The sequence below is a fragment of the Escherichia fergusonii ATCC 35469 genome (assembly GCF_000026225.1).
In the GTDB taxonomy this organism is placed as follows: domain Bacteria; phylum Pseudomonadota; class Gammaproteobacteria; order Enterobacterales; family Enterobacteriaceae; genus Escherichia; species Escherichia fergusonii.
Window position 1 is genome coordinate 1,959,780 of record NC_011740.1, and the last position, 115,343, is coordinate 2,075,122.

The window sequence follows — 115,343 nt, forward strand, 5'->3', positions numbered from 1 at the left end:
GGCACATCGTGCTCATGCTGCATTCCCAGCGGCGCACCAGTTTGCTTATCTCGACCAAAAATTGTCTGCTGTTCTTTCAGCGGCGTTCTGTCCCAAAATTCCACTCGAAACTGAATCAACCGCACCGCCTGGTAGCTGCCGCCGATAGCCCAGGCAGGCTCCTGCTGATCTGCCGTCACCCACACCACTTTTTGCATCAACTTCGCATTCTGGCTATCGGGATTGGCGGTGCCGTCTTTAAAGCCCAGCAAATTTATCGGCGTCTCTTTGCCTTTACTGCGCGCCGCGTGATCAGAAATAAACCCTTCCCGCTTCCAGCGCACACTGAGCAAATCCGGCGTGTGTTTAATGATATCGCGCAGTGCATGGATCACCGTGTCCTGGGTATTGGCGCAAATCTGTAGCAACACATCACCATGACATAACGCCGCATCAAGCGAGTCGTTAGGGAAACGTGTCATCTTCTGCAACTTTTTCGGCATCTGCTGCGCAAGGCCAAAACGCTCATCAAACAATGAGTGGCCCACCGATAACGTGATGGTGAGATTATCGGGCGCAATGTAGCCGCCAAGAATGCCGGAATCGCGTGGTGGCAGGCGTGGATTTGGCGTTTCTGGTGCCGCTCCGCCCTGAGTCAGAAAAGCAAAACGCTGAGTCAACAAGCGAAACAATCGCTCAAGATCAGCTTTATCGCTGGCAAGCACATCAAACGCCACCAGCATCATTGCGGCCTGTTGTGGCGTCAGGATCCCTGCCTGATGTTCGCCATAAAACGGCTGCGCTTCACTGCGCGCATCCGGTGAAAGCGTCCCCGGCGCACTTAGTGGTTTTTGCGCATGCGCTACCGGGCAACTTCCCGCCAGTGCCAGCGCGCCAATCCCTTTCAGTAAACGTCGGCGTGACGGTTCATTCACACCGTTTTCATCTTCATACTGCATAACGCTTAATCCAGCCCCAGCACACCGCGAAGTTGCGCCAGATCTTCCGCCAGCGCAGTAATCGGCCCTTTCAGCGCATTACGATCGGCATCGGTCAATTTGTCGTAGGTTTCAAAACCGTCTTTAGTACGGTATTTCGCCAGAATGGTATCAACCTTTTTGAAGTTGGCATCGACTTTTGCCAGCAGTTCCGGGTTGGCTTTTTGCAGTTGCGAACGCAGCAGATCGACAATTTTCTGCGAGCCTTCAACGTTAGCCTGGAAGTCCCACAGATCGGTGTGGCTGTAGCGATCTTCTTCACCGCTGATTTTGCTGGCTGCCACTTCCTCAATCAGTCCGGCTGCACCGCCGACCACTTTTGAAGGAGGGAAAGCCAGTTCACTGATGCGTTTTTGCAAATCGACCACATCGGTATAAAGCTGGTCAGCGTACTGATCCATTCCTTTGGTAGTGTTGTCGCCAAACAATGCTTTTTCCAGACGGTGGAAACCGGTGAATTTCGGATCGCCGGCTTTTTGCTCGTAATCATCTTCACGGGCGTCAATGCTACCATCCAGATCAGAGAACAGCTCAGCAATCGGTTCAATGCGCTCATAGTGCTGGCGCGTCGGTGCATACAGTGCTTTCGCTTTTTCGATATCGCCTGCTTTAATAGCGTCGGTAAAGGCTTTGGTGTCGGTCACCAGCTGCGTGGTTTCCGCCATGACATACGCTTTATATGCAGTAATTGCACCACCAAGACTTAACAGCGCATCGCTCTGCGCCGCATCCGCCGTTGCTTCACCTTTGACGATCAACTTCCCTTTCGGGTTAGTCAGCAGACCGCAGGTCATATCGTATTCGCCTGGCTGTAAATTCGCCGTCATTTTCTGGCTAAAACCAGGGGCGATATTTTCCCGCTCTTCCACCACCATCACGCCTTTGAGGATCTCCCACTCCAGCGCCTTCTGGCTGTGGTTCTGAATAATGAACTGTGTTTTCCCGGCGTTAACCGTAATGGTCATCGGTTCGCACTGTTTATCCGTCACGGTCACTTTGACCTGCGGAACATCAGCAGCGTTAGCCATAAAAGCAGAGGAGAACAGCGCAGCCACGCTTAATTGCAGTGCACTATGGCGGAAGTTAATGGTCATGACGAGACTATCCCTTTAAAGTATGTTGTAACTAAGCAAGAGTTTGCGTCATTTTCGTTACGCGGAGCGAGACGCTGTCGCCCCTGCGCGCGGCGGCAGAGCAAATGCCACCAGCGCCGGGATGAGATAAATAAACCAGACGGCGACTTCGCTGACGCTCGGCGCTTCCTGATAACCAAAGATACCTTCCATCAGCGTACCGAACAGCGAGTGAGTTGAGAGCACCGCGCTCATATCGAAGGCGATTTCCTGAAAGTGGTTCCACAGCCCGGCTTCATGAAACGCGCGAATAGCACCTGCCGCCAGACCTGCGGCGACGAAGAGAATAAACAGGCTGGTCCATTTAAAAAACGCGCCAAGATTGAGGCGAATACCGCCCCAGTAGAGCAGGAAGCCGAGCACCACGGCTGTAGCAAGACCGAGCATTGCACCCAGCGGAGGCCAGATCCCGACATCTTGTTGAAACGCCGCCAGCAGGAAAAAGACCGACTCCAGTCCTTCCCTTGCAACGGCAAAAAAGACCATCATCACCAGCGCCCAGCCATGATGATTCCCACGCTGCAATGCGCTATCGACTGCCTGTTCCAGTTGCACTTTGACGTTGCGCGACACTTTACGCATCCAGAAAACCATCCAGGTGAGGATCACCACGGCAATCACCGCCACGATACCTTCGAACAATTCCTGCTCTTTTTGCGGAAATTCGCCGGTGGTTTCATTAATGAAGATACCCAGCCCCAGGCACAACGCAGCGGCTAGAAACACGCCAATCCACATGACACCAATCCATCGACCTCGCTGGGTACGATTAAGATAGCTGGCAATCAGGCTGACAATCAGCGCGGCTTCAAGTCCTTCGCGCAACATAATGAGAAACGGAACAAACATGCCACCCACCCTTAAACGTTTTTCTGAGTCAATCTATGCAAAGAAAAGTAAATCGCAGTGATAGCGATTATCATTACGCTGAAGAAAAACACAAGCGGAATGTAGTGATAATGATGAGGAAATGTAAAAATATTTTGAGGAAAAACGCAGAGGGCAATCACTGATTGCCCTCTGCCTGCTTCTGATTATGGCGTAGGATTTTCGGGAAAACGCCTTCCCTTACTCTTCCTGCAACCGTGACGGCGGCGCTGAATGATAGTGCGCATCGGCGTCAGCAAAGCGTTTTTGCATTGCCGCTGACGGTGCTTTACCCAGTAAACTAAACACCACAATCCCAATGCTACCGAAGATAAAGCCCGGAATAATTTCGTACAGACCCAGCCAGCCGAACTGTTTCCAGACAATAACCGTCAGCGCGCCAATGATCATCCCCGCCAGTGCACCGTTACGCGTCATGCGTGACCACATCACTGAGAACAGCACCACCGGACCAAACGCCGCACCGAAGCCTGCCCACGCGTAGCTTACTAAGCCCAGCACACGGTTTTCCGGATTCGCCGCCAGCGCAATTGCCACCAGCGCCACCACCAACACCATCACACGCCCTACCCACACCAGTTCTTTCTGGCTGGCATGTTTACGCAGAAATGCTTTGTATAGATCTTCGGTAATCGCACTGGAGCACACCAGCAGCTGGCAACTTAACGTCGACATCACCGCCGCCAGAATCGCCGACAACAGAATCCCGGCAATCCACGGGTTAAACAATATTTGTGCCAGTTCGATAAACACGCGCTCAGAGTTCTGGTTTACCGCACCGGCAACCGCTGGATTATTGTTAAAGTATGCAATGCCGAAGAAACCGACCGCCACCGCGCCTGCCAGACAGAGGATCATCCAGGTCATGCTGATACGACGCGCATGGACAATACTATAGTGAGAATCCGCCGCCATAAAACGCGCCAGAATATGCGGCTGACCGAAGTAACCCAGCCCCCAGCCCATCAGCGAGATAATGGCGACAAAATTCAATCCTTTGAGCATATCCACGTTTTCAATGCTCTTTTGTTTGATCACTTCCAGCGAGTCGCCAAACCCACCGACGCTAATGATCACGATAACCGGCGTCAGGATCAGGGCAAAAATCATCAGGCTGGCCTGTACAGTGTCAGTCCAGCTCACCGCGAGGAAACCGCCAATAAAGGTGTAAAGGATCGTCGCCGCAGCGCCCGCCCACAGAGCCGTTTCGTAGCTCATGCCAAAGGTACTTTCAAACAGACGCGCGCCTGCCACGATGCCCGAAGCGCAATAAATGGTGAAGAACAGCAAAATCACCAGCGCGGAGATAATACGCAAAATACGGCTTTTATCTTCAAAGCGCCCGGTGAAATAATCCGGCAATGTTAAGGCGTTATTGTTGTATTCGGTATGCACACGCAACCGCCCGGCCACCAGCTTCCAGTTAATCCATGCGCCTAATGTCAGGCCAATGGCGATCCAGCTTTCGGAAATCCCGGAAAGAAAAACCGCGCCCGGCAACCCCATTAACAGCCAGCCGCTCATATCCGACGCACCTGCCGATAATGCCGTCACGAATGGCCCAAGGCTGCGACCGCCAAGAATATAGTCGTCGAAGTTTTTGGTTGATCGCCAGGCGATGAACCCAATCAATATCATGCCAAAAATATAGACACAGAATGTCACCAACATCGGTGTGCTAATAGCCATCTAAAGTCTCCAAAAAATTATTATCGGCAATGTCGAAACTTGCCGTTATATCTGCCACCGGAACGGGGTAACAGAGTTTATGTTTTCCCAGGGCGACCGTATCCTGCCGGAAGCGCTGGTTATTCACAATCGATTTAACACACCATTTACATTAAATTTTAGTGCTCAGCGATACTATTTTTCATCAGGTTGCACTCCCTCACATTTTTTGCGGTTGCACCTTTCAAAAATGTTAACTGCCGCAGAGAAAAAGTCTGAGTTATTTTTTTAATCCCTGTCATATCGATTTCTTTTATTAACATTTCATTCATTTTTAAGCTTGCTACGCAGGTCACATTTAACATGGTTGCACAAAGTTGCAACATCATGGATATTTCACGATAACGTTAAGTTGCACCTTTCAGAACAACAGGAGTAATGGCATGGGAACCACCACCATGGGGGTTAAGCTGGACGACGCGACGCGTGAACGCATTAAGTCTGCCGCGACACGTATCGATCGCACACCGCACTGGTTAATTAAGCAGGCGATTTTTTCTTATCTTGAACAACTGGAAAACAGCGATACTCTGCCGGAGCTACCTGCGCTGCTTTCTGGCGCGGCCAATGAGAGCGATGAAGTACCGAATCCGGCAGAGGAACCACACCAGCCATTCCTCGACTTTGCCGAGCAAATTTTGCCACAGTCGGTTTCCCGTGCGGCTATCACCGCCGCCTATCGCCGCCCGGAAACCGAAGCGGTTTCTATGCTGCTGGAACAAGCTCGCCTGCCGCAGCCGGTTGCTGAACAGGCGCATAAACTGGCGTATCAACTGGCCGATAAACTGCGTAATCAAAAAAATGCCAGTGGTCGCGCAGGCATGGTTCAGGGATTATTGCAGGAGTTTTCGCTGTCATCGCAGGAAGGCGTGGCGCTGATGTGTCTGGCGGAAGCGCTATTGCGTATTCCCGATAAAGCCACCCGTGATGCGCTAATACGCGACAAAATCAGCAACGGTAACTGGCAGTCACACATTGGTCGTAGCCCGTCGCTGTTTGTTAATGCTGCCACCTGGGGGCTTCTCTTTACCGGCAAACTGGTTTCTACCCATAACGAAGCCAGCCTCTCCCGTTCGCTGAATCGCATTATCGGTAAGAGTGGCGAACCGCTAATCCGCAAAGGTGTGGATATGGCGATGCGCCTGATGGGCGAGCAGTTCGTCACTGGTGAAACCATCGCGGAAGCGTTAGCCAATGCCCGCAAGCTGGAAGAGAAAGGTTTCCGTTACTCATACGATATGCTGGGCGAAGCCGCACTGACCGCAGCGGACGCGCAGGCATATATGGTTTCCTATCAGCAGGCGATTCACGCTATTGGTAAAGCCTCCAATGGTCGTGGCATCTATGAAGGTCCAGGCATTTCAATCAAGCTGTCGGCGCTGCATCCGCGCTACAGCCGCGCCCAGTATGACCGGGTAATGGAAGAGCTTTACCCACGTCTGAAATCACTAACCTTGCTGGCGCGTCAGTACGATATTGGTATTAACATTGATGCCGAAGAGGCCGATCGTCTGGAGATCTCCCTCGATCTGTTGGAAAAGCTTTGTTTCGAGCCTGAACTGGCAGGCTGGAACGGCATCGGTTTTGTTATTCAGGCTTATCAAAAACGCTGCCCGCTGGTGATCGATTACCTGATTGATCTCGCCACCCGCAGCCGCCGTCGTCTGATGATTCGCCTGGTGAAAGGCGCGTACTGGGATAGTGAAATCAAACGTGCGCAAATGGACGGCCTTGAAGGTTATCCGGTTTATACCCGCAAGGTGTATACCGATGTTTCTTATCTCGCTTGTGCGAAAAAGCTGCTGGCGGTGCCAAATCTCATTTACCCGCAGTTTGCAACGCACAACGCCCACACGCTGGCGGCGATTTATCAACTGGCAGGTCAAAACTACTATCCGGGTCAGTACGAGTTCCAGTGCCTGCATGGTATGGGCGAGCCACTGTATGAGCAGGTCACCGGGAAAGTTGCCGACGGCAAACTTAACCGTCCGTGTCGTATTTATGCTCCGGTCGGTACCCATGAAACACTGCTGGCATATCTGGTGCGTCGCCTGCTGGAAAACGGTGCTAACACCTCGTTTGTTAACCGTATTGCTGATACCTCTTTGCCACTGGATGAACTGGTTGCCGATCCAGTCACTGCAGTAGAAAAACTGGCGCAACAGGAAGGGCAAACTGGATTACCCCATCCGAAAATTCCCCTGCCGCGCGATCTTTACGGTCACGGGCGCGACAACTCGGCAGGGCTGGATCTCGCCAATGAACACCGGCTGGCATCACTCTCCTCTGCCCTGCTCAACAGTGCACTGCAAAAATGGCAGGCCTTGCCAATGCTGGAACAACCGGTCGCGGCTGGTGAAATGTCACCCGTTATCAACCCGGCGGAACCGAAAGATATTGTGGGCTATGTGCGTGAAGCCACGCCGCGTGAAGTAGAACAGGCGCTGGAAAGTGCAGTTAATAACGCGCCAATCTGGTTTGCCACGCCTCCGGCCGAACGCGCGGCGATTTTGCATCGCGCTGCCGTACTGATGGAAAGCCAGATGCAGCAACTGATTGGTATTCTGGTACGTGAGGCCGGAAAAACCTTCAGTAACGCCATTGCCGAAGTGCGTGAAGCCGTCGATTTTCTCCACTACTACGCGGGACAGGTGCGGGATGATTTCGCTAACGAAACCCACCGTCCATTAGGGCCTGTGGTGTGTATCAGCCCGTGGAATTTCCCGCTGGCGATTTTCACCGGGCAAATCGCTGCCGCACTGGCGGCAGGTAACAGCGTACTGGCAAAACCGGCAGAACAAACGCCGCTGATTGCCGCACAAGGGATTGCCATTTTGCTGGAAGCGGGTGTACCGCCAGGCGTGGTGCAGTTGTTGCCCGGTCAGGGTGAAACCGTAGGCGCGCAACTGACGGGTGATGATCGCGTGCGCGGGGTGATGTTTACCGGTTCAACCGAAGTCGCTACGTTACTGCAACGCAATATCGCCAGCCGCCTGGACGCTCAGGGCCGCCCAATTCCACTCATTGCGGAAACCGGCGGCATGAACGCGATGATTGTCGATTCCTCCGCCCTGACCGAACAGGTCGTCGTGGATGTACTGGCCTCGGCCTTCGACAGTGCAGGTCAGCGTTGTTCGGCGCTGCGCGTGCTGTGTCTGCAAGATGAAATTGCCGACCACACGTTAAAAATGCTGCGCGGTGCAATGGCCGAATGCCGGATGGGTAATCCGGGTCGCCTGACCACCGATATCGGTCCGGTGATTGATGGCGAAGCGAAGACCAATATTGAGCGCCATATTCAGACCATGCGTAGCAAAGGCCGTCCGGTGTTCCAGGCGGTGCGGGAAAACAGTGAAGATGCCCGCGAATGGCAAAGTGGCACCTTTGTCGCCCCGACGCTGATCGAACTGGATGATTTTGCCGAATTGCAAAAAGAGGTATTTGGTCCAGTGCTGCATGTGGTGCGTTACAACCGTAACCAGTTGCCGGAACTGATCGAACAGATTAACGCTTCCGGTTATGGTCTGACGCTCGGCGTCCATACGCGCATTGATGAAACCATTGCCCAGGTCACTGGCTCGGCCCATGTCGGTAATCTGTATGTTAACCGTAATATGGTGGGCGCAGTGGTTGGGGTGCAACCATTCGGCGGCGAAGGGTTGTCCGGCACCGGGCCGAAAGCAGGCGGTCCGCTCTATCTCTACCGTCTGCTGGCGAATCGCCCGGAAAGTGCGCTGGCGGTGACGCTCGCGCGTCAGGATGCGGAGTATCCGGTCGATGCACAGTTGAAAGCCGCATTGACTCAGCCGCTAAATGCACTACGGGAATGGGCGGCAAACCGTCCAGAATTGCAGGCGTTATGTACGCAATATGGCGAGCTGGCGCAGGCAGGAACACAGCGATTGCTGCCAGGGCCGACGGGTGAACGCAACACCTGGACGCTGCTGCCGCGTGAGCGTGTATTGTGTATTGCCGATGATGAACAGGATGCGCTGACTCAGCTCGTCGCCGTGCTGGCGGTGGGCAGCCAGGTGCTGTGGCCGGATGACGCTCTGCATCGTCAGTTAGTGAAGGCATTGCCATCAGCAGTCAGCGAACGTATTCAACTGGCGAAAGTGGAAAATATTACCTCTCAACCGTTTGATGCGGTGATCTTCCACGGGGATTCGGATCAGCTTCGTGCATTGTGTGAAGCGGTTGCCGCGCGGGATGGCGCAATTGTTTCGGTGCAGGGTTTTGCCCGTGGCGAAAGCAATATCCTGCTGGAACGGTTGTATATCGAGCGTTCGCTGAGCGTGAATACCGCTGCCGCTGGCGGTAACGCCAGTTTAATGACGATCGGTTAAACAGGTTGCCGGATGCGACGTGCAACGCGTCTCATCCGGCATGATCGGTAGCAACGCTCATTTCATCAGCTGCTAACCAACGCATGGTAATGTCATGGATACGGGTCAACCTCATTAGGCTTGCGTGTTTTCAATAATTTCAACATCCAGGTATATTGTTCTGGATTTGGTCTGATAAAACTTTCTATCTCTTCATTTATCCGTCGGGCTATCGTTTTATCATCTGCTGTCGATAAATCGACCATTGGCGTGTGAATTTCAATGGTCAGGATATGTTTTTTTGCATCGTAGGTAGGAAAGAGGGGGATAATCTTCGCCTGAGTTATTTTAGCCAACCGTCCTGGTACAGGTAATGTCGCTTTATAAGTTGCGAAAAAATCAACAAACTCACTATGCTCTGGACCATGATCCTGATCAGGTAAGTAATATCCCCAATATCCCTGACGTACAGACTGAATAAATGGTTTTATCCCGTCATTTCGGGCATGTAGCCTTCCACCGAAAATACGGCGTACAACATTCCAGGTATAATCCAACACCGCATTACGCTGGTTATGGAACATAGCTGCCATTTTTTGGTTCTGAAAAGCCATCAACATCGCCGGAAGATCTACACACCAACCATGCGGAACAAGAAAAATTACTTTGTCGTTGTTATATTTTATTTCTTCCAGGATATTTTTATTTTTCCAGTGTACGCGCGGAAGGATTTTTTCCGGCCCGCGAATAACTAACTCTGCCAGCATCACGATAGATTGCAATGCTGTGGCAAACATAGCGTCAACAATGCTCTCGCATTCTTTCTTACTACGTTCCGGGAAGCAAAGAGCCAGATTAATCAATGCCCGCCGACGAGCATTTTTCCCCAACCGTCCGACCACACGCCCAAGTTTACCCAGAGCAGGATCACGAATTGATGGAGGAATGAACGCAAAGATTACTATGATTATCAGGCCACACCATGTACTCCAATAACGCGGAAGTAAGAAAGATTTCTTAAATTCAGGAATAAACTCAAACTGTTTTTTTCTCATTTTTTATATAAGCTGGCTTGTTTTATTACATTACTGGCGAGGCAAGATGCCAAAAGTGTTACCTGCCAGACTCTGACTAATTCAGGCGGGCCGTAATCTCCTCACGAATCTGATCCAACAATGCATACCGTTTTCTATATTCTGACCTTTTTTTACTGGGAAGATCATCAAGTGGCTTACGTTCGACACATATCGGCAATCGATACCAGTTATTGTGTGGTCGGCCAGCAATAGATTCCCAAAAATCACTGTATACGGCAACAAAGGTTTTACTCTTTTGGTAGCGGTATCTCAACTGTTTGAAAACATGACTCTGCTCGCTGACGGCTAAAATATCAGTAATACCACAGAATCCCATCAACGAACAAAGAACCTCAAAAATAATTCGCTTCGGAAATAGCCCATAACAGGCTTTAGTGGCATCCCGAATAACTTCCGGGCCAATATTTTTTGGCGCCCCCTGTAGTCCGCCAATAAACGCACAACGGCCGTTCTTTGTCATAATAATGGAACACGATAGTCGGGCAACAGGTATCTTGTTGAAATAAAGTGATAGCATTAATTCCCCTTCACGGTCAAAGTTGCATGGAGAACACTGAATATCAAAATGTTCACCATTTTTTCCCGCGAATTGAATGAGCGATACTGTCTCACACGGAAATAAAAACGTCTGATATTTATGCGGTAAACTCTGAACAAATCGATAATGTCCGATAATATACTCCCCGCGGGTATGTGCACATCCCCCTTTATGTAAATAAGGTCTATGGATTTTTGCAGGTAATGTAGGGTGTATCTCCAGGAGTTTATCGATGGATTGTAGTGAAAGTAACTTATAATAATACTGAACGCTGGCAACAGGATTTAATATGCATCGCAGAAGATACATGAATCTAAATTTCTTGTTCTCCCATTTTCCATGCAGAGAACCACGGGCCAAAAGAACTTCTTTCAGGAAAGCTGAAAATAGCAAGCTGGTCATAAGATATCCGTAAATATGGCACTAATGGAATATACTGGAAGTTATTTATTCACAACTAGCAAAACCTGGAATAATCGATACTGTTTTGTTAATATCAAAACGGTTTGCCACATCATATTTTGCCTGATGTGCCATTTGGCAGAAGTGTTCTGGTCGTTCAAAAAAATCATTCAGTGCACTTCTCCAAACTTGCATATCCCCGGCGGGTAACAATGTTCCCGTCCGGTTATGCTGAATCACATCGGGAAGTCCTCCAACGTGATTTGCAAATACAGGTATGGAAAACACGGAAGCCTCAGCAGCAACCATGCCAAAAGATTCGTTTTCAGAAGGCATGACGATCAGATTAGCAATTTTATATATTGATGATACAGGGAAAATACCACCAGAAATCAACACATTATCATGCATATCTAAATCATCAACGATAGCTCGCAGACGTCTCTCATTCTCAACACTCCCGCTGCCAACGACCAACCATCGAAACTTTCGGCCTTCCTTTTTCAGGCGGAATAACAAATTCAGCATGAATTCATGTCCTTTCTCAGGACGTAACATACCGATTTGTACGATAACCGGCCCCTCCCCTGAGTCTGCTAACCACGCCTTTATATGAGGAGGAACAGGACTGTGGGACTCTTCATATATCTTATCGAAATCAAAACCAGGGGGAACGATAGTAATGTTTGTGCGGACACCGCAGTGCATCAAGTGTTTTCTGGTCGCTTCTCCAGGCACTATTATGTCATCACATAAATAATTTAATGAAAAATTTTTTGTTCTCTTTGTCAGGTATGTCTTCTGCCTGATAATACGGAATCTGTCTTTCCAGCATAGCAACCGTGTCAAACCAACAATATTACTGTCATGACCACTATGGCAAATAACCACATGTGGTCTAAAACGTTGACATATCCCCAGTAATTTTAATACCGATGAAATGTGAAGACTGTTTTTAAAGGGAACAAAGATAACATCAATATTTTGTTTTTTCGCTTCGGAAGCTATTTTACTTTTTTCCCTGCAAACCAGTAAGACAGAATGCCCTTTTTTTCTTATAGCTACCATTTGGGCCACAGTCTGTAGTTCTTGCCCGCCAATATTGGGCGACGATTCAGTGAATAATATATTCATTGTTTGGTAATCCCTCTACTTTTTAGCTATGGCCAATAAAATTTGTCGTGACTTACTGACCATGCAAACATCCTTTTACATCGGAATATTGCTCATAGATCACTGGCGCAGAAATTTTAGAAACCTTCCATTCGAGAAATATTTGAATCCAATGCTTCTCTCGTTCTGTTGCATTCTCATAAATGTTATAACACATGCAAATTGAAGCATGACGACTATATTCATCAATCAGTTACTCTGGGGCCTTTATAAAGGGCCAACAAAGAAGAAAACAGTGGTGTCGTATAACAGAAAAGACGTCTTTTAAGCCATGCCGAGTGTTCTCGCTCTTTAGTGCTAATCCGTCCCAAACGCAAGGTTCCATTTGTACGGTTATTCATTCTTCTTTCTGTTGTGTATAAATACGAAAACCCAAGCTCTTCAGCCACTTTAATATAATCGCTATTGTAATACCCTTCTGGCCAGCAAAAATGTTTACTGCACTTCCCTATTTTATCCAGAAATACTTTTCTGCTCTCCAGAATATCTTGCTTAAGATATTGGCATTGTTCTTCCCGATAACTGTACATTTTGTCCCAGCGAATATGAGAATGGGTATGAATGTGGAATTCAACCAATCCTGAACTCAGCATTACATCAACTTCTGACCAACGGAGCATCACATCATCAGCATTATCTTTATTTATTATTTGCTCACAATCCTGATGAGAATACTCTCTTTTCTGAAATGACCGTATCGGACCATCACCTATAAGTCCGGCAATCAAAAATATATGAGCTTTGAGATTAAACTCTTTTAATACCGGATAGACCTGAAACCAGTTATCCAGATAGCCATCATCAAAAGTCAACATTACACTTTTACGAGGAAGTTCACCACCTTCGTAAAAATATTCAATTTCATCTGAAGTCACCGTTTTCCATTTATGATCAGCCAACCATTTCATCTGCTCCCGAAATGTTTTTGGCGAAAGTGTGACAAGCCCTGGACAGTTACTGACATGATGGTACATCAGCACAGGGAGATTTTTTGCCTTTAGCATATATTTCTTTTTTTTCAGAAAAAATTCTATTAAATTGATAGATTACAAATATTACATCATCGGGCGCTATAAAATAGTGCCCGATAATTTTTATGTTCTTGTATTAGATATTAGCGAATTGGAAGTGATATAAAAATCAGGTCAATCATGTATATTCGATACATTGTTGCCAGACCATGTTTACCTTACACAAAGAAGATCCGAGGCTCGTGTTGTATATCGTGGTGACAACATCCCACGCTTCATCTTCCACTCTTGCTGGATGCCCTGCCCGGCAAAATAGAGCGTGCCACGACCTTCCCTGGCATTGAGCATGTCGAGCACAGCCATCAACTCCTCACTACCAGCGCGCGGTGCGTTGTCATCAAACAAATTCAGTTGCGCCACTCCACGACTAAAAAAATCCCCCAACATCACCCCCGCTTTCTGGTAGCGATGCTCCTCTTGCCATATTGCATCCAGGCATCGGATCGCCGCCTTAATAATATCCCTGCTGTCCTGAGTGGGCGTCAGCAGCTTCACCGAAGCGCTATTGCTGTAATACGGTTCATTAAGCGAAAACGGCGATGTTTTTACAAACGTGGAGATAAAGCGGCAATACTGGTGCTCGCTACGCAGTTTTTCTGCCGCGCGTGAGGCATAACTGCATATAGCCTGGCGCATCGCCTCATAGTCGGTTACGCGTTCGCCAAACGACCGCGAGCAGATGATCTCTTGTTTTGCTGGCGCAAATTCTTCCAGCTCCAGGCAAGGTTCACCACGCAACTCCCGTACTGTTCTTTCAAGCACCACATTAAAGTGTTTTCGAATAAAGCGGATATCCGTATCCGCGAGATCAAGTACGGTTTTTATTCCCATCGCCTCCAGCTTTTTGCTGATGCGTCGGCCAATCCCCCAGACTTCCTCAACCGGAAGTACCGCCATTAATTTGCGCTGACGCTCGCGGTTCGATAAATCCACCACGCCCCCAGTTTGTCTTTGCCATTTTTTAGCCGCATGGTTGGCGAGTTTGGCCAGCGTCTTGGTTTGTGCAATGCCGACGCCAACCGTTAGATGTGTACGCTGAAAAAGGGTCTGGCGAATTTCACGACCAAAATCTGTTAAATCCCGGCAGTTACGCACACCGGTTAAATCACAAAATGCTTCATCGATACTGTAAATTTCGACTCTGGGCGACAACTCCTCCAACGTACACATCACCCGGTTGCTCATATCGGCATAGAGTTCATAGTTACTGCTGAAACAGACCACACCACTGCGATGAAACAGATCCTTTTGTTTAAAATAGGGCTCCCCCATTTTGACACCGAGTGCTTTTGCTTCTGCACTGCGGGCAATGACGCAACCATCGTTATTGGAAAGCACAACCACCGGTTTTCCCCATAAATCCGGGCGAAACACGACCTCGCAGCTGGCATAAAACGAATTCACGTCACAAAGGGCAAACATCAGCGTACGGCCTTCACCACATGCGTGACTACCCCAAATACGTTCAGCGATTCTTCGCTGCCAAGAGTAATGGGCGAATAAGAACTGTTCATCGGCACAAGCTGTACAGAGGGGCGCAGTTGCAATCTTTTGACGGTGAACTCACCGTCCACGGCAGCAATAACAATATCGCCGTGGCTGGCAGTAATGGCGCTGTCAACCACTAGCAGATCGCCATCGCCAATCCCGGCCTCAATCATTGAATCTCCCGCTGCTTTAACAAAATAGGTCGCGCTGGGATGTTGAATCACTAACTGGTTAAGATCGATTCGCTGCTCAACGTAGTCAGCTGCCGGTGATGGAAAACCACACGGCACAAGGTCACTAAACAAAGGAAGTGTAATGATTTCACGAAGTTCCGCAGGCTTGATAAACAACATGATAATCCGCCTAAATATACTGTTTTTATATACAGTATATTCTTATGGCGAATAGATCAATGTGAGTAGTGGCTATCAATTGCGAGCACAGAGGGAAAAGTGTAAGGATAGCCTCAGATGAGCAAGGGGCTTTTCACGCTGAAACAGCCAGGGAATTAACTCATTTTAAACCAGAAATTGAGCGAGTTTGCCCCAGCACTGCGCCACGCGGTGAGTTTGGATGTCATTAAACAAGCACAATCAACACGTAACACAACCTACACCTGCATACTCATCACTTCCTGGTACGCCGCCACCAGCTTATTACGCACCTGAATCCCCATTTGCATAGACACTGAGGCTTTTTGCATATCGGTCATCACATCGTTCAGTGCCACGCCAGGCTCGCCGAGCGTGAATTTTTCTGCCTGCACGCGGGCGGTGTTTTGTGTGTCGCTAATACGATCGAGTGCCGCGTGCAGTTGCCCGGCAAAACTGATCGTCGGTTGCGGCATTGGCTCCTGCGCGCGGGCGCTCATTGCCGTTGCCTGTAACTGGCTGATAACGCCCTGAATACCCTGTATTGCTGACATATTCATCTCCCGGATAATTTCTGGTAGCAAAGCCTACCAGCAAGTCAATAAGACAAAGGCGTTAAATAACGACAAAAAATCGGGTTAATTGGCGCATAGAAAAAAACAAAACCACAAATAATGTGACGGTCAATTTTTCGAGTTTGCTGACCCGGGAGTGAGTCTTGTTCCACTTTGCCAATAACGCCGTCCATAATCAGCCGCGAGGTGCGCGATGAATGCGACTGCAGCCCAGACGAAATCTCTTGAGTGGCTTAATCGCCTGCGCGCGAATCCCAGAATTCCATTGATTGTTGCCGGTTCCGCGGCTGTAGCGGTTATTGTCGCTCTGATTCTGTGGGCAAAAGCCCCTGACTACCGCACGTTATTTAGCAACCTTTCCGATCAGGATGGCGGTGCAATCGTCAGCCAACTGACGCAAATGAATATTCCTTACCGCTTCAGTGAAGTCAGTGGCGCCATTGAAGTTCCCGCGGATAAGGTCCACGAGCTGCGTCTGCGCCTGGCACAACAAGGTTTGCCAAAAGGCGGTGCGGTCGGTTTTGAACTGCTCGATCAGGAAAAATTTGGCATTAGCCAGTTCAGTGAGCAGGTAAATTATCAGCGGGCGCTGGAAGGTGAACTATCCCGCACCATCGAGACCATCGGCCCGGTAAAAGGGGCTCGCGTGCATCTGGCGATGCCAAAACCGTCTTTATTTGTGCGTGAGCAAAAATCCCCTTCTGCATCGGTGACAGTAAATCTGCTCCCAGGCCGCGCACTGGACGAAGGGCAGATCAGCGCCATTGTGCATCTGGTTTCCAGTGCGGTTGCCGGGCTGCCACCAGGTAACGTCACGCTGGTGGATCAAAGCGGGCATTTGTTAACCCAATCCAACACCAGCGGGCGTGATCTTAATGACGCTCAGTTGAAATATGCCAGCGATGTCGAAGGGCGTATTCAGCGTCGTATTGAAGCGATCCTTTCACCTATTGTCGGCAACGGTAATGTTCACGCCCAGGTAACGGCGCAACTGGATTTCGCCAGTAAAGAACAAACCGAAGAGCAGTATCGGCCAAATGGTGATCAATCCCAGGCAACGTTGCGTTCTCGCCAGGTCAATGAGAGCGAGCAGAGCGGTTCTGGTTATCCGGGCGGTGTACCGGGTGCACTATCGAATCAACCGGCTCCCGCAAATAGCGCGCCGATCAGCACGCCTCCGGCAAATCAAAACAATCGTCAACAACAGACGAGCACCAGCAGTAACAGTGGACCGCGTAGCACGCAGCGTAATGAAACCAGTAACTACGAGGTCGATCGCACTATTCGCCATACCAAAATGAATGTGGGCGATGTGCAGCGCTTATCCGTTGCGGTGGTGGTGAATTACAAAGCAACGCCGGATGGCAAACCGTTGCCACTGAGCGCCGAACAGATGAAGCAGATTGAAGATCTGACCCGCGAGGCGATGGGCTTTTCTGAAAAACGTGGCGACTCACTGAATGTGGTTAATTCGCCATTCAACACCAGCGACGAAAGCGGTGGAGAATTGCCGTTCTGGCAACAACAGGTATTTATCGATCAGTTGCTGAGCGCCGGACGCTGGTTGCTGGTGCTGCTGGTGGCGTGGCTACTGTGGCGTAAAGCGGTACGCCCACAATTAACTCGTCGCGTCGAGGCAGTAAAAGCCGTACAGCAACAGGCACAGGCCCGCCAGGAAGTGGAAGATGCGGTGGAAGTGCGCCTGAGCAAAGACGAGCAGTTGCAGCAACGTCGCGCTAATCAGCGGATGAGCGCAGAAATGATGAGTCAGCGTATCCGTGAAATGTCTGATAACGATCCGCGCGTAGTCGCGCTGGTCATTCGCCAGTGGATAAATAACGATCATGAGTAACCTGACAGGCACCGACAAGAGCGTCATCCTGCTGATGACCATCGGCGAAGACCGGGCGGCAGAGGTGTTTAAGCATCTCTCCCAGCGCGAAGTGCAAACCCTGAGCGCAGCGATGGCTAACGTCAGCCAGATCTCCAACAAGCAGTTAACCGATGTGCTGTCCGAGTTTGAGCAAGAAGCAGAACAGTTTGCCGCACTGAATATCAACGCTAACGATTATCTGCGTTCGGTATTGGTGAAAGCCCTTGGCGAAGAGCGTGCCGCCAGTCTGCTGGAAGATATTCTCGAAACCCGCGATACCGCCAGCGGTATTGAAACGCTCAACTTTATGGAGCCGCAGAGTGCGGCCGATCTTATTCGTGACGAACATCCGCAGATTATCGCCACTATCCTGGTGCATCTGAAACGCGCCCAGGCCGCCGATATTCTGGCGTTGTTCGATGAGCGTCTGCGCCACGATGTGATGTTGCGTATCGCTACCTTTGGCGGCGTGCAGCCTGCCGCACTGGCGGAGCTGACCGAAGTACTGAATGGTCTGCTCGACGGTCAGAATCTCAAGCGCAGCAAAATGGGCGGCGTGAGAACAGCAGCCGAAATTATCAACCTGATGAAAACTCAGCAGGAAGAAGCGGTTATTTCTGCCGTGCGTGAATTCGACGGCGAACTGGCGCAAAAAATTATCGACGAGATGTTCCTGTTCGAAAATCTGGTGGATGTCGACGATCGCAGCATCCAGCGTCTGTTGCAGGAAGTGGATTCCGAATCGTTGCTGATCGCGCTGAAAGGGGCCGAGCAGCCACTGCGCGAGAAATTCCTGCGCAATATGTCGCAGCGTGCCGCCGATATTCTGCGCGACGACCTCGCCAACCGTGGTCCGGTGCGTCTGTCGCAGGTGGAAAACGAACAGAAAGCGATTCTGCTGATTGTGCGCCGCCTTGCCGAAACTGGCGAGATGGTGATTGGCAGCGGCGAGGATACCTATGTCTGATAATCTGCCGTGGAAAACCTGGATGCCGGACGATCTCGCCCCACCACAGGCGGAGTTTGTACCCGTGGTTGAGCCTGAAGAGATCACCACTGAAGAGACCGAACCCAGCCTTGAGCAGCAACTGGCGCAACTGCAAATGCAGGCCCACGAGCAAGGTTATCAGGCAGGTATTGCCGAAGGTCGTCAGAAAGGCCACGAACAAGGCTATCAGGAAGGCCTGGCCCAGGGGCTGGAACAAGGTCTGGCAGAGGCGAAGTCTCAACAAGCGCCGATTCATGCCCGAATGCAGCAACTGGTCAGTGAGTTTCAAACTACCCTTGATGCGCTTGATAGTGTGATTGCTTCGCGCCTGATGCAGATGGCGCTGGAGGCGGCGCGCCAGGTGATCGGCCAGGCGCCAACGGTGGACAACTCAGCACTGATCAAACAGATCCAACTGTTGTTACAGCAAGAACCGTTATTCAGCGGTAAACCGCAGTTACGTGTACACCCGGATGATCTGCAACGTGTTGATGAGATGCTCGGCGCAACCTTAAGTTTGCATGGCTGGCGCTTGCGTGGCGATCCGACACTCCATCCTGGTGGTTGTAAAGTCTCCGCCGATGAAGGCGACCTTGATGCCAGCGTCGCCACTCGTTGGCAAGAACTCTGCCGTCTGGCAGCACCTGGAGTGGTGTGATGACTGCCCGACTGACACGCTGGCTGACCATGCTGGATAACTTTGAAGCCAAAATGGCGCAACTGCCCACGGTGCGTCGCTACGGGCGATTAACCCGCGCGACCGGACTGGTGCTGGAAGCCACCGGCTTACAACTGCCACTCGGGGCGACCTGTGTCATTGAACGTCAGGAAGGTACGGAAACCCGCGAAGTAGAAAGCGAAGTGGTTGGCTTTAACGGTCAACGGCTGTTTTTAATGCCGCTGGAAGAAGTCGAAGGTGTTCTGCCTGGTGCTCGCGTTTATGCCAAAAATATCTCCGGCGACGGACTGCAAAGCGGCAAACAGCTCCCACTTGGTCCGGCGTTGTTAGGTCGCGTTCTGGATGGCAGTGGTAAACCGCTCGATGGCCTGCCCTCCCCCGATACGACAGAAACCGGTGCGCTGATCACCCCGCCATTTAACCCATTGCAACGAACACCGATTGAACATGTGCTGGACACGGGCGTGCGCCCAATCAATGCCCTGCTTACCGTTGGTCGCGGGCAGCGTATGGGGCTATTTGCTGGTTCTGGTGTCGGTAAAAGTGTGCTGCTGGGGATGATGGCACGTTACACCCGCGCCGATGTCATTGTCGTGGGTTTGATTGGTGAACGTGGGCGCGAAGTAAAAGATTTTATTGAGAATATCCTCGGTGCCGAAGGGCGTGCACGCTCCGTGGTGATTGCCGCTCCGGCGGATGTTTCTCCGCTTCTGCGAATGCAAGGTGCCGCCTATGCCACGCGTATTGCCGAAGATTTTCGCGATCGTGGTCAGCATGTGTTGTTAATTATGGACTCCCTCACCCGCTACGCGATGGCCCAGCGTGAGATTGCGCTGGCAATTGGCGAACCGCCTGCCACCAAAGGTTATCCACCGTCGGTATTCGCCAAATTACCGGCGCTGGTCGAGCGTGCCGGTAACGGTATCAGCGGCGGTGGCTCAATTACGGCGTTTTATACCGTGCTCACCGAAGGCGATGACCAGCAGGACCCGATTGCCGACTCCGCACGGGCGATCCTCGATGGTCACATTGTGCTTTCTCGTCGTCTGGCGGAAGCCGGACACTATCCGGCGATTGATATTGAAGCGTCGATCAGCCGTGCAATGACGGCGTTGATCAGCGAGCAACATTACGCGCGGGTACGCACATTCAAGCAACTGTTGTCGAGTTTTCAACGTAACCGCGATCTGGTCAGCGTCGGTGCGTACGCCAAAGGCAGCGATCCGATGCTTGATAAAGCCATCGCCCTGTGGCCGCAACTGGAAGGGTTTTTGCAACAAGGTATTTTTGAACGCGCGAGCTGGGAAGAGTCTCTCCAGGGGCTGGAGCGTATATTCCCGACCGTGTGAAAACGCAGGAGATAACAGCAGATGGCAGAACATGGCGCCCTGGCGACCTTGAAAGATCTGGCAGAAAAAGAGGTGGATGATGCCGCCCGCCTGCTGGGAGAAATGCGTCGCGGATGTCAGCAGGCGGAAGAACAACTCAAAATGCTGATCGATTATCAGAATGAATATCGCAACACGTTGAGCAACGATATGAGTCAGGGGATCGCCAGTAATCGCTGGATTAACTATCAGCAGTTTATCCAGACGCTGGAAAAAGCCATCACTCAGCATCGCCAACAACTTAACCAGTGGACGCAAAAAGTTGATATCGCGTTGAGCAGTTGGCGGGAGAAAAAACAACGTTTGCAGGCCTGGCAGACACTCCAGGAACGGCAATCGACGGCGGCACTGTTGGCAGAAAACCGCCTCGACCAAAAAAAGATGGATGAATTCGCCCAGCGCGCCGCGATGAGGAAAAGCGATTGATTATACCAGCACTGATCACCACTGATGTGGACCTTACCACTCTACTTCCAGGTGCCAAAGGCACTGATGTCGCGCAGGATTTTCTCGCCCTGGTGGCAGAGGCGTTAGGTACGGAAAAAACTGTTCTTTCTGCAGAAGAACAACCATTGCCAAAAGGCGTTCCGGCAAAACTGACAGAGAATGTGCTTGAGCTGTTGCCTGATGAAATGGCAGATAAGCTAAGTGTGTTGTCTTCTCTGACGAATACGTTGCCTGCTCCACTGAAAAGCAGCACACCGTTAGCTGCCCCACAATTATTTCGTCCGGGTGAAAAGGCCGCAGAAACAGAATCAACGGATGATGATGTTGCCGCACTCAGTGCGCTCTTTGCCATGCTGCCAGGCACATCCCCCGTTGCAGTGACGTCAGGTGAAAGTGCAGATACCGTGCAAACTGCGCAAAATAATGCTGAGTTAACTCAGTCAGTTAACGTACGTGCTGCCTTAGCCGATAAACCACAAAATGAATCTGCTGGTGAAGCGTTAACTGTGCCACTCGCCACGCCAGTCAACAATACTCAGCCAGACAACGTTCCGCACAGTCCGGTGGCGAATCCGCTGCCGCTAAACGCGGGGGATAATGTCGCGGCGCCACAGCCAACAGCAACCGTCATGATGACCAGTAGCAGTACCCCGCAGCCGCTTTCGCCAGCTTCATCGCCCACGCCCGTGGTCAGCGCCCCGCTGGGTAGCCATGAATGGCAGCAGGCAATAAGCCAGCACATTACGTTATTTACCCGCCAGGGTCAGCAACGTGCAGAGCTTCGCTTACACCCGGAAGATCTGGGCCAGGTGCAAATCTCGCTAAAAATCGATGATAACCAGGCGCAAATCCAGATGGTTTCTGCTCATAGCCATGTCCGGGCCGCACTGGAAGCGGCATTGCCCGTTTTACGCACGCAACTGGCAGAGAGCGGTATCCAGTTGGGGCAGAGCAATATCAGTGGTGAGAGTTTTAACGGTCAGCAACATGCGTCTTCTCAGCAACCACAACATGCCCGTACGCCGCAAGCCGGTTTAAGTGCAGAAGATGAAGTCACACTGGCTGTCCCCGCTTCGCTGACACGTGTCGGTCATGGCGACGGCGCAGTAGATATTTTTGCTTAAAGGCAGAGATAGCGTGAATAACCCTGTCTTTTCCACGCTTTGTCACGCGCAGGACACGGGATAATCACGCTATAAGCTGTAGTGAAACAGGAATCTCACATCAAATGACTGACACCGCATCGGGCATAAAAAGCAAGCGTTCTCTCTGGGTGCCGCTGCTGGTATTCATCACGGTTATAGCCTGTATTAGCGCAGGCTATAGTTACTGGCGTTTGCAACATCCGCCCACCAGTAAAAAAGTCACGCCGCCGACATCACCTGTGTTTTACGCACTGGACACCTTTACGGTGAATCTCGGCGACGCCGACCGTGTTTTGTATATCGGTATTACATTGCGCCTGAAAGATGAAGCCACGCGTTCGCGTCTTAGTGAGTATCTGCCTGAAGTGCGCAGCCGTTTATTGCTGTTGTTTTCCCGTCAGGATGCCAGTGTGCTCTCAACGGAAGAAGGAAAACAGCAACTGATCAAGGCAATCAAAGAGACTCTGGCCGTTCCCCTTGTTGCCGGGCAACCTAAGCAGGACGTTACCGACGTTTTGTATACAGCCTTTATTCTGCGGTAGAGACATGGGTAATAGTATTCTTTCTCAGGCTGAAATCGATGCGCTGCTCAACGGAGACAGCGAGACCAAAGACGAACCTATAAGCGGTATCACTAATGAGAGTGATATTCGCCCGTATGATCCCAATACCCAGCGGCGAGTTGTGCGTGAGCGCTTGCAGGCACTGGAAATCATTAACGAGCGTTTTGCCCGTCATTTCCGTATGGGATTGTTCAACCTGCTACGCCGTAGCCCGGATATTACCGTCGGTGCGATTCGTATTCAGCCATATCACGAATTTGCCCGCAATTTGCCGGTGCCCACTAACCTTAACCTGATCCACCTTAAACCGTTACGTGGTACAGGGCTGGTGGTGTTCTCCCCTGCTTTGGTGTTTATCGCTGTCGATAACCTGTTTGGTGGTGACGGACGTTTCCCAACGAAGGTTGAAGGCCGGGAGTTTACTCACACCGAACAGCGTGTCATTAACCGCATGTTGAAGCTGGCCCTGGAAGGTTACCGCGACGCATGGAAAGCCATTAACCCGCTGGAAGTGGAGTATGTGCGTTCGGAAATGCAGGTGAAGTTCACCAATATCACCACCTCACCAAACGATATTGTGGTTAACACGCCATTTCATGTGGAGATTGGCAACCTGACTGGTGAATTTAATATCTGCCTACCTTTCAGCATGATTGAGCCGTTGCGGGAGCTGCTGGTTAACCCGCCGTTGGAAAACTCGCGTCATGAAGATCAGAACTGGCGCAATAACCTGGTACGCCAGGTGCAGCACTCGCAACTGGAACTGGTGGCGAACTTTGCCGAAATTTCGCTGCGACTTTCGCAGATATTGAAGCTAAAACCTGGCGACGTTCTGCCAATAGAAAAACCTGACCGCATAATTGCCCATGTCGATGGCGTTCCGGTGCTGACCAGTCAGTACGGTACTCTCAACGGCCAATATGCGTTACGAATTGAACATTTGATTAACCCGATTTTGAATTCTCTGAACGAGGAACAGCCCAAATGAGTGACATGAATAATCCGGCCGATGAGAACAACGGCGCACTGGACGATCTGTGGGCTGAGGCATTAAGCGAGCAACAAACAACCAGTAGCAAAAGCGCTACCGATGCGGTGTTCCAGCAACTGGGTGGCGGTGACGTCAGCGGTACGTTGCAGGATATCGATCTGATTATGGATATTCCGGTGAAGCTGACGGTGGAGCTGGGCCGTACACGAATGACAATTAAGGAGTTGTTGCGCCTGACACAAGGTTCTGTAGTAGCTCTGGATGGTCTGGCTGGCGAACCGCTGGATATTCTGATTAATGGTTATCTGATTGCCCAGGGGGAAGTGGTGGTAGTTGCCGATAAATACGGCGTGCGGATCACCGATATCATTACACCTTCTGAACGTATGCGCCGCCTGAGCCGTTGATATGCAAACCCAGGCCACTGTCGTCCAGCCTTCTGCCACCACAACTCCGTTGCTACAGGTGAGTGGCGCATTGTTTGGCATTATTGTGTTGATACTGGCAGCAGCCTGGCTAATAAAACGGCTGGGATTCACCGCTAAAAATACGGGGGTCAATGGCCTGAAGGTCAGCGCCAGTGCTTCACTGGGAGCCCGTGAGCGGGTGGTTATTGTCGATGTCGAAGATGCCCGCCTGGTGTTGGGTGTTACCGCATCGCACATCAATTTGCTGCATACATTGCCGCCGGCAGCACCGCTGGACCAACCACCAGCAGTGGATTTTCCCAGCCTGATGAAAAATGTCCTTAAGCGGTCCGGGAGATCCTGATGCGCCGTTTGTTAACGCTTATTCCCGCCATTTTATGGCTGGTGACGCCTTGCGCACTGGCGCAATTGCCCGGCCTTGTCACCCAACCGTTGCCCGGTGGAGGACAAAGCTGGTCGTTACCGGTGCAGACGCTGGTGTTTATCACCTCGCTGACTTTTATTCCGGCCATTTTACTGATGATGACCAGCTTTACCCGCATCATCATCGTTTTTGGTTTGCTACGTAACGCCCTGGGAACGCCGTCTGCACCACCAAACCAGGTGCTGCTGGGGCTGGCGTTATTTTTGACCTTTTTTATTATGTCGCCGGTAATCGACAAAATTTACGTCGATGCATATCAGCCATTCAGTGAAGAGAAAATCTCCATGCAGGAAGCGCTGGAAAAAGGCGCTCAGCCGCTGCGTGAGTTTATGTTGCGCCAGACACGCGAAGCCGATCTTGCGTTATTTGCCCGGCTGGCCAATACCGGGCCGATTCAGGGACCGGAAGCCGTACCCATGCGTATTCTGCTGCCTGCTTATGTTACCAGTGAGCTGAAAACAGCATTCCAGATTGGTTTCACTATTTTTATTCCATTTTTGATTATCGATCTGGTCATTGCCAGCGTGCTGATGGCGCTGGGGATGATGATGGTGCCACCGGCCACTATCGCTCTGCCGTTTAAACTGATGTTGTTTGTGCTGGTGGATGGCTGGCAGCTGCTGGTCGGTTCGCTGGCCCAAAGCTTTTACAGTTAGGGAGCACTATGACACCCGAATCGGTGATGATGATGGGGACAGAAGCGATGAAAGTCGCACTGGCCCTTGCTGCCCCGCTGTTGCTGGTAGCGTTGGTCACTGGCTTAATTATTAGCATTTTGCAGGCTGCCACGCAGATCAACGAAATGACGTTATCGTTTATTCCCAAAATTGTGGCGGTGTTTATTGCCATTATTGTGGCAGGCCCCTGGATGCTAAGTTTATTGCTGGATTATGTGCGTACCCTTTTTAGCAATATCCCGTCGTTGATTGGTTAACAACACGATGATTCAACTGACCAGCGACCAATGGATGCAATGGCTGAGCCTCGGGTTTTGGCCACTGTTACGCGTACTGGCGTTGATCTCCACCGCTCCTATTCTCAGCGAACGCAGTGTGCCCAAACGGGCAAAGCTGGGGCTGGGATTGATGATTACACTGGCCATTGCACCGATGCTGCCGCCACACGATGTGCCCATTTTTTCTTATGCTGCCGTCTGGGTAGCGATACAGCAGATTTTGATAGGTATTGCGCTGGGCTTTACGATGCAGTTTGCATTTGCCGCTGTACGTACCGCCGGGGAGATTATCGGCCTGCAGATGGGGTTATCGTTTGCAACCTTTGTCGATCCTGCCAGTCATCTCAATATGCCCGTGCTGGCGCGCATTCTGGATATGCTGGTTTTGCTGCTATTTCTGACATTTAACGGTCATTTGTGGTTGATTTCGATTCTTGTCGATACCTTTCACACCTTGCCTATTGGCGGTGAACCGCTAAACAGTAATGCCTTTCTTGCCCTTACCCGTGCTGGTGGATTGATTTTCCTCAATGGGTTGATGCTGGCGTTACCGGTGATCACGCTATTATTAACGCTTAATCTGGCATTAGGCTTATTGAATAGAATGGCACCGCAGTTATCCGTTTTTGTTATTGGCTTCCCCCTGACACTGACCGTGGGAATTTCATTAATGGCGGCATTAATGCCATTAATTGCACCGTTCTGCGAACATTTATTTAGTGAAGTTTTTAATTTATTAGCTGATATTGTCAGCGAGATGCCTGTAAATAATTAACCATTCTTTTTATAGCATTATCCTAAGGATTATCTGAAAATTAATATCAGCAAACATCCACCAGGATATCGTTGCGTGGGTTTATTTGTTTTTATCTTCCTCACATAACGTAACATTTACTTTACTTTGAGATGATTCCTGGCAAATTATAGGTAACTTTACGGGATAGTAAGTTGCCTGAAAAATCGCGTAAAGCGTCACCTGAGGTCATTAATTATTTCTACAACGATATTCAGGTAAGGGGAATTATCGTTACGCATTGAGTGAGGGTATGCCATGTCAACGATTATTATGGATCTATGCAGTTACACCCGGCTGGGTTTGACCGGGTATCTTGTTAGCAGAGGGGTTAAGAAAAGGGAAATCAACGACATCGAAAGCGTTGATCAACTTAAGGTCGCTTGTGACTTACATCATCCTTCAGTGGTGTTTATTAATGAAGACTGTTTTATCCATGACCCGGCAAACAGTCAGCACATCAAGCAAATCATTAATCAACATCCCAACACTTTATTTATTGTATTTATGGCGATTGCCAATATCCATTTTGATGAGTATCTGCTTGTCCGCAAAAATTTATTGATCAGTTCCAAGTCGATTAAACCGGAATCTCTTGACGATATCCTTGGCGATATTCTGAAAAAAGAGGTCGATATTGCCAGTGTAATTAATTTACCCACGTTATCATTAAGTCGAACTGAATCAAGCATGTTACGTATGTGGATGGCAGGCCAGGGTACGATTCAGATTTCTGACCAGATGAATATCAAGGCTAAAACGGTATCGTCACACAAGGGAAATATTAAACGTAAGATTAAAACGCATAATAAACAGGTTATTTATCATGTGGTACGTTTAACAGACAATGTAACTAACGGTATATTTGTTAATATGCGCTAATAGCTGCTGACTGGTGGCTACACCACCAGTCAGATGTACTCGCTGCCCTATTCCATTTTCTCGACAAAAATACCATCCGGGTGCCCTGACTCATTAAAGAACCAGATACCGAGCGGGTAGTCTTCCAGCGAAACCAGGTACATTGTGCCTTCGTTAAATTCTTCTACCGCCAGTACCACGCCAGGACGACGAGGGCCGCCATCCGTTTTGACTGTGACCCGATCATTCACCTTCATCAATGTCTCCTCCTGTTGCTTTCTGCCAGTTTAGAACAAATCGAATTATCTGACAGTGGCAGTTGGGCCGATTGGTGATTTTCTCAACGGTCTATACTTAAGCCATACTGGTCAGGCCCGGAACAAACTCACGGTTGCAAGAGGTACAGACATGAAAACCGCGAAAGAGTATAGCGATACAGCTAAACGCGAAGTCAGCGTTGACGTTGATGCCCTGCTGGCTGCCATCAATGAGATTAGCGAAGGCGAAGTCCATCGTAGCGGAAATGATCCTGAGAAAGTCAGTGTGGATGGCCGTGAATACCATACATGGCGTGAATTAGCCGATGCCTTTGAGCTGGACATTCATGACTTTAGCATTACGGAAATTAATCGTTGATTTGCCATAAAAAAATCCCGATCCTGTGAAGGATCGGGAGGAAACTTGCTTATGCAAGAAGCACTTGAAAATTCGTTACACCAGGAAATCTGATGTGCGGATTACCTTATATGCAATTTTTTTGCCTGACAAGCAAATATTTACACCGTGAATGATTAATAACCTTAATGGATGAGCGGGTAAATGCCCACAGGCTAGATGTGGTCTGGGATGCGCGGAATCGATACCAGAAGAATATATTTTTTACCGTTTCGCTTTTAAGAGTCGTCTGCCAACCGGAGAAACGTATCGCTATGTTGTCAGTGAATGAGCCCCTGCTGATCTTTACCGATCTTGATGGCACATTGTTAGATAGCCATACCTATGACTGGCAACCTGCTGCACCGTGGTTATATCGTCTGCGTGAAAGAAATATCCCGCTGATTTTGTGCAGTAGCAAAACTGCAGCGGAAATGCTGCATTTGCAGCAAACATTAGGATTGCAGGGTTTACCGCTAATTGCGGAGAACGGTGCCGTGGTCCAGCTTGATGCACACTGGCAAACTCAGCCGCATTACCCACGACGGATAAACGGTATCAGCCATAGTGAAATCCACATCGTGCTCAATAGCCTACGCGAGAAAATGCATTTCAAATTCACCACCTTTGATGATGTTGATGAACAAACCATTGTTGACTGGACCGGGCTTAACCGCACACAAGCCGCACTGACACGGTTGCATGAAGCCTCGGTATCATTGATCTGGCGTGACAGTGACGAACGAATGACGCTGTTTGCCGACCAGTTGGAGCAAATGGGCTTACAGTTTGTACACGGCGCGCGCTTCTGGCATGTACTGGATGCCAGCGTCGGCAAAGATCAGGCGGCGAATGAGTTAATTGCCATCTACCAGCAGCTCTGGCAGAAACGCCCCGCTACCCTGGGTCTCGGTGACGGACCGAACGACGCCCCATTGCTGGATGTAATGGATTACGCGGTTGTGGTGAAGGGGCTGAATCGAGAAGGAGTGCATTTACAACACATCGAACCTTCACGTGTGTATCGCACACAACATGAAGGGCCGGAAGGCTGGCGCGAAGGCCTGGATTATTTTTTATCCTCTGACAAAGGTTGATCACTGGCACACACGCGATTTCGTCCGGCCTGTTTTGCCAGATAGAGGCGACCATCTGCCAGTGACTGCAACTGTTCAAAATCGTAATCTCCCGTTTCTTCGGTACTGCTCACCCCCAGCGAGGCGCTAATCCGCAGCGTAGTGCTCCTGGCGATCAATATCTCTTTTTCATTCAGACGCAGACGAATACGCTCGGCAATTTCTTGTGCCTGCGCCAGATTAGCGCAAGGCAGCACGATACAGAACTCTTCCCCTCCTACTCGCCCGGCAACGTCTTGTGCACGCAGAGAGCGGCTGATAAGTCCTGCGGCATGAGAAAGTACCCGATCACCTGCCTGATGACCAAATCGGTCATTTATGCTTTTGAAATGATCGAGATCCACCTGAATAACCGAGAAGGGTCGTTGATTTTCCCGGCACTCCTGAGCAAGAAAACGCGCTTTTTCAAACAGGGCACCACGGTTATAGAGACGGGTTAAGGTGTCATGCCAGGCTTGCCATTGCAGCGAACTTTGTAGCACAAACATATTGCTGACCATCTTGCGAATCACTATCCAGGAGATAATCAACATGGTGGTAAACAGTGCCCAAAGCAGGGTTAGTGCAATACTGATACTACCAAAATCGCCATGAACACCTTCTTGTAACGTATGCACACGCACTAATACGCCGTCGAAATGATCCAACCGTTCCCAGCTGATAAATCGACTGTTCATTCTGATGCCACCCTGCGTATCGTGTTCGATATCCTGTGCCAGTAATGCCCGTTCCCGATCGTCAAAGGTGTTTATTTTCCGTTGTTCTGGCGTAGAGGTGGTCAGCAAATTAAGTTTGCTGTCGTAGAGCTGGTATTCGCCGTCGGTGTCATTATGGGTAGCATTTACCAGCAGAGATCGCATTGCCGCCAGTGGAATGCTCATTGCCAGGACACCATGCCAGTATCCCTGGTTATCCAGGGGAATGCTGGCGGTAATTTGTGGTTTAGTCTCGTTAGTGTGATCACCGGGGGTACTAAACCAGCGCACTCCGCGCGATTTGTTCATGCGCTCAGACTGTTCGTTAAACCAGGGCTGAGTAACGAAGTCGAAGTAGCGGGTTAAAATATCTTTGCTGTTTGACGTGGGTTGAGTGGAGAGGAAAAAACCGGCACGTGAAACATATATGGCCTGTTGTGCTGCCGCCCCCGGAGCGTGCGACAAACGCAGCAGATACCCCACTTCCAGCGCCGCCGTCAGTTCATTATGTAAATCATCATCCGCTCGTGAGAGAAGATTGCTCTGGCTGACAAAATCATCAGACACACCATTGATCATCAGTGTACGGCGACGATCGAGACCAATTTGCCAGTAACGCTTATTTCGATTTTGTTGGAATTGGGTAATGGCATTTTGTAGTGCCGAGAAGTTCAGCGGCGTCATCAGTGCTTCGTGCATACCATTACGCAAAAACAGAAGTTTATCGACGTTATATTGCAGTTGTTTATCTAATGCGTTGGCAACATTTTCCAGATGATTTCGCTGACTGGAGATATAAGCATCTTCCAGTACCACCACTTCTCGCCAGGTCAGCAATGTGGAGCAAAGCAAAACAACCACAAAGCAAATATTAACGATATTGCCTGGCCCAAGACGGCGCGCCAGCTTTTTATGCCAGCTTCTGTTTTCCACTGATGTCTGGTGAACCACCGGAGCACTCCCAACTTCTTTTTTATAATTCTGGCATAAGCAAACAATGTCGTGAGGCCACGAGCCACTCTTTTATCTCTGTAAAGCAAAACGCCTGGCATTAACCAGGCGTTTATGCGTCAGGCTTCTTCGAGTCGCCTCTCATCACCAGCTTGCAGTTCGCTTTCATGAAAGGCTTCACGTTGTACCGCGAAACCATCATACCAGCGACATTCCACCATGCCACTGGAATATCCGGTGACGATCATGCGAGGACCACCCTGTTTGACGATTACTTCATCACTGACCAAAAAGCGCATACCTGCCTCCTCTATCATGTGAAACTTTTTCACCTTAGACGACGATGGCAGATTTTGCATAATTTCTACTTCAACAATTAATGCGCAACGCCCCGCACGCGGGCCACGGCTTTAACGGCCATAAGAACAATCCCGCCAATGATAAACCCCAGTACCAGATTCACGGCTGTAGGCAGGATCATCGCCACCACTGCGCCTTGCTGAGTGGCGAAATGTTCAATTGCATGAGCAAGCGGCGCAATGCCATGTACCACAATGCCGCCACCAACCAGGAACATCGCCAGTGTGCCCACTATCGACAATGCTTTCATCAACCAGGGCGCGATCACCAACAAGGCTTTCCCCATAGCTTGTACAATCACACTGGATTTCTCAGCCAACCAGTAGCCCAAATCGTCCAGTTTCACGATCATACCTACCAATCCATAAACCCCCAGCGTGACCACCAGCGCAATACCGGAAAGCACCAATACCTGATTTAACAATGGCGCTTCAGCTACAATCCCTAAGGTGATCGCCACAATCTCCGCCGAAAGAATAAAGTCGGTACGTACCGCACCTTTGATTTTATCTTTTTCAAAGGTAAGAGGGTCTTGCGCCGCCAGCTCCTCCAGGCGTTTTTGTCGTTCTGCCGGGCTTTCCTGATGCTTTCTCGCCTCAAGCATATGCATGACTTTCTCTACCCCTTCAAAGCAGAGAAACGCACCACCAATCATCAATAGCGGTGTAATCGCCCAGGGAATAAACGCACTGATCAGTAACGCCAGGGGCACGAGGATCACTTTGTTTATGAGTGAACCTTTTGCCACACTCCAGACCACCGGCAATTCGCGGTTGGCCCGCACACCTGTAACTTGTTGGGCGTTGAGTGATAAATCATCCCCCAGCACTCCGGCGGTTTTCTTTGCCGCCAGTTTCCCCATGACGGAAATATCGTCCAGCAATGTGGCGATATCGTCGAGTAATGTAAGTAAGCTACTTCCTGCCAAAGTTTATCCCTCTATCTATTTCTGTTGATGCCATAGTATGAATCAAATCGTGCCTTGCTGACACCTGCGCCATTCGTCAACACTTTTTTAACAATGCGTGGCAATTATAACACTCGCCAGCGTTATCATTTTAACGTTAACTATATTCCACCTTGTTATTCCCTCCGTGAGGATGTATGCGTTTTCGGCAGTTATTACCACTTTTTAGCGCGCTATTTGCGCTCTATATCATTTGGGGTTCGACCTATTTTGTTATTCGCATTGGGGTGGAGAGTTGGCCTCCGTTAATGATGGCGGGTGTGCGTTTTCTGGCAGCGGGCATACTGCTGATGACGTTTTTGTTACTACGCGGGCATAAACTGCCGCCCATGCGCCCGCTTCTTAACGCCGCATTAATTGGTGTTCTTTTGCTGGCGGTAGGGAATGGTCTGGTGACAGTGGCGGAACATCAGAATGTGCCATCAGGAATTGCTGCTGTGGTGGTTGCGACTGTGCCACTGTTCACGCTTTGCTTTAGTCGTTTTTTCGGTATCAAAACACGCAAGCTGGAGTGGCTTGGTATCGCAATTGGTCTTGCTGGCATTGTAATGCTTAACAGCGGAGGTAACCTGAGTGGTAATCCGTGGGGTGCCGTGTTGATTTTGATTGGCTCAATCAGTTGGGCATTTGGTTCGGTGTACGGTTCACGAATTACCCTTCCGGTTGGGATGATGGCGGGGGCAGTTGAAATGCTGGCGGCAGGCATTGTACTGATGAGTGCGTCGATGCTATCCGGCGAAAAATTGACTGCCACGCCGACTCTTTCAGGTTTTCTGGCGGTGGGGTATTTAGCAATTTTTGGCTCGATTATTGCCATTAACGCTTATATGTATCTGATTCGTAACGTTAGCCCGGCTCTGGCAACCAGTTACGCTTACGTCAATCCGGTGGTAGCTGTACTGCTGGGGACTGGATTTGCTGGTGAAAAACTCGCCCCGATTGAGTGGCTGGCACTGGGGGTAATTGTGTTTGCCGTGTTGCTGGTGACGCTGGGAAAATATCTGTTACCGGATAAATCCGCTGCGGTTTGTGCTCCCACGGGCAAACATTCAGAGTAATTGAATACCGAGAGTGTCGATCTGCGCGTCGGCGTCAGCGCCGCAGATCCACTCTTCTAAGCGCTCAGATAACGCGGCGTCACTGAGTTTTTCTCGCCCCCGCAACGCACACTCCCAGACGATCAACACTCGCCAGCCAAGCGCCTGCAAACGCACCTGGTCACGACGATCACGCTCAACATTTTTGCCAATCTTTTCCAGCCAGAACGCCGTGCGTGTCGCCGGAACTTTAAACAGGTGACAATGATGCTGGTGCCAGAAACAGCCATGGGTAAATATAACGCACTGATAATCATCAATAATAAAATCAGGTTTGCCTGGCAGCGAGGCGTCCTGAACGCGATACGGTATACCAAGCTCGTTAAGCACACTGGCAAGACGCTTTTCGATGGCGGTGTCGCGGGTCGCGATGGCCCGCATGTTTTTGCTACGTGTGGCTTTATCGTGAACATCGGCCATTTGCAACGTCCTTATGCTGATGATTTATCGAGTAAATGTGCAGATAACGTTTTGATCCAACGAATCATAGTCGCCGTTTAATTCCGCACTCAACTTCGCCATAAACGTCACGAGGAAATCCGCATTTTTCCGGGCGAGTTGTTTACCCAGTGGGGTTTGCATGGTTTCCGGTAAGGTTAATAGCTTCATCTGAAAATGGTCGAGAGCATACTGTTTGTCGTTCAGTGAGCGATGCAGGGCGAAGGGATCGTTGGCATCAAACAGTGCCACCCCCAGTGCGCCAGAAACAGCAAATACCCGTGCCAGACCAATCGCCCCCAGCGCCTCCAGTCTGTCTGCATCCTGAACTATTTTCGCTTCCAGGCTTTGCGGGGGGATTTTTGCGCTAAAGCTATGCGCTTCAATGGCATGGCACACCGCCGGGATTTTATCAGCCGGAAACAGGGGAAATTGTTGCCTGAGCACGCGCGCCGTCTCTTGCGCAGCAAGGATAGATGAGCGATGACGTTCGGGATGATTTTTCGCCAGACTGATCAGATCGTGAAAGTAACAGGCGGTCAGGATCACCAACTTATCGACGGGATGATCTGCCGCCAGTTTTTGCGATGTCGCCCAGACACGGCGAAAGTGAGCGATGTCATGGGCGGCATCAAGCTGTTGGTGATGGCGCGTGAGCCAGGATTCAAATTGCGTTTGCCAGTGTGATATGTCCATTGCGCCTCCGAATGTTTACGCAAGGCCACCTTAGCAATTTTCAGCCTTTGCTTCACCTGCGGCAGTTGCGTGGTCCGGTATACCAGGCGATGCCACCAAGGATTGCACCTACCAGGGCAAATATCATAAAGCCCAGCAATGCACCCAGCCATTTTCCACTGGTGGAACCTAAATCGCTTTCGAAGCCAGCGATAGGCGCAGACTGTAGTGAGCTGATGGTCCAGATATAACGCACCATCGCCCATGCAAAGTAGATGCACCAGGCATAAAAGGCACATAGCGCCAGTTTGCCACCGGGGCTACGCGAGGTTCTTGTTTCCATAGATTTGACGCTCTCCATTTATGTTGTTACCCATAACACAAGCCCTCTCATTTTATGTGAAGTAACTCACGCTTTTCTACCCTTTTGCCTTTGCTTGTTACACAATTCATACACCCACTAAATAAATTAATGAGTAGATATTGTATTAAGTGGGGTGATATCAGGCTTTTTTGCTTTAAGTATCGCCGGGGTCTGGTTGGTAATATTTATTGCAGAAATATTACCAACGTTTGTATTCGGACTTTGGCTTTCACATTTTGTATGCAATGATAGCCCGGTTATTAGCCTTTTATCATCTACAATCTGTTACTACCCTATTTACCGACATTAATTTGTCGGTTTTTTTTCGCACAAAGATATTAAAAGACCCGTTAACCCCTTCTTGATTGTATTATTTTTATTGCTTGCATGAATGTATTCATAAAAACAATAACTTATTGATATATATACCATACATAATGTAAATACATCGAAACACAATCATTATATTTAAATTATAAATAGCGCAATAGAAACATTTTGCAATACTTTAAATAGAATTGTTACATGCAAGTCTTAAAATAAAATGAACTTCATAGAATAGTATCCAAACGTGCTCTTTTTTGGATAACAGCACTTTATCTATATATTCATAGAAATTATTATCACAAGGGAATACATAATGAAAAGAAAAGTTCTGGCAATGCTGGTCCCGGCATTATTAGTTGCTGGCGCAGCAAATGCGGCTGAAATTTATAACAAGAATGGTAATAAAGTAGATTTTTACGGCAAGATGGTTGGCGAGCGTATCCTGACTGATCGTGAAAATGGTGAAAAGGGTGACAACTCTCAAGATACCTCTTATGCCCGTTTTGGCGTGAAAGGTGAAACTCAAATCAATCCTGAACTGACTGGTTATGGTCAGTTTGAAGTTGACCTGGAAGCATCTAACGACTCAAACAATGATCAGACTCGTCTGGCATATGCTGGTCTGAGCTACAAAGATCTTGGTTCTTTTGATTACGGTCGTAACGTCGGTGTTGCTTATGATGCTGAAGCGTTTACTGATATGTTTGTTGAGTGGGGCGGCGACTCATGGGCAAGCACTGACCTGTTTATGACCAACCGTACCAACGGTGTTGCAACCTATCGTAACACTGATTTCTTCGGCATGGTTGAAGGTCTGAATTTTGCTCTGCAATATCAGGGTAAAAATGAAGGCAATAACAGCTCAGCTAATGGTGACGGTCATGGTTTATCTGCAACTTATACCATTGATGGTTTCTCATTTGCTGGTGCGTATGCAAACTCTGACCGTACTGATGCTCAGTCATCTGACCTTAAAGGCGAAAGAGCAGAAGTTTGGGCACTGTCATCAAAATATGATGCGAACAACATTTATGCAGCTGTAATGTACGGTGAAACTCACAACATGAACTCCGATGCTGGTAATGTTGTGAACAAAACACAGAACTTCGAAGCTGTTCTTCAGTACCAGTTTGACTTCGGTTTGCGTCCGTCCATCGGCTACTCCTACTCTAAGGCACTGGATGTTGCAGGTTATAAAGACTCTGACCGTCTGAACTACATTGAAATTGGTACATGGTACTACTTCAATAAAAACATGAACGTGTACACTGCTTACCAAATTAACCTGCTGGATAAGAGCGATTACGTTCTTGATCATGGTTTGAATACCGACGACCAGTTCGCAGTGGGTATCGTTTACCAGTTCTAATTTTCTGCTGCAAAATTCCCCAGCCCGCCATGTGCGGGCTTTTTTCTGTCTGTTATTTGTTATTACGCATTCCTGTAATCGAAAAGGCTCTCTTTCTCTGAGTGTAATGATAAACGTAAACAGAATTTATTAAGCAACGCTTATTGTTCAAACATTAACCACGCCTCATTCTTTATCTATTACCTGATATTTTTACCCATCGATATAAATAGCATCCTAACCACAATAATACATTAATAAAGCTAAAGAATATCCTTATCTAACTATCTGATAAATCGGCGTAAAAATACAAACAATAACGCACACAATTTTATCAAACAAAATTCTTATGACACTAAAAATACCGCAAGAAATTATATTTAAGACAATATTTTCTTTTTATTCAGCCCGTATTTTTTGTTCAAAAATTGTTAAATACTAAGAATCACAATTAGGAATAAGTTATAAAATGTGACTGTGATCACAGTTATTAATACTCTGATATATCTATTTCTTGAAATGAACACATTGGCTAGATGAATATTTGTATGCAGTGACATTTTTATAAAGAATTAGTTCAAATAAAAAGGATTGATGATGAAAAAATTAACAGTGGCAGTTTCTGCTGTAGCTGCGTCCATTCTGATGGCGATGTCTGCACAAGCAGCAGAAATCTATAACAAAGACGGCAATAAGCTGGATCTGTACGGTAAAGTTAATGCTAAGCATTACTTCTCCTCTGAAGCCTCTGATGATGGCGACACCACTTATGTTCGTATGGGCTTCAAAGGCGAAACTCAGATCAACGATCAGTTGACTGGTTTCGGTCAGTGGGAATACGAATTCAAAGGCAACCGTACTGAATCTCAGGGTTCTGATAAAGACAAAACTCGTCTGGCATTTGCTGGTCTGAAATTCGGTGAATACGGCTCCATCGATTATGGCCGTAACTACGGTGTTGCTTACGACATCGGCGCATGGACCGACGTTCTGCCAGAATTCGGTGGCGATACCTGGACTCAGACTGATGTATTTATGACTCAGCGTGCGACTGGCGTTGCAACCTACCGTAACAACGACTTCTTTGGTCTGGTTGACGGCCTGAACTTCGCGGCTCAGTACCAGGGTAAGAATGATCGTACCGATTATGAGAACTTCTACGAAGGTAACGGTGATGGCTTCGGCTTCTCCACCACTTACGAATACGAAGGCTTCGGCATCGGTGCTACTTATGCGAAATCTGATCGTACCGACACTCAGGTTAAAGCGGGTAAAGTGGCACCAGCACTCTATGCTTCTGGTAAAAATGCAGAAGTTTGGGCTGCTGGTCTGAAATACGACGCGAACAACATTTACCTGGCAACCACCTATTCTGAAACCCAGAATATGACTGTCTTCGGTGATCACCTGATCGCAAACAAAGCTCAGAACTTTGAAGCAGTTGCTCAGTACCAGTTCGACTTCGGTCTGCGTCCGTCCATCGCTTACCTGAAATCCAAAGGTAAAGATCTGGGGGTTTGGGGTGACCAGGATCTGGTTGAATACATCGACCTGGGTGCGACCTACTACTTCAACAAAAACATGTCCACTTTTGTTGATTACAAAATTAACCTGATCGATAAGAGCGACTTCACTAAAGAAGCTGGTGTTGCAACCGACAACATCGTTGCTGTTGGTCTGGTATACCAGTTCTAATCTGGTAACGGCATAATATGTTGGGGAAGGTCAGCCTCCCCAACATATTTTAGTGACTCCCTCAAGTCACTTATCTTAAGAGACAGTTCCTGTCTCTCATTTAAACAAACCTTCTGTTATATATTACCCTTTATTTTGGGGGCGTTTTCACGTCCCTTTTTTTATGCCGTTATAATATTCAACTCTCCCCTTCACACTCCCTCCTTAACAGAAAATGACTGATTTTTATTCCTAAAGATATCACCATTAAGAATGACCTGATAACTTGCCTGTATTTTGCGCCGCGTCTTTTATCATGGTTAAAGATTAAACAGAACCCGGTGAGCCATTTTTGTATTGACGAAAGGTAATCGTGAGCGAGTTTAAGCGCAGCACATGCAACTTGAAGTATGGCGAGTATAATAGCCGCCAAACTGAAGGCATAACACTGGAGGTATAATTGATAGGCCATTCATCTATGAATACATCTCATTTGCGAGTTGTCACTCATATGTGCGGTTTTTTGGTCTGGCTTTATAGCTTATCTATGTTGCCACCGATGCTTATCGCCTTGATCTACAAGGAAAGAAGCTTTTTCGTTTTCCTCGAAACATTTCTGGTATTTTTTAGCCTTGGAGGCATTGCCTGGCTGGCGACAAAGAAAGCGGGGATTCAACTGCGCACCAGGGATGGTTTTCTGATCATTGTGCTGTTCTGGATCTTATTTTCCATTATCAGTGCATTTCCTTTGTGGATTGATGATGAGTTTAACTTAAGTTTTGTTGATGCTTTATTCGAAGGTGTTTCCGGGATCACAACTACCGGTGCCACTGTCATTTCCGATGTGAGCACTTTACCTTTTGCTTTTCTATACTATCGCGCACAACTGAACTTTATCGGCGGCTTAGGCGTCATCGTTCTCGCGGTTGCTGTACTACCTTTATTAGGCATTGGTGGCGCAAAACTCTATCAATCTGAAATGCCGGGGCCGTTTAAAGATGACAAACTGACTCCTCGCCTGGCAGATACATCTCGTACACTTTGGCTGACTTATCTTTTGCTCGGCATAGTATGCAGCGCATCATATTTTGTTGCAGGTATGCCGTTGTTTGACGCTATTTGCCACGGTATATCGACAGTTTCTTTAGGCGGCTTTTCAACACATAGTGAAAGCATTGGTTTTTATAACAGCCATGCCATTGAGTTTGTTGCCGGACTGTTTTCATTGCTCTCTGCGATTAATTTTACCTTGTGGTATGTGGTCATCGTTAAGCGTCAGTTCAGACCTTTACTACGTAACAGTGAATTGCACTTTTTCCTGCTTGTCGCCTTTATAGTCATTGCGATTACGGCATGGCAAGTCTGGCATGCGGGAATGTATGATATCTCTTCCAGCATTATTCATGCCTTTTTTCTCACCAGTTCGATGATGACAGATAATGGTCTGGCAACTCTGGATTACGCAAACTGGCCTTCTCACACCATTATTTTCTTAATGCTGTTGAGTTTTTTTGGTGGTTGTATCGGTTCAACTTGTGGTGGCATTAAGGCGTTACGTTTTCTCATTTTATTTAAACAGAGCAGAAATGAGCTGCACCAGTTAGCTCATCCCAGAGCATTACTGAGTATCAAAGTCGACGGCAATGTCGTTACGGACCGTGTCCTGCGCTCGGTATGGAGCTTTTTCTTTCTCTATATTCTGTTTACGGTATTTTTTATCTGCATATTAAACATGATGGGCTATGATCTATTAACGTCATTCGCTACCGTCGCGGCATGCATTAATAACATGGGGCTTGGATTTGGCGAAACTGCATCGACATTTGGTACATTAAATGATGCAGCAAAATATCTTATGTGCACAGCGATGATTCTGGGCCGACTGGAAATTTATCCGGTATTAATACTGTTTTCACGATTTTTCTGGAAATCCTGATATACCACTTTGGATAGATTGACAGCATTTTTGGGTGTTGGTAGAAATAGCGCCAACTCAGTCGCGAAGATAGTGACTAATATCCCTGAGAAGTAATAGGAGTACACTATGACTGTTCAAAAAAGTAAAAATCCGCAGATCGATGCAGCAGAAAATGATGCTTTTTTTCCTTCAGAATACTCACTAAGTCAGTATACCAGCCCGGTATCAGACCTTGAGGGGGCCAATTACCCGAACCCCTATACAGGGCCGCAGAAGATTCTGGTTATCGCCGCTGATGAACGCTATCTGCCCACTGATAATGGCGCTCTGTTTTCAACGGGTAACCATCCTATTGAAACACTTCTACCTTTATATCATCTACATGCCGCTGGCTTTGAGTTTGAAGTCGCAACTATTTCCGGTCTGATGACGAAGTTTGAATACTGGGCGATGCCGCACAAAGATGAAAAAGTGATGGGCTTCTTTGAGCAGCATAAGCATCTGTTCCGTAATCCGCTGAAGCTGGCAAATGTAGTCGCAAACCTTAACGGCGATAGCCCTTACGCTGCTGTATTCATCCCCGGTGGCCACGGCGCATTAATTGGCCTGCCTGAAAGCCCGGAAGTCGCAGCTACTTTGCAGTGGGCCATCAACAATGACCGGTTTGTTATTTCTCTTTGCCACGGCCCTGCTGCATTTCTTTCCCTTCGTTATGGAGATAATCCACTAAACGGTTACGCAATTTGCGCCTTCCCCGATGCAGCAGACAAACAGACGCCAGATATCGGCTATATGCCTGGCCAACTGACGTGGTTTTTTGGTGAGGAACTGCAGAAAATGGGCATGACTATAGTAAATGACGATATTACTGGTCGGGTTCACAAAGATCGTAAGCTGTTAACGGGTGACAGTCCGTTTGCTGCTAATGCACTTGGTAAACTGGCGGCGCAGGAATTGCTGATGGCTTACAGTAATTAATCTGACAATTATCGATAAGTTATTAATCACCAACCGCAGCCCCTGCGCTGCGGTTCAAGGTTGCTCAAAATGGTGCATCATATTTATTGCCCAACCAATTTAAGATTTTTAGGCTGACAGCCACCAGCAAACAATTCGCAATGCATGATGCCGAATTATTTACCAGAATTTATCAACATAACTGCACGGTTAATCAAAGATGGCATTAACATTTAAGACATCCCTACGCAAAGACCTGCCTCACATAAATATCTGCTGTTAATGTTTCTCATTAATAATTTTTCTCATTGAATTTTCTCAATGGGAGTTATGTCACTGACACGAGGTGGGCTAAGCGCTTGAATAGTGGCGGAGAGAGGGGGATTTGAACCCCCGGTAGAGTTGCCCCTACTCCGGTTTTCGAGACCGGTCCGTTCAGCCGCTCCGGCATCTCTCCGTTAAGATGGTTGCCATGATGCCAGGAATTTTGGCATTTTAACAGACCCTGTACCTGCAATTTTGTTCAAGTGACGAGTTTACGAGCAAAACGATGATTAAGTGGCCCTGGAAAGCACAAGAAACACCCCAACAAGATAATCCTCCCTGGGAAGATGCGCTGGCAATCCCCATTTTGCACAGCCTGACGACAGAGGAACAAACCCGATTAGTTGCTTTGGCTGAGCGTTTTCTTCAACAAAAACGTATCGTTCCGCTGCAAGGTTTTGAACTTGATTCGCTTAAGAGCGCGCGTATTGCCCTTCTGTTTTGTCTTCCAGTCCTTGAGCTTGGTATCGAATGGCTTGATGGCTTCCACGAAGTTTTAATTTACCCAGCTCCTTTCGTGGTTGATGACGAATGGGAAGATGATATCGGTCTTGTGCATAATCAACGTATTGTTCAGTCCGGGCAAAGCTGGCAGCAAGGCCCTATTGTGTTGAACTGGGTTGATATTCGTGATTCCTTCGATGCTTCCGGCTTTAATCTGATTATTCACGAAGTAGCGCACAAATTAGATATGCGAAACGGCGATCGGGCCAGTGGGATCCCATTGATTCCTTTACGTGAAGTCGCCGGTTGGGAACACGATTTACACGCTGCCATGGAAAACATTCAGGAGGAGATCGATTTGGTCGGTGAGACCGCTTCCAGTATCGACGCGTACGCCGCAACAGATCCCGCAGAGTGTTTCGCCGTATTGTCTGAATATTTTTTCAGTGCCCCGGAGCTGTTTGCCCCGCGTTTTCCTTCTCTGTGGCAACGTTTCTGCCAATTTTATGGGCAAAATCCATTACTGCGATTACGTAATAGTCCAAATAATGATGCTTCACCCACAACAAATGTTCATTAATTCACTATTTTGCAGATTAAATAATCAATTGAATTAGCATACGAAAGATAGTGTTGACATGGAATAAGGCGCTCAGTATTATGCGCCTCGTTCCAACGATTCCTCTGTAGTTCAGTCGGTAGAACGGCGGACTGTTAATCCGTATGTCACTGGTTCGAGTCCAGTCAGAGGAGCCAAATTCTGAGAAGCCCGCTTTTAAAGCGGGCTTTTTGCTTTATATCTGATAGTCAATTTCTGTTTCTTCTGTTGCCATTACCTGGCGTTTAATATCCTCTACAGACAGTCCTGCATTACAGAGCTCAAGAAATCGCCAGACATAATTGCGTTGCAGTTGTCCGCGCTTAAGGCCAAGCCAAACAGTGTTGGCATCAAACAGGTGACGCGTATCCAACTGTGTTAGCCCCTTCTCTTCCTGTTCACCACCTGATTGCTCCGCCACCAGACCAATCCCCAACCCCAACTCAACATAGGTTTTTATGACGTCTGAATCCTGAGCACTCAATACCACATCGGCGATTAACCCTTTTCGGGCAAAAGCCTCATCGATTCGTGAACGCCCGGTAATCCCCTGACGATAGGTAATCAGTGGCCATTTAGCGATAGCCTCCAGGGTGAGCGGCGTTTCTGCTATCAGCGGATGATTATTTGGTACCAGCAGACTGTGATGCCAACGAAACCATGGAAATGCCACCAGCAATGGATCATTACTCAACCGTTCACTGGCTATCCCAATATCTGCACCACCATTTTGCAATAATGCATCAATCTCTTGTGGTGTCCCCTGAATCAACTCAAGGCGTACTTCCGGAAATAATTCCCGAAACGCTTTAATCACACCTGGCAAGCTGTAACGCGCCTGAGTATGCGTTGTCGCTATTGTTAGTACACCTGATGCATCGTTAGTAAAAAGATCCGCCAGCCGCCGGACATTACTGGCCTCATTGAGAATACGCTCTGCAATCACTAACAGCGCTTTGCCTGGTTCCGTCATACCTAACAGACGTTTTCCTTTGCGGATGAAAATCTCAATGCCAAGTTCATCTTCTAGCTCACGAATATGCCGACTTACGCCAGACTGGGATGTATAAAGCATGTTTGCGACTTCAGTCAGATTAAAATCCTGACGTGCCGCCTCACGGATTATTTTGAGTTGTTGGAAATTCACTGTTCGCTCCGGATACATCAGACATTACGCTATTGTTAAAGTCTGATGTCCGGCTGAACAAATAATAAAAACCTGCATCTTATTCCAAAGCGGAATAACAGTTAGCTCACCATTTGCAATTCATGTTTATCCAGAGCCGGGCAAGTAATAAGCGATAGCAGAATATCTTTCACGGCCTGAGCCTGCGGTGTCAGGGATCCTTTAGCTGCCATATTGAGCGATAACGAAAGATTCATAGAAGGTGTAGTGATCCGCGCCATCCAGCCATTTGCCGCACTACATAAAGCTCGCGCAGCTGATTCAGGCAATACCGTGCTCCCCATTCCACTGGCGATGGCTGCCGTCAATGTGGCGATGGATTCAATTTCACCGATCACTTTTGCTGTCAGGCGACGTAATGAAAACGCCTCATTAACCCGCAAGCGAACAGCACTAAAATCGCCGGGCAAAAACAGGTTCATTTGAGCAACAGTGATTAAATCAACGTTTTGCCCAGGGCAATCTTGTGTACCGACTAAATAAAGATCTTCTTTAAGTAACGGCTGGCAATGAATGCCGTCAATGGGAGAGCGTTCGTACATTACAGCCATATCCAGCTCGCCATTGAGCAACTTATCATTAAGTGCCGCACCACTATTTTCATGTAAATAAACCAACACATCGGGCAGTTCAGTACGTACAGCCTGTAACAATGGCATTGTCATTGAAGATGCCGCTGTACCAGGCGCAAGGCCAATTGACACCTGACCGCTTAAACTCTGACAGGCATTATGTACTGCCAGTTGCGCTTGTTCGCACTGGCGTAATATCGTTCTGGCGTGAGCATAGAGAATTTTCCCGGCTTCCGTTGGCGTTACTCCGCGTTTAGTACGGATGAGCAGTTGCTGATCCAACTCACCTTCAAGCGTCGCAACCTGCTGGCTGAGCGCAGGCTGGGCAATATGCAGGACTTCTGCAGCCTGAGTCAGGCTACCGATATCGACGATTTTGACGAAGTATTTCAGGCGTCTGAAATTCATTTATGGCCTCCGGTTCAGAATGCCAGTTATTAGCTGGCTTTTTATCTGAATGGATTTTGCAAGATACTTGCCAATTTGTTCATTACGAAGGATCCCATGCTAATTGTCGGTTAAATAAGCATTTATTATGATGAGAAACCACTAAATGGCTGGCAAAGAAAATCGGTGATGCCCCGAATAAGGTAGCTACGCACCATTATGGAGCAAAGATAACAGTATAAAATCACAGCACATTGCCGATTTTGCCAACAAACGAATAAAAAAATGAAATTACCCCTTTGACAAGCCGGATCACCATCGCTATTATGCGCCCCGTTCACACGATTCCTCTGTAGTTCAGTCGGTAGAACGGCGGACTGTTAATCCGTATGTCACTGGTTCGAGTCCAGTCAGAGGAGCCAAATTAAGGGAAGCAGACGTTCACTGACGTCTGCTTTCTGCTTTTATATCAATTGGTTATCCCCTTCTTCAGGTTCATCTTCGTTCGTTAAAAACCGCTCGAATCCACACTACTTTGCAGGTAAAGCTGGTTCGATTTGCGTTTTACCAGTACGCGGAGGGAACCGTCATGTCACTTACTGATACTAAAGCAAAAAATGCCAGACCAGCGGAAAAAGCCGTCAAGCTCACTGATGGATTTGGTCTCTACCTTCTTGTGTATCCCAATGGTTCAAAATACTGGCAGTTAGGCTACCGCTTCACTGGTAAACAGAAAGTGTTTTCCATTGGTGTCTACCCTGCGGTTTCTCTTGCTGATGCCAGACAAAACGCAAAACACGATGCGTTATATCAACTCGCAAGTACAGGATACATCCTCGCAATCAACGAGCAGCGTTAGTCATTTATATTATTAAAATCTTGATAAAGTAAAATAATATCATCTGTCATTAATGAAATTGAATACACTTCTGTATTTATGGCATATTTTTTCTTTAACTCATCATTACGCTCTGACAGAGTTGTGCAATATTTTGTTATATTACTTTTATATCATCTGTTATTTCATTTTGTGTCACTGCAAATGACAGATAAACATGGCAATAATCAGTACCATAGCTTCTCTGACGGACAGAATTTGCTATCCGCGTGGATAATCATCTTTATTGAGCACTGCGGGTGCACCCGCATCTCCAGCGACTCCAGCGACTCCAGCGACTCCAATGCAGAGCGACCTGTGTTCCCATTCATATTCAAAATCCACAGGATGACCTTCTGTCCATAACATCGATTTTATCCATATCCAGTCCGGACGAATATCTCATCTAAAAGCAGAGAAAATTCGTAGAAAATTAAAACTAATATAATGTATTAATATTCATTAATGTACTGACAACACAGGTTAAAATGCAATATTTTAGCCAAATGAACACCTGCAATTTTTAAAAAATTAAACATATCATATTCATAAGAGATATAGAAACAATACTTCGATAACCATATCATCATTTGACTGCACAATTTTTTCTTTTTTATAATCCAGATATATTATTACTGTGTCATCATATATTGATAAAATTGACAAGATATATTTATCACTATACTTTCCTTTAAGGGAATTAAGTTTCCCCTCAATGTCAGAGCAATTTTCTTTGATAAAATACTCATCATTAATACTAATACCATATTCACAACTATCAGCAACATCAACAAAACCTCTGATCTCTTCGGGCAACTTATAATAGGTATTTCCCGCAGCATTTACATCAACAGAACGGAGCACCAGAAATGTGATAAAAACAATCAATGAGAGTTTGTCATTCATTTATCAACCACCTATATTGAGTCTTTAATCCATTTAATTTGAGTTAAGTTCATATCTATCATGCAATATAGTCTGGCTATGGCCAGATGATTACCTGGAACTTCACCCAGCCTTAAGACTGCATAACTGCATTGATTTTGCCGATGTAGTATATATTTTATATGTAATTCAGGAAACTGCTCCAGCGCACGATGTGTGTAGGAATCATAGATAAGTTTAGGTTCCTCATGTTCAATCAGAGTATAGGAATGTTCCTTATCCATTCGGGCGAGTTTAGCCTCTGCCTCTTTCTCTGTTTTTTGTAAAATAAGCGCACTTTCATGATATTTATTCATCAAGCACCAATAACGTTCTCCTTGATTCAGCAATATCGGGTCACAATCATCTACGTTAATATCATACTCGCTGCTTGCTCCATGAGAAACACTTATAAAGAAAAACGACAAGACCATTAAAAATATTTTTTTCACTCTCAACCTCTACTATTTATTAACTTTACCGCTTTCACTTTCCAAAATTATATGTTACAGAACAACAAATTACGCAGTTTAAGCAAAAAAAATATATGCCGGAATGGTAAAAGATCTGGTAAACCGCTATCAGTAATCAGTTCTGCCTGCCGCCAGTGATTCATGGCGGCAGGTTAATTAAACGTTTATTCCATGACGGCCTCATAGCAGAAATAATCCGTGAAAAATTAAACATCATATCATGCAGAAATACTTTCAAAGATTTTGTCTGTACATACGAATTTGACTTTCAAGCTTATGATCACCTGAAAAACACCAGTTTCTTTACATAAAGTCCACACACCATAACACAAAACACGGCGGTTATATCAACTCACAAGTACAGCCTACAGACTCGCAATAAATAGACAGTATTATTTATTTACTTTATCATAATCGTGATAAAGTAAAACAACATCATCTGTCATTGTTAAAATTGAACACACCTCACTATTGCTGGCATATTTTTTCTTTAATTCACCATTGCGCGCTGAAAGAGTTGCGCAATATTTTTTTATATTATCTTTTATATCATTTGTTATTTCATTTTTTGTTAACGCAAATGACAAATAAACATTGCAATAATCAGTATCGTAGCTTATCTGACGGACAGAATCTGGTATCCGTGTGGATAAATAATAATATATATTCGAATCATATGTTTTGGGATGCCAGGACTCATCATGCGAATATGATGGCATACAAATAAAAATAACAAAAAACAACAATAACCGAACCATGGCCATTTAGCTAATCCTTTGCATAATCAGGTATATCTGCATTCATTAATTGCTTTGCTCGTTGTCTGTTGAGTTCAGCCATGCAAGAAAATATACGAGTAAAACTTCCCACTCCGTTCCCCCATGATCCAGCAAACGCGCACTGAGTGAAGCGATAACGAACGAATGCTTTATGGGACTCATCCAGTTTATAAAGTGCAACAGGGATAGCCTCATCCAGCGACGCACTTTTTTCAGCAGACCATTTTTGTATGCGTTGTTTAATATTATTCTCTGCTTCTTTAAGCATTATTGTACTTTCTATTAACTCATTTCTCAGGCAATCAGCAATTTCAGGTTGTTCGCCATATTCACAGTTATTTTTGCTACTATAGTAACTGGTGTTAGCATATACTCTGCCGATCATAAAAAAAATGACAATGAATAATAACACCCGTAAAAATTTAAAAAGACTGGCCATTATTTTTCACGCCCCATAGAGCCTGACAATAAAGAATGCACATAGTCTACCTTTGCCTCATAAGCTGCATCTCCACCACCATTGTATTGTTGTGCAATAATTTTAGCATTTACAGGAAATCGCCATCCAAAAATAACCCGCTGCTTACTCCCCTTACAGTATCTCAACTCCTGGCCATTATGTAGTCTGGTTGGATTAACACCAGGATTCTCCCTCTCCAGAATCTCCTTTGTTGTACCTATTCGACGCCTGTCAAGAGCAATTGCATCCATAGTACCGTGACCATCAGCTGTAGATACTTTTACTGTATAAATGGTTTTATCATTCGGATCATCAACAGATATTTGATCCGAGAGACTCAATTTATTCATTAAATATATAATTGCTGCTCTAATATTTGAATATGGATCATTAGTAATTTTACTTAATGTTAAATTTTGCCATTCCGCACCAGTAGGAATGACCAGACTGATGGCTTCATCTTTATTGAGCAATGCGGGTGCACCCGCATCTCCAGCGACTCCAATGCGGAGCGGCCTGTGTTCCCATTCATCTTCAAATTCCTCAGGATTACCTTCTGTCCATAACATCGATTTTATCCATATCCAGTCCGGGCACAGATCTGAGTTAAAGTTATCATATTTTTGCAAATACTTTTTCATTTCAGACATAGCTTGCTGAATGAATCATATTTATTCCATATTTCTTTTTTTTCATCATAAGCATCTTTCCTTGCTTTTTTCCAAATAGCAAATTTTTCCTCTGCGGTTAAAGATTTTTTTCAGGTTTAGGTTTAGGTTTAGGTTTAGGTATATTTATCGATGGTTTTTCATTTTTAGATACCATACTGCCCTCCATATTTTTATTTAATCAAAAGATTCTCTCATTCCATAAACTATATCCGCTTGTCCCGGCTGTGCAATGCTCCCAGTTTATGGTTTCATATACAAATGATATCGTTTCCTGAGTTTGCCCTGAATTATCATTAATAGAGTGAGGTGCATATAAATGAATATCGCTAATTCTGGCATTAGTGAGTTTTATCTTGTAGTATTTTTCGTTAACCCCAAAGCGATTTGTCCGGTAAAAATCAAAATCGCAGGTTAGTATTTCATTGTCGTTAATCGCTTTACCGAGTAAAGGCGATGATTTATCAATTGGCTTTTTTATGGTGACGGAATGATGATTGACATTCTGGTTACGACTTAAACCGTGCGTTAACTCAAACACCATAATCTGGTCAAGATGTACCAATTGGGCTTTATTACCAATAGAGTCCAGTGAGGAACATCCTGCTGATATCAGTCCCTGGTTTTGTCCATTCAGTGTCAGATAAATTAAATTAGCCATAAAAATACTCCTTCAGTTCAGTTATTACTGCCGGATTTTGCTCCGGTCGCCGTCTCCGGCATCGTTTGATTTTTCAGCAATAGCCAACGACTTAACACGCCGTCCAGCCGCTCATTAATCTGTTTTTCCAGCACGTCGGTATTCTGCCCCTGCGCACGGGCGTCCTGGTACTGCGTCAGCAGGGACTCAACGGGTGTTTCCTGCCCCAGCCCCCGCTCCGCCTGCCAGATAACATTTTTGATGTAGGAAAGGGTTACCCCCTCTTTCTCACGTTTCATCACGAGGTCTGCAAAGGCATGTAAGTCCTGGCGGGTCTGTAACCAGCCGCGTAACTGTGGACTACTCTGTGCGCGGGTTTTCAGCGTCTCATTCCACTGTGCGGTAGCCTGCTGCTGTTGCAGGCTCTCCGGCCAGCGACTGTCGGCGGTACGCGCCATCTGCACGCCCGTATCCAGCGGCTGAACCGGAGGGGCATCAAGGAGTTGCTGTAGCCTGCGCTCATAGTTTTCCAGTTCAGGCGACGCCAGCCAGACTGTCGCAGCGCCCTGCGCGGTGTCACGGACCTGGTTGAGTTGTTGTTGCATGGGAGAGACCAGCCACCAACAGAGCGCGGCGACGACAGCCGCAGAGCAGACAACACCCGCGATAAAACCTTTCGCCGCACTGCCCTGCTTTGCCACACTGGCCAGTGGCGTGCTGTCAGCCAGGCTGCGCACTTCCACCTTCATCTCCGGCAGTTCGGGCAGCGGCGGCATCACCGTTTCAGTTGCCAGCGCAGTGCCGTTTTCCGGGGCATAAATCAGCGTTCTGACCGTGGTCTGTGCGGTGTGTTCAACGCTGCTTTTCGGCTGCGGCTCAAGCCGTTTACGGGTGTTCTGGACAAAATAAAGCAGGTTTTCCACACGCGGCTGGCGCTTCAGTTCCACCTGCTGGAGTTTGTCGCAGATAAGCTGTAATGCCCGTTCTGTACGGTATAACAGGGGCAGGTCAGCCTCCACAAAGGATATCTGCTGGCGCAGGATATTCCCGGTGCGGGTGTTGAACCAGTCCAGCATCTCGGTCCGCGCCGGGCCGCCCTGCGGCCAGAAATTATCCCACTCGTGAGTCACCATCGCCGCCAGCAGCTCCGCCCCTTCGCAGAATCCCGTCAGCCCCTGTGTCCGGGTCCGGGCCAGCGTGTAGTAGGTGGCGGTATGCAAATCCACGCCGTTGGCCTTAAATATCGCCAGCGCCAGCGACTCCACCAGTTTCCAGTTCAGCTCCGGCTGCGACGGATGGCTGGCCTTGTTGATTTCCTCGCGGATGGCGCTGAACTCTGGCAGGCCACGCGGGTCACTGCCGGTAACGATAGTTTGTGTCAGTACGTTATTGCTCATCCTTGTCTCCTCAGTACAGCGTGTCCGACAGCCTGAACTGGCTGAAAAGCCCGCCACTGAATGGATTGTCCTCGGTGTCAGCGTGTATCCGGTAGACCATCGCGCCACCGTCCACGTTAAACCGCACGCTGAATGTCCCTGCCTCAACGCTGGTTAACTGCCCTGCCCCGAACAGGCGGAACTGCGCCCACGGCCCGGTGAAACGGATACTGCGCGGCGCTCCGCCACTGACGCCTATCAGCGTCAGTTTGCTTTCATTGCCTTCCCGCATGTTGTTCGGCCAGACCAGGTGGGCGGTATAGTTGCGGCCCTGGCTGTAATCGACTAACTGACCATCGAGGTTCAGCACGCTGCGGCGTTTATTGCCGGAGAGCGATACCGTTTCCACCGCAAACTGCGTTCCCAGGCCGTTTTGTTTACTGAAGAAGATGTCGCGAATCTTCTGTGCAGTATCCAGTTGCCGGATGATGTCCTCGCGGATAATCACCCCGTTATCGCCATCACGGCTCAGGTCATTTTCAATAAACAGTTTCAGATTCTGCTGCCAGAATGTGTCCAGCACGCCATCCGGTTTAAAGAAACGTTCAAACGCATCCAGTGAAGCATCCTGCGCCGAGCGCGGATTAAACGGATAGTTACCGGCAAGCTGTTCATTGAACGGTTTCACCACGTTGTCACGCCAGTCAATTTCCATATAGTGAACGGCCTCCACCATCACCACATGCCAGGCCTGGTCGGCCAGCTTGCCCACCCAGCGGTTAAGTGGCGCGGGCAGGGTTTTCGCCATCTGGCGGGTGGCGAATATCGGGTCGCTGCTGTTCTGGTCCAGACGTAGCTGGACAGCTTTCAGCGCCGATTTCCCCGGCACCGGCGCGTTCTGGATCGCCAGCAGATAGCGGTGCAGTTCCGTTAACTGCTGGTACACCGCCTGCATGGTACTTTCTTTATCCTTCTGTACCGCGAGCGTGCTGTTTTCCGGGGCGAATTCATGCCCGAGGCGGGTCAGCAGGCGGAAGTCCGGCTCCGCCAGTGCATTCTCCCGTTCTTTATCAGAAATTTTTTCAGAGAGTACCGCAGGCTGCGTGTTATCACGCAGGGCAGTCAGCGCTCGCTGAAGTGGCTGGTCACCGCTGATTATCTGCTCCAGCGCACTGGTCAGTTGCGCAATGGACACATAATTCCTGACGTTAAGATTATCCATCCCGGCCCGCCAGGTAGCGGTGTAGTCACTGAGATACTGTTCAGTCAACTGACGCTGAATCTCTGTCCGGTCAGCGTCGCTGTACTTCACGTTATGAGTGATGTTCAGTACCCAGGAGTCCAGCGCGGTCAGTTCCACCAGTTCATCGCGCTGCTTCACAAAGTAGCGTTGCAGGCCGTAACGGGTGAGAAACTGCGGAACAACCAGTTTGTTGTCATCGGCAGATGTGAACACCTGCTCAAAGGTCGGCCCCACCTGGTCGCGCAGGTTAAGATCTGCTGGCAGTACGCCCAGCGCCCGCGTTTTCAGACTCTGGTAAACCCGCTGGTAAACCGACAGTTTGCTAAGTTCTTTCTGTGCTGACACAACTGACTTGTCATAAGGTATCCAGCGGTTGATGGCATCACTGTCTCCCGCCTGACGCTCTGCGTGCCAGTCCGTGTGCGCCAGCGCGTAATCAAGATGGGACATCAGTTGCGCCTGGATATCGCGCTGGCCGTGGAACTTTTCGCTCCAGCGTTTCGCCATATACTGCTTCACCACCTCATTATTGCGTCCGCTTTTATCCTCCAGCATTCGTATCACGCGCAGCACAGCGAGTTTTTCCTCGCTCTCTGGCGGCGCGGTGTTCATCTCTTTCACCAGCCCGTTAAACAGGGCGGGCAAATAACGCTGCTCCAGCAATTGCAGGTAGGTCTGCTCCACATACGGCCCGACACGCCGCCCCTGGTATAACCCCATATCCGCCAGGCGGCTTCGGTCGCCCCAGTCACCATAGGCGAGAGTGGCATCACGTACCGGGTTCAGCAGCGGCAGTTGCAGGTTGCCATAGTCATCCATCCCCTGCGGGGGCGTGATATCCATAAACGCTTTAGCCTGCTTCAGCACCTGGACGCCGGAGGTATAGTTGTCATTGTAATAATGGTGCCAGCCAGTGATTAACAGCAGCGCCGCCACGCCGCCCGTTGCGGAAAAGATGGTCAGGCGGCGACGACTGCTGGTCAGCCAGGTCCGGCTCTCCGTTGCCAGGTTAGGCTCTGCCAGTAATGCCTGCGGAAACAGGTTGCGGGTGAAATACGGCGTGGTATCCACCAGCGGCCAGGCCGTCAGCGGGCTGCTGCCCAGCCGGTACTGGCGAGCTGCGGACTGAGTAAAGATGTCATCCATCTGGCCGCGTTGCAGGGACGAGGTGAGATAGACCCCGCGCAGCATGACATCCATGTTTTCCCCATCCAGCAATCCATCCAGCAGCGCCACCAGGGATTCCTGGCTTCCCTGCATCTGGCGGGCAAAGCTAAACAGGGAGCCACGCATATGGCTCTGCGCCAGCATCAGATCCGGCAGCGCCTGGTTCATTCGGTCACACCACGACTGCCAGAAGGCATTAAGTTCGCTTCGCCAGTCCTCGTTTTCATGGGCACGACGGGTGAACGTGACGCCCAGAATGGTGTCACGATCTTTTTTATCCAGTGACTGAAACAGCGTGGCAAAACCATGCAGCAGATCCAGCCGGGTCAGCACCACATAGACCGGCAACTGGCAGTGAAGCTGCTGGCGTACATCCTGGAGGCGGCTGCGCAGCGTCTGTAGCAGATACTCACGGCGGCGCTTGTCGGCGGTCAGCAGGTCAGGTAAATCGAGGGTCAAAATGAGTCCGTTCAGCGGCTGACGGGCGCGCTTCTCTACCAGCCAGCCCAGGGTATGTTCCCATAACCGGCGGTGCAACACATTTGCATCCGGCTGTTCACAGAGCGAGCCATCAATATCGAATATCACCGCCTGTTGCCCGACATGCGGGATGAGATACAGGCGCGGCTCCGCCCCACGCACCGCTTCGGGGGTATAAATTATGTCAGACGGAAAACCCTCGCGCAGCAGTGTCGTTTTGCCACTGCCCGCCGGACCGATAACCATATACCAGGGCAACTGCCACAGGTAGCGGCGGTTGTCGAGATGGCGTTGCAGGCGCAGTAACCAGCGGTCGAGGTAACGCTGCTGGGCGTTCAGCTCCACGCTGAGCGGATCAACGGCCTCTTCGCGCTGCTGTTTTTGCTGTTTTTCAAGCTGTTGCAGGCGCTTCATTACCCGGACAGTAAGCCACACCAGGGCAATAATCCCCCATGCTGCCGTTGCCAGCCAGCGGTTAGCCAGTGGTTTGAGCCACTGTTCTTCATACAGCGTCCACGTCGGGCCTTTCCACCAGATCCACACCAGCAGGAAAATCCACGCCAGTATCAGCAGCCAGAATGCAGAAACCTTAAACCGGGGCATCGCCGGGCGCAGGACTGATTTGAGTCCGCTGAATAGTCGGGGTGTTGGTAATCTGAACACAAAAACTCCTGTTCTCTTTTATTGTTCTGCCGTGAATTTTTGTTCAAGCTGCGCAAGTAACGATGGCTCCCAGTCGGCCACCATCGTCTGCCCCCCCATCATCAACAACATCCGGTACTGTTGCTGCGCAAGCTGTACCAGCCCTGCCTCTTCCGTCAACTGGGCGGCAAGGAACTGGCGGTGAAACTGATCGCGGGGATCGCCTTCGGGTAGCATGTCCAGATACCGCAGCGCCGCCTCCAGCCCCTGTTCGGCAAAACAGGTCCTGGCCGCCTGCGATTCCTCACCGGTCTGCGCAATCGGTGCCACTTTGCCGTCGGGCGAAGCGGACAACCATTGTTTCGTCTGCTCACTGATAAACGGTGTGCGGTCATTAAACAGCAGCCCGGTAAGCTGGGGCAGACGCTCAAGAAAGCGGGTGAGCTCATCGCGGATGGCGTCTGCCACCTGTTTGTAGCCCAGACGCTGTGCCGTCTGTGCCGAAAGGCAGTGACCATCCAGCCAGTAAGGTGCCAGCAGTACGCTTTTCTCCACCTGCTGCCACAGCGTCATATCCGCGCTGGCAAGCCGGGACTGATAATCCGACACCATATCGGCAGAAACCGCAGCCAGTGGGGTACGGCCATCGCTTTCCACCTGGGGTGTGCTGGTGATGTTCTGCCACAGTGCATGGCGGCGCAGGCGATAGCCCTGCGGTGAGTCCGGCTGGCGTTCACATAAAATGGCAGCCACTTTTAACAGCGTGTCGCGCCAGGCTTTATCGTCGTGGCTGTCAACGATGACCTGCGGGATTGGAGTAGCTGCAACAGAAGGCTGAGCGGCAGCCGTGTGCGGTGACATATCCGGTACAGCTCCGCTCGTGGCCTGCGGCGCACTGGCGGCGGTACGTGCAGATGACGACGTTTCAGGCGCTACATCACGAAACGCGCGCTGAAACAAGGCAAATAAATCGTCTGTAGCCTTGGCCAGCTCCGGCGCGTTGTGTGCCTGCCAGCACTGCGCCAACTTCGCCAGTTCCCCCAGCAGCGCATCGCGCTGTGCCGTGGCTGCACTTTCCGCAAAAGACGTGACGCCCGCCTCAAAACGTTTTATCACCTGACTGGCAAAGCGTTTTTTATGCGCTATATTCTGCGGCGCAGCCACCGCCCAGTAATGTTCGACATACAGAGCCAGCAGGCGCAAGGCCAGGAGCGGATCACCGGCATGTTGCAGGGTTCTCAGCAGATGCGCCAGCAGGCGAAAATCCTTACTCTCCGAAGCCAGAAGGACCAGCCCCCGGTGCTGGAGTTCAGGGATATCCAGTTGGCTGTGCGCCAGCGATCCCAGTTTGACAATCCCACCGTCGATATACTCCCAGTCCGGGTTGTCATCTTTCAACGCCGAAGCCAGTTTCTCTTCCGGCAGGTTTTCCAGCAGGTGCGAAATCCAGGTATCCGGGTTACGTAAATCCATCTTTATTCTCCCGCCCAGTGGCAGGCATCGCGCAGGGGAGCAATATCCCTTGCCAGCCCGTCAATGTTAAAGGTCAGCTTTCCGGCGGCGTTGTCTGCGCCGGTATCCACCGTCAGTGTTTTAGCGCCGAACAGTTGCTTAATTTCATCAATACCGGATAACCCCCGGCTGGACTCCAGCAGGGTGCCGTTCTCGCGTACAAACCAGTGGCTGCGTAATGCCCGGCTGTCAGCATTCAGGGTGACGGCGATATCATGGGCATCCAGAGGGTGCATCAGCGCCACCTGCATCCGGGTGATATTGTCCACACAGCTGAACATTAGCACCGGGCGCGGTGGAACATGCCCAATAGCCGGAGTGGTGATCACCACTGTCGGGCGCTCTCCTGGCACCTGCGTCACCAGTAGCCCTGTGGTATTGCCCTGGCGGCGTTTTTCCTGCTCTGTGGCGCGGGTCCAGGCTTCGCCCTGGTAACGAGCTTTCACCAGTGCAGCCCCACCAAAGGCTGGCTGCTCTGGCGAAAGAATGCGGTCATAACAGTCGAGCCGTTCCAGCGCCGCAGATTCCCGCCGACAGGACTGCATGGACTGTAACGTAGCTGCCGCATCCGAAGGGGTCGTTGTAGCAGCGGCTACCGCCACACCAGCCATTGATGATGTCTCTGCGGTCGCGGCACTGGCGGGTAAGCCCACCATCAGGCCCGCGATAAACCATCCTGTCTGCCGGAAAACGCGCAACCTGCTCATAAAACAGCTTCATCCTCTGTGACGGACTCGTCGTTCTGAGCATCTTCCACGTCTGCCGTGAATGCACCGTCTGCCGCCGACAGACGAATCCGGGCAATCGCCGTGTTGGCCGCCATTTTCTGCAACAGCAGCAGGGAGAGCGGCGGCAGCATGTCGCCGTCGATGACCGATTCGAGCATCCTCGCGCCGTTTTCCGCGCGGGTGACGCGGCTCATGATTTCGTCCGTTACTTCCGGTTCAATAATCACTTCTGCACCAAAGCGGCTGCGCAGCACGTTATCCAGACGGGTGAGTTTCCCGGCAATGATGGTGGCGAGCGTCTCTTTCGACAGCGGCAGGTACGGCACCACTTCCATACGCGCCAGCAGGGCAGGTTTAAAGAAGTCCGCCAGCACCGGATACAGGGCTTCCTGCATGGTTTCTGGGTCACCGGCGTGTTCGACAATCACCTGATAGCCGAGGTTGGAGGTGAGGAAGAAGACGATGTTTTTACAGTCAATCAGGCGGCCTTCGCCGTCTGCCATCTCGCCCTTGTCGAACGCCTGGTAGAACAGGTTAAGCACATCCGGGTGCGCTTTTTCCACTTCGTCGAGCAACACCACAGAATAAGGTTTCTGGCGAATCGCTTCGGTCAGCACGCCGCCTTCACCATACCCGACATAGCCCGGAGGGGAACCAATCAGCCGCGAGACGGTGTGCTTCTCCTGGAACTCGGACATATTGATGGTGGTCAGATACTGGCGACCGCCGTAGAGCAGTTCTGCCAGTTGCAGGACGGTTTCGGTTTTACCCACGCCGCTGGGGCCGGCCAGCAGGAACGCGCCCAGCGGGCGTCCCGGACGGCGCAGGTCGGCGCGTGCAGTCAGCAGGTGTTTATGCAGGCTGGCAATCGCCAGGTCCTGTCCTTTGATGGTGTCACCAAGCCACTTCGGCAGGTCGGTGATGACCGACATTTCATTCTGCGACAGGCGGTTAAGCGGAACGCCAGTCCATTCGGCAATCACCGCCGCAATCTGTTTTTTATCGACATGCGGGGAAACCAGCAACCGGTCGTTATGCAGGGTGTCCAGTTCGGCGGTGAGCTGGGTCAGCCTCTGCACCGGGGAAACTGTTTCAGCGGTCTCTTCAGGCTGTGTGCTGCCAGCATCATCAGTCGATTCAGCATCGGTATTATCCTGTTCTGACTCTGACGGCGTATCCTCCATGGCATCCACGCCCAGTAACTGCTGGCGCAGCGCGATAATTTCCCGTACCAGCGTCTGCTGCTGGTGCCAGGCCGCTTCCAGTTCATCCAGCGCCGCCAGTGTTTCATCATACTGCACCAGTACCTCGGTCATCCGTGAGGTGTCGGTACGCAGCCCGATGCGAAGCTCGCGCTCAAGCTGGCGAATTTCCGCCTCCTGCTGGTGGCTCAGAGTGGTCAGCACCGAGATTTGCTTCGGCGGCGATGACAGGTTGATGGCCACGCGGGCGCAGGCGGTATCCAGCACATCAATGGCTTTGTCCGGCAACTGACGCCCGGAGAGATAACGCTCACTTAATGTCGCAGCGGCCTGCAAGGCGTCATCATCAATCAGCACGCCGTGAGACTGTTCATAGACCGCCGACAGACCGCGCAGAATAATGGTGGCTTCGGCGGCGTTGGGTTCGCTGACCTTCACCAACTGGAAGCGGCGCGACAGGGCGGCGTCTTTCTCGAAGTATTTTTTGTATTCGCTCCATGTGGTGGCGGCGATGGTTTTCAGTTCGCCGCGCGCCAGCGCTGGTTTCAGCAGGTTGGAGATATCCAGCCCACCCTGCTGGTTGCCCGCGCCAATCAGGGTATGTGCTTCGTCGATAAACAGAATGACCGGCACCGGGGAGGAAATAACCTCCGCCATCAGCCCCTTGAAGCGTTTTTCGAATTCGCCCTTCACCGATGCCCCGGCCTGTAATGCACCCAGGTCAAGGGTCATGATATCGGTGTTTTTCAGCTTGTCCGGCACCTGGCCTGCCACGATGCGCAGCGCCAGCCCTTCAATCAGCGCGCTTTTACCCACGCCTGCTTCACCCACCACTACCGGATTGTTTTTACGGCGGCGGCAGAGAATGTCGAGCATCAGGTCGATTTCGTGGTCGCGGCACAGTACCGGGTCAAGCCTGCCGTTACGGGCGTCTGCGGTCATGTTTTTGGCGTAGCGGGCAAGCAGGCTGTCCCCTGTATCCACCATCGTATTCATGGTCTGACCGTCAGCATTCCGCATCGCGGTTTCTGCTGACTCGCGCGTCCACTGCGCAAAATCCTGTTGCAGGCGGTCGCGGTTAATGCCGGTCAGCAGTCGGGCAACGGCGGGCGGAACATAACGCAACGGCGAGTGCAGAAGCGCCAGCAACAGTACACCGCCACGCAGTTCGTTGTGCTGCATCTCTGCGGAGGCCAGCAGCCAGCCCTCTTTCAGCCATTCAACCAGCATCGGAGAAAATGCCGGGTAGCCGTCTGCCATTCGTACAGTGGCATAGCGCTCCTCTGTTAACGACTGGCGTAGCGTGTCCACGGTAATGTCCACCTGCTCTGTAATAACCCGCAGATCGCTTCGCGGTATGGCGAGCATCTGAATAAGCACATGGCTGACGGTAATTTCTGCCGACTGCTGGCTCATGCATTCTGAAGCCGCCATTTCCAGCGCCTGTTTGGTGAACGGGTTAAGGCGCTTAACCAGTGCAGCTAAATCAATCTGAATCATATGTATCCTTACCTGGCAAGCAGCCGGTTTAACTGGTGAAGAATATCCTGTGTCTGACTGTCCAGGCGGAGCAGGTAAAACAGATAAAACAGCGCCAGCACCACCACTCCCCCCAAAAAGAGGTGCCTGATGGTCAGACGTTGCATCAACTGGTAGCGTCCACCTTGTGTTTTTTTGTCCTGATGCAGCAGCGGAAAGGGAGCATCGCCACGCAGTTTGTGCAGCACGTGATGCAGACGACGGTAGATTTGTTCAAATTCATCCGGGTTCTGTACCGCAACCTTATAGCGCCCGCGAAAGCCCAGAGAAAAACAGATATAAAGGAATTCGAGTAAATCCTGATAACGCTTCGGTTCACGCAACAGGCGTTCCAGCAGAATGAAGACTTTCTCACCGCCCCAGGCTTCGTTATGGAAATGCACCAGCAACGACTGTTTGATCCACTCGTTTTTATTTGACCAGCCATTCCCCAGCGCGGCTTCATCAATAAAAGTGCAGAGGATGTAACGGAACGAGACAATGATGCCGGGCTCATAACCCTGCTCCTGGAGTAATTGCTCTACTGCCTGCACATCGGTGACCACCTGGCTGAACAGGTGATCCGGCATCGTCTGGCTGTTCATGGTTGTCAGGCGCATCACCATCCCCAGCAGCGGCGTGGCGGCATCGATCATTGGATTCAGGCTGTTGCCTCGCAGGGGAAGACGATACTGGCGACAGGAGATCTCCTCCTGAAAAATATCAGGCGCCACCAGCGGCCTCTTTTCCACCACCGGAGTGTCGCTATTTTCAGGTAACAGGGCAGCCTGTTCACTCATGAGCCTGGCCCCTTATCGCCCACAGTTGCATGTCCAGCTCCGGGAAGGTGCCGGAAATATGCAGTGACAGCGCACCGGCTTTCACCACGTCCTGCCAGGCTGATGCACCTTTATCCAGGTCGAAATAAACAAAACCTTCATGGTATGGCAACTGACGCGGTGCTGCGGTCCGTGGAACCAGCGGAATACCCGGAACCTGTACGCTGACCACATCGCGAATTTTATTGCTGGCGGCAACTTTCGACTGCTGGGTAAACTGGAGAATAATCTGGTTATGCGGCATTCGCGCCCGGACAGCCAGCACAAAGGAAGCAGACTGCAACAACGTCGGATCGTTAACAGTGGCGGTATAAATTCCGTCCATAAAGCGCAATGGCAGGTTTTGAGCCCGTGGCATCAGCACGATATTAAGCGTCCTGCGTAATTCCGGGATCACTGTATTAAACGACAAGGTGAGATCGTGGTGATCGTAAGGCTCCACAGGACAGGGCAAACGACTGTTCTCAGTGAAAGTCATCAGTTCGCCCAGTAATTTCACCAGATCCAGATAAAAATCCTCCGGATGCAGGGTGTGCAGGTGTGAGCGGTGAGTGAAGTGCATCTGGTTACGGTTGAGGATCTGCAACATCATAAACTCGGCCACATCGGCAATGCCGCTTTGTTCCGGCGAACCAATACGACTTGCCAGTTCAATTGCCCGGCTGGCGACCAGCCCCTGAATCTCTCCGGCAAACCGACCCAGCGTGTTGCTAACGCGAACAGACTGGCAGGTGGGAATAAAGTTTTCATCCAGCACCAGTGCGCCATTAGCCAACCTATCGCGGATACGGCACAAAGGCAGCGTGACCATACCGCTCCGATCCTCACCACCGCCGACAATCCTGGGGGTAAGCTGCGCCAGCAACAGTTGCCTGACATCCCCTTCATCGGTGTGTAAATCGCGTACATCGGCATAGTTAAGACGATAACGTCGGGAACTCTGCCCGGCGCTGTGGTGGCCATCCACTTCATTAATAACATCACTAATAACGGGCAAGGCCAGATAAATGATGTGGCTTTCAGGTGTATTCAGTACCTTTGGTTCTAATGGCTCTGGCAGTAAATCCTGATCAGGAATGCTGAAAACCGTGCCGTCCGGCATACAGCCTTCAGCATGATCAATATGAATTTTACCCTGGCTCAATAAGTCGATATTGAGAGACAACCGGGTGAATCCCCAGAAAAAGTCACTCTGAGCATTCAGGCGATTACCAAGGATATAATCGTTATAACGTTGCTGTTGCTGAAAATGCTGTGGCTGAACAAATAGCCCCTCCTGCCAGATCACCTTATTTTTAATGGTCGCCATTATCAGTTGTCCTCTTTTTTCATTTCGATACTGCCCTGTCGTACATGTACCAGCAGGCGGTAGTTGTGGCCGACGCCATCCACCGGCTCTATCTGTTTCCACTCGGTGGCCTGGTCATCAGAAAAATAGGCCACAACGCCAATAAACTGCGTTTTCTCATCCAGCTTCACTGGCGGCAGGGTTTTGATGGTGTCCGGCAGCAGATTAAAATCCTGATGATCGATATAGTTTTTACCCAGCACATCCGGCAGTGGCGTACTGGCAATCTGGTCATAGTCCGCAGCCTGCAACTTCGAGTCGTCACTCAGATAGACCAGTTGTACATCCACAGCCGCTGCTTCGCCGTCCGCATTGGTATTCGTGTCCGGTTCGGTCAGCAACGTAACCGTAACCTCAGAGGGTTGTTCAGTTATCTTCCCAACCGGGATATCCGGGTTTTTGATCACCTGACTGATTTTTTTCACTGTTTCGCATCCCGTCAGAGTGATGTTGAACAGCATCACCATTGCGCAGACACGGAAAAAACGCCCAGTCATGCTTCTGGCTCCCGCTGTTTTTCACGAAGAACCCGGTCATAGACCTGGGCGTAGACTTCGTTAAACAACATCTCAAACCCCTGCTGGCGATCTGACGCCAGTTCATCGTAGTAGTTGCAGTACATCTGCCATGCCCCGGCATCATCCAGTGGCTGGCGTAACTCATGGCTTCGACGGTACTGGACAAAACGTCGTATCAGACTCTGAGGGGAAAATGCGTCCAGCAACACACGCAGCGACTCCACAATCGCTGCCCGGTTGGCATCATCGTGATGGCGGATATTACGCAGGCTTTCCCCCACAGCTGCGGGAGCAGCCAGGTGTACAGGACTTTTTCCTTCGGCAAACATGACATCCAGCGCCGAGTCATAACTCATGTTCAGGCGCAACGGGTTATCCTCCAGCGGGCGCAGATGTTTATCTGACAGGCTGTTACGCCGCTGTTGCAGATCCAGCAGACCTTTAATGGCTGCCTGCAACGTTCGCCCGACTTCCTCAAGGAAATCATCGGCCTCTTTGGAGTTATGTACGGTCAGAGAACAGCCCAGCCCACGTAATAATGGCGTGACGGCAAGATGCCTTTGTGCCATCTCAACAGGCGTATCTTTATCCCGAGGTTCGGCATATATCGGAGGCAAATCCATAAACGGGGTATCAATCTCATTATTACGCGCAGTGCCGGATAAGAGGGACGATGACCTGCCCGGAGGCGTATCGGAGAACAGGGAACCCGCTACGGTCAGACTCTCCGTCTGGAGTACCTGTAAAGGATCAGTCGAGAAACTGTTAACTACCGTATCTGCCATCTGATGTTTGCGGGACATTCCCGGATATTCAGGCTGGCCTTCTGTCGTCAGCAGGATATCCACCAGGCGATCACGGTTAGTCACAATCGTTTCAGGCGCAGCCATCTGTTCGTCATAATCCGTGTGTTTTCCTTCGGACAGAAAAACTTTCAGGAGCAGTGATCCCAGTAAAATTTCATCGCCCTGCCGCAACTGGATTAGCGCGGAGGTGGCAGCAACAGGTGCCTGGTTGATCCAGATTTGCCCACTGAGATTTTTCAGGCAGAAGACACTACCCGACATCACTACCGCGCAGGCTTTGTCAGTAACCGTCTGCTCTCTGTCCTGTACAGACCAGTGGCAATCCTCTGCACTACCAATAGCACCTCCTTCACGGGTAAACAGGCATTTTGCGGGCCGCCCACTTTCCAGTTCACCACCATTCATCACCTGTAACAGAAGTGAAGGAGAAGATTGTTTGTTCTCAGCCATACTGGCTCCATATTGTTATCTGGTTACGACCTGACATTGATAATGACGCCGGATTCTGGCTCCGGCTGCCCGATAAAACTGGTCCATCCCAACAGGGAGTTTTGTGCCCGCCCCAGGACCATGCCCCCCGCCTGCTCCGGAGCAAAACCAAGACGCAAATCCCAGGCCAGTTGATCCCGCAGGATAAACGCCACAAACAGGGTCAGCGGTATAAAATTCAGGCCATTTGGCAGGAATGACAACAGACGATCTCGGGAAAGATTATTGATACACAACAAAAACTTACCGCTGCGATCCGGTATACGGCTACCAAGCGTAAAATTGCTTCCCAACACCGACTTCTCAATAAATTTTTTACCGGTGCGGGCGGTCCGTATTCCCAAACGGTTTTGCCTTTCTGGCGTAATATCCACCTGGCGTAACTGCCATCCTTCAAGGGAGACATCAGGTAAATCGAAGCAGTGAGAAATCAAACTACAGATGACTTCAGGTGAGCGCCCCGGACTTGCCAGCGTTCCGGCATAGGCCAGCATTTTGCTGTGGTTAATCGCAAGCTGATCGCGGAGAGATTCGCTTCCCAGCCCGACCAGTGCATACATACGCCGGGAAAAATCATCCACACCGCCATTACGAAAACAGACGTAATAACGGTATTTTCGCCAGATGTGATACAGAAATTGCGTCCAGCGATGAGCAAACAGATCAAGAAAACCTGCCAGCCCCTCTTCTTCCTGAGCAACCTCCAGCGCCAGTTCATCCAGGTAATAACCGGGCAATGGTGACTGACTGCCGTGCAGACCTGAAAATGAAACGGTGATGGCATACTGGCCGTTCTCTTTTTTCGTCAGGCTCACCACATCACTTTTAGGGAAGACAAGACTGGCATCAGCGACAAAATGCGCAATTTCGTCCTCCGGCTCCGTATCCAGAGAAACCACTGACCTGTGTCCGGTATGGCGATACAGGGACTCCATCAGCGCAAAAAAGTTATAGCTGCAAGCGTCTGAAAAAACGGTGTCCTGCCCTATATCAGCGTGTGCTGACCTGTCCTTTCCGGCCATTCATAGCACTCCTGGTTATCCATATTCATTATTTTTAATTCGTGGAAACTGTTCACGCTGGCGTACAACGAAAAGAAATGAGACAGCACCGTACCCAGTAGATAAATCTCCCCTTCACAGGCAAACGGTTCTGCGCGGATATACAGGGTGGAGGTCAAACCGCGTACGGGAACACCTTTAAACAGGTAGTCAACCGGGCGGGTGTCAATCCGTTCGATGGCATCCAGTTTTTGCCGGGAGAGATGCGCTGTCTGAGGATTGTGGATACCGGGCAAGTCATAAATGCACAGCACCTGTTTAAGCGCATCTTTGTTCAACAGGGAAAGGTAATTCATACTCATACTGGACAAAAGCTGCCAGTGCAGACGCCCGTCCAGAACAGGGTAGAGCGATGGCGTCGGACGAGTGATATTACGAAATGAAGCCACCGCAGCATTTTTCTCTGCCGAGAGGGAAATATCGCCAGAATGTAATTTTTCAGGAAGATTACGGTTTGTACAGGTTAACGACACCGAAACAACCTCCTGCGTATTCCATGAGGCTGGCGGAGTGTTATCAGCAAGAACAAAAGATAGCGAATGATCAAACCCGGAGTGAAAAAGCGACGATTCCGTTCTGATCCGGTAATAAATGGTTTCCCGGTTACGGGCAAACTCGATCTGGTGCTGAAAACTTTCAAACGCAGGGTATCTGCGTGAAGAGACTGGCTGCCGCGCTTTTCCGTATTTGTTTTCTGACCGCCGGGAGCTTTCAACGCTATCAACAGAAAAAATGTCATAACACTCGCTATGCATATAACTCGCCCGCAGAGGGTACTCTTCACGGGAGTCTACGATAGCAATGGGTTCACTTTCACAGGAAAACAGATTAATGGCCGGTGCACAATACAACCGCAATGATGTTTTTCGGATACGGGTGTCCAGTGGCAAAGGACGCGAGAAATGCAGTCGAAGGGTAAACCTGTTCACATCCTTATCAGTAACAGGCAGCGAGTGAATTCCCTGCACATTAAAGAAGAAAAAAGCGTCCTTAAAACACAGGTATTCCTGCAATATACGGTAACCACTGTAGACATTACCGGGCCAGGGTAAAAGCGCATCCTGTTTACTGAACCCAACCTGCTCCAGTGCGAAGTCTGGTAAACGAACGGAGTCGCCTTCTGTAACAAATTCAGCATCCGCCAGATATTCACTCAACCAGAGATAGAGCTGGTTGCGGGTGTATTCATCTTCATCGCCCAGCCAGAAACGCAGCTTGTTGAAATCAGTTCGCCCCGGATTGATTCCGTTTTCAGCAAAAAAAGCAATCTCAATACATCCCTGCTGCTGATTATTATGCAGGGTGATATTTTCCACCGTGACGGGCAGCAGCCAGATATCCCGACAAAGCGTGAAGATACACGGAGGCTGAAGAGTACTGTCGTCATCATTTCCGGGAGCGAATGGATAACTTCCCTCCCCGTTCATCATCTGTGCACCACGGGCAATCAACACCGGGGTGTCAATCTTCCGCGTATCTGGTTCATATTCAATGATGGTCATGCTGGGTGTGGGCCGTAAATAATTCGGCCACAACATGTTAATCAGGCTGTGAGTGACTTCGGGAAATTCATCATCAATTTTGGCGCGCAGATTGCCGGCGAGCAGGGCAAATCCTTCCAGCAAGCGTTCTACATCAGGATCGGCTCCTTTATCGGCCAGAAAGCGCGCCAGATGAGGCTTATCCTTTGCCAACAGTTTCCCGGCCTGACGCAGGTAATCCAGCTCTTTTCGGTAATACCGTTCCTCAAATAACATACTGATCAGTCCACCAGGTAATGTTGTTTATTATCAAGGGATAAGCTGAACTCCAGAACATCCCTGACGTTCTGGAATTCCACCGTTGCCGTAATATGAAGGCGCAGATCCAACGGTCCGTTTCCGGTATCACTTTTTTCCATATAAACATCTGCATGTGTTATCCGGGGTTCGTGCTTTTCGATGCACTCTTTTACCGCCCGTTCAATAGCAGCATTAAATCCCTGGGATGTTGTGGCGGCGTCATTAAAATCGAGTACGCCCAGCAAAGGAGAAGCCCGGCAGCTACCAGGCCGGGTATTCAAAATATTATGCAGATTATGTCGGATGGATAACTGAAGCATCCCGGCATTAACAGGACGAGGAACCGGTGATCGGGCCGCTTCACGTACACGTTCAAATAAACTTCCCGAAGCCCGTAATCCCCGGTCCTGATACTTCATAATTATTCCTTGTCCAGACGTCCGACCAGGGCAAGTTCAAATGTCGCCCCCATATATTTAAAGTGCGGCCTCACGGCGAGCGCGACCTTGTACCAGCCCGGTTCACCTTCAACATCCTGCACTTCAATCTTCGCAGCCCTGAGCGGTTTGCGGCTGCGCACATCTGCTGGCGGGTTTTCCTGGTCGGCCACATACTGGCGAATCCAGATATTCAGTTCCCTTTCCAAATCGGAACGTTCTTTCCAGGAGCCAATCTGCTCACGTTGCAACACTTTAATAAAATGGGCGAGGCGGGTAATAATGAACATATAGGGCAACTGAGTACCCAGTTTGTAGTTAGTTTCGGCCTCTTTCCCCTCCCTGGTGTTTGGAAACACTTTCGGTTTCTGCACCGAGTTGGCGGAGAAGAAACATGCGTTATCACTGTCCTTACGCATGGTCAGGCTGATAAAACCCTCTTCTGCCAGTTCATATTCCCGGCGATCAGTAATCAGGACTTCGGTTGGAATTTTGGCTTGTATCTGACCAAGTGATTCATATAAATGTACAGGTAAGTCTTTTACTGCACCGCCACTCTGTGGCCCGATGATGTTGGGACACCAGCGATATTTTGAAAACGAGTCCGTCAGGCTACAGGCCAGCAAAAATGCTGTATTTCCCCATAAATAGTCTTCATGTCTATGACGGACATCTTCCTCATAGCAGAAAGATTTAACCGGATTTTCCGTTGGAGAATAAGGAAGTCGCAGCAGGACACGGGGAGCCGTGAGCCCCAGATAACGAGAATCTTCAGACTCACGCAGCGCACGCCATTTTGTATAAGCCGGGCCCTCAAAGACAGAATAAAGATCTTTAATGGTCGGAAGTTCGGTATATGAATTAAGTCCAAAAAATTGCGGTGCCACGGAAGACAAAAACGGCGCATGAGCCATTGATCCTACAGCACTGACATACTGCAACAGCTTCATATCCGGCGTGGTGTTTTTAAATTCATAAGCCCCCACCACGGCAGCCACGGGTTCGCCACCAAACTGGCCATATCCCGATGAGTAAATATGCTTGTAAAAGCCAGACTGAACAATTTCTGGAGCAAATTCAAAATCTTCCAGCAATTCTTCTTTGGTGGCGTGGATCAAATGAATTTTGATATTTTCTTTGAAATCGGTTCTGTCAACCAGCAACTTCATTGAACGCCAGAATGATTCCAGCTGTTGTACGGGTTCAGAGTGCAGGATCTCGTCTGTCTGAGCACTGAGTTTTTGGTCCAGTACTGTAATCATCCTGTCTACGGCCAGCCGATTAATTGCATCACCGGTATCAGATGTCAGAATACTTCTGATAAATGCCACAACGCCCTGCCGGGCTACATCATAACCATCTGACTCAGGCTGGATGCGGGTTCTGGACATGATTTCATCCAGCAGAGAGTGCTGTGGAGCAACCGATTCAGCAAGTGGAGAAGTAAGCTCTTCCTGTAATGACATACCAACATCCTTCCTTATTTCTGATCGATGATATCCAGTTCCCGGAGGAGCTGCTCACGGGTTTCTTCGTTATCCAGCAAAGCCTGAAGCTGGGCGCGGAATGCAGGGACATTCCCCATTGGTCCACGTAAAGCAACGAGAGCCTCACGCAGTTCCAGTATTTTCTTCATTTCGGGCACTTGCCTTGCGATATTGTCTGGTGAAAAATCATCCAGTGATTTAATGTCCAGGGTGACACTCATTTCGCCGTCAGGTTTTTCACTGAGCTTGTCAGCAACCGTCACCGTGGTTTTGATCCCGACTTCTGCCATTACAGAACGGAAATTGTTTTTATTAATGGACACCGCCTGGCGTTCATCAATAGGTGTTTCATCCAGAGCGCCTTTTGTGTCGCCAACCACCACAATATTAAGTGGGAGCTCAACTTCAGCGGCCTGATCATTAGTGCGTGGCACATAGTGGATATTAATTCTCTCGCGAGGCGCAATACTGCCGCCGTATTTTTGGCTGCTCATATGATTAGTCCATCTTGTTGTGGCCCTGAACACAGCATGATCCGTACCAAACAAAAATACCGGCAATGCCGCTCCAGTGGCGATAAAAATAAGAATCACAAATTATCATTGCTCCGCATTCTACGCCTGAAAATAAATTTTAAAAACCTTTTTCTTTGTTTGAAACAGATGTATTCTCCTTTCAACAATATGCTTAAACACAATCACATAATGCAATTAAAGATGAATGTAAAACAAAAATTACCGCCAAATAAAATATATTATGTTATTGATTTTATTGGTGATTTTAACGAAGCATTATCACGATAAATATTTATTTATAGAAACATTAACTTTACTTATGTATCGTGAGAAAATCCTCACGAAACGCCTTAATAATCAGCAAGAGGTAATCCAAAAAAGAAAGGCATAATATTATTCACGATACAATAACACTTATTTTTATCGCGGTTAAACCTACCCTGCGAGAGTAAAGCACATGCACATAAATTGATGTATTAAGGTTAAATGAACCTGTTATTTATAACTTATTCAAATTTCTTTTACGAATACCAAATAACAGATCTATTGATCATCTGAATACTTAATAATGACGCGACTCTTAGTATAAAGTCGTATCGTTATCCGTTTGCCGAAAATAACCGGCAGGCAATTTATATTAATAGTCAACACCTTTACAAGGAATTCACAAATGCCAACTCCGTGTTACATCTCTATTACTGGTCAAACCCAGGGGAATATTACCGCAGGTGCTTTTACCGCTGATTCCGTCGGTAATATCTATGTGCAGGGTCACGAAGACGAAATGCTGGTTCAGGAGTTCCTGCATAACGTCACCGTCCCGACTGATCCGCAATCCGGTCAACCTGCGGGTCAGCGCGCCCACAAACCGTTCATCTTTACCGTGGCGTTGAACAAAGCTGTTCCGCTGATGTACAACGCACTGGCCTCAGGCGAAATGCTACCAACCACAGAGTTGCACTGGTGGCGTACCTCTGTTGAAGGTAAACAAGAGCATTATTTCACCACCCGTCTGACGGATTCGACGATTGTGGATATGAAACTTCATATGCCGCATTGCCAGGACCCGGCAAAACGCGAGTTCACCCAGTTGCTCGAAGTGTCTCTTGCCTACCGTAAAATCGAGTGGGAACACGTCAAGTCTGGCACATCTGGGGCTGATGACTGGCGCGCACCTTTGGAAGCATAAATTAAACCAACAGCATTCTGCCCTGCCGGGCGGAGTGCTGTTTTTTTTGCATCAAATTCAAGCGAAGTCGAAAAAAAATCTTTTTAAGCAAATGGTTATGTTTTTACGGGAGATGGCGGTCGCCGGAAACTTCGGCGGTAGCGTGCCTGAAGCCCGGCGGTCACCACATTGCCAGAACCGCTATTTTCCTGCCAACAGAGGAGATTACTATGCCAGAAGGAACGCGCTTTACCCTGGAGGCCAGCGGGCTTCCCCCCGACACCTTCGCCGTTGTCACCTTCCACCTCTCCCAGTCCCTTTCCTCGTTGTTCACCCTCGACGTCACCGCCGTCAGTCACGACCCCGCCATCGATTTCTCCGCCATCATCGATGAGGACGTCACCCTGACTATCTGGCAGGGCGACTCCCCACAGCGACGGGTAAAAGGACTGGTCACATGGTGCGAACAGGGCGATACCGGTAAACACCAGACTCAGTACCGCATGCGTATCCGCCCTCCTTTCTGGCGCTCATCCCTCCGCCAGAACTGCCGCAGCTACCAGAACCAGGACATCCGCACCATCCTCTTCACCCTGCTCAGAGAGATGGGCGTGCTTTATTACGATGCCCTCTTTGCACTCCCTCACCCCGCCCGCGAGTTCTGCGTCCAGTTCATGGAAACCGACTTCGATTTCGCACGCCGCCTCATGGCCGAGGAAGGGATTTACTTCTTTGAAGAGGAAGACCTTCAGGCCGCCACCCAGAAGCTCATCATGGCCGACAAAGCCGGTTACCAGCAGTCCGCCCTGTCTCTGCCCTATAACCCCAACGGCGACGTCACCCCTGAATACTGTATCCGCAGCTTCCGCCGCAGCACTCAGATCCGACCGGCTAAAGTGGTTTCCCGGGATTACACCTTTACCGCACCCAACTGGCGCGGGCAGTTTGAGCGACGCGGTGACAACATGCCTTTCCAGCGTCCCGACTACGAGATTTTCGACTATCCGGGGCGCTTCAAGGATGAACAGCACGGCGCGGGCTTTACCCGTTACCAGCTTGAAGGGCTGCGTAATAACGCCGAGTGTGCTGACGGCTCTTCGAACTCCCCGCAACTGTGGCCGGGAATGCGCTTCACGCTGTCAGCCCATCCGCGCGCGGACCTGAACGTTCTCTGGCAGGTGGTGGAAAGTGAGCTGCACGGCGAACAACCCCAGGCGCAGGTCGGCCACGGCGGTTCCGGCACCACCCTGGTCAATGACTTTACCGTCATTCCCGGACACCAGACCTGGCGTCCTGTCCCTGAACCCAAACCACTGATTGACGGCCCGCAGACCGCCGTTGTCACCGGACCGCCGGGCGAGGAAATCTTCTGCGACGAACACGGGCGCGTGCGCGTGAAGTTCACCTGGGACCGCTACAACGCCGCTGACCAGGACAGCTCCTGCTGGGTGCGGGTGTCGCAGGCATGGGCCGGAACCGGCTTCGGCAACCTCGCCATCCCCCGCGTGGGCCAGGAGGTCATCGTGGACTTCCTCAACGGCGACCCCGACCAGCCCATCATCATGGGCCGCACCTACCACCAGGATAACCGGTCGCCGGGCAGCCTGCCGGGAACGAAGACACAGATGGCGATACGCTCAAAAACCTACAAGGGGAGCGGTTATAACGAACTCATGTTTGAGGACAGGACCGGGCAGGAGCTGCTCTCCATGCATGCACAGAAGGATATGTCAACCGTGGTGCTTAATCACCGGGTGACGACCGTGGGAGCCAACCATGTGGAATCGGTCACTGGCGTTCAGACCATCGATGTCCAGGCAGGCCAGGCAATCAAAGTCCATGCCAGCCACGATCAGAAAGTGAAGGCGATGCACAACACGCTGGTCGGTGAAAATAAAGTCGAGCTGGTCGCCGGGAAATACCTGATGAACAGCGCGTCAGAAGTCACCATCGCCTGTGGCGATGCCGCCATTACGCTGACCCAGGACGGCAACATCAACTGGTACTGCAAAAACTTCAATATCTATGCGGACGGAAAAGGTGAGATCACCGCCACCGATACCGTGGATATCAACATGGACGGGGCAAAACCCGGAAAGATTGGCGCACACTTTGGCCCCGACGATATCAATAACGCCGTCAAAGCCGCATTTCCCCCGCCAGCCCCTGAGAAATAAAAAAACAACAAGGAATAACGCATGAATTACATCACCCATGAAGGCACACTGACGCTCCCCGGCTGTGACGGTTTCGTTGATGAAACGGTCAATATTCTGAAACTGCCACAACATCAGGCATCGCTGGTGATCAGCCGTGCCCGGCTGAGCGAAGGGCTGCTGCCGGACGTTTACCTTTCCCGCCAGATAGCAAAACTGAAGAAAGATACCCGCCATTTTCTGAGCAGTGAACCCGTACCGGTCATGCTGGGAGACATTCCGGCACTGGAATTAAGCTGCTCATTTGAAAAGCAGAACGTAAAAATTTACCAGCAACTGCTGTGTACACAGCAGACGCCCGCATTGCTGGTGCTCTCATTTACCCGTCTTGCCCCCCTGGATGAAGCCGCCACGCAGTGGTGGCAGCAGGTCAAAGCCAGCTTTGCTTCCCGCCAGGCATAACAGCACCATGACAAAGGGGCATCACAATGGGCAGTGACTTTCTCGCAGCCAAAAAGGACGATCTGCTGGTACATACCTCGCTACTGGCCGATTTTGTCTCGTCGTTTGTCAAAGGGGCCATATATGTCGCCGTCGCCGTAGGGGCAGCCGCTGCTGCCACGGCTGCCGTGGCCGCCACGATTGGTTCCGGCGGGACAACAGGCCCGGTTATCGCCTTTGTGGTCAGCGGGCTGGTGGTTAATGGCGTGGGGGCCGGATTTGGTGATCTGATTGATGATATTGCCGACGGTGCCGGAGAGCTGGTGGATGACGCCCTGGAGTTCTTCGGTATAAAAGGCGATCCCGATGGCAGGATTATCACCGGCTCCCCAAACGTAACCATCAAAAAGAAACCCGCCGCCCGGGCAGCCGGTAAACTGCCGTCTGCCGGTGAACTGGCAAAACTGGAAGCGGAGGACGCGAAGAAGCAGGATGCCGGTGATGTCGCCATGCATATTGCCTCCACGATTTTTTTCACAGTAGTACCGTTTGCCGGGCTGGTGAAATCGGCATGGGATTTTCTCAGCCATCCCCTTGACTCGTTACAGGAGATGATGGCCCCTACCGTTGCCAGCGCCAGTCCTCATGCCACACCGGCAAATGAGGACAGGATCTCCTGCGAAAAGTGGCACGCCATGTCGCCGGAAGAGTTGCTGCTGGCGGAGGGGTCGCGCACCGTCCACATTAACAGCCAGCCTGCCTGCCGTAACGGCGACCGCAGCACCTGTGAGGCGGTGATATCTCATACACAGAGTGGCAGCAGGGTGCGCATTGGCGGCCCGTCTGAAGTGGTCAGGGATATCCGCAGCGGAAAAAATCCGTTTATCAAACTGGCTGCCGATATTGTGGTGGCGATCGTCGCCCGTAAAGTGCTCAGCAAGTTCCGTAAAACCGGCGAAAAGGAATCCTGTTCCTGTAAGTGTCCCGAAGGCTCATTCGGCAACCCGGTGCATGGCCCCAGCGGGGCTAAAATCCAGATGGCAGAGAGTGATCTGGACTTTGCGCTGGATGGTCGCATTCCCCTTCTCTGGCAGCGATTATATGACAGCCGTAACACACAGACCGGGATGCTGGGCCGGAGCTGGCGTCTGCCTTTTGAGGTTTCGGTCTTCAGGACGGAAACACCGGATCTCACCACACCGCCGCTGGGCGATGTCACGGAAAATGGTCCGGAACAGTTTTTTTATGTGGATGATGCCGGGCGGGCATTAAAGCTCGGCGGGCTGACGCCCGGCGACAGTGCGTTTTATGTGGACGAAGGATTCCGGGTCTGGCGCAGCAAACAGGATTATTTTCTGATCCAGACGCTGGCTGGAGAGTATTCCTGCTTTGCCCCCGATCCGCTCCGCCCCGGTCACTGGCGGCTGGAAAAGATCATGGACAGGCACCTTAACAGCCTGACGATGGTCCGGGACGCCACCGGCACACTCACCCACATCCATGATGACGACCACCTTCTGGTTGTCCGCCTGCACCATGAAAACGGACGCCTGCGTGAGGTCTGGCAGCAGAGTGAGGATAACAGCCATGAACGCCTGCTGGTCAGCTATACCTTCACGCCGGAGGGACAATTGTCCGGCGTCAGTGATGCCGACGGCAATGTCACCCTGCGCTGTGAATACGGGAAACCACATGGCCTGATTCAGGCACTGTACTACCCCGGCGGACGGGGATCACACTACCGCTGGCAGCATTTTGCGGCCTGGACGGATGACACGGGAGATGCGCGTCCGGCGCACTGGCGGGTGGTGGAGCACTGGATACAGGAAGGTGCAACAGGCAACACGCCCCCGGTCCGGCTGGAGCATTACCTGTTCGACTATGACGTACCGGGACAGAGCCTGCGGCTGGTTCAGGAAGGGCGGGGAGAAAGCCTCTGGCGCTGGGACGCGCTGGGACAGATAACAGAACAGACGGATGAACTGGGCGCGGTGTGGAAAAATGTCTGGAACAGTTCGCGCCAGTTACTCAGCCACACCGATCCGCTGGGGAATACCGAAACGTATTCTTATGATGACTATGGCAATGTGGCCGTATTCACGGATGCACTGGGGCAGAAAACCGCCATCACCTGGCTGCCCGGTTTTTCGTTCCCCGTGAAATGGATACAGCCCGGTCAGGCAGTATGGACATATGACTATAACAATGCAGGGGATGTACTCAGCATCACCGATCCCCTGAACAACGTCACCCGGCTGGAGTGGGATACTGACGGTAATAACACCGTTGTCCATGATGCGGCAGGTAACACCCTGCACAGGCGTTATAACGGGCGCGGCCAGATAACGGAGTACCGGGACTGCTCTGACCGTCTGACGCGCTGGCATTACGACGAATGGGGCAGGCTGACGCATGAGGTCAACGCCGCAGGCAATATCACCCGCTACGGATATACCACAACAGACCGGCTGAACACCCTCACCCGCCCGGATGGCTGCACCATGCAGTTTGCGTATAACCCGGCAGGCGAGCTGCTCCGCCAGCAGGGTTTTGGCGGAGAGGTCACGCTCTTTACCCGCAACGCCAGAGGCCAGGTCACGCTGCGCACCGATCCGGCGGGGTATCCGTTGCGGTTCAGCTACGATCCGCTGGGGCGGCTGACGCGCCTGTACAATGAAAAAGGGGAAGCGTATTCGTTTGAATACGATGTGCGCGACCACCTGATAAAAGAAACGGGGCTAACTGGCACAGAAAAGACATATCAGCGCGATGTGCTGGGTAATCTGCTGGCGCAGACAGAAACGCCGGTGGATGGCGGCGCTCCTCTCCTCACCCGCTTTGAATACGATGCGCTGGGGCGGTTAACCGCCAGGAGTACCGCCTCGCGGCGCACGGAATACCACCACGACGCGTGGCAGACCACGCTGCGGGATATCACAGAAGACGGTGCCACAGAACTGCGTTTTGAGTATGACAAACTGGGGCAACTGACCGCCGAACATAACCACAGCGGCTGTTACCGGTTTGACCACGACGCGCCGGGCAACCGGACGGCAGAGCACTTCCCGGATGGCCGGACGCTGCGCCACCTGTATTACGGCAGCGGTCACCTGCTCCAGACCCGGCTTGACAGCGACCGGGGCAGCGAGGTGATAGCAGAGTATGAACGGGATGAACTGCACCGTGAAATCCGGCGCAGCCAGGGCAGACTCAGCCAGTACCGGGCGTACAACATCTGTGGGCACCTGACGCGCCAGAGCAGCGGGCTGAACGCACCGGAGCTGGTGACGCCACTGCTGGACAGCCGCTACCACCGGGACAGCCGGGATAACCTGCGCCGCCTGAGTTGCCAGTACAGCCAGACCATGCCCATGCTGCGTGAGGGCGCACCGCAGGAAGACGAGTTCAGCTACGACGCGCGCGGGCAGGTTGTGCGCCACGACCAGGACGGCCACAGCGAGACATTCCGTTACGACGCGGCCATGAACGGGCTGCGCTCCGGCGGTTACCCTCCCCGCCTGCCGGATGCGCCAGCCAACCAGGTGACGCTCGGCGGCGAGTTCCGTTACACCTGGGACGGCTTCGGGCGGCTGGCGCGGCGGGAAAACGTGCGTACCGGCGTGAAACAACGGATGCACTATGATGACGCGCACCGGCTGGTGACAGTGGAGATACTGAACGACCGGGACTGGAGCCGGGTGACATTCAGTTACGACGCGCTGGGCAGGCGGACGGAAAAACGCGCCTGGCGTCAGGGCGCAGAAAAACCGGAAAGGACGGTGTTTGAATGGAGCGGGATGCGGCTGTGCGGTGAGCACAATGAGAAAAGCCCGGCGGCGCACACCCTGTATCTGTATGAGGAAAACAGTTACCAGCCGCTGGCGCGGGTGGACCGTTCCAGTGGCGGCAATGAACCCTGGCAGCGGGTGCTTTACTACCACACACTGCCAAACGGGTATCCGCAGTGCATGACGGACAGCGACGGCGGGATAGTGTGGCGCGCGCGGGTGCAGTTATGGGGCAATATCCGTTTTGAGGAAAACCGGGATATTTACTCCGTGCATCCGCAGCAGAACCTGCGGTTTGCGGGGCAGTACCTGGACAGGGAAACGGGGCTTCACTACAATACATTCAGGTATTTTTTGCCGGAAAGTGGACGGTTTTCGCAGCCTGACCCGATAGGGCTGGCGGGCGGGCTGAACTTATATGCTTATGCGCCTAATCCGCTAAGTTATATTGATCCTCTTGGTCTTTGTAAATTAAGGGGAAGCGATGGGCGCTACAGAAGTGCACAGAATATTCAGGAAGAAATAGGTGGCCTACCCAATTTTGCAGGAAAAACGCCAGGGGAAATACGACAAACTTTGCGTAATCGAGGTTATTCGTCGGTACAAGCGCATAGCGGGGGAGAAGTCTGGACAAAAGCATTACCTGACGGAAATACTGTTGCAGTGAGGCTTGATCCTGCTAAGCAAAGAACTCGCCCCAAAAGTTTTGCAGATGAAGTACCTCATGCTCATATAGAATCATTACCTACATCAGGGGTTGTAAATGGGAATTATGGTGGCAAGAATAATCCAGTTGTTCCAATAGTAAAATATGATGCTTCAGGGAATATAGCTGTTACGTCGCCGGATGCACATATACCAATGCAACCAGGTCGAGGGCCTTACAGGTAATATATTATGAGTACCATTAGTCGGAATGAGCTTGTTTTTCGTTATGAAACACTTGAAGATAGTTTGAGAGACACCTTATCAAATGAGCAACTACGCGCGTTAATTGATATATATGTTCTAGCATTGGATAATTATGAGCGAGATATTATGGATGCAATTTCACTCTATATTAATGAGTATGGCAATGATGACACAAAAAAATATATGATGGAGCTTATTGAGAAAAAGAATGATGCTTATTTAAAACAAGAATTGAATTATTTAATTAATTTGATTTGAACTCTATATATTTAATAACGTGCCGGGATGGTTTATTCTCCCGGCTTTTTATTATTTAACTTTCATTCAGCACACTAAACATCCCGTCACGCATCCCCTTAACCACCAGGGAAAGATCACGTAACGCTGCTTTTTTGTACTAAATAATTCGCATTTTATGTTCATAAATTGAGATATTCCTCATTACCTGAAGCTGTTTTTTATTGCTTATACATGATCAAATACTCCTTACATAATTAAGGAGAACAAAATGGTACTTAAAAAATTGATGGAACATATTTCTGTTATCCCCGATTACAGACAAGCCTGGAAAGTGGAGCATAAATTATCGGATATTCTACTGTTGACTATTTGCGCCGTTATTTCGGGTGCAGAAGGTTGGGAAGATATAGAGGATTTTGGGGAAACACATCCCGATTTTTTGAAGCAATATGGTGATTTTGAAAATGGTATTCCTGTTCACGATACCATTGCCAGAGTTGTATCCTGTATCAGTCCTGCAAAATTTCACGAGTGCTTTATTAACTGGATGCGTGACTGCCATTCTTCAGATGATAAAGACGTCATCGCAATTGATGGAAAAACACTCCGGCATTCTTATGACAAGAGTCGCCGCAAGGGAGCGATTCATGTCATTAGTGCGTTCTCAACAATGCACAGTCTGGTCATCGGACAGATCAGGACGGATGAGAAATCCAATGAGAATAGAGTTACAACTCAAGATGATGGCAGAACATTAGCGACAAGAGGTTGCAGCTAATATGATTGTAAAAGCGCTAGAAACAAAATATGGTAAAATATATGGTCGAGATGCGATGATTTTAACTGGAACAGAGTTAAATCTATATCCATTTAATTTCACCATCAAAGTTTCATTATCGTTATCTGCCTGCAAACCTATATTAAAGATGCTTGTGATGTTATCCTCGTATTTTTTATTAACAATATTGAAAAGCTCTCTATATATAAACTTGATGATTATCCGTTTGAAAAATATACGAAATCAAGTTTGGATTTAGTAGAGGATATCCAAAAGGATGGAGTTCAGCACATAATTATCAGCACTTATGACCATGTTTTCGATATTATAGGGAAATATAAAATTAGATATTCTTAAATAATAAAAGGGGGCAAAATCAACTTCCCCCCCCCCTCTTTTTGCACATCAAGATTAATTCTTAACGGAATGGCGGTTCATTAAACGTACGTAGTTTACGAGAGTGCAGCCGTTCTCCCTCTGCACGTAAGAGATCAATAGCGCGAATGCCTATTTGCAAATGCTCAGAAATAGCGCCTTCATAAAAGCGATTTGCCTGCCCCGGCAGTTTGATCTCGCCGTGCAATGGTTTGTCCGATACACAAAGCAAAGTACCATACGGTACACGGAATCGGTACCCCTGAGCGGCAATGGTGGCACTTTCCATATCGATAGCCACCGCACGGCTAAGATTAAAGCGCAATGCCGAGGCGGAATAACGCAACTCCCAGTTACGGTCATCTGTTGTAACCACAGTTCCTGTACGCAGCCGTTGCTTAACTTCTTCTCCCGGCATCCCACTGACCAGCTTAGTGGCGTCATAAAGCGCACGTTGCACTTCTGCAATGCTTGGAATTGGGATATCTGGTGGAAGTACTGCATCAAGTACATGATCGTCGCGTAAATAAGCATGGGCAAGAACGTAATCACCAATCATCTGGCTTTCACGCAAACCACCACAGTGACCGATCATCAGCCAGACATCCGGCCTGAGCACCGCAAGGTGATCACAAATTGTCTTCGCATTCGACGGACCAACACCGATATTGACCAGCGTAATCCCCTGTCCATCGGCGGTAATTAAATGCCAGGCAGGCATCTGGTGTTTTTTCCATGCCAAATCAGAAATTGCTTCTTCTGGTGCTTCAGTTTCGGCTGTGATCCAAATTCCCCCTGCACATGAAAGCGCAATATATGGACTGTCAGGATCAAGTATTTGACTACATCCCCAACGAACAAATTCATCTACATAGCGGGTGTAGTTAGTGAACAAAACGAAAGGCTGGAAATGTTCAACCGGCGTCCCGGTATAGTGCCGCAATCGTGCCAGTGAAAAATCAACACGGCGGGCATCAAAATGCGAAAGTGGCGAAAACTCCGCAGGATGATAAATACCGTCTGCGGTTTCATCTCCAATTTGTGCTAACTCGGTAGTGGGAAAATGACGAGTCAGCCCGGCACTCATCGAACGATCCAACGATAATTCAGAACCGTCGATCACGTAGGGATAAGGGATCTCATGCTGTGAAGGTTCGACTGTAATTTGCGCACCGTAATCCTGATAAAGCAACATCAATTGCTCTTCCAGATAACGACGAAAAAGTGCCGGGCGGGTAATAGTGGTGCTATAGCTCCCTGGATGAGTAAAACGTCCAAAAGCGCGCGCTTTAGGTGGATTCGTGGTGTTTCCATCCCATTTAACCGTAAGCGATGGATAAACAAAAAGACCGTGCTGTCGGGCGTTAACGTCGGGAAGCTCTCCACTTTCAATGTATTTGCTAATAGCACTACGTAAAGCGTTTACCGATTGCTCATACATTGCGTTCAGTTTATCCAGTGCCTGAGTTGGGGTCAGGCCAATGCCCTGATGATTCATGACTGTCTCCTTGTTTCACAGATGTACTGCTCTTTCGATAGTATGTCACAGTAATGTGAAACTAAAGTGAGACTTAAAGAAGAGATATGCGAAGGCCGGAACACCTTCGCAATTAATGTGATAACAGTTACTTATCTTTCATTAATGATGCTGTCGCCGCTGAGATAAGGCAACCAACAAGCAGGTAAATAGCTACGCTCCGCCAGTCACCCGCAGAAAATGTGACAAGAGCTGCGGCAATGAATGGTGTAAAACCTCCCCCCACCACACTTGCGACCTGATACCCCACACCAGCACCACTGTAGCGGTAACTCGCGCCAAACATGCTGGTAAACATCGGTTGCTGCACACAAACCACCATATCATGGGCAATATTCGCCAGCATTATTGAGAAGAACACGATCCAAAAAATAGATTGGGATTCCAACGCTATAAAAAACGGGAAAGCACTGAGTGTGCCAATTAACGCTCCCGTAATATAAACGCGACGACGACCAAAACGATCTGCAAGCCATGCAAAGCACGGAATGGTCAGGCAACTTAGTCCACCCACCAGCAGGCCGATATTCAGAAAGAGTTCGCGTGGAAGCCCGAGATTTTGTGTCGAGTAGTTCAGTGCAAACGCAGTGACGATATACATGGTCAAAAGTTCACACAAACGCAAGCCGATGATTTTCAAAAAAGCGCCGGGATGGCCGCTAAGTGCTTCCAACACCGGTAAACGTGTTTTTGGTGATGTTTTTTGTTGCTGCTTTTCAAACTCGGCAGATTCTTCCATTCCGTTACGAATCCATAATGCGCCAAGCACCAGCACGATGCTGAATAAAAACGGAATACGCCAGCCCCAGCTTAAAAACTGTTCATCTGTGGTCATCATGCTGATCAGCGAGACCAGCCCGGTAGAGAGCAAAAGACCGACACCATAACCGACCTGTACCCCACTGCTATAAAAGGCTTTTTTGTTTTCAGGTGCGCTTTCGACCGACAGCAACGCCGCACCGCCCCACTCCCCACCAACGGCAAATCCCTGGATTGCCCGTAAGGTAACAAGCAGAACCGGAGCCCACCAGCCAATTGCAGCAAACGATGGCAGAATGCCAATCAGTGCCGTCGCAATCCCCATCATCCAGACGGTAAGCATCAGCATCCGTTTGCGTCCAAGGCGGTCGCCAAAATGACCAAAAATCACGCCACCCAGTGGACGAAACAAAAAGCCGACGCCAAATGTTGCAAAAGCAGCCAGTGTGCCCATGGCCGGACTAATTTGTGGGAAGAATTCACTGTTAAACACTAACGCGGCAGTGATGCCATAAAGCAGAAAATCGTACCAGTCAACCACTGCTCCGGCAAAACTACCGAAAGCAGCACGACGAGCACGGGTAAGCGATGGAGTGTCCTCTTTTGGAGGCGTTGAAATAAGTGTGGAGTCCATGATTGTCCTGTCAGTACTGGTTTTTTAGTTATAAGTATAAAAATGGGTTACTCACATTGCAGCCGTTGTATAACCGACTCAGATTGCTGACAAATCGCGCTTTATCCTGCCTGTGAAATCTCGCAAATTCAATGTATTGCAGGAACTGTCCAGGTCAGATGAGAACCAGCTCTTCAGGTAAATTGGCGTTTGCCATTAGGCTAAGTCGATGCTTAAACGACTCTTTTGAGACTACCTCGCGAAAAGCGAAGTGAAAATGATTTTCTTTCCCAAAATGGGCAAGATGAAAAAAATGAAAGATAACCGGGAGATGTGAGATCGCAAAAAGCCCGCTTTAAAAGCGGGCTTTTCAGAATTTGGCTCCTCTGACTGGACTCGAACCAGTGACATACGGATTAACAGTCCGCCGTTCTACCGACTGAACTACAGAGGAATCGTGTGAACGGGGCGCATATTAACGATGACGATATGCAATGTCAAAGGCTGAATTCATATTCCTGATCGTTTGCTGAAATATTCCTCATTTCGCATTAAATTGCGCCACAAACGCTTATTTTTCCACCTTTTCAAGGTGTGTCCTGGGATATTTCCATAACCATTTACCGGTTTTCATCCGACGATAAAAGAGAATTGCCCGGACTGCCCAGTCTGAGAACATTCCCATCCAGACACCCACAACGCCCCAGCCAAGAACAATACCCAGCGTATAGCCCACCACGACCCGGCATCCCCACATCCCTAACATTGATACCCACATTGCATAGCGTGCATCCCGTGCGCCTTTAAACCCGGCAGGCACAACCCAGGCCGCTGTCCAGATTGGCATAAACGCCGCATTGAGCCAAACGAGGACCACCACCACATGAATAACTTCAGGATCGTGGGTATAAAAGGAAGCCATCAGACTGGCAAATGGTGCGCTCAGCCAGGCTATTGCGGTCAGACCAATGGTTGATAACCAGAACACATGACGCAGCTGAATTGCAGCCTGAGCAATTTGACCGTTACCTAATCGCCGTCCGGTAATAATTGTTGAGGCCGAGGCCAACGCATTACCAGGAAGGTTGATAAGTGCAGCAATTGAAAAGGCGATAAAATTACCGGCAATAACACTGGTTCCCATCCCGGCAACAAACATTTGTGTTAACAGACGTCCACTGGTAAAGAGAACTGATTCGACACTCGCCGGGATACCTATTCCCATCACTTCCCAAATAACAGAAAAATTCAGTGGCCTGAAATAGCTTTTCAAGGTGATACGCAGCGCCGGATTAAAACCGATCATCAACACCCATATAATGGCAACAGCTCCAATATAGCGGGAGATTGTCAGCCCCAGGCCCGCCCCTTCAAAACCAAGGCCTTGCCATGAAAAAATGCCATAAATAAGTATGCTGCTAATGATGATATTGAGAATATTCATGCCACCGTTAATGAGCAGCGGAATTTTCGTGTTACCGGCCCCTCGCAACGCACCACTACCAATTAGCGCTATGGCTGCCGCCGGATAACTCAGTACCGTCAACTCCAGATAGATCAACGCCAGCGCTTTGACGTGTTCTGTAGCCTCTCCGGCAACAATATTGATGATCTGCTCACCAAAGTAATGAATCACCGCCGCCAACAATATGGCAAATAACGTCATAATGACCAGCGACTGCCTCGTTGCCGTTCTGGCGCGTCGTCGGTTACGTTTCCCGAGGCTAAATGCCACTACCACCGTCGTACCCAGGTCAATAGCAGCAAAAAAAGCCATAATCACCATGTTAAAGCTGTCTGCAAGGCCCACTCCCGCCATTGCATCCTTACCCAGCCAGCTCACCAGGAACGTGCTCAATACCCCCATTAACAGCACACAACCGTTTTCCAGAAAGATGGGCACAGCAAGCGGTGTAATTTCACGCCAGAAGAGAACTTTATAACTCTTACGTTTGGCGTACCAGGTCGTGCGGGTTACGGCATGGCGTACAGCAGAAGTGATATTCAAAGCAGACCTTAAAGAAAAATGTGAAACCGCATTTCAAATGATGAGGGAGAATCGACAATCCTGCAAAATTATTTCCCGTTAAAATTGTCTGGAAATGCAACAAATTGTTGAGAGATAAAGCAATTAAACACAAGAGTTGAAAATGGGGTTTGACAAAAGATTTTTCGCCGCTAAGATGTGCCTCAACAACGATTCCTCTGTAGTTCAGTCGGTAGAACGGCGGACTGTTAATCCGTATGTCACTGGTTCGAGTCCAGTCAGAGGAGCCAAATTCTGAAAAGCCTGCTTCCGAGCAGGCTTTTTGCTATGTGCAGTCTTACGTCACACTCAATGTCTCTCCCCCCTCCTTCTGCATTTCAAAAATCATCATTCAGCCATTGCGACTTGCCTGTCCGCTTTTTGTGAGTTTTCTGTTCATCGAAAGAGTAACACCTTACTGCCATCGCGCAGACCAGGAGTATTAACAGCAGCAGTGGGATTTATACGACAAATTGTGACCTCACACGCAATACCCACACTCACTTAATGGGTAGCCGCTTCTCCTTGATAGCGATCAAAAAAAAACATACCGTCTGGTCGGTATGCTTCTGCCTATGAATACAGAAACCCAACATCGTAAAAAAGATCCCATCCGTCTGTATCAGCAGTTGCTGGAGTCTGCAGCTATGATTGCTGGTCGTGACGGTATCGCTGCCCTCTCGCTGAATGCGGTTGCCCGCGAAGCTGGCGTGAGTAAAGGTGGATTACTGCATCACTTTCCGAACAAGCAGGCGCTGATCTACGCCTTATTTGCCCGGTTGTTGGCAATAATGGAAGAGGCCATCGCTGCCCTGATGCAAAAAGACAATATCAGCTATGGCCGTTTTACTCGCGCATATGTGAACTATCTTTCTGCACTGACTGACACACAAGAAAGCCGTCAATTGATGGTGCTTTCGCTGGCAATGCCCGATGAACCGGTGCTGCGAAAATGCTGGCGAGACTGGATGCTTGGTCATTTAGCGAATGGCGATGAACTGGATAATAGCCCAACCGGAACGCTGGTGCGCTATACCGCGGATGGCATCTGGTTGTCTGAGTTAACGGAAGGGATCACCATGAGCCCCGAACATCGTCAGGCACTGGTTGATTCACTGAATAAGATGACGCTTCCCGCGTGAAGTCCCATGGATTGAGGTCGCGATGCGCTATAACATCAATGCCCGTTTCATTTATGACGCTACGGATGGCACGCTTACGCTACCGCAAAGCACGGAGCCAGACTGCCAACTCTCGGTAACGTCCAGCGCCCTGCTCAACTTTTTTTTGCATCATACCGATATCGTTAGTCGCGAAGAGGTACTGAAAAAAGTTTGGGATGACAACGGATTAACTTCTTCTAACAGCAATCTGAATCAGTATCTCAGTATGCTGCGCAAGACGTTCCGTCACTATGGTATTGATAATATTATCATTACCGTTGCACGCGGCTATCTGCAGCTAAACCCGGATGTCTCCATCGAACCACTGGATGAAGCCCCTGCGCCACCTGCAATTATAGAGCCATTCCTAATCCCTGATGTTGACGCACCAACATCCAGTGAGGATACCGAGTCTGCGCCATCAACATTAACGCCTGTCACCCATAGTCACGACGCTTACTGGTATTTTGCAGGTGCCTGTTTGTTAACCATTTCGATTTTGTTGGTAGCCTTCAATTTGTTCGGTATCAGCGAGGCGCGCCCCATCGCGTTGACGCAACTTTCTCATAGCCAGTGCGAATTACTGGCAAGCGACGAAATGCGCCGTTCAGTAAGCGTGAAGGCGTATGAGAAAAATTATGACGAAGTCCGTAAGCGTCTGAATATCGCCTGCAAACCAGGTGAGCGTTTTCTTTTTTTCTACGGTGACAGGCTGGAAACCAACGGCCTTGGGCGAGTGTTCCTCGCGCACTGCGCTATGCATGAAGATAACCCGTTTAGTTATTGCGATAACTACTTTTATTACTCCTGGAAACCGTAATGAGAATTGCACCGCGCACCTTCTTTGCTATTTCCGCCCTGACGTTTATCGTCGCCTCCGGGTTTAGTTTCTGGCGGTTGTCCCCTGCTGAAAATACAGGGATTATGAGTTGTTCAACAAAAGGCATCATGCGTTTTGAGAATATGGAAAAGGAGAACGTTAACGGTAATATTCACTTTAACTTTGGCAGCCAGGGTAAAGGTTCTATGGTGGTCGAAGGCTACACGGACTCTGCCGCTGGCTGGCTGTACCTGCAACGCTATGTCAAATTTACCTATACCAGTAAACGTGTTTCCGCCACGGAACGCCATTACCGCATCAGCCAGTGGGAATCCAGCGCCTCATCGATAGATGAATCACCAGATGTGATTTTTGACTACTTTATGCGTGAAATGTCTGACAGCCATGACGGGCTGTTCCTCAACGCCCAGAAGCTGAACGATAAAGCGATTTTGCTCAGTTCTATTAATTCACCGCTTTGGATCTGTACCCTTAAATCTGGCAGCAAATTAGACTAGTTTTTTCTGGCTGCCTTACGCAACGAATTGCTCACCACTTTCATCGTCCCCCCTTCGCCTGACGAGAAACACGACTCTTTAACTTAGTGATCGCACAGGCGATTTGTGATGTACCACGCATTTCATTTTCCCCTTCTCAACGACCCTGAGCAAAAGCGCATTTTTTGCGTTTAGGGTTTGCGCCAAAGTATGAGCCCCAACACACTTCACCGCTGTAGCTGTTACCCCCTTTTCGTAATTATTTAGCAACTTAGCAACAAACATACCCGGCGAAAAAAATACGCCAAAAAGCGCATTATTAAAAACAAAATCCTCCCCACCACTCCAGCACAAATACATAAATCAGAGTGTATTGAAAGCTAAATTTCAGAATTTAATTCTAAATCATTGCTGTCAGCAGATTTAAATTCCACAAAATCCCATGAGCTCTATAGTGACATTCGAACGCCGCTTCCGTGAGTTAACGCTGTGTCACGGACGGTTTTCCTGAATCACAAAACCTGTTCTGAGGAGATCACCATGGGTGATGCATTAGGGCTTATCGAAACCAAAGGCCTGGTGGCCTGTATTGCCGCAGCGGATGCGATGTGTAAATCCGCCAACGTTGAACTGATTGGCTATGAAAACATCGGCTCTGGTCTGGTGACCGTGATGGTGAAAGGCGACGTTGGCGCAGTGAAAGCATCTGTCGATTCTGGACTTGAGTCCGCACAGCACATCGGGGAAGTGGTGACGTCGCTGGTTATCGCGCGTCCTCACAACGACATCAACAAAATCGTTATTAAACATAAGGCTTAAGGCCGGAGGGAAGAAACATGGGTGATGCATTAGGTCTGATTGAAACCAAAGGTTTGGTGGCTTGTATTGAAGCAGCTGACGCGATGTGTAAGGCCGCCAACGTTGAGTTGATTGGCTATGAAAACGTCGGTTCTGGTCTGGTCACCGCAATGGTGAAAGGTGATGTCGGCGCAGTAAAAGCGGCGGTGGATTCCGGTGTTGAGTCCGCACAGCGCATTGGCGAGGTGGTGACATCGTTGGTTATCGCGCGTCCACACAATGACATCAACAAGATTGTCTCGCACTACAAAATTACCGATTAACCGGAGAAAACATAATGAGAGAAGCGCTTGGTCTGATCGAAACCAAAGGTCTGGTGGCCTGTATTGAGGCGGCAGACGCGATGTGTAAGGCCGCCAACGTTGAGTTGATTGGCTATGAAAACGTCGGCTCTGGCCTGGTCACCGCGATGGTGAAAGGCGACGTTGGCGCAGTGAATGCCGCGGTGGATTCCGGTGTTGAAGCAGCAAGACGTATCGGTGAAGTGGTGACCTCCCGTGTCATCGCCCGTCCACATAACGACATCGAAAAAATCGCGTCGCAGCATAAAGCATGACCTGACAGGGCACGCCCCGTCTGCACTCTTTTAGTCTGATGAAGGATAGACTCATGATTGAACTGGATACCGATTTGCGCTCCCGTCAGAACGCGCGGGTGCTGGTGCGTAACGCCAAAAAAGCGCAAGCGATTATGGCCACTTTTTCGCAGCAGCAAATCGACGCCATCGTGAAAAACGTGGCCCAGGAAGCAGCACACCACGCTGAAGCACTGGCAAAAATGGCCGCAGAAGAAACTGGCTTCGGCAACTGGCAGGATAAAGTCCTGAAAAACCGTTTCGCCTCGCTGCGTGTTTACGATGCCATCAAAGATATGAAGACCGTCGGCATCATTCATGACGATCAACAGCAAAAAGTGATGGACGTGGGCGTGCCGCTGGGTGTGATTTGCGCCCTGGTGCCGTCAACCAACCCGACTTCGACCATCTTCTACAAAACGCTGATCGCCCTGAAAGCCGGTAATGCGATTATTTTCTCTCCGCATCCCGGCGCACGTCAGTGTAGCTGGAAGGCGATAGAAGTCGTTAAGCGTGCCGCAGAAGCTGCTGGTGCACCTGCGGGTATTGTCGATGGTGTAACCGAGCTCACGCTGGAAGCAACCCACGAACTGATGCATAGCAAAGATGTTTCGCTGATTCTGGCTACCGGTGGTGAAGGAATGGTACGAGCAGCATATGCTTCTGGCACACCGACCATCAGCGGTGGTCCTGGTAACGGTCCGGCATTTATTGAACGCAGTGCGGATATCCACCATGCGGTGAAAGATATCATCACCAGCAAAACCTTCGATAATGGTGTGATCTGCGCTTCTGAACAGTCGATTATTGTTGAACGCTGCATTTACAACGAAGTACACCGCGAGCTGGAAGCTCAGGGTGCTTACTTTATGAACGAAGATGAAGCGGCAAAAATGGCAGCTCTGCTGCTGCGCCCGAACGGCACGATTAACCCGAAAGTGGTGGGAAAAACCGCACTGTATTTAAGCCAGATGGCCGGTTTTTGTGTGCCCGCCAGTACCAGAGTACTGATTGCCGAACAAACTACCGTTTCTCACAAAAATCCCTACTCACGTGAAAAGCTGTGCCCGGTTCTTGGTCTGTATATCGAAGAGGACTGGAAAGCTGCCTGCCACCGCGTGGTGGAGTTGCTGACTAACGAAGGTCTGGGCCACACACTGGTGATCCATACCCGCAACCAGGATGTGATCCGTCAATTCTGCCTTGAAAAACCGGTTAACCGCATTCTGATCAATACCCCTGCGGCGCTTGGCGGTATTGGCGCTACCACTAACATTACCCCCGCCCTGACGCTTGGATGCGGTGCGGTAGGTGGTGGTTCCTCTTCCGATAACGTCGGGCCAATGAATCTGCTCAACATTCGTAAAGTGGGCTATGGCGTGCGTTCCATCGATGAGTTGCGTTCTCCGGGTAGCCGTGCAGAACCGCAGCCAGCCATCGCCGCGCCGGTAGCGGATCCGCATCGCAGCATTCTTGACGATGCCCGCTTCACCTCCCCTGCCCCGGCAACCACATCTGCTGATGATCGTTTTACTGTGGCAACGACTGATCCCGAAGGCGAGATCAACGAGCAGAACGTTGAGCGAGTCATCCGCCAGGTGCTTGAGCGCTTAGGCAAGTAATTCATTGAGATAAGGCGATAAAAACGATGATTCTCGCAAAGGTAACCGGACATGTCGTCGCCACGCAAAAGTGCGATGAGCTGCGCGGCAGCAACCTGTTGTTGATCACCCAACTGGATGATAACCAACAGCTGATGAAGGACCGCTCCTGGGTCGCTGTCGATAGCGTCGGTGCAGGCGTTCATGACGTTGTGCTGGCGGAGGAGTACTTCGCACTCAATAAAGATCGTTACAAAGCGATGTCAGTGGTCGCCATTGTCGAGAAGGTTTTTCGGGACGCTTAAGGAGTGAAAAAACCAATGAGTGAATTTTTGCTGAAACCCCGGATCTGCTTCGGTCAGGACGCGCTGTCAGTCCTGGACGAGCTAACCGCCTGTCATGTTTTGCTGGTTACCGATCAGGCGATGGTCAAATTCGGTCTTGCTGAACGTGTCACGCAGCGTCTCTGTGCGCGCGGCATTGACTGGCAGGTGTGGGATGACGTTGTCGCCGATCCGGATATCGCTACCGTGGTCCGAGGGATGAAGTTGATGGACAGCTGCTACCCGGATCTGGTTATCGCACTCGGCGGTGGTTCGGTCATTGACGCAGCCAAAGCGGTTATTTTCGCCCTGGCGCAAACCCGTCCGGAAGCAGGACGTGAACGCCCCTGCTTTGTGGCTATTCCAACCACCAGCGGTACGGGCTCAGAAGTGACCAGTTTCTCGGTGGTGAAAGCCCATGCCGAAAAACTGGTGCTGGTTGACTCGTCGCTGCTACCGGATATCGCCATTCTTGATCCGTCACTGGTGGCATCCGTGCCACCTGCTATCACCGCTGACACCGGAATGGATGTGTTGTGCCACGCTCTGGAGGCTTATGTCTCCCTTGCCGCCAGCGACTTTTCCGATGCACTTGCTGAAAAAGTGGTGCAACAGGTGTTCAGCTACCTGCCGGGCTGCTGGCGTAACGGCCAGGATTTGCAGGCTCGGGAGAAAATGCACAACGCCTCATGTATGGCAGGAATGGCGTTTACCAATGCCTCTCTTGGCATCACCCATAGCCTGGCTCATGCCCTTGGTGGTGTTTTCCGTGTCCCTCATGGGCGCGCAAATGCCCTGCTAATGGCACACGTTGTGGCATGGAATGCTGACTACCACGGTCAATGCGACACCCTTGCTGCGCGGAAATATGCACGTCTGGCACATCTGTTGGATCTGCCTGCCAGCACGCCTCGTGAAGGAGTAACAAGCCTGCTGGTCGCAATCCAAACGCTGAAAGATGAAATGAATATGCCCAGGGGGATTAACGACACCGGCGTGAATGCCGCTGATTTCGATCAGCGCCTGGCGGAGATGGTTGCCCAGGCACTGCGTGACAGTTGCACCCCAACCAACCCGCGCGAACCGGATGCCCGCGCCCTGACTGAACTTTATCGCCAGGCCTGGAGCGGCAATATCGCTCAATGCCACTGATAACAAGAACTGGAGACCCTTACCTTATGGCAAACTACAATTTAACACCGCGCGTAAAAGTGCTGGCTGAACGTTTACTGGCTCACCCCAGTACCCTGTGCGTTGAACATGCCGGGATCCTGAGCGGGCTGGATGGTGATATCGCGGGCATTCCCGCCGCAGTAAAACCCGCTCGCCGTTTCTATGAACTGATGCGCCAGCTACCGCTCGCTGTTAGCCCCGATGAACTGATTGTTGGCAACCAGACTCATCGTCCGCATGGCGCGATTTTCCACGACGAAAGTACGGCCCACCGCCCGTCTGTTTTTCAGTTTCTTAATCTAAATAGCGACCTCGATGCCCCGGATTATAAACTGGTGATCGAAAAAGGCGTGCTGGCAATCAAACAGCAATTGGAAGAGAAAACCCGCTCACTGGGCAGCGCCGTTAGCCGCAGTGGTATGGATGAAGTCAACGCTTGCCGCGCCGCGATTTACGCCTGTGATGCCCTGATGCAGTTAGCGCAAAATCTGGCCACCAGCGCCGAAAAACTGGCTGCAACTGAGACAAATGCGTATCGCAAAGCTGAGTTATCTGAAAGTGCCGCCATTTTGCACCATATCCCAGCGCATCCTGCTCGTAGTTTTAAAGAGGCTTGCCAGGCATTTTATCTGTTCCAGTTAGCACTCCAGTTAGATAATGGTAGCTATGCTGTTAACCCGGAAGGCGCAGATAAAGCGCTGCTGGCGTATTATCAGCATGATATTGCCAACGGTCTGCTGACCGAGGCGCAGGCTTACGAAATTGTCGAATGTTTGTGGTTTAAACTGGCAGAACTGAGTGAAGTCCGCGCAGCTTGTGCTATCGATGGCTACCCGATGTTCGATGCTCTGTTGCACGGTGCAAGCCTTGAGAACGCAGTGATTAACCCTCTTTCAGAGATGTTCCTCAATGCACAACGTAACCTGAGCGCGCTAAATCTGCCCGTACGTCTGTTCCATGGTGCCCACAAAACCGTTACCACACCATTTGCCGCCTGTAGCGAAACGCCAGTGCTGGAAGGCCTGACACCACGTATCCAACGTCTGCGTAACCACTACCTGACTGTCCGCCCGAGTGTTTCTATTTACCGTGCACTGGCTTTTACCGAAGTGGTGAAAGCGAATCCAGGAATGCCAGCCATCCTGCTGCGCGCTAAAGCGTTCCGTCACGCCTGTGAAACTGCGCCGATTTTGATTCAGAACGATGAGCTGATCGTCGGTCATCCTTGCGGTAAACCGCGTGCTGGCGCATTTTCACCTGATATTGCCTGGCGCTGGGTGCGTGACGAACTCGATACCATGAGTACTCGCCCGCAGGATCCGTTTGAAATCAGCGAAGAAGATAAAAAAACCATTCGCGAAGAGATTGTACCGTTCTGGGAGGGTCGCTCGCTGGATGAAATTTGTGAAGCACAATACCGCGAAGCTGGCGTTTGGTCGTTCAGTGGCGAAACATTCGTCAGCGACCTCTCCTATCATCAGGTTAACGGCGGGGGTGATACCTGTCCGGGCTACGATGTGCTGCTGTTTACCAAAGGGATGAATGGCATCAAAGCCGATGCCGAGGCGCATCTTGCCGAACTGAGCATGGAAAACCCGGAAGATATCGATCGCATTTACTACTACAAAGCAGCGATCGAAACCTGTGAAGGGGTGATCAACTATGCGCATCGTATTGCCGCCCGTGCCCGTGAACTGGCTGCCGTTGAACAGAACGCCCAGCGTCGAGCAGAGCTACTGACTATCGCAGAAGTTAACCAGAACGTTCCGGCGAATCCGCCGAAAACCTTGCAGGAAGCGCTGCAAAGTATCTGGACGGTAGAGTCACTGTTTGAGATTGAAGAGAACCAGACAGGCCTGTCACTTGGGCGTGTTGACCAGTACTGCTACCCGATGTTTGAAGCAGATATCCGTGAAGGTCGCCTGACTCATGAAGGTGCACTGGAGCTGATGCAGGCATTTATCATCAAATGTGCCGAGCTGATGTGGATGTCCAGCGAACTGGGAGCGAAATATTTTGCGGGTTATCAGCCATTTATCAACCTGACTGTCGGTGGTCAAAAACGTAGCGGTGGCGATGCCTGCAACGATCTCACCTATCTGATTATGGATGCAGTCCGTTTTGTGAAAGTGTATCAGCCATCACTGGCTTGCCGTATCCATAACCAGTCGCCGCAAAAATATATGGAAAAAATTGTCGATGTGGTGAAAGCGGGGATGGGCTTCCCAGCCTGCCACTTCGATGACTCCCATATCAAAATGATGCTGCGCAAAGGTTTTGACTTTGAAGATGCCCGTGATTACTGCCTGATGGGCTGCGTGGAACCACAAAAATCAGGTCGTATTTACCAGTGGACTTCCACCGGCTACACCCAATGGCCAATTGCCATCGAGTTTGTCCTCAACCGTGGTCGTATGGTGCTGTTTGATAGCTATCAGGGGCTGGACACGGGCGATCTGAAAGATCTGCGCACATTCGAAGATTTTGATGCCGCGGTGAAAAAACAAGTTGCTCATATCATACGCTTGTCCGCCATCGGTACGGTCATCAGCCAGCGTGTGCACCGGGACGTGGCACCAAAACCGCTGATGTCGCTACTGGTTGAAGGCTGCATGGAAAAAGGCAAAGACGTCTCTGCCGGTGGCGCAATGGTAAACCACGGACCTGGGCTGATTTTCTCTGGTCTGGCTACCTACGTCGATTCAATGGCGGCCATCCGCAAACTGGTTTACGAAGATAAGAAATATACCCTTGAACAGATACGGGACGCTCTGCTGGCAAACTTTGAAGGTTATGAAGGCTTGCGTCGCGACTGTCTGAACGCACCGAAATACGGCAACGACGATAACTACGTTGACCAGTACGCTCTGGATATCACCGAGTGGACTGAACGAGAGTGCCGCAAGTACAAGATGCTCTACTCCACTCTCAGCCACGGTACGTTGTCGATCTCCAACAATACGCCGATTGGTGAGCTGACCAATGCCACACCAAATGGTCGTCTGGCGTGGATGCCGCTTTCTGACGGGATCAGCCCGACTCAAGGGGCGGATAAGCATGGCCCTACAGCGATTATCAAGTCTGTGAGCAAAATGAACGTTGAAACCATGAATATCGGCATGGTGCATAACTTCAAATTCCTCAAAGGGCTACTTGATACACCGGAAGGTCGCAACGGCCTGATAACTCTATTGCGTACAGCATCAATTCTTGGCAACGGTCAGATGCAGTTCAGCTACGTCGATAATGAAGTACTGAAAAAAGCACAACAGGAACCGGAAAAATACCGTGATTTGATCGTCCGCGTAGCCGGTTACAGCGCCTACTTCGTGGAATTGTGTAAGGAAGTTCAGGACGAAATCATCAGCCGTACGGTGATTGAGAAGTTCTGATAAGACGGATCGCAACCGGACAAGGATGTCCGACATTTTCAGGAGGCAAGCGTGAGCGCAAATAAAGAATTAAGCGGACGAATTTTCAATATCCAGAAATATTCGATCTACGACGGTGACGGTATCCGCACACTGATTTTTTTTAAAGGCTGCAATCTTCGCTGCCCGTGGTGTGCCAACCCGGAAGGGTTAAGCAGCCAGTTTCAGGTGATGTTCTCTCAGGATAAATGCATCAACTGCGGCGACTGCGTCAATGTATGCCCGGCGGGGATCCACTACCGTGCGGAAGTCAACGGAGAAATGAAGCATTTCGTCAACCGTAATAAAGACTGCATTGGTTGTCGCAAGTGTGAAGAAATTTGCACCCAAAATGCACTGGATATCATGGGTAAAGATGTCACGGTCAGTGAACTGATGGAGATCATCATGCAGGACTATGACTTTTACGTCTCCTCCGGCGGTGGTGTCACTATTGGGGGCGGTGAGATGAGCTTGCAAACTGATTTTGCCGTTGCCCTGTTCAGTGAATGCAAAAAGATGATGATCAACACCGCCGTTGAAACCCAGGGTACAACCCCGCTTGCAAACTATCAGAAGCTGGCTCCGGTCACCGACACCTTCCTGTTCGATATCAAACAGATCGATAGCAATCACCATAAAACGCTGTTCGGAATTGGCAACGAAGGCGTGCGTCGCAATCTGGAGTGGCTGGTGGATTCGGGTGCCAACGTGATTGTTCGTATGCCGCTGATTCGTGGTTATAACGATTCGTGGGAAGCGATTACCGGTGCTATCGACTACGTCCAGAAACTGGCCAAACGCGGCAATATTCGCCGAATCGATATGCTGCCGTACCACCAGCTGGGGCGCAAAAAGTATGAACGACTGGAGATGCCCTACCCGATTGTTGAAGACCCGTCATACAGCGTGGAAGAGCTGGACAAACTGGAGGCATTTTTCGCCCAGTTCGATTTTGATATTCGCTTAGTTCGTCATTAAAGGAGCCGTAAATGAACAGTTTAGGCGTAATTGAAACACGTGGTCTTGTAGCCGCAATTCAAGCCGTAGATGCCGCCTGCAAAGCAGCCGGGGTGAGCTGTATTGGTTATCGCAAAGTAGGTTCCGGGCTGGTAAGCGTCTGTTTTGAGGGGGAAATCAGCGCAGTTTACACGGCCATTGAACGTGGTATTGCTGTGGCATCCGCAACCGACCATCAGGCCAAATCACTGGTGATCGCTCGCCCGGAACGCTGTGTGGTTGAAGCACTCAGTAACCTGAAAGGTCATCCGCCACGTGTCGAATCAGGCCAGAAACCTCATGCAGAGCTGCCGACAGTAGCAGAAGTAGCAGAAGTTGCAGAAGTGACTGTCTGCGAAGAAACCGCTGAAGTTTCTACAGATACTGAAACTGCAATGCCTGTAGCTGAGAAAGAAGTGCAAGCCCCCATTGTGGAAGTGAAAAGCCACGGGCATAAGAAAGGGAAAAAAGCATGATTGACGCACTGCTACAGGAAAAAATCACCACGCGACTGATCGATACCGCCCCCACAATTCCGGTCGGTGTTTCTAATCGTCATGTGCATCTGTCGCAGCAGGATGTAGAAGCGCTTTTTGGTGTTGGCTACCAACTTACGCCCTTTAAGCCGTTGCGCCAGCCAGGGCAATTCGCCGCTGAAGAGTGTGTGACGGTTGTCGGCCCGAAAGGTTCTCTGACTCACGTCCGCGTACTTGGCCCGGTTCGCCCGACAAGCCAGCTGGAAATCTCCCGTGCCGATTGTTTTACTCTCGGCATTAAAGCGCCAGTGCGTGAATCCGGGCAACTGGAAAATGCCGGTGACGCACTGTTGGTGGGGCCGAAAGGTCATGTTGAGTTGCATTCACAAGTCATTTGCGCCTGGCGGCATATTCATATGTCTCCCCAGGATGCTCGTCTGTTGAATGTCAGCAATGGGCAGAAGGTGAGTGTTCGCAGTCACGGTGAACGCCAGTTAACGTTCGATGAAGTGGTGGTACGGGTGCGCAATGATTTTGCCCTTGAACTGCATATCGATACGGAAGAAGCCAATGCTGCCGGACTGAAAAACGGGGCACAGGTAACACTGATTCGCTAAGGGAGGCCATCATGACCGAACAACAGATCGACACCATCGTCAACCTGATCCTCCAGCGGCTGCAACCTGCGGTACTGGTCATGGTGACATCAGCGGATGGCTATCGGGATTTGATTCATCAGCGGCTGGCTCGTTGTGGCGAACGGTTGCATCTGGCGCTGGATGAAACAATCAGTGATAGCCAACGGTGGCAGCAAATTGGTGACGTGATACCTGCTAAAACATGGCAGCACAAATTGCCTTCAACGCCCTATAAAGCGTTATTGCTGCCGTTTTTGAGTTACCCGCTGGCTGTAGATGTTGTCAACGGTACGCTGCAAAGCCCGGTAGCGCAAAGGGTTCACGATGCGCTACTGGCGGGTATTCCGGTACTGGCACTGCGTTATTACTGCGATCCGCACAGCGAATTAAACGCGCTTCGCGGTACTGTTCACAGCGACTACGCGGCGCATCTTTCCGCCACGCTCACCGGCCTTAGCGAATGTGGCATTACGTTATGTTCCATGAATGAAATGCTGGAGAAACTGGCAACAGGCGTCAGCAGTCAATCGCCTGTAAGTCATCAGCGGCGTTATCTGACTGTCAGCGATATCGTCAATAATCCGGCACTGGCAAAATCACCCGACGCCGTACTGACCGATGCTGCGGTCGATTTTTTGAAAGCACAGAAAAAATAACCTTACCTCGATAACAAACCTGGAGTTTAGATATGTCTTCGAAAACAAAATGTTGGCTATGGATGTTACTGGTCATCCTGTCTGAAACCTCTGCAACATCCACACTTAAAATGTTTGATAACAGTGAGGGGATGATAAAAACGCTGCTGCTGGCCCTGATCGTCGTACTGTATTGTATTTGTTACTACTCGCTTTCACGGGCAGTAAAAGATATCCCCGTTGGTCTGGCTTACGCCACATGGTCCGGTACTGGCATTTTGATGGTCTCAACCCTTGGGATTTTGTTTTACGGTCAACACCCGGATACCGCCGCCATTATTGGTATGGTCATCATCGCAAGCGGTATTGTCATTATGAATCTGTTCTCAAAAATGGGCAGTGAAGAGGCGGAAGAAACGCCAGTTACCAACCTCGATAAAAAAATCGCTAACTAACAAAAGGAATTGCTCATGTTTAATATTGGATTTTTATGGCTGGCACTTTCAATCGGTTCTGAAATAACCGGTACGTCGATGATCAAAAAAACCAACGGTTTTAGCCGGCTGTGGCCTTCTGTTCTGGTGGTATGTGCTTATTCAATGTGTTATTTCGCCCTGACCAGGGCAATGAGTACTATTCCGGTTGGTGTTGCCTATTCACTCTGGTGCGGCTTTGGGATTGTCGGCGTGACAATTTTCTCGATGATTCTGTATAAACAAAAGCCCGATTTACCCGCCATTTTTGCCATGCTGCTGATTATTAGTGGCGGCATTATTATGAATGTATTCTCAGGTATGTAATGACGTAAGGGTGTTTTATACAGCGCCATTTGTATTGCTTACAAATGGCGCATTCTAATTTACATATCAAAATGCTGTACGATTGATATTCACCGGCATTCCTGATCGACGTTCCATAGCGGCATTGGCACGTTGCACATCTACCTCTTGTCCGTTGATAAAAGCACGCAGCGCAGGGGTAATTGGTAACGGCACCTTTCTGTCAGACTCAAACTCCGCACGATTTCGTGATAACGGTTCATGAACTTCCAGCCAGTTCGAGCCATCTGGTTCTGTGGTGTATTTCACTGGCTGGTCAATAATTTGTACGCGCGTCCCAACAGGAACATTATCAAACAGATATTTGATATCGTTATCGCGCAGACGAATACATCCCTGACTTACCCTCAGTCCAATACCAAAGTTGGCATTCGTACCATGAATAGCATAAAGGCGACCAATATAGATGGCATACAACCCCATTGGGTTTTCCGGCCCGGCAGGAATAAATGCAGGCAGACTCTCCCCACGCTTTGCATATTCACGGCGGGTGTTTGGCGTTGGTGTCCACGTTGGCGCTTCCTGTTTACGCTCCACCGTCGTTACCCAATTGCGCGGCGTTTCACGCCCGGCCTGACCGATGCCAATGGGAAAAACTTCAACGGTCTGGCTGTCTGGTGGATAATAGTAAAGGCGCATTTCAGCCACATTCACCACCATCCCCTTACGGACTGTTGCCGGAAGAATAAGCTGTTGCGGCACGACCAGTGTTGAGCCTGATTTCGGTAAAAAAACATCAGTACCAGGGTTTGCCTCCAGCATATTGCTAAGCCCTTGCCCGTACTGCGCTGCAAATGTTTCCAGTGGTTGTGTGTTATGTTCAGGCACCTGAATGGTTAATGGTGCACCCACTAATCGGCTACCTTCTGGTGGAAGTGGGTAAGTTACCGCCAGACTCGTTTGCCAGACGGAAAGTAGAATAAAAGAACCAAGAATACATACACGACGTATCATTTCCCTTTCCTTAGTCGCGACAGATATTCAATAAGTATAGCTTTTATCAGACTTTTCGCTGGTAGCAGGTCAACAAGCCACAGCGACGCAGTAAAGGTTGTCGCTTAACTTAAAAGATTATTGACCTCGCATTCTTTGTTCATGCCGGATACAGCGTAAATGCTTTATCCGACAACATTGCGTTTGTTATCCGTCTCAGGATAGAGTCACTCCGCTACCTTGAAGCCACCAGCCTTGCTTCGCAAACCATATCGCTCTGTCGATGATATCCACGGATTAACGGCTGGCAAAAAACAGACTTACCTGATGAATTCTCATACCTGAACTCTGCAATGACGTTATTCAGATACTGTATTAGCGATGTCGCTTTACCTGAAGAACTGGATAATGTACGAGCCTGGTAATCGCTGAGTTTTTCAATCAAAATCAACGCTGGCCCTTCAGGATAGTGGCTTATTTCTGGCACTGCTGTTGCACTATTAGCAATAAAAATCAGCACCGAATAATCCGTAAAAGCATCCCTTAACGATTGCGCTGGCCCACCGTTAAATGGCAAAAATTCCTGTTGCCACTCCTCACCAATAAAACAGGTTATCGGCAACACATCCGCCAATCGGTTTGCCAGATTTATGTCGCCCTGTAAGAAGCAAAACAAAGCTATCGAGTCAGGCTTTATCGTTTGCATACCATAAGCCCCCACCTGACGCTTTGTTGTGAGTAGAATTTAACTCCGCCGTAAAAGCAGTTTGTAACTTTATGAATTGAATCTCTTTTGTTATCACTCTTTTGAGTGATTCACCTACATTTGCCGCCATACCCTGATCCTTTCTCAGGGTGGTAGGGGTGTAAGACGCGTCAGTACTCTGCCAGACGCTTCCGGGAAACCCACTTCCCACCGAAGTTGTTGGTTATAACCGACAGGCAGGTCTTCTGGCTTAGCGTCATCCTCTCCCGCCCTTCCCGACCTCTCAGTCAGTGGTATTTGCGGGGTTGTCAGCATCACAGCAGCGGGGGCTGTGAGGGATTCTCACCCTCTTCCCTGGCACAAATGTGCCAAACCTGTCAGCTAATGTTATGAGCTGATTTCATTTTGCTCATAACACGATATTTACGTCTGTACTTTAAATAATTCGCGTTGCAGCATATGCAACCTGAAGCATGACGAATTTACAAAAACCTCCATATTATTTACCAATTAATCAGGCCATCTGTGCAATAGCATTTTCGTTGATTTGCTGACGATATGCTTGCGGTGTTATCTGGTATGTCTGACGAAACACTTTGCAAAAATAGCTGGTTTGCGAGAAACCGAGATTTCGCGCAATGCTGCTAATACTCCAGTCACTGTGGCTAAGTAATTCACGGGCGCTGGCCATTCTCTGTTGATTAACCCAAGCATTAAAACCAATTCCATTATATTTTTTAAATAATTTACTGAAATAATAAGGGCTTAGATAAACGTGAGAGGCCACATCCTCCAGACGCAAATCGTCTGATAAATGTGCATCGATATAACGCAATGCTTTTTTCATTTTATTATCGTGCGGACTTGATGCTCGACTTTGACGGGCTATTTCAGAACCTGGCTTACTCTCTTTGATAACAATAAAATTGAGCTGATTCTTAAGACAGTTTTCAACAATAAGCTTCAGCAGGTCGGCTGACGCCATCACTCTTGAATAATCCATCTCTGGAACTTTGCGAAATTCATTCAGTAAATCAGGATCAGCTTGCCAACAATTATCGATATTTAAAATATCAACTAAATCAGCATCGCCATCATTACGTAAACGCACCTGACCACATAACACAAAACCAACCAAATGACCGGCAATCACCAATGGAATCGAAAAATCTGTTAACCCCGCATGGCAGCGATAAATACACGGCTTTTCAGACTTTGACGACTCAAAGCCACCGCAGCGATCACTCATTCGGCAGCGTTCGCTATGCTGAGGATGTTGGCGCATCAGTTGGCAAAAAGGGGTAAAGTTAAAAAGTTGCGAAATTTCGTCACCGTGGATGTTCACAATGACAACCGCCAGGCTGGTAGCTTGTGCAAAATCCTGCGCGATTTTATTAATGAGTTCTGAGTTTAATGTACTGGCAGAAATCATATAAAATCCCTTATTTGAATTATTGATATAATGAATATATAAAGCGAATTTTGTTTTTCTGCGTTACCATTCCATTTCATTGCCAGAAAACAAAACGGACAATAACAAAAGTCTCCTTTTGAGGGGAGACTTTTTGTTCAGTTCGGGAAAGCAGATCACGAAATAGCGTTATAAAAATGGCTAACAGCTTAAAATCACACCGATTCATTCGTGGGTAAGTTGTTACCAATAAAATAACGATAAATTGCAGCGCCGCCACAGGCACCTATTACCGGAGCTATTATTGGCACAATAAAATAGGGAATATCACGGCCACCTGTCATCGCTACATTGCCCCATCCGGCAAGCCATGCGAACAGTTTTGGACCAAAGTCACGCGCCGGGTTCATTGCAAACCCTGTCAACGGTCCCATGGAGGCACCAATGACCGCAACCAGAATACCAATTAACAAAGGCGCTAACGGCCCTTTCGGCACACCGTTACCGTCATCGGTTAATGCCATGATTAAGCCCATCAGGATAGATGTGATGACTATTTCCACCAGCAACGCCTGCCAGATACTCAGCGCTGCCGCCGGGTAAGTACTAAAGACACCCGCAACAGCCAGACTTTCTACGCTGCCACGCACCATATTGTGTGCCGTTTCATACTCGACAAAAAGGTTGCTGTACAGGAACCATGCGAGCACAGCTCCACTAAAAGCGCCAGCAAACTGCGCTAACGAATATGGCAACACCTTATGCGCAGGAAAACGGGCAAATAACCACAATGCGATTGTGACCGCAGGATTTAAATGCGCACCCGAGATCCCTGCTGTCAGGTAAACCGCCAGGGAAATCCCCAGCCCCCAAATAATACAAATTTCCCAAAGCCCAAGGCTTGCCCCGGCAAGTTTTGCTGCACAAACGCAGCCAATGCCGAAAAACAGAAATAGCCCGGTGCCTAAAAACTCGGCGATACATTGCGCTTTCAGTGAATCTTTCATCATGACACCTTCCTGGTTGAGTCTGTCGCTGATTAACCGTAGTTACGGGCGTTACTATAGAAACGCCTGCATATGAATTTGTTGCTCACCTGCGAAATATTTTTAATAAAATTTGGTCTTTTGATATTAAATTATTGCTTTCAAATTGCTTAATATTTGCGTATTCCTACTGAAAGAATCTCTATTACATCTCATGTTGTTAATAACAAAAAACCGTTATTTCTTAATGTTTGTTTTTTTTACATCCATCACAAGCTTTTTCGCGCGTAGCAAATTTTTTATTTAAAGTCACCAATAATAAAATTATTCTGCAAGGACAATCTCTAAAAAATGCTATTCACATCATTTTTATTTTTCTTTTAAAACATGACGATATAAAAACATACAGCAATTTTATACTACGCCTTTGCCACTAATTTTTTCATTCCATCCTGCAAGTCAGCCATTCTTTTTCTTCGCCAGTTTTTATAGTTCATAGCATCGGAAAAACCATGCGAGGTCTTTATGCAACAAGAAGCATTAGGAATGGTAGAAACCAAAGGGTTAACCGCAGCAATTGAAGCGGCTGATGCCATGGTGAAGTCTGCCAATGTGCTGCTGGTCGGCTACGAAAAAATCGGCTCAGGACTGATCACCGTAATCGTGCGTGGCGATGTCGGTGCAGTAAAAGCAGCCACAGATGCAGGTTCTGCCGCCGCACGCAATGTAGGCGAAGTTAAAGCTGTTCACGTCATCCCACGCCCTCACACCGACGTAGAAAAAATCTTACCGAAGGGAATTAACCCATGAGTAGCAATGAACTGGTGGAACAGATCATGGCACAGGTAATCGCCCGCGTGGCGACGCCGGAACAAACGGTTACCCCTGATACCCCACAAACCAAACGAGAGACGGCTATGGCAGGAAAATGCAGTTTAACGGAATTTGTTGGCACCGCCATTGGCGACACTGTAGGTCTGGTGATTGCCAATGTTGATAGCGCATTGCTCGACGCAATGAAACTGGAGAAGCGCTATCGCTCTATTGGCATCCTGGGGGCCAGGGTCGGCGCGGGTCCTCATATCATGGCGGCAGACGAAGCCGTTAAAGCAACAAATACCGAAGTGATTAGTATCGAGCTTCCTCGCGACACCAAAGGCGGCGCTGGTCACGGTTCGCTGATCCTGTTAGGTGGCAATGATGTTTCCGATGTGAAACGCGGAATCGAAGTCGCACTGAAAGAGCTGGATCGCACCTTTGGTGATGTTTATGCCAACGAAGCCGGCCACCTCGAACTGCAATATACCGCCCGCGCCAGCTATGCGCTGGAAAAAGCCTTTGGTACCCCCCTGGGCCGTGCATGTGGCGTGATTGTTGGCGCTCCGGCATCCGTCGGCGTGTTAATGGCAGACACAGCACTTAAATCCGCCAACGTTGATGTGGTGGCGTACAGCTCCCCCGCCAAAGGCACCAGCTACAGCAACGAAGTCATTCTGGTGATTTCCGGTGACTCCGGCGCCGTACGTCAGGCCGTCATTTCTGCCCGTGAAATCGGCAAAACCGTGCTGGCGACGCTGGGTTCAGAACCGAAAAACGATCGTCCGTCCTACATCTGATATCCGTGAGGCAGTTTCATGAGATCGAAAAGATTTGAAGCACTGGCAAAACGCCCCGTAAATCAGGACGGTTTTGTTAAGGAGTGGATCGAAGAAGGCTTCATTGCGATGGAAAGCCCGAATGATCCCAAACCATCCATCAAAATAGTCAATGGCGCAGTCACAGAATTGGATGGTAAATCCGTCAGCCAGTTTGACCTGATCGACCATTTTATCGCGCGTTATGGCATTAACCTTGCCAGAGCGGAAGAAGTTATCACCATGGATTCGGTCAAGCTGGCGAATATGTTGTGCGATCCCAACGTTAAACGTCGTGATATCGTGCCGCTGACCACCGCGATGACTCCAGCGAAGATTGTCGAAGTTGTCTCCCACATGAACGTGGTTGAGATGATGATGGCAATGCAAAAAATGCGTGCGCGTCGTACACCATCCCAACAGGCACACGTTACTAACGTAAAAGACAATCCGGTACAAATCGCTGCAGACGCCGCAGAAGGGGCATGGCGTGGATTCGACGAACAGGAAACCACTGTCGCTGTTGGTCGCTACGCCCCCTTTAATGCGATTGCGTTGTTGGTTGGCTCTCAGGTTGGTCGCCCAGGCGTTCTGACTCAGTGTTCTCTGGAAGAAGCCACCGAACTGAAACTCGGTATGCTTGGTCACACTTGCTACGCTGAAACCATTTCCGTCTATGGTACTGAACCCGTCTTCACCGACGGTGACGACACCCCATGGTCAAAAGGTTTCCTCGCCTCTTCGTATGCATCTCGCGGTTTAAAAATGCGCTTCACTTCCGGTTCTGGTTCAGAAGTCCAAATGGGCTATGCCGAAGGTAAATCGATGCTTTATCTGGAAGCTCGCTGCATTTACATCACCAAGGCGGCTGGCGTTCAGGGATTACAGAACGGTTCGGTAAGCTGCGTCGGTGTGCCTTCTGCTGTGCCATCAGGTATTCGGGCCATTCTGGCAGAAAACTTAATCTGTGCCGCACTGGATCTCGAATGCGCTTCCAGTAACGACCAGACCTTTACACACTCAGATATGCGTCGTACGGCCCGTTTCCTGATGCAGTTCCTGCCAGGTACTGACTTTATCTCCTCCGGTTTTTCTGCCGTGCCGAACTACGACAACATGTTTGCCGGTTCGAACGAAGATGCAGAAGACTTCGATGACTACAACGTCATTCAGCGTGACTTAAAAGTAGACGGTGGTTTACGCCCTGTACGCGAAGAAGACGTTATCGCTATTCGTAATAAAGCTGCTCGTGCCTTGCAGGCTGTATTTGCGGGAATGGGACTGCCACCGATCACGGATGAAGAAGTCGAAGCCGCGACTTACGCCCACGGTTCGAAAGATATGCCTGAGCGCAACATTGTTGAAGATATCAAGTTTGCTCAGGAAATTATCAACAAAAACCGTAATGGTCTGGAAGTCGTAAAAGCGCTCGCTAAAGGCGGCTTCACGGATGTTGCCCAGGACATGCTCAATATCCAAAAAGCGAAGTTAACCGGGGATTATCTGCACACCTCCGCCATTATCGTTGGCAATGGTGAAGTGCGCTCGGCAGTAAACGATGTCAATGATTACGCCGGTCCGGCAACAGGTTACCGCCTGCAAGGCGAACGCTGGGAAGAGATTAAAAATATCCCTGGCGCACTTGATCCCAACGAACTTGGCTAAGGGGTGAAAAATGGAAATTAATGAAAAACTGCTGCGCCAGATAATTGAACAAGTGTTATGTGAAATGCAAACCAGCGATAAGCCGGTTTCCTTTCAGGCATCCACAGCAACCGCAGCTCCGGCAGCTTCAGACAGCTTTCTGACTGAAATTGGGGAAGCCCGCCAGGGGACACAGCAGGATGAAGTCATCATCGCTGTTGGCCCGGCATTTGGTCTTTCACAAACGGTCAATATCGTGGGCTTGTCGCATAAAAGCATTCTGCGGGAAGTCATAGCGGGTATCGAAGAAGAAGGCATTAAGGCCAGGGTGATCCGCTGCTTTAAATCTTCCGATGTGGCCTTTGTCGCGGTTGAAGGTAATCGCCTGAGCGGTTCTGGCATATCTATCGGTATTCAGTCTAAAGGCACCACCGTTATTCACCAACAGGGGCTGCCACCGCTGTCTAACCTGGAGTTGTTCCCACAAGCTCCCTTGCTGACGCTGGAAACGTATCGCCAGATTGGCAAAAACGCTGCGCGCTATGCCAAACGTGAGTCACCGCAACCTGTACCAACGCTTAATGATCAGATGGCACGCCCGAAATATCAGGCTAAATCCGCCATTTTGCATATCAAAGAGACCAAGTACGTCGTGACCGGTAAAAACCCGCAGGAACTGCGCGTGGCGCTTTAATAAAGGATTTCCTCATGAATACCGATGCAATTGAATCGATGGTTCGGGACGTACTGAGCCGCATGAATAGCCTGGAGGGCGCAGCTCCTGCCCCTGCTCCGGTGACTACCCGCGGTTCTGCGCACCATGCAAAAGTCAGCGATTACCCGCTGGCAACAAAACACCCTGAATGGGTTAAAACCGCTACCAATAAATCGCTGGATGACCTCACGCTGGAAAACGTTCTGAGCGACAAAATCACCGCTCAGGATATGCGTATCACACCGGAAACCTTGCGGATGCAGGCGGCGATTGCCAAAGACGCCGGACGTGACCGCCTGGCAATGAACTTTGAGCGTGCCGCGGAACTGACTGCTGTTCCAGATGATCGCATTCTTGAGATCTACAACGCATTACGCCCGTACCGCTCTACGAAAGAAGAGCTACTCGCGATTGCCGATGATCTTGAGCGTCGTTATCAGGCCGTGATTTGTGCCGCGTTTGTTCGTGAAGCGGCTGCCCTGTATCTCGAACGCAAAAAACTGAAAGGCGACGATTAAGGGCGGAGATATGCGATATATAGCAGGCATTGATATTGGCAACTCCTCAACAGAAGTGGCGCTGGCGAAAGTAAGCGAGGAAGGTCATCTCACTATCCTCACCAGTTCCCTGGCTGAAACCACCGGGATCAAAGGCACATTGCGCAATGTGTTTGGTATCGAGGAAGCGCTTTCGCGTGCCGCAACGCAGGCGGGAATCAGCGTCAGCGATATTTCGCTTATCCGCATTAACGAAGCTACGCCGGTCATCGGAGATGTGGCGATGGAAACCATCACCGAAACCATCATCACCGAGTCCACGATGATCGGCCACAACCCCAAAACGCCTGGCGGTGTAGGGCTAGGCGTAGGTGTCACTATCACCCCAGAGCATTTGCTGACCTGCCTGGCAGATGTTCCTTATATTCTTGTGGTGTCGTCAGCGTTTGACTTCGCTGATGTCGCAGCAATGGTTAACGCTTGTGTGCGTGCCGGATACCAAATCACGGGCATCATTTTGCAACGTGATGATGGTGTGCTGGTCAGCAACCGACTGGATCACCCCGTTCCGGTTGTTGACGAAGTGCTTTATATCGACCGTATTCCACAAGGAATGCTCGCCGCAATTGAAGTGGCGATTCCTGGTAAAGTCATCGAAACGCTGTCGAATCCGTATGGTATTGCCACTGTTTTTCATCTCGATGCGCAAGAGACCAAAAATATTGTGCCGATGGCGCGCGCATTAATTGGCAATCGCTCAGCGGTGGTAGTGAAAACCCCCTCTGGCGATGTTAAAGCGCGATCCATTCCTGCAGGGAACATCGAACTGTTGTCGCAGGGATTAACCCGACGAGTTGATGTGGCAGCCGGAGCGGAAACCATTATGAAGGCCGTCGGTGACTGCCCACGTCTTGATAATGTTATCGGTGAAGCTGGCACCAATATTGGCGGGATGCTGGAGCATGTACGCCAGACCATGGCAGAACTGACCAATAAACCAACCGGTGAGATATTTATCCAGGATTTACTGGCAGTAGATACAGCCGTTCCGGTTACAGTTTCTGGTGGTCTTGCCGGGGAATTTTCGCTGGAGCAGGCAGTGGGAATTGCCTCAATGGTCAAATCAGACCGTCTGCAAATGGCAATGATTGCCCACGAAATTAAGCAGAAAATTAACGCCGAAGTTCAGGTGGGAGGCGCAGAAGCTGAAGCCGCCATCCTGGGGGCTTTAACAACACCCGGAACAACTCGCCCGCTGGCAATTCTTGATTTGGGCGCAGGTTCAACCGATGCCTCCATCATCAATCCGCAAGGCGAAATTATTGCCACCCATCTTGCCGGGGCAGGCGATATGGTGACGATGATCATTGCCAGAGAACTCGGACTCGACGACCGCTATCTGGCAGAAGAGATTAAGAAATATCCTTTAGCGAAAGTGGAAAGTCTTTTCCACCTTCGTCATGAAGACGGCAGCGTTCAGTTTTTTCCACAACCGCTGCCACCAGCAGTGTTCGCCCGTGTATGCGTAGTGAAGCCTGATGAACTGGTTCCATTACCGGGTGATTTAGCGTTAGAGAAAGTACGTGCCATCCGTCGCAGCGCAAAAGAGCGCGTATTTGTGACCAATGCATTACGTGCCCTACGCCAGGTTAGCCCGACCGGCAATATCCGCGACATTCCTTTTGTGGTGCTGGTTGGCGGTTCTTCGCTGGACTTCGAAATCCCACAACTGGTTACTGACGCTCTCGCCCATTACCGTCTGGTTGCCGGACGCGGCAATATTCGTGGCACCGAAGGTCCACGCAATGCTGTCGCTACGGGTCTGTTGCTCTCCTGGCAAAAGGAGCTGGCTGATGGACGTTAACGCCTCAACGCCGGCAATTGTCATTGCAGTTTCAAAAGAATGCCTCCCCCTCTGGCAGGAGGTGCTACTTGGTATTGAGGAGGAAGGGATTCCATTTGTTATCAATGAATCCCCTTTTGACGACGTGACCAAAAGCGCATGGCAAGCCGCATGCCACTCTCCGCTGCTCGTTGGCATTGCCTGTAATGCGCAGCAACTGATTGTCCATTACAAAAATTTACCCCCATCAGCGCCGCTTTTTACGCTGACAACACAACACCCCAGCCACGCCCGGCGAAGCACGGGCAATAACGCGGCAAGGCTGGTTAAAGGGATTCCCTTCCGGGAATACCAGGCTTAATTCACAGGAGAATTGCAGTATGAACAACGCACTGGGACTGGTTGAAACAAAAGGGTTAGTGGGCGCTATTGAAGCCGCCGACGCCATGGTCAAGTCTGCCAACGTACAACTGGTTGGCTACGAAAAAATTGGCTCCGGGCTGATTACCGTAATGGTACGTGGAGACGTTGGGGCAGTGAAAGCGGCTGTGGATGCAGGTAGTGCTGCAGCAAGCGCCGTTGGCGAAGTGAAGTCTTGCCATGTGATCCCTCGCCCACACAGCGACGTCGAAGCCATTTTACCGAAATCAGCTTAAACAGGTTGTAAAGGAGGAACACCGCGTGAAGCAATCACTGGGATTACTGGAAGTTAGTGGTCTGGCTTTAGCCATCAGTTGTGCGGATGTCATGGCAAAAGCCGCTGCCATCACGCTGGTGGGCTTCGAAAAGACCAACGGCTCAGGCTGGATGATGATCAAAATTACGGGCGATGTGGCCTCGGTACAGTCGGCCATTATCACTGGCGCCAGCTTTGCTGAACAGCGCCAGGGGCTTGTCGCCCATAAAGTTATTGCCAGACCCGGAGAAGGGATCCTTACACCTTTCTCTGCGGCTGCTCCTGTAACTGAAGTTGTTACAGAGGCTGATACTGCTGAAGAAATCCCCGCTGGCGACCTGGAAGCAAGCTGTAATCTTTGCCTTGATCCCGCCTGCCCACGACAGAAAGGCGAGCCGCGTTCACTTTGTCTCTACTCGGCTAAGAAAGGTGAAATGTAATGGACAAGCAATTACTGGAAACCGCCGTAGGCAAGGTGCTGGAAGAGATGCGGGAACGCCCTATTCCACTGGGCATTTCCAACCGTCATATCCATTTATCAGCGCAAGATTTTGCTCATCTGTTTCCCGGTCAGTCTATTAGCGTGAAAAAAGCGTTAATGCAGCCTGATCAGTATGCTGCCGAACAAACCCTGACGCTGGTTGGCCCCAAGGGCAAGCTGGAAAAAGTGCGTTTGCTTGGTCCATTGCGTAGCGCAAGTCAGGTTGAGGTTTCCCGTACCGATGCCCGTACATTGGGCATTACTGCGCCATTGCGGATGTCCGGGGACCTGCAAGGAACACCCGGCGTACGGTTGGTCAGCCCCTTTGCTGAACTGGAGATCACATCAGGGGTGATCGTTGCCCAGCGTCATATTCATATGTCTCCACTTGATGCGCTGATCCTGAATGTCTCGCATGGAGACAAAGTGTCGGTAGCGATTAAAGGCGATGAACGGCGACTCATTTTCGATAACGTCGCTGTTCGCGTGTCACCCGATATGCGGCTGGAAATGCATATCGATACTGACGAAGCAAACGCTGCCGGAGCAGATAACCCACAGGTTTGCGCCATGTTGGTCAACAAATCATGAACAGCGAACTGCTGGCAAAAATAGTGGATGAAGTTGTCGCCCGTTTACAACGCCGGGCGACAAGCGTCGCTATGTTAAGCGTTGCTCAATTGCGGGAAGCAAATCAGCGAACACTTTTCTGCCAGTACTCTGCTCTGCATATAGTGCAAATGGATATGCCTCTCCTGAAGCAAATTGCTCAATGTGATTGCTCAGACATTGCAGCATCCATCATCCATAACGCACTGGCGATAGGTGTTCGGGTCGGGATCTCTTTGCGTCAAGAGTTGCTGATGTTTTTACCCATCCGGCAACTTTCTGCCCTTCCTGTCGAATTGCATAACGAGTATGGACAGCACGTGGTTTTACATCCCAGCAAGCTTCTTAGCTATACCGATGTACTGAAATCTGGCGGTGAAATAGTGGTGTTACGCCAAAAGTGTCTGGTGACAGCCCTGGCGCGTGAAGCCGCTGAAGCCCGAAACATCCAATTAATAAAGCAGGAGTGAATTATGCATCTGGCCCGAGTCACTGGCGCGGTGGTTGCTACGCAAAAATCCCTCTCCCTGGTGGGAAAAAAACTTCTGCTGGTACGCCGGGTAACTGCTGAAGGGGAATTGCCAGAAAATCCACTCATTGGTGATGAAGTTGCCGTGGACTCTGTTGGCGCTGGTGTCGGTGAACTGGTTTTGTTGAGTAGTGGCTCCAGTGCCCGTCAGGTATTCACTTCACCAAATGAAGCCATCGATCTGGCTATCGTCGGCATTGTCGACTCGATTTCTCGTTAAGGAGTGAGTAATGGCGATTTATACCCGTACCGGCGATAAAGGCACAACCGCCCTGTTTACCGGTCAACGCGTCAGCAAAACCCATCCGCGAGTTGAAACCTACGGCACGTTGGATGAGTTAAATGCGGCGTTGAGTTTGTGTCGCTGCGCGGTAGAAAGCCCGGAGCGCCGCAGCCTGCTGGAAGCCGTCCAGTTACAAATATTCTGGTTTAGTGCCGAACTCGCCAGCGAAAGTGAACAACCTTCAGCGCAACAACAGAGTATCAGTGCCAGAGAGATAGCCGAACTGGAGGCGGCCATCGATCATGCAATGAGTCGTGTTCCGCCTGTTCACAGTTTTATTTTACCTGGTCGTAGTGAAGCTGCCAGCCGACTGCATTTTGCCCGAACGTTAGCGCGTCGGGCGGAACGTCGCCTGGTGGAACTTAGCGAGCAGTTCCCCGTCCGGAATGAACTCCAGCGTTATATCAACCGCCTGTCAGACTGCTTATATGCTCTGGCTCGCGCAGAAGATCATGAAAATCATCAAAAAAATCTTATTCAGGAAGTGACCGCCCGCTATCTGGCTGCGGTTACCACCCAAACGCATAAGGAATCTGCTATGTCGCTCTCATTTCAGGAACTTCATCTGTTAACCCGTGCTGCAATTGCGCGCGCCGAAGAACTTCACATTCCGGTAGTCATCAGCGTCGTTGATGCTAATGGTACGGAGTCAGTCACCTGGCGGATGCCTGATGCCCTTCTGGTCAGCAGTGAGTTGGCACCCAAAAAAGCCTGGACTGCTGTGGCAATGAAGATGGCAACTCACGATCTTGCCGCGGCGGTGCAACCTGGCGCATCGCTTTATGGGCTTGATACCCACATGCAAGGCAAAGTTGTTACCTTCGGCGGTGGCTTTCCATTATGGCGTGACGGTTCAATTGTCGGTGGACTCGGAGTCAGTGGCGGCAGTGTAGAACAAGATATGGATATTGCTCAGACCGCTGCAGCGGCAATCAATGTGAGAACAATGAAATGAATACCCGCGAACTGGAAAACATCATCCGCAATATTCTGCGCGAACAACTGAGCACAACAGCAGATGCCCCGACGAATGGCATTTTTGATTCTGTTGATGAAGCGATTAATGCCGCCCATCAGGCCTTTTTGCGCTATCAACAATGCCCACTGAAAACCCGTAGCGCCATTATCAGCGCCATTCGCCAGGAGCTGACTCCACATCTCGATATGTTGGCGACAGAAAGCGCCAACGAAACAGGCATGGGCAATAAAGAGGATAAATTCCTCAAAAACAAAGCCGCGCTCGATAACACACCAGGTATTGAAGACCTGACCACAACCGCGCTCACTGGTGATGGCGGCATGGTGTTATTTGAATATTCGCCTTTTGGTGTTATTGGTTCTGTGACGCCGAGCACTAACCCAACCGAAACCATTATTAACAACAGTATTAGCATGTTAGCCGCTGGAAACAGTGTCTATTTCAGCCCACATCCGGGGGCAAAAAATATCTCTTTGAAATTGATTGCCATGATTGAAGAGATCGCTTTTCGCTGTAGCGGTATCCACAACCTGATTGTCACCGTTGCTGAACCAACATTTGAAGCCACACAGCAAATGATGACTCACCCCAATATCGCCGTTCTGGCGATTACCGGTGGACCTGGCATTGTCGCAATGGGCATGAAAAGCGGTAAAAAAGTCATTGGGGCTGGCGCCGGAAATCCGCCATGCATCGTAGATGAAACCGCAGATCTGGTAAAAGCTGCGGAAGATATTATTAATGGTGCCTCGTTTGACTACAACCTGCCCTGCATTGCTGAGAAAAGCCTGATTGTCGTTGAGGAGATTGCAGGTACGTTGGTGCAACAAATGCAGAATTTTGGCGCTCTGCTTCTCAACAAAGAGGAAACCGATAAGTTACGTGACGTTTGTCTGCCACAAGGAATGGCAAATAAACAACTGGTAGGTAAAAGTCCGGCAGCTCTGTTGCAGGCGGCAGGCATTGCTGTGCCGCTAAAAACACCACGTCTGTTAATTGCCCTTGTTGACGCCTGCGACAAGTGGGTAACCAGCGAACAACTTATGCCAATGCTGCCAATCGTAAAAGTTAAGGATTTCGATAGCGCACTGACGCTGGCACTGAAAGTGGAAGAAGGTTTGCATCACACCGCCATTATGCACTCGCAAAATGTTTCGCGACTCAACCTGGCAGCCCGGACCTTACAGACCTCAATCTTTGTTAAGAATGGTCCGTCATATGCTGGTATCGGTGTCGGTGGTGAAGGATTTACCACCTTTACGATCGCTACCCCCACGGGTGAAGGTACTACCTCGGCCAAAACGTTTGCCCGTTCCCGTCGTTGCGTGTTGACCAGCGGTTTTTCGATCCGTTAATGAGGGTGCAATGAAAACCTTTTCCCTGCAAACGCGCCTGTACAGTGGCATCGGTAGTCTGAAAGTACTGAACCGCTTTACTCACAGGCATATCTGGATAATTTGCGATGGTTTTCTGGCACATTCTCCGCTGCTGGAAACCTTGCGCGGCGCGCTGCCTGCGGATAACAAGATCAGCATTTTTACTGATATCACTCCCGATCCAACTATTGAGACCGTGGTTAAAGGGATTGCGCAAATGCAGTCCCTGCGCCCGGACGTCGTGATTGGTTTTGGTGGCGGCTCAGCACTGGATGCGGCAAAGGCCATTGTCTGGTTTAGCCGTCAATTCGGTATTGAAATTGAAACCTGCGTGGCTATCCCCACCACCAGCGGTACAGGCTCAGAAGTGACCAGCGCTTGCGTGATTAGTGATACACAAAAGGGCATTAAATATCCGTTGTTTGATAAAGAATTGTATCCGGATATGGCTATTCTCGACCCTTCCTTTGTGGTGAGTGTCCCCGCCAATATTACTGCAAACACCGGAATGGATGTTCTTACCCATGCGTTGGAAGCTTATGTTTCTCCTCGTGCCAGTGATTTTACCGATGCACTGGCAGAAAAAGCTGCGCAAATTGTCTTTCAATATTTACCCGTCGCAGTAACAAAAGGTGATTGCCTGGCGACGAGAGGCAAAATGCATAACGCCGCTACCCTTGCAGGTATGGCTTTTAGTCAGGCTGGACTGGGATTAAATCATGCCATTGCGCATCAACTCGGTGGACAGTTTCATTTGCCACACGGACTTGCTAATGCCCTGTTATTAAATGCTGTTATTCGTTTTAACGCCGGGGAGTTGCGTGCTTTAAAGCGCTATGCACGACTCGCCAAAGCCTGTCATCTCTGCCCGGACAACGCCAGTGACAACGCTGCGCTCAGTGCTCTTATCCAGCGAATTGAATCACTAAAAAAAGCCTGTGCAATTCCCTCCATTCACATTGCACTTAAAGAAAACACAATGCACTGGTCACAACGTATTCCGGTAATGGTTGAAGCGGCACTGGCTGACGCCACGCTTAAAACCAATCCCCGTGCCGCCAATGCCAGTGCCATCTGTGAACTGCTTGAGGAGTTGCTATGAACAGAGTTATTGATTGCGATGGCGACACAATCCGCGAGCGTGTCCGTGCTGCGGGAGTCGTCGGTGCCGGCGGTGCAGGTTTTCCAACATGGGTTAAATTACAGGCTCAGGTAGATACTTTTCTGGTCAACGCCGCTGAATGCGAACCCATGTTGAAAGTTGATCAGCAATTGATGGCGCAGCAAGCAGAACGTCTGGCGCGTGGTGTCTTGTACGGAATGAAAGCCACTGGTGCGAGTCACGGTATCATTGCCCTGAAAGAGAAATATCAACCTGCCATCAAAGCACTCTCTGAATTACTGCCAGCAGAAATCAGGTTACATATTTTGCCTGATGTCTATCCGGCAGGAGATGAAGTATTAACCATCTGGCTGGCAACGGGCCGTCGGGTTCCTCCCGCTGCGCTACCTGTCAGTGTGGGTGTAGTCGTTAACAATGTACAAACGGTACTCAATATCGCCAGAGCGGTTGAGCAAGGTCTGGCAGTAACACGGCGAACGTTAACAGTTAACGGCGCGGTTGCCAGACCTGTAACACTGACGGTGCCGATTGGTATTTCGTTACGTGAAGTGCTGCAAATGGCGGGTGGCGCAACAATTGACACGCCAGGTTTTATCAATGGCGGTCCGATGATGGGCAGCTTAATCACTTCACTGGATACCCCGGTCAGTAAAACAACAGGCGGATTGCTGGTACTTCCTGATTCTCACCCCCTTATCCAGCGCAGAAAGCAAAACGACAATGCCGTACTTTCCGTCGCACGTACTGTCTGCGAACAGTGCCGCTTGTGTACTGACCTGTGCCCACGACACCTTATAGGTCATGAGTTATCGCCGCATCTGCTGGTTCGTGCTGTTAACTTTCAATCTGTTGCAACACCACAGGTGCTACTAAGTGCCTTGACCTGTTCTGAATGTAACGTTTGTGAAAGTGTCGCCTGTCCGGTGGGTATTTCACCAATGCGAATTAATCGCATGATTAAACGTGAATTACGCGCACAAAATCTGCGTTATGAAGGGCCGTTAAATCCGCAGGATGCGATGGCGAAATATCGCCTCGTTCCCGTAAAGCGACTGATTGCTAAATTAGGTTTAGCCCCGTGGTATCACGATGCGCCGTTCAGCAATGAACAGGCGGAAATTACCAGCACCACGCTTTTATTGCGCCAGCATATTGGCGCCAGTGCTATTCCCTGTGTAAAACCTGGCGAACAAGTTACACGTGGACAGTGTGTGGCAGACATTCCTCAGGGAGCGCTGGGAGCGCCCATTCACGCAAGCCATGACGGCATTATCAGCGAAGTTACAGAGCACGCCATTACGGTGGTAAGAGGTTAAACATGTCGCAAGCAATAGGTATTTTGGAACTGACCAGTATCGCCAAAGGCATGGAAACAGGCGATGCCATGTTAAAGAGTTCCAGTGTGGATTTACTTGTCAGTAAAACCATTTGTCCGGGTAAGTTTTTGTTAATGCTGGGTGGTGATGTTGGCGCAGTTCAGCAGGCCATTATGACTGGTACAACGCTTGCTGGTGAAATGCTTGTAGATAGTCTGGTTTTGCCCAACATTCACGCCAGTATTCTGCCTGCGATTAGTGGACTGAATAGTGTTGAGCAACGCAGTGCTGTTGGGGTGGTGGAAACCTGGAGCGTGGCGGCCTGCATCAGCGCGGCTGATCGCGCAGTTAAAGCCGCCAATGTCACGCTGGTGCGTGTGCATATGGCATTCGGTATCGGTGGCAAATGCTACATGGTGGTAGCGGGTGATGTTTCAGATGTTGAGAACGCAGTCACCGTCGCCAGCGAATGTGCCGGGGAAAAAGGTTTACTGGTTTAT

At 49.8% G+C, this 115,343-nt stretch carries 111 protein-coding genes, 5 tRNA genes, 3 pseudogenes and 1 riboswitch (2 of these 120 cut by a window edge); of the genes and pseudogenes, 67 read left to right on the forward strand and 52 right to left on the reverse strand.

Annotation, left to right across the window (positions count from 1 at the left end):
- The 5 genes from efeB to EFER_RS09600 all read right to left on the reverse strand — a co-directional run.
- A protein-coding gene (efeB, locus tag EFER_RS09580) for an iron uptake transporter deferrochelatase/peroxidase subunit (protein WP_001199128.1) crosses the window boundary here: on the reverse strand, positions 1 to 938 show its 5' portion. 334 nt of this gene lie to the left of the window's left edge; 938 of the gene's 1,272 nt are visible here — the first part of the coding sequence; its start codon is at positions 936 to 938; its stop codon lies off the left edge, out of view.
- Positions 939 to 943: 5 nt separating this feature from the next.
- Positions 944 to 2,071, reverse strand: a complete 1,128-nt coding sequence (gene efeO / locus EFER_RS09585) for an iron uptake system protein EfeO (RefSeq protein WP_000154370.1) — start codon at positions 2,069 to 2,071, stop codon at positions 944 to 946.
- 57 nt (positions 2,072 to 2,128) lie between these two features.
- Positions 2,129 to 2,959 (reverse strand): iron uptake transporter permease EfeU, encoded by an 831-nt coding sequence (gene efeU / locus EFER_RS09590; protein WP_000497966.1) that lies wholly within the window; start codon positions 2,957 to 2,959, stop codon positions 2,129 to 2,131.
- A 219-nt stretch (positions 2,960 to 3,178) separates the two neighbouring features.
- Positions 3,179 to 4,687: a sodium/proline symporter PutP gene (putP, locus tag EFER_RS09595; protein ID WP_001018506.1), complete on the reverse strand. Its 1,509-nt coding sequence runs from the start codon at positions 4,685 to 4,687 to the stop codon at positions 3,179 to 3,181.
- A gap of 158 nt (positions 4,688 to 4,845) precedes the next feature.
- Entirely contained in the window at positions 4,846 to 5,055 is a 210-nt protein-coding gene (locus EFER_RS09600; protein ID WP_000979515.1) for a hypothetical protein, read from the reverse strand.
- Between the two features lie 54 nt (positions 5,056 to 5,109).
- Here EFER_RS09600 and putA point away from each other — a divergent pair, with 54 nt between their 5' ends.
- Positions 5,110 to 9,072, forward strand: a complete 3,963-nt coding sequence (gene putA, locus EFER_RS09605) for a trifunctional transcriptional regulator/proline dehydrogenase/L-glutamate gamma-semialdehyde dehydrogenase (protein ID WP_015953474.1) — start codon at positions 5,110 to 5,112, stop codon at positions 9,070 to 9,072.
- 92 nt (positions 9,073 to 9,164) lie between these two features.
- On the opposite strand, the gene lpxM is transcribed toward putA, so the two are convergent.
- The 7 genes from lpxM to fliE all read right to left on the reverse strand — a co-directional run bounded on the left by lpxM (position 9,165) and on the right by fliE (position 15,705).
- Positions 9,165 to 10,106, reverse strand: a complete 942-nt coding sequence (gene lpxM, locus EFER_RS09610; protein WP_001227833.1) for a lauroyl-Kdo(2)-lipid IV(A) myristoyltransferase — start codon at positions 10,104 to 10,106, stop codon at positions 9,165 to 9,167.
- A gap of 76 nt (positions 10,107 to 10,182) precedes the next feature.
- Positions 10,183 to 11,088, reverse strand: coding sequence for a VirK/YbjX family protein (locus EFER_RS09615; RefSeq protein WP_000202575.1), 906 nt, complete (start codon positions 11,086 to 11,088; stop codon positions 10,183 to 10,185).
- A gap of 45 nt (positions 11,089 to 11,133) precedes the next feature.
- On the reverse strand, positions 11,134 to 12,222 hold the full coding sequence (locus tag EFER_RS09620) for a glycosyltransferase family 4 protein (protein WP_001023055.1): 1,089 nt from the start codon (positions 12,220 to 12,222) through the stop codon (positions 11,134 to 11,136).
- Between the two features lie 224 nt (positions 12,223 to 12,446).
- Entirely contained in the window at positions 12,447 to 13,265 is an 819-nt protein-coding gene (locus tag EFER_RS09625; protein ID WP_000909942.1) for a polysaccharide deacetylase family protein, read from the reverse strand.
- 180 nt (positions 13,266 to 13,445) lie between these two features.
- On the reverse strand, positions 13,446 to 14,714 hold the full coding sequence (locus EFER_RS09630) for a Y-family DNA polymerase (protein WP_000457675.1): 1,269 nt from the start codon (positions 14,712 to 14,714) through the stop codon (positions 13,446 to 13,448).
- Positions 14,714 to 15,133: a translesion error-prone DNA polymerase V autoproteolytic subunit gene (locus EFER_RS09635; protein ID WP_000897389.1), complete on the reverse strand. Its 420-nt coding sequence runs from the start codon at positions 15,131 to 15,133 to the stop codon at positions 14,714 to 14,716. The genes EFER_RS09630 and EFER_RS09635 overlap by 1 nt, the downstream gene beginning before the upstream one ends.
- Positions 15,134 to 15,390: 257 nt before the next feature.
- A complete protein-coding gene (gene fliE / locus EFER_RS09645) occupies positions 15,391 to 15,705 on the reverse strand; it encodes a flagellar hook-basal body complex protein FliE (protein WP_001274309.1) in 315 nt (104 codons plus the stop codon).
- Positions 15,706 to 15,919: 214 nt separating this feature from the next.
- On the opposite strand from fliE, the gene fliF reads away from it, so the two are divergent.
- The 14 genes from fliF to rcsA all read left to right on the forward strand — a co-directional run bounded on the left by fliF (position 15,920) and on the right by rcsA (position 27,282).
- A complete protein-coding gene (gene fliF, locus EFER_RS09650) occupies positions 15,920 to 17,578 on the forward strand; it encodes a flagellar basal-body MS-ring/collar protein FliF (protein ID WP_000994479.1) in 1,659 nt (552 codons plus the stop codon).
- Entirely contained in the window at positions 17,571 to 18,566 is a 996-nt protein-coding gene (gene fliG, locus EFER_RS09655; RefSeq protein ID WP_000067937.1) for a flagellar motor switch protein FliG, read from the forward strand. The genes fliF and fliG overlap by 8 nt, the downstream gene beginning before the upstream one ends.
- A complete protein-coding gene (gene fliH, locus EFER_RS09660) occupies positions 18,559 to 19,245 on the forward strand; it encodes a flagellar assembly protein FliH (RefSeq protein WP_001282669.1) in 687 nt (228 codons plus the stop codon). Before fliG ends, fliH begins: the two co-directional genes overlap by 8 nt.
- Positions 19,245 to 20,615, forward strand: coding sequence for a flagellar protein export ATPase FliI (fliI, locus tag EFER_RS09665; RefSeq protein ID WP_000126981.1), 1,371 nt, complete (start codon positions 19,245 to 19,247; stop codon positions 20,613 to 20,615). The genes fliH and fliI overlap by 1 nt, the downstream gene beginning before the upstream one ends.
- Before the next feature lie 21 nt (positions 20,616 to 20,636).
- Positions 20,637 to 21,080, forward strand: coding sequence for a flagellar export protein FliJ (gene fliJ / locus EFER_RS09670; protein ID WP_000807570.1), 444 nt, complete (start codon positions 20,637 to 20,639; stop codon positions 21,078 to 21,080).
- The gene (locus EFER_RS09675; RefSeq protein ID WP_000586518.1) at positions 21,077 to 22,225 is read left to right on the forward strand and encodes a flagellar hook-length control protein FliK; all 1,149 of its coding nucleotides are present in this window, start codon (positions 21,077 to 21,079) and stop codon (positions 22,223 to 22,225) included. The genes fliJ and EFER_RS09675 overlap by 4 nt, the downstream gene beginning before the upstream one ends.
- A 104-nt stretch (positions 22,226 to 22,329) precedes the next feature.
- Positions 22,330 to 22,788 carry a flagellar basal body-associated protein FliL gene (gene fliL / locus EFER_RS09680; protein ID WP_000132542.1) on the forward strand — a complete coding sequence of 153 codons (459 nt, stop codon included), beginning with the start codon at positions 22,330 to 22,332 and terminating at the stop codon, positions 22,786 to 22,788.
- Positions 22,789 to 22,792: 4 nt separating this feature from the next.
- The gene (fliM, locus tag EFER_RS09685) at positions 22,793 to 23,797 is read left to right on the forward strand and encodes a flagellar motor switch protein FliM (RefSeq protein WP_002431481.1); all 1,005 of its coding nucleotides are present in this window, start codon (positions 22,793 to 22,795) and stop codon (positions 23,795 to 23,797) included.
- Complete coding sequence (gene fliN, locus EFER_RS09690; protein WP_001282105.1) at positions 23,794 to 24,207, forward strand: flagellar motor switch protein FliN; 414 nt, start codon at positions 23,794 to 23,796, stop codon at positions 24,205 to 24,207. The genes fliM and fliN overlap by 4 nt, the downstream gene beginning before the upstream one ends.
- A gap of 1 nt (position 24,208) precedes the next feature.
- Positions 24,209 to 24,571: a flagellar biosynthetic protein FliO gene (gene fliO / locus EFER_RS09695; RefSeq protein WP_001194438.1), complete on the forward strand. Its 363-nt coding sequence runs from the start codon at positions 24,209 to 24,211 to the stop codon at positions 24,569 to 24,571.
- Positions 24,571 to 25,308, forward strand: coding sequence for a flagellar type III secretion system pore protein FliP (gene fliP / locus EFER_RS09700; RefSeq protein WP_001253457.1), 738 nt, complete (start codon positions 24,571 to 24,573; stop codon positions 25,306 to 25,308). Before fliO ends, fliP begins: the two co-directional genes overlap by 1 nt.
- 8 nt (positions 25,309 to 25,316) lie before the next feature.
- Entirely contained in the window at positions 25,317 to 25,586 is a 270-nt protein-coding gene (gene fliQ, locus EFER_RS09705; RefSeq protein WP_000187361.1) for a flagellar biosynthesis protein FliQ, read from the forward strand.
- A gap of 7 nt (positions 25,587 to 25,593) precedes the next feature.
- Positions 25,594 to 26,382: a flagellar biosynthetic protein FliR gene (fliR, locus tag EFER_RS09710; protein ID WP_000615498.1), complete on the forward strand. Its 789-nt coding sequence runs from the start codon at positions 25,594 to 25,596 to the stop codon at positions 26,380 to 26,382.
- A gap of 276 nt (positions 26,383 to 26,658) precedes the next feature.
- On the forward strand, positions 26,659 to 27,282 hold the full coding sequence (rcsA, locus tag EFER_RS09715) for a transcriptional regulator RcsA (RefSeq protein ID WP_000104010.1): 624 nt from the start codon (positions 26,659 to 26,661) through the stop codon (positions 27,280 to 27,282).
- A 47-nt stretch (positions 27,283 to 27,329) separates the two neighbouring features.
- Here rcsA and dsrB read toward each other — a convergent pair whose 3' ends face one another.
- On the reverse strand, positions 27,330 to 27,518 hold the full coding sequence (dsrB, locus tag EFER_RS09720) for a protein DsrB (RefSeq protein WP_000867213.1): 189 nt from the start codon (positions 27,516 to 27,518) through the stop codon (positions 27,330 to 27,332).
- Between the two features lie 151 nt (positions 27,519 to 27,669).
- Here dsrB and yodD point away from each other — a divergent pair, with 151 nt between their 5' ends.
- Positions 27,670 to 27,897, forward strand: a complete 228-nt coding sequence (yodD, locus tag EFER_RS09725) for a YodD family peroxide/acid resistance protein (RefSeq protein WP_000844797.1) — start codon at positions 27,670 to 27,672, stop codon at positions 27,895 to 27,897.
- A 293-nt stretch (positions 27,898 to 28,190) separates the two neighbouring features.
- A complete protein-coding gene (locus EFER_RS09730) occupies positions 28,191 to 29,012 on the forward strand; it encodes a mannosyl-3-phosphoglycerate phosphatase-related protein (RefSeq protein ID WP_000953852.1) in 822 nt (273 codons plus the stop codon).
- Here the strand turns inward: EFER_RS09730 and dgcQ are convergent.
- The 3 genes from dgcQ to EFER_RS09745 form a co-directional block, all read right to left on the reverse strand.
- Positions 28,985 to 30,697, reverse strand: a complete 1,713-nt coding sequence (dgcQ, locus tag EFER_RS09735; protein ID WP_015953479.1) for a cellulose biosynthesis regulator diguanylate cyclase DgcQ — start codon at positions 30,695 to 30,697, stop codon at positions 28,985 to 28,987. The two genes, EFER_RS09730 and dgcQ, sit on opposite strands and share 28 nt — an antisense overlap.
- A 119-nt stretch (positions 30,698 to 30,816) precedes the next feature.
- Positions 30,817 to 30,996 carry a YodC family protein gene (locus EFER_RS09740; protein ID WP_001211841.1) on the reverse strand — a complete coding sequence of 60 codons (180 nt, stop codon included), beginning with the start codon at positions 30,994 to 30,996 and terminating at the stop codon, positions 30,817 to 30,819.
- A gap of 77 nt (positions 30,997 to 31,073) precedes the next feature.
- On the reverse strand, positions 31,074 to 31,985 hold the full coding sequence (locus EFER_RS09745; protein ID WP_000929123.1) for a DUF808 domain-containing protein: 912 nt from the start codon (positions 31,983 to 31,985) through the stop codon (positions 31,074 to 31,076).
- Positions 31,986 to 32,161: 176 nt separating this feature from the next.
- Between EFER_RS09745 and yedA the strand changes: the two genes are divergently transcribed.
- Positions 32,162 to 33,082, forward strand: a complete 921-nt coding sequence (gene yedA, locus EFER_RS09750) for a drug/metabolite exporter YedA (protein WP_001212274.1) — start codon at positions 32,162 to 32,164, stop codon at positions 33,080 to 33,082.
- Here the strand turns inward: yedA and EFER_RS09755 are convergent.
- Genes EFER_RS09755 through drpB form a run of 3 tightly spaced genes read right to left on the reverse strand, consistent with a single transcriptional unit; the run spans position 33,074 to position 34,577 of the window.
- Entirely contained in the window at positions 33,074 to 33,541 is a 468-nt protein-coding gene (locus EFER_RS09755) for a very short patch repair endonuclease (RefSeq protein WP_000786011.1), read from the reverse strand. The genes yedA and EFER_RS09755 overlap by 9 nt on opposite strands.
- Before the next feature lie 24 nt (positions 33,542 to 33,565).
- Positions 33,566 to 34,255, reverse strand: coding sequence for a phosphohydrolase (locus tag EFER_RS09760; RefSeq protein WP_000355098.1), 690 nt, complete (start codon positions 34,253 to 34,255; stop codon positions 33,566 to 33,568).
- Between the two features lie 52 nt (positions 34,256 to 34,307).
- Positions 34,308 to 34,577, reverse strand: coding sequence for a cell division protein DrpB (gene drpB / locus EFER_RS09765; protein ID WP_000450147.1), 270 nt, complete (start codon positions 34,575 to 34,577; stop codon positions 34,308 to 34,310).
- 661 nt (positions 34,578 to 35,238) lie between these two features.
- Here drpB and EFER_RS09770 point away from each other — a divergent pair.
- The 4 genes from EFER_RS09770 (at position 35,239) to hchA (ending at position 40,843) form a co-directional block, all read left to right on the forward strand.
- Positions 35,239 to 36,294 (forward strand): porin, encoded by a 1,056-nt coding sequence (locus EFER_RS09770; RefSeq protein WP_000824380.1) that lies wholly within the window; start codon positions 35,239 to 35,241, stop codon positions 36,292 to 36,294.
- Positions 36,295 to 36,870: 576 nt separating this feature from the next.
- Positions 36,871 to 37,968 (forward strand): porin, encoded by a 1,098-nt coding sequence (locus tag EFER_RS09775; RefSeq protein WP_000737297.1) that lies wholly within the window; start codon positions 36,871 to 36,873, stop codon positions 37,966 to 37,968.
- 457 nt (positions 37,969 to 38,425) lie between these two features.
- Entirely contained in the window at positions 38,426 to 39,883 is a 1,458-nt protein-coding gene (locus EFER_RS09780; RefSeq protein ID WP_024256471.1) for a TrkH family potassium uptake protein, read from the forward strand.
- 108 nt (positions 39,884 to 39,991) lie between these two features.
- The gene (gene hchA / locus EFER_RS09785; protein WP_000218044.1) at positions 39,992 to 40,843 is read left to right on the forward strand and encodes a glyoxalase III HchA; all 852 of its coding nucleotides are present in this window, start codon (positions 39,992 to 39,994) and stop codon (positions 40,841 to 40,843) included.
- Between the two features lie 346 nt (positions 40,844 to 41,189).
- Here the strand turns inward: hchA and EFER_RS09790 are convergent.
- A tRNA-Ser gene (locus EFER_RS09790) sits at positions 41,190 to 41,279 on the reverse strand.
- Positions 41,280 to 41,372: 93 nt separating this feature from the next.
- Between EFER_RS09790 and mtfA the strand changes: the two genes are divergently transcribed.
- Positions 41,373 to 42,170 (forward strand): DgsA anti-repressor MtfA, encoded by a 798-nt coding sequence (mtfA, locus tag EFER_RS09795; protein ID WP_000598930.1) that lies wholly within the window; start codon positions 41,373 to 41,375, stop codon positions 42,168 to 42,170.
- Positions 42,171 to 42,270: 100 nt separating this feature from the next.
- Positions 42,271 to 42,346 (forward strand) — tRNA-Asn (locus tag EFER_RS09800).
- A 38-nt stretch (positions 42,347 to 42,384) separates the two neighbouring features.
- Here EFER_RS09800 and cbl read toward each other — a convergent pair.
- Both cbl and nac read right to left on the reverse strand, forming a co-directional pair.
- Positions 42,385 to 43,335, reverse strand: a complete 951-nt coding sequence (cbl, locus tag EFER_RS09805; protein WP_001010985.1) for an HTH-type transcriptional regulator Cbl — start codon at positions 43,333 to 43,335, stop codon at positions 42,385 to 42,387.
- A gap of 101 nt (positions 43,336 to 43,436) precedes the next feature.
- Positions 43,437 to 44,354 carry a nitrogen assimilation transcriptional regulator NAC gene (nac, locus tag EFER_RS09810; protein WP_001011449.1) on the reverse strand — a complete coding sequence of 306 codons (918 nt, stop codon included), beginning with the start codon at positions 44,352 to 44,354 and terminating at the stop codon, positions 43,437 to 43,439.
- A 325-nt stretch (positions 44,355 to 44,679) separates the two neighbouring features.
- Between nac and EFER_RS09815 the strand changes: the two genes are divergently transcribed.
- Positions 44,680 to 44,755: transfer RNA gene (locus EFER_RS09815), tRNA-Asn, on the forward strand.
- 167 nt (positions 44,756 to 44,922) lie between these two features.
- Positions 44,923 to 45,162: pseudogene (locus EFER_RS09820) on the forward strand (Arm DNA-binding domain-containing protein); the annotation flags it as partial.
- 236 nt (positions 45,163 to 45,398) lie between these two features.
- Here EFER_RS09820 and EFER_RS24435 read toward each other — a convergent pair.
- From EFER_RS24435 to EFER_RS09830, 3 genes are all read right to left on the reverse strand, one after another.
- Positions 45,399 to 45,542: a hypothetical protein gene (locus EFER_RS24435; RefSeq protein WP_167315501.1), complete on the reverse strand. Its 144-nt coding sequence runs from the start codon at positions 45,540 to 45,542 to the stop codon at positions 45,399 to 45,401.
- Between the two features lie 214 nt (positions 45,543 to 45,756).
- The gene (locus tag EFER_RS09825; RefSeq protein ID WP_000998325.1) at positions 45,757 to 46,116 is read right to left on the reverse strand and encodes a hypothetical protein; all 360 of its coding nucleotides are present in this window, start codon (positions 46,114 to 46,116) and stop codon (positions 45,757 to 45,759) included.
- 11 nt (positions 46,117 to 46,127) lie between these two features.
- On the reverse strand, positions 46,128 to 46,586 hold the full coding sequence (locus EFER_RS09830; protein WP_125282644.1) for a hypothetical protein: 459 nt from the start codon (positions 46,584 to 46,586) through the stop codon (positions 46,128 to 46,130).
- Positions 46,587 to 46,639: 53 nt separating this feature from the next.
- Between EFER_RS09830 and EFER_RS24835 the strand changes: the two are divergent.
- Positions 46,640 to 46,722, forward strand: a pseudogene (locus EFER_RS24835) (hypothetical protein); the annotation flags it as partial.
- Positions 46,723 to 46,999: 277 nt separating this feature from the next.
- Here EFER_RS24835 and EFER_RS09835 read toward each other — a convergent pair.
- The 18 genes from EFER_RS09835 to tssB form a co-directional block, all read right to left on the reverse strand.
- Positions 47,000 to 47,371 carry a hypothetical protein gene (locus tag EFER_RS09835; RefSeq protein WP_001252092.1) on the reverse strand — a complete coding sequence of 124 codons (372 nt, stop codon included), beginning with the start codon at positions 47,369 to 47,371 and terminating at the stop codon, positions 47,000 to 47,002.
- Between the two features lie 4 nt (positions 47,372 to 47,375).
- On the reverse strand, positions 47,376 to 47,825 hold the full coding sequence (locus tag EFER_RS09840; protein ID WP_000157543.1) for a lysozyme inhibitor LprI family protein: 450 nt from the start codon (positions 47,823 to 47,825) through the stop codon (positions 47,376 to 47,378).
- Positions 47,825 to 48,496: a hypothetical protein gene (locus EFER_RS09845; RefSeq protein ID WP_015953487.1), complete on the reverse strand. Its 672-nt coding sequence runs from the start codon at positions 48,494 to 48,496 to the stop codon at positions 47,825 to 47,827. Before EFER_RS09845 ends, EFER_RS09840 begins: the two co-directional genes overlap by 1 nt.
- A 199-nt stretch (positions 48,497 to 48,695) precedes the next feature.
- Entirely contained in the window at positions 48,696 to 49,175 is a 480-nt protein-coding gene (locus EFER_RS09850) for an Hcp family type VI secretion system effector (RefSeq protein ID WP_001284965.1), read from the reverse strand.
- A gap of 17 nt (positions 49,176 to 49,192) precedes the next feature.
- Positions 49,193 to 50,551 (reverse strand): VasL domain-containing protein, encoded by a 1,359-nt coding sequence (locus EFER_RS09855; RefSeq protein WP_000069992.1) that lies wholly within the window; start codon positions 50,549 to 50,551, stop codon positions 49,193 to 49,195.
- A 10-nt stretch (positions 50,552 to 50,561) separates the two neighbouring features.
- Positions 50,562 to 54,023, reverse strand: a complete 3,462-nt coding sequence (gene tssM, locus EFER_RS09860; protein ID WP_024256473.1) for a type VI secretion system membrane subunit TssM — start codon at positions 54,021 to 54,023, stop codon at positions 50,562 to 50,564.
- Between the two features lie 78 nt (positions 54,024 to 54,101).
- Positions 54,102 to 55,541: a type VI secretion system protein TssA gene (gene tssA / locus EFER_RS09865; RefSeq protein WP_024256475.1), complete on the reverse strand. Its 1,440-nt coding sequence runs from the start codon at positions 55,539 to 55,541 to the stop codon at positions 54,102 to 54,104.
- Complete coding sequence (vasI, locus tag EFER_RS09870; RefSeq protein ID WP_000088870.1) at positions 55,538 to 56,281, reverse strand: type VI secretion system-associated protein VasI; 744 nt, start codon at positions 56,279 to 56,281, stop codon at positions 55,538 to 55,540. Before vasI ends, tssA begins: the two co-directional genes overlap by 4 nt.
- Positions 56,278 to 59,004 (reverse strand): type VI secretion system ATPase TssH, encoded by a 2,727-nt coding sequence (gene tssH, locus EFER_RS09875; RefSeq protein WP_000614295.1) that lies wholly within the window; start codon positions 59,002 to 59,004, stop codon positions 56,278 to 56,280. Before tssH ends, vasI begins: the two co-directional genes overlap by 4 nt.
- A gap of 8 nt (positions 59,005 to 59,012) precedes the next feature.
- Positions 59,013 to 59,822: a type IVB secretion system protein IcmH/DotU gene (gene icmH / locus EFER_RS09880; protein WP_001294880.1), complete on the reverse strand. Its 810-nt coding sequence runs from the start codon at positions 59,820 to 59,822 to the stop codon at positions 59,013 to 59,015.
- Entirely contained in the window at positions 59,815 to 61,170 is a 1,356-nt protein-coding gene (gene tssK / locus EFER_RS09885) for a type VI secretion system baseplate subunit TssK (protein ID WP_000201154.1), read from the reverse strand. The genes icmH and tssK overlap by 8 nt, the downstream gene beginning before the upstream one ends.
- Positions 61,171 to 61,172: 2 nt before the next feature.
- Positions 61,173 to 61,676, reverse strand: a complete 504-nt coding sequence (gene tssJ / locus EFER_RS09890) for a type VI secretion system lipoprotein TssJ (RefSeq protein WP_123059606.1) — start codon at positions 61,674 to 61,676, stop codon at positions 61,173 to 61,175.
- Positions 61,677 to 61,702: 26 nt separating this feature from the next.
- Complete coding sequence (tagH, locus tag EFER_RS09895; protein WP_000829652.1) at positions 61,703 to 62,983, reverse strand: type VI secretion system-associated FHA domain protein TagH; 1,281 nt, start codon at positions 62,981 to 62,983, stop codon at positions 61,703 to 61,705.
- 23 nt (positions 62,984 to 63,006) lie between these two features.
- Entirely contained in the window at positions 63,007 to 64,044 is a 1,038-nt protein-coding gene (tssG, locus tag EFER_RS09900) for a type VI secretion system baseplate subunit TssG (protein WP_000907476.1), read from the reverse strand.
- Positions 64,008 to 65,840: a type VI secretion system baseplate subunit TssF gene (gene tssF / locus EFER_RS09905; protein WP_000895889.1), complete on the reverse strand. Its 1,833-nt coding sequence runs from the start codon at positions 65,838 to 65,840 to the stop codon at positions 64,008 to 64,010. Before tssF ends, tssG begins: the two co-directional genes overlap by 37 nt.
- A 5-nt stretch (positions 65,841 to 65,845) precedes the next feature.
- Entirely contained in the window at positions 65,846 to 66,283 is a 438-nt protein-coding gene (gene tssE, locus EFER_RS09910; protein WP_000877049.1) for a type VI secretion system baseplate subunit TssE, read from the reverse strand.
- A 2-nt stretch (positions 66,284 to 66,285) separates the two neighbouring features.
- The gene (gene tssC / locus EFER_RS09915) at positions 66,286 to 67,767 is read right to left on the reverse strand and encodes a type VI secretion system contractile sheath large subunit (RefSeq protein ID WP_000058010.1); all 1,482 of its coding nucleotides are present in this window, start codon (positions 67,765 to 67,767) and stop codon (positions 66,286 to 66,288) included.
- Between the two features lie 14 nt (positions 67,768 to 67,781).
- Positions 67,782 to 68,282: a type VI secretion system contractile sheath small subunit gene (tssB, locus tag EFER_RS09920; protein WP_000098291.1), complete on the reverse strand. Its 501-nt coding sequence runs from the start codon at positions 68,280 to 68,282 to the stop codon at positions 67,782 to 67,784.
- Positions 68,283 to 68,973: 691 nt separating this feature from the next.
- On the opposite strand from tssB, the gene EFER_RS09930 reads away from it, so the two are divergent.
- The 6 genes and pseudogenes from EFER_RS09930 to EFER_RS09955 form a co-directional block, all read left to right on the forward strand.
- Complete coding sequence (locus tag EFER_RS09930) at positions 68,974 to 69,492, forward strand: Hcp family type VI secretion system effector (RefSeq protein WP_001142958.1); 519 nt, start codon at positions 68,974 to 68,976, stop codon at positions 69,490 to 69,492.
- Between the two features lie 209 nt (positions 69,493 to 69,701).
- Positions 69,702 to 71,648: a type VI secretion system Vgr family protein gene (locus tag EFER_RS09935; RefSeq protein WP_001114047.1), complete on the forward strand. Its 1,947-nt coding sequence runs from the start codon at positions 69,702 to 69,704 to the stop codon at positions 71,646 to 71,648.
- Between the two features lie 21 nt (positions 71,649 to 71,669).
- Entirely contained in the window at positions 71,670 to 72,089 is a 420-nt protein-coding gene (locus EFER_RS09940) for a DcrB-related protein (RefSeq protein ID WP_001106814.1), read from the forward strand.
- A 26-nt stretch (positions 72,090 to 72,115) separates the two neighbouring features.
- Positions 72,116 to 76,747, forward strand: a complete 4,632-nt coding sequence (locus EFER_RS09945; RefSeq protein ID WP_000534321.1) for an RHS repeat-associated core domain-containing protein — start codon at positions 72,116 to 72,118, stop codon at positions 76,745 to 76,747.
- A gap of 6 nt (positions 76,748 to 76,753) precedes the next feature.
- Positions 76,754 to 77,026, forward strand: coding sequence for a hypothetical protein (locus tag EFER_RS09950; protein WP_000104379.1), 273 nt, complete (start codon positions 76,754 to 76,756; stop codon positions 77,024 to 77,026).
- A 250-nt stretch (positions 77,027 to 77,276) separates the two neighbouring features.
- Positions 77,277 to 77,729 (forward strand): annotated as a pseudogene (locus EFER_RS09955) (ISAs1 family transposase); the annotation flags it as partial.
- 475 nt (positions 77,730 to 78,204) lie between these two features.
- Here the strand turns inward: EFER_RS09955 and EFER_RS09960 are convergent.
- The 5 genes from EFER_RS09960 to EFER_RS24840 form a co-directional block, all read right to left on the reverse strand.
- Positions 78,205 to 79,659 carry an AMP nucleosidase gene (locus EFER_RS09960; RefSeq protein WP_001016369.1) on the reverse strand — a complete coding sequence of 485 codons (1,455 nt, stop codon included), beginning with the start codon at positions 79,657 to 79,659 and terminating at the stop codon, positions 78,205 to 78,207.
- A 127-nt stretch (positions 79,660 to 79,786) separates the two neighbouring features.
- Positions 79,787 to 81,091 (reverse strand): shikimate transporter, encoded by a 1,305-nt coding sequence (gene shiA / locus EFER_RS09965; protein WP_000378536.1) that lies wholly within the window; start codon positions 81,089 to 81,091, stop codon positions 79,787 to 79,789.
- 357 nt (positions 81,092 to 81,448) lie between these two features.
- A tRNA-Asn gene (locus EFER_RS09970) sits at positions 81,449 to 81,524 on the reverse strand.
- 117 nt (positions 81,525 to 81,641) lie between these two features.
- Positions 81,642 to 83,078 (reverse strand): EmmdR/YeeO family multidrug/toxin efflux MATE transporter, encoded by a 1,437-nt coding sequence (locus EFER_RS09975; RefSeq protein WP_001027998.1) that lies wholly within the window; start codon positions 83,076 to 83,078, stop codon positions 81,642 to 81,644.
- On the reverse strand, positions 83,017 to 83,316 hold the full coding sequence (locus EFER_RS24840; protein ID WP_219340422.1) for a DUF5951 family protein: 300 nt from the start codon (positions 83,314 to 83,316) through the stop codon (positions 83,017 to 83,019). The genes EFER_RS09975 and EFER_RS24840 overlap by 62 nt, the downstream gene beginning before the upstream one ends.
- Here EFER_RS24840 and EFER_RS09980 point away from each other — a divergent pair.
- The 17 genes from EFER_RS09980 (at position 83,272) to EFER_RS10065 (ending at position 97,063) form a co-directional block, all read left to right on the forward strand.
- Positions 83,272 to 83,347 (forward strand) — tRNA-Asn (locus EFER_RS09980). The two genes, EFER_RS24840 and EFER_RS09980, sit on opposite strands and share 45 nt — an antisense overlap.
- A gap of 312 nt (positions 83,348 to 83,659) precedes the next feature.
- The gene (locus tag EFER_RS09985) at positions 83,660 to 84,238 is read left to right on the forward strand and encodes a TetR/AcrR family transcriptional regulator (protein WP_000926369.1); all 579 of its coding nucleotides are present in this window, start codon (positions 83,660 to 83,662) and stop codon (positions 84,236 to 84,238) included.
- A gap of 22 nt (positions 84,239 to 84,260) precedes the next feature.
- Positions 84,261 to 85,079, forward strand: coding sequence for a winged helix-turn-helix domain-containing protein (locus tag EFER_RS09990; RefSeq protein WP_001270146.1), 819 nt, complete (start codon positions 84,261 to 84,263; stop codon positions 85,077 to 85,079).
- Positions 85,079 to 85,597 carry a FidL-like protein gene (locus EFER_RS09995; RefSeq protein WP_001217010.1) on the forward strand — a complete coding sequence of 173 codons (519 nt, stop codon included), beginning with the start codon at positions 85,079 to 85,081 and terminating at the stop codon, positions 85,595 to 85,597. The genes EFER_RS09990 and EFER_RS09995 overlap by 1 nt, the downstream gene beginning before the upstream one ends.
- 519 nt (positions 85,598 to 86,116) lie before the next feature.
- Entirely contained in the window at positions 86,117 to 86,395 is a 279-nt protein-coding gene (locus EFER_RS10005; protein ID WP_000502008.1) for a BMC domain-containing protein, read from the forward strand.
- Positions 86,396 to 86,412: 17 nt separating this feature from the next.
- Positions 86,413 to 86,697: a BMC domain-containing protein gene (locus EFER_RS10010; RefSeq protein ID WP_000502010.1), complete on the forward strand. Its 285-nt coding sequence runs from the start codon at positions 86,413 to 86,415 to the stop codon at positions 86,695 to 86,697.
- 14 nt (positions 86,698 to 86,711) lie between these two features.
- Entirely contained in the window at positions 86,712 to 86,990 is a 279-nt protein-coding gene (locus tag EFER_RS10015; RefSeq protein WP_001206281.1) for a BMC domain-containing protein, read from the forward strand.
- 53 nt (positions 86,991 to 87,043) lie between these two features.
- Positions 87,044 to 88,630 (forward strand): acetaldehyde dehydrogenase (acetylating), encoded by a 1,587-nt coding sequence (locus tag EFER_RS10020; RefSeq protein WP_000570987.1) that lies wholly within the window; start codon positions 87,044 to 87,046, stop codon positions 88,628 to 88,630.
- A gap of 26 nt (positions 88,631 to 88,656) precedes the next feature.
- Positions 88,657 to 88,914 carry a EutN/CcmL family microcompartment protein gene (locus EFER_RS10025; RefSeq protein ID WP_000599365.1) on the forward strand — a complete coding sequence of 86 codons (258 nt, stop codon included), beginning with the start codon at positions 88,657 to 88,659 and terminating at the stop codon, positions 88,912 to 88,914.
- A 15-nt stretch (positions 88,915 to 88,929) separates the two neighbouring features.
- The gene (locus EFER_RS10030) at positions 88,930 to 90,084 is read left to right on the forward strand and encodes a 1-propanol dehydrogenase PduQ (RefSeq protein WP_001288714.1); all 1,155 of its coding nucleotides are present in this window, start codon (positions 88,930 to 88,932) and stop codon (positions 90,082 to 90,084) included.
- 26 nt (positions 90,085 to 90,110) lie between these two features.
- Positions 90,111 to 93,497 (forward strand): choline trimethylamine-lyase, encoded by a 3,387-nt coding sequence (gene cutC, locus EFER_RS10035; RefSeq protein WP_000035050.1) that lies wholly within the window; start codon positions 90,111 to 90,113, stop codon positions 93,495 to 93,497.
- A 51-nt stretch (positions 93,498 to 93,548) separates the two neighbouring features.
- Positions 93,549 to 94,496 carry a choline TMA-lyase-activating enzyme gene (cutD, locus tag EFER_RS10040; RefSeq protein ID WP_001275638.1) on the forward strand — a complete coding sequence of 316 codons (948 nt, stop codon included), beginning with the start codon at positions 93,549 to 93,551 and terminating at the stop codon, positions 94,494 to 94,496.
- A gap of 11 nt (positions 94,497 to 94,507) precedes the next feature.
- Positions 94,508 to 94,990: a BMC domain-containing protein gene (locus EFER_RS10045; RefSeq protein WP_001086627.1), complete on the forward strand. Its 483-nt coding sequence runs from the start codon at positions 94,508 to 94,510 to the stop codon at positions 94,988 to 94,990.
- Positions 94,987 to 95,607: a phosphate propanoyltransferase gene (locus EFER_RS10050; protein ID WP_000564322.1), complete on the forward strand. Its 621-nt coding sequence runs from the start codon at positions 94,987 to 94,989 to the stop codon at positions 95,605 to 95,607. The genes EFER_RS10045 and EFER_RS10050 overlap by 4 nt, the downstream gene beginning before the upstream one ends.
- An 11-nt stretch (positions 95,608 to 95,618) precedes the next feature.
- Positions 95,619 to 96,284, forward strand: a complete 666-nt coding sequence (locus tag EFER_RS10055) for a hypothetical protein (RefSeq protein WP_000139441.1) — start codon at positions 95,619 to 95,621, stop codon at positions 96,282 to 96,284.
- 32 nt (positions 96,285 to 96,316) lie between these two features.
- A complete protein-coding gene (locus EFER_RS10060) occupies positions 96,317 to 96,718 on the forward strand; it encodes a DMT family transporter (RefSeq protein ID WP_000095888.1) in 402 nt (133 codons plus the stop codon).
- A 15-nt stretch (positions 96,719 to 96,733) separates the two neighbouring features.
- Complete coding sequence (locus EFER_RS10065) at positions 96,734 to 97,063, forward strand: DMT family transporter (protein ID WP_000481836.1); 330 nt, start codon at positions 96,734 to 96,736, stop codon at positions 97,061 to 97,063.
- A 66-nt stretch (positions 97,064 to 97,129) separates the two neighbouring features.
- Here the strand turns inward: EFER_RS10065 and ldtA are convergent, their stop codons facing one another.
- From ldtA to pduF, 4 genes are all read right to left on the reverse strand, one after another.
- The gene (gene ldtA / locus EFER_RS10070) at positions 97,130 to 98,056 is read right to left on the reverse strand and encodes a L,D-transpeptidase (RefSeq protein ID WP_000621210.1); all 927 of its coding nucleotides are present in this window, start codon (positions 98,054 to 98,056) and stop codon (positions 97,130 to 97,132) included.
- A gap of 214 nt (positions 98,057 to 98,270) precedes the next feature.
- On the reverse strand, positions 98,271 to 98,741 hold the full coding sequence (locus EFER_RS10075; protein WP_001193461.1) for a hypothetical protein: 471 nt from the start codon (positions 98,739 to 98,741) through the stop codon (positions 98,271 to 98,273).
- A 218-nt stretch (positions 98,742 to 98,959) separates the two neighbouring features.
- Positions 98,960 to 99,134: riboswitch (cobalamin riboswitch) on the reverse strand.
- 121 nt (positions 99,135 to 99,255) lie between these two features.
- Complete coding sequence (pocR, locus tag EFER_RS10080) at positions 99,256 to 100,173, reverse strand: transcriptional regulator PocR (RefSeq protein WP_000622360.1); 918 nt, start codon at positions 100,171 to 100,173, stop codon at positions 99,256 to 99,258.
- 194 nt (positions 100,174 to 100,367) lie between these two features.
- The gene (gene pduF, locus EFER_RS10085) at positions 100,368 to 101,159 is read right to left on the reverse strand and encodes a propanediol diffusion facilitator PduF (protein WP_024256478.1); all 792 of its coding nucleotides are present in this window, start codon (positions 101,157 to 101,159) and stop codon (positions 100,368 to 100,370) included.
- Between the two features lie 504 nt (positions 101,160 to 101,663).
- Here pduF and pduA point away from each other — a divergent pair.
- The 17 genes in view from pduA to pduT are tightly spaced (at most 25 nt apart) and all read left to right on the forward strand, a layout consistent with a single transcriptional unit that may run on beyond the window.
- A complete protein-coding gene (gene pduA / locus EFER_RS10090) occupies positions 101,664 to 101,948 on the forward strand; it encodes a propanediol utilization microcompartment protein PduA (protein WP_015953494.1) in 285 nt (94 codons plus the stop codon).
- Entirely contained in the window at positions 101,945 to 102,754 is an 810-nt protein-coding gene (gene pduB / locus EFER_RS10095; RefSeq protein WP_000097503.1) for a propanediol utilization microcompartment protein PduB, read from the forward strand. Before pduA ends, pduB begins: the two co-directional genes overlap by 4 nt.
- 18 nt (positions 102,755 to 102,772) lie before the next feature.
- Positions 102,773 to 104,437: a propanediol dehydratase large subunit PduC gene (gene pduC / locus EFER_RS10100; protein WP_001256901.1), complete on the forward strand. Its 1,665-nt coding sequence runs from the start codon at positions 102,773 to 102,775 to the stop codon at positions 104,435 to 104,437.
- A gap of 10 nt (positions 104,438 to 104,447) precedes the next feature.
- On the forward strand, positions 104,448 to 105,110 hold the full coding sequence (gene pduD / locus EFER_RS10105) for a propanediol dehydratase medium subunit PduD (protein WP_000405059.1): 663 nt from the start codon (positions 104,448 to 104,450) through the stop codon (positions 105,108 to 105,110).
- Positions 105,111 to 105,124: 14 nt separating this feature from the next.
- Positions 105,125 to 105,649, forward strand: coding sequence for a propanediol dehydratase small subunit PduE (gene pduE, locus EFER_RS10110; protein WP_001090594.1), 525 nt, complete (start codon positions 105,125 to 105,127; stop codon positions 105,647 to 105,649).
- 10 nt (positions 105,650 to 105,659) lie between these two features.
- Positions 105,660 to 107,492: a diol dehydratase reactivase subunit alpha gene (locus EFER_RS10115; protein ID WP_001268868.1), complete on the forward strand. Its 1,833-nt coding sequence runs from the start codon at positions 105,660 to 105,662 to the stop codon at positions 107,490 to 107,492.
- A complete protein-coding gene (locus EFER_RS10120; protein ID WP_000382982.1) occupies positions 107,482 to 107,832 on the forward strand; it encodes a glycerol dehydratase reactivase beta/small subunit family protein in 351 nt (116 codons plus the stop codon). The genes EFER_RS10115 and EFER_RS10120 overlap by 11 nt, the downstream gene beginning before the upstream one ends.
- A 19-nt stretch (positions 107,833 to 107,851) precedes the next feature.
- The gene (pduJ, locus tag EFER_RS10125) at positions 107,852 to 108,127 is read left to right on the forward strand and encodes a propanediol utilization microcompartment protein PduJ (protein ID WP_001057752.1); all 276 of its coding nucleotides are present in this window, start codon (positions 107,852 to 107,854) and stop codon (positions 108,125 to 108,127) included.
- Positions 108,128 to 108,152: 25 nt separating this feature from the next.
- A complete protein-coding gene (locus tag EFER_RS10130) occupies positions 108,153 to 108,587 on the forward strand; it encodes a BMC domain-containing protein (protein ID WP_000814169.1) in 435 nt (144 codons plus the stop codon).
- The gene (locus EFER_RS10135; RefSeq protein WP_000360798.1) at positions 108,587 to 109,219 is read left to right on the forward strand and encodes a phosphate propanoyltransferase; all 633 of its coding nucleotides are present in this window, start codon (positions 108,587 to 108,589) and stop codon (positions 109,217 to 109,219) included. The genes EFER_RS10130 and EFER_RS10135 overlap by 1 nt, the downstream gene beginning before the upstream one ends.
- A complete protein-coding gene (gene pduM, locus EFER_RS10140; protein WP_001083653.1) occupies positions 109,216 to 109,707 on the forward strand; it encodes a microcompartment protein PduM in 492 nt (163 codons plus the stop codon). The genes EFER_RS10135 and pduM overlap by 4 nt, the downstream gene beginning before the upstream one ends.
- 3 nt (positions 109,708 to 109,710) lie before the next feature.
- Complete coding sequence (locus tag EFER_RS10145) at positions 109,711 to 109,986, forward strand: EutN/CcmL family microcompartment protein (RefSeq protein WP_000549821.1); 276 nt, start codon at positions 109,711 to 109,713, stop codon at positions 109,984 to 109,986.
- 10 nt (positions 109,987 to 109,996) lie between these two features.
- Positions 109,997 to 111,004 carry a two-domain cob(I)yrinic acid a,c-diamide adenosyltransferase PduO gene (pduO, locus tag EFER_RS10150; RefSeq protein ID WP_001029495.1) on the forward strand — a complete coding sequence of 336 codons (1,008 nt, stop codon included), beginning with the start codon at positions 109,997 to 109,999 and terminating at the stop codon, positions 111,002 to 111,004.
- Complete coding sequence (gene pduP, locus EFER_RS10155) at positions 111,001 to 112,383, forward strand: CoA-acylating propionaldehyde dehydrogenase PduP (protein ID WP_001097321.1); 1,383 nt, start codon at positions 111,001 to 111,003, stop codon at positions 112,381 to 112,383. The genes pduO and pduP overlap by 4 nt, the downstream gene beginning before the upstream one ends.
- A gap of 10 nt (positions 112,384 to 112,393) precedes the next feature.
- A complete protein-coding gene (locus tag EFER_RS10160; RefSeq protein ID WP_000847521.1) occupies positions 112,394 to 113,506 on the forward strand; it encodes a 1-propanol dehydrogenase PduQ in 1,113 nt (370 codons plus the stop codon).
- On the forward strand, positions 113,503 to 114,843 hold the full coding sequence (locus tag EFER_RS10165) for a 4Fe-4S dicluster domain-containing protein (RefSeq protein ID WP_001082437.1): 1,341 nt from the start codon (positions 113,503 to 113,505) through the stop codon (positions 114,841 to 114,843). Before EFER_RS10160 ends, EFER_RS10165 begins: the two co-directional genes overlap by 4 nt.
- 2 nt (positions 114,844 to 114,845) lie before the next feature.
- Positions 114,846 to 115,343, forward strand: partial view of a propanediol utilization microcompartment protein PduT gene (gene pduT / locus EFER_RS10170; protein WP_000075780.1) — the 5' portion only. Its footprint extends 57 nt past the window's final position; 498 of the gene's 555 nt are visible here — the first part of the coding sequence; its start codon is at positions 114,846 to 114,848; its stop codon lies beyond the right edge, outside the window.

Bases quoted from the DNA above. Each gene is read 5' to 3' on its own strand.
- EFER_RS10055 (WP_000139441.1), top strand. From the start codon at position 95,619: ATGACCGAACAACAGATCGACACCATCGTCAACCTGATCCTCCAGCGG.
- fliG (WP_000067937.1), top strand. From the start codon at position 17,571: ATGAGTAACCTGACAGGCACCGACAAGAGCGTCATCCTGCTGATGACC.
- pduF (WP_024256478.1), bottom strand. From the start codon at position 101,159: ATGAAAGATTCACTGAAAGCGCAATGTATCGCCGAGTTTTTAGGCACC.
- shiA (WP_000378536.1), bottom strand. From the start codon at position 81,091: ATGGACTCCACACTTATTTCAACGCCTCCAAAAGAGGACACTCCATCG.
- EFER_RS10075 (WP_001193461.1), bottom strand. From the start codon at position 98,741: ATGCAAACGATAAAGCCTGACTCGATAGCTTTGTTTTGCTTCTTACAG.
- putA (WP_015953474.1), top strand. From the start codon at position 5,110: ATGGGAACCACCACCATGGGGGTTAAGCTGGACGACGCGACGCGTGAA.
- pduB (WP_000097503.1), top strand. From the start codon at position 101,945: ATGAGTAGCAATGAACTGGTGGAACAGATCATGGCACAGGTAATCGCC.
- yodD (WP_000844797.1), top strand. From the start codon at position 27,670: ATGAAAACCGCGAAAGAGTATAGCGATACAGCTAAACGCGAAGTCAGC.
- pduD (WP_000405059.1), top strand. From the start codon at position 104,448: ATGGAAATTAATGAAAAACTGCTGCGCCAGATAATTGAACAAGTGTTA.
- fliJ (WP_000807570.1), top strand. From the start codon at position 20,637: ATGGCAGAACATGGCGCCCTGGCGACCTTGAAAGATCTGGCAGAAAAA.
- EFER_RS09930 (WP_001142958.1), top strand. From the start codon at position 68,974: ATGCCAACTCCGTGTTACATCTCTATTACTGGTCAAACCCAGGGGAAT.
- EFER_RS09780 (WP_024256471.1), top strand. From the start codon at position 38,426: ATGAATACATCTCATTTGCGAGTTGTCACTCATATGTGCGGTTTTTTG.
- EFER_RS09850 (WP_001284965.1), bottom strand. From the start codon at position 49,175: ATGGCTAATTTAATTTATCTGACACTGAATGGACAAAACCAGGGACTG.
- dsrB (WP_000867213.1), bottom strand. From the start codon at position 27,518: ATGAAGGTGAATGATCGGGTCACAGTCAAAACGGATGGCGGCCCTCGT.
- fliO (WP_001194438.1), top strand. From the start codon at position 24,209: ATGCAAACCCAGGCCACTGTCGTCCAGCCTTCTGCCACCACAACTCCG.
- tssM (WP_024256473.1), bottom strand. From the start codon at position 54,023: ATGCCCCGGTTTAAGGTTTCTGCATTCTGGCTGCTGATACTGGCGTGG.
- fliE (WP_001274309.1), bottom strand. From the start codon at position 15,705: ATGTCAGCAATACAGGGTATTCAGGGCGTTATCAGCCAGTTACAGGCA.
- EFER_RS09635 (WP_000897389.1), bottom strand. From the start codon at position 15,133: ATGTTGTTTATCAAGCCTGCGGAACTTCGTGAAATCATTACACTTCCT.
- EFER_RS09935 (WP_001114047.1), top strand. From the start codon at position 69,702: ATGCCAGAAGGAACGCGCTTTACCCTGGAGGCCAGCGGGCTTCCCCCC.
- EFER_RS10020 (WP_000570987.1), top strand. From the start codon at position 87,044: ATGATTGAACTGGATACCGATTTGCGCTCCCGTCAGAACGCGCGGGTG.
- EFER_RS09755 (WP_000786011.1), bottom strand. From the start codon at position 33,541: ATGGCCGATGTTCACGATAAAGCCACACGTAGCAAAAACATGCGGGCC.
- EFER_RS09620 (WP_001023055.1), bottom strand. From the start codon at position 12,222: ATGAATATATTATTCACTGAATCGTCGCCCAATATTGGCGGGCAAGAA.
- EFER_RS10025 (WP_000599365.1), top strand. From the start codon at position 88,657: ATGATTCTCGCAAAGGTAACCGGACATGTCGTCGCCACGCAAAAGTGC.
- EFER_RS09600 (WP_000979515.1), bottom strand. From the start codon at position 5,055: ATGATGTTGCAACTTTGTGCAACCATGTTAAATGTGACCTGCGTAGCA.
- tssF (WP_000895889.1), bottom strand. From the start codon at position 65,840: ATGTTATTTGAGGAACGGTATTACCGAAAAGAGCTGGATTACCTGCGT.
- EFER_RS10010 (WP_000502010.1), top strand. From the start codon at position 86,413: ATGGGTGATGCATTAGGTCTGATTGAAACCAAAGGTTTGGTGGCTTGT.
- EFER_RS09835 (WP_001252092.1), bottom strand. From the start codon at position 47,371: ATGGCCATGGTTCGGTTATTGTTGTTTTTTGTTATTTTTATTTGTATG.
- pocR (WP_000622360.1), bottom strand. From the start codon at position 100,173: ATGATTTCTGCCAGTACATTAAACTCAGAACTCATTAATAAAATCGCG.
- EFER_RS09845 (WP_015953487.1), bottom strand. From the start codon at position 48,496: ATGTCTGAAATGAAAAAGTATTTGCAAAAATATGATAACTTTAACTCA.
- EFER_RS09615 (WP_000202575.1), bottom strand. From the start codon at position 11,088: ATGACCAGCTTGCTATTTTCAGCTTTCCTGAAAGAAGTTCTTTTGGCC.
- EFER_RS24435 (WP_167315501.1), bottom strand. From the start codon at position 45,542: ATGAATGGGAACACAGGTCGCTCTGCATTGGAGTCGCTGGAGTCGCTG.
- EFER_RS09770 (WP_000824380.1), top strand. From the start codon at position 35,239: ATGAAAAGAAAAGTTCTGGCAATGCTGGTCCCGGCATTATTAGTTGCT.
- fliR (WP_000615498.1), top strand. From the start codon at position 25,594: ATGATTCAACTGACCAGCGACCAATGGATGCAATGGCTGAGCCTCGGG.
- EFER_RS10005 (WP_000502008.1), top strand. From the start codon at position 86,117: ATGGGTGATGCATTAGGGCTTATCGAAACCAAAGGCCTGGTGGCCTGT.
- tagH (WP_000829652.1), bottom strand. From the start codon at position 62,983: ATGGCTGAGAACAAACAATCTTCTCCTTCACTTCTGTTACAGGTGATG.
- pduP (WP_001097321.1), top strand. From the start codon at position 111,001: ATGAATACCCGCGAACTGGAAAACATCATCCGCAATATTCTGCGCGAA.
- lpxM (WP_001227833.1), bottom strand. From the start codon at position 10,106: ATGAGAAAAAAACAGTTTGAGTTTATTCCTGAATTTAAGAAATCTTTC.
- EFER_RS09985 (WP_000926369.1), top strand. From the start codon at position 83,660: ATGCTTCTGCCTATGAATACAGAAACCCAACATCGTAAAAAAGATCCC.
- EFER_RS09625 (WP_000909942.1), bottom strand. From the start codon at position 13,265: ATGCTAAAGGCAAAAAATCTCCCTGTGCTGATGTACCATCATGTCAGT.
- EFER_RS10165 (WP_001082437.1), top strand. From the start codon at position 113,503: ATGAACAGAGTTATTGATTGCGATGGCGACACAATCCGCGAGCGTGTC.
- fliQ (WP_000187361.1), top strand. From the start codon at position 25,317: ATGACACCCGAATCGGTGATGATGATGGGGACAGAAGCGATGAAAGTC.
- pduE (WP_001090594.1), top strand. From the start codon at position 105,125: ATGAATACCGATGCAATTGAATCGATGGTTCGGGACGTACTGAGCCGC.
- EFER_RS10015 (WP_001206281.1), top strand. From the start codon at position 86,712: ATGAGAGAAGCGCTTGGTCTGATCGAAACCAAAGGTCTGGTGGCCTGT.
- EFER_RS09740 (WP_001211841.1), bottom strand. From the start codon at position 30,996: ATGCGCTTTTTGGTCAGTGATGAAGTAATCGTCAAACAGGGTGGTCCT.
- hchA (WP_000218044.1), top strand. From the start codon at position 39,992: ATGACTGTTCAAAAAAGTAAAAATCCGCAGATCGATGCAGCAGAAAAT.
- efeU (WP_000497966.1), bottom strand. From the start codon at position 2,959: ATGTTTGTTCCGTTTCTCATTATGTTGCGCGAAGGACTTGAAGCCGCG.
- cutC (WP_000035050.1), top strand. From the start codon at position 90,111: ATGGCAAACTACAATTTAACACCGCGCGTAAAAGTGCTGGCTGAACGT.
- tssJ (WP_123059606.1), bottom strand. From the start codon at position 61,676: ATGGTGATGCTGTTCAACATCACTCTGACGGGATGCGAAACAGTGAAA.
- tssK (WP_000201154.1), bottom strand. From the start codon at position 61,170: ATGGCGACCATTAAAAATAAGGTGATCTGGCAGGAGGGGCTATTTGTT.
- EFER_RS09950 (WP_000104379.1), top strand. From the start codon at position 76,754: ATGAGTACCATTAGTCGGAATGAGCTTGTTTTTCGTTATGAAACACTT.
- EFER_RS09945 (WP_000534321.1), top strand. From the start codon at position 72,116: ATGGGCAGTGACTTTCTCGCAGCCAAAAAGGACGATCTGCTGGTACAT.
- rcsA (WP_000104010.1), top strand. From the start codon at position 26,659: ATGTCAACGATTATTATGGATCTATGCAGTTACACCCGGCTGGGTTTG.
- EFER_RS10050 (WP_000564322.1), top strand. From the start codon at position 94,987: ATGATTGACGCACTGCTACAGGAAAAAATCACCACGCGACTGATCGAT.
- EFER_RS10135 (WP_000360798.1), top strand. From the start codon at position 108,587: ATGGACAAGCAATTACTGGAAACCGCCGTAGGCAAGGTGCTGGAAGAG.
- EFER_RS10030 (WP_001288714.1), top strand. From the start codon at position 88,930: ATGAGTGAATTTTTGCTGAAACCCCGGATCTGCTTCGGTCAGGACGCG.
- pduA (WP_015953494.1), top strand. From the start codon at position 101,664: ATGCAACAAGAAGCATTAGGAATGGTAGAAACCAAAGGGTTAACCGCA.
- EFER_RS09840 (WP_000157543.1), bottom strand. From the start codon at position 47,825: ATGGCCAGTCTTTTTAAATTTTTACGGGTGTTATTATTCATTGTCATT.
- EFER_RS10115 (WP_001268868.1), top strand. From the start codon at position 105,660: ATGCGATATATAGCAGGCATTGATATTGGCAACTCCTCAACAGAAGTG.
- EFER_RS10145 (WP_000549821.1), top strand. From the start codon at position 109,711: ATGCATCTGGCCCGAGTCACTGGCGCGGTGGTTGCTACGCAAAAATCC.
- tssB (WP_000098291.1), bottom strand. From the start codon at position 68,282: ATGAGCAGCCAAAAATACGGCGGCAGTATTGCGCCTCGCGAGAGAATT.
- yedA (WP_001212274.1), top strand. From the start codon at position 32,162: ATGCGTTTTCGGCAGTTATTACCACTTTTTAGCGCGCTATTTGCGCTC.
- icmH (WP_001294880.1), bottom strand. From the start codon at position 59,822: ATGAGTGAACAGGCTGCCCTGTTACCTGAAAATAGCGACACTCCGGTG.
- EFER_RS09855 (WP_000069992.1), bottom strand. From the start codon at position 50,551: ATGAGCAATAACGTACTGACACAAACTATCGTTACCGGCAGTGACCCG.
- EFER_RS09775 (WP_000737297.1), top strand. From the start codon at position 36,871: ATGAAAAAATTAACAGTGGCAGTTTCTGCTGTAGCTGCGTCCATTCTG.
- EFER_RS10160 (WP_000847521.1), top strand. From the start codon at position 112,394: ATGAAAACCTTTTCCCTGCAAACGCGCCTGTACAGTGGCATCGGTAGT.
- fliM (WP_002431481.1), top strand. From the start codon at position 22,793: ATGGGTAATAGTATTCTTTCTCAGGCTGAAATCGATGCGCTGCTCAAC.
- pduO (WP_001029495.1), top strand. From the start codon at position 109,997: ATGGCGATTTATACCCGTACCGGCGATAAAGGCACAACCGCCCTGTTT.
- efeO (WP_000154370.1), bottom strand. From the start codon at position 2,071: ATGACCATTAACTTCCGCCATAGTGCACTGCAATTAAGCGTGGCTGCG.
- EFER_RS09730 (WP_000953852.1), top strand. From the start codon at position 28,191: ATGTTGTCAGTGAATGAGCCCCTGCTGATCTTTACCGATCTTGATGGC.
- tssH (WP_000614295.1), bottom strand. From the start codon at position 59,004: ATGATTCAGATTGATTTAGCTGCACTGGTTAAGCGCCTTAACCCGTTC.
- putP (WP_001018506.1), bottom strand. From the start codon at position 4,687: ATGGCTATTAGCACACCGATGTTGGTGACATTCTGTGTCTATATTTTT.
- EFER_RS09630 (WP_000457675.1), bottom strand. From the start codon at position 14,714: ATGTTTGCCCTTTGTGACGTGAATTCGTTTTATGCCAGCTGCGAGGTC.
- fliF (WP_000994479.1), top strand. From the start codon at position 15,920: ATGAATGCGACTGCAGCCCAGACGAAATCTCTTGAGTGGCTTAATCGC.
- pduJ (WP_001057752.1), top strand. From the start codon at position 107,852: ATGAACAACGCACTGGGACTGGTTGAAACAAAAGGGTTAGTGGGCGCT.
- tssC (WP_000058010.1), bottom strand. From the start codon at position 67,767: ATGTCATTACAGGAAGAGCTTACTTCTCCACTTGCTGAATCGGTTGCT.
- EFER_RS09960 (WP_001016369.1), bottom strand. From the start codon at position 79,659: ATGAATCATCAGGGCATTGGCCTGACCCCAACTCAGGCACTGGATAAA.
- EFER_RS10065 (WP_000481836.1), top strand. From the start codon at position 96,734: ATGTTTAATATTGGATTTTTATGGCTGGCACTTTCAATCGGTTCTGAA.
- fliL (WP_000132542.1), top strand. From the start codon at position 22,330: ATGACTGACACCGCATCGGGCATAAAAAGCAAGCGTTCTCTCTGGGTG.
- mtfA (WP_000598930.1), top strand. From the start codon at position 41,373: ATGATTAAGTGGCCCTGGAAAGCACAAGAAACACCCCAACAAGATAAT.
- tssE (WP_000877049.1), bottom strand. From the start codon at position 66,283: ATGAAGTATCAGGACCGGGGATTACGGGCTTCGGGAAGTTTATTTGAA.
- nac (WP_001011449.1), bottom strand. From the start codon at position 44,354: ATGAATTTCAGACGCCTGAAATACTTCGTCAAAATCGTCGATATCGGT.
- EFER_RS09940 (WP_001106814.1), top strand. From the start codon at position 71,670: ATGAATTACATCACCCATGAAGGCACACTGACGCTCCCCGGCTGTGAC.
- EFER_RS10120 (WP_000382982.1), top strand. From the start codon at position 107,482: ATGGACGTTAACGCCTCAACGCCGGCAATTGTCATTGCAGTTTCAAAA.
- pduM (WP_001083653.1), top strand. From the start codon at position 109,216: ATGAACAGCGAACTGCTGGCAAAAATAGTGGATGAAGTTGTCGCCCGT.
- tssG (WP_000907476.1), bottom strand. From the start codon at position 64,044: ATGGCCGGAAAGGACAGGTCAGCACACGCTGATATAGGGCAGGACACC.
- EFER_RS09760 (WP_000355098.1), bottom strand. From the start codon at position 34,255: ATGGACATATCACACTGGCAAACGCAATTTGAATCCTGGCTCACGCGC.
- fliP (WP_001253457.1), top strand. From the start codon at position 24,571: ATGCGCCGTTTGTTAACGCTTATTCCCGCCATTTTATGGCTGGTGACG.
- EFER_RS09825 (WP_000998325.1), bottom strand. From the start codon at position 46,116: ATGAATGACAAACTCTCATTGATTGTTTTTATCACATTTCTGGTGCTC.
- EFER_RS10060 (WP_000095888.1), top strand. From the start codon at position 96,317: ATGTCTTCGAAAACAAAATGTTGGCTATGGATGTTACTGGTCATCCTG.
- vasI (WP_000088870.1), bottom strand. From the start codon at position 56,281: ATGAGCAGGTTGCGCGTTTTCCGGCAGACAGGATGGTTTATCGCGGGC.
- ldtA (WP_000621210.1), bottom strand. From the start codon at position 98,056: ATGATACGTCGTGTATGTATTCTTGGTTCTTTTATTCTACTTTCCGTC.
- EFER_RS09995 (WP_001217010.1), top strand. From the start codon at position 85,079: ATGAGAATTGCACCGCGCACCTTCTTTGCTATTTCCGCCCTGACGTTT.
- fliH (WP_001282669.1), top strand. From the start codon at position 18,559: ATGTCTGATAATCTGCCGTGGAAAACCTGGATGCCGGACGATCTCGCC.
- drpB (WP_000450147.1), bottom strand. From the start codon at position 34,577: ATGGAAACAAGAACCTCGCGTAGCCCCGGTGGCAAACTGGCGCTATGT.
- EFER_RS09990 (WP_001270146.1), top strand. From the start codon at position 84,261: ATGCGCTATAACATCAATGCCCGTTTCATTTATGACGCTACGGATGGC.
- EFER_RS10045 (WP_001086627.1), top strand. From the start codon at position 94,508: ATGAACAGTTTAGGCGTAATTGAAACACGTGGTCTTGTAGCCGCAATT.
- fliN (WP_001282105.1), top strand. From the start codon at position 23,794: ATGAGTGACATGAATAATCCGGCCGATGAGAACAACGGCGCACTGGAC.
- pduC (WP_001256901.1), top strand. From the start codon at position 102,773: ATGAGATCGAAAAGATTTGAAGCACTGGCAAAACGCCCCGTAAATCAG.
- fliI (WP_000126981.1), top strand. From the start codon at position 19,245: ATGACTGCCCGACTGACACGCTGGCTGACCATGCTGGATAACTTTGAA.